This window comes from Actinoplanes sp. NPDC051405 (genome assembly GCF_055586185.1).
The window spans coordinates 319,287-426,139 of the sequence record NZ_JBVJIR010000005.1; the positions used below are offsets into that span (position 1 = coordinate 319,287).

A 106,853-nucleotide genomic window follows, 5' to 3' on the forward strand; every position below is an offset into this window, starting at 1 on the left:
TGGGGCCACTACCCCGAGACCACCCCGTTGTACGGCGAGCTCAAGCGCCAGGGCCTTCTCGACTCGAGCATCCCCGCGCTGATCCCGTGACGCGGACGGGGCCGGCCGCGCTGCGACCGGCCCCCGCTGTGCCCCGGCTCCGCTAGGCGGAGATGGCGGCCAGGTGCTCCTTGACCTGCACGATCGACGGGTTCGTCAACGCGGACCCGTCATCGAAGCGCAGGGTCGGCACGGTCTGGTTGCCGCCGTTGACGCCCATCACGAACTCGGCCGAGGCCGGGTCCTGCTCGATGTCGATGACGTCGTACTGGATGCCCTCCCGGTCGAGCTGCGACTTGAGCCGGTGACAGTAGCCACACCAGGACGTCGAGTACATGGTCAACATCGCGCGGGATCCTTTCGGAGACATCACATGGCGGTACGCCATCCCGTGAAACGTCGGACCGGGGTGCCATGATTCCCGGTTGTGACAGCCGAACGCGTGCTTGCCGGGCTCGACCCCGATCAGCGGCGGGCCGTGACCGCCCCCGCCGGGCCGGTCTGCATCCTCGCCGGGGCCGGCACGGGTAAGACCCGGGCCATCACCCACCGGATCGCCTACCGCACCCTCAAGGGCGAGATCAGCCCGCGGCACATCCTCGCTGTCACGTTCACCGCCCGGGCCGCCGCCGAGATGCGCGCCCGGCTCACCGCTCTGGGCGCCGGCCGGGTGCAGGCCCGCACGTTCCACGCGGCGGCGCTGCGCCAGGTGCGCTACTTCGCCCCCCGGCTGCTCGAGGGCCGGGCGATGCCCGAGCTGGTCGAGAGCAAGGCCCGTCTCGTCGCGCTCGCGGCCAACCGGGTGGGCATCCGCGCCGACCGCACGGCGGCCCGGGACCTGGCCGGCGAGATCGAGTGGGCCAAGTCGTCCCTGGTCGAGCCGGGGGAATACGTGGTCGCCGCGGCCAAGGCGCTGCGCGAGCCGCCGTACGAGGCCGCCAAGGTCGCCGAGGTGTTCGGCGCGTACGAATCGCTCAAGCGCCGTCAGGGCGTCATCGACTTCGAGGACATGCTGCGCGCTGCCGTCTGGGGCATCGAGGAGCACTCCGACGTCGCCGAGCAGGTCCGCTCGCAGTACCGGCACTTCGTCGTCGACGAGTACCAGGACGTCAATCCGCTCCAGCAGCGGCTGCTCGACGCGTGGCTGGGTGGCCGCGACGACATCACCGTGGTCGGCGACGCCAGCCAGACCATCTACTCGTTCACCGGCGCCACCTCGGCGTACCTGGTGGACTTCCCCCGCCAGCGCCGCGACGCGGTGGTCGTCCGCCTGGTCCGCGACTACCGCTCGACCCCCCAGGTCGTCGGCCTGGCCAACGCGGTGATCAAGCAGGCCCGCGGCACCGAGGCCAAGCTGCGCCTCGAGCTGGTCGGCCAGCGCCCGCCCGGTGCCGAGCCGGACCTCAAGATCTTCCCGGACGAGCCGGCCGAGGCCGTCGCGGTCGCCCGCCGCTGCCGCGACCTCATCGGCGCGGGCACCCCGGCCAGCGAGATCGCGGTGCTGTTCCGCACCAACGCGCAGTCCGAGGCGTACGAGAAGGCGCTCGCCGAGCTGGAGGTGCCCTACGTCGTGCGCGGCGCCGAGCGCTTCTTCGAGCGCACCGAGGTGCGCCAGGCGATGATCGCGCTGCGCTCGGCCGTGCGGTCCACACCGGGGGAGACCCCGCTGGTCCAGGCCGTCGTCGAGGCGCTCTCGGCGACCGGCTGGGCCCCCGACCAGCCCCCGCCGGGCGGGGCGCAGCGTGAGCAGTGGGAGGCCCTGGCGGCGCTGGTCGCCCTGGCCGAGGAGTACGCCCGCACGCCCGACCTGCTGCCGCTGGGCCAGGCCGGCGCGGTGCAGCACGACGTGTCCCTGTCGGCGTTCTGCGCGGAGCTGGCCCACCGCGCCGAGCAGCAGCACGCCCCCACGGTCGAGGGCGTCACGCTGGCCTCGCTGCATTCCGCCAAGGGCCTGGAGTGGGACGCCGTGTTCCTCGTCGGGCTGGCGGAGGGGACGTTGCCGACGACGTACGCGAAAACCCCCGAGCAGCTCGAGGAAGAACGCCGCCTGCTCTATGTCGGGGTGACCCGGGCCCGGCAGTGGCTCTGGCTGTCCTACGGGCAGAGCCGGTCGCCGGGCGGCCGCGCGCGGCGACCGTGCCGGTTTCTGCCGCAGCTGGGCAGCACCCGCACCGGGCTGGAAAAGGCAAGCGTCGCGGGCGGCAGTCGGAAACCCGTCAATCGCCGCAGCACGGTGGTCTCCTGCCGGATCTGCGGGGCGACGCTGATGGCCGGCGCCGACCGCAAGCTGGGCCGCTGCCCGACCTGCCCGTCGGACCTCGACGAGGAGCTGTACGAGCGTCTCCTGGCCTGGCGCGCGAGCACCGCCGCGGAGCAGAAAGTTCCTGCTTACGTGGTGTTCACGGATGCCACGATCGTGGCGATCGCCGAGCGCAAGCCGGCCACCCCGCCGGAGCTGCTGGCCATCGCCGGAATCGGCCCCCGCAAGCTGGGCCAGTACGGCGCCGCGGTGTTCGCTCTGGTGGGCGGCGAGAGCCTCGCGGAGCCGGCGGCAGAAAACTTTGAAAACTAGTCCGTTAATTCGTTTGCCCTCGCCCCGTGGCCGGGCTTAGCCTCAGTTCACACCTTGACGAGCACGGGTTACAACCATGCTCATCAAGGGTCTGAAGAGCACGACTCGAGCGCAAGGCGATGGAGGAGGTGGCACCGGTGAAGCTCAACTACACGATCGAGCGACCGTCGACGCTGCTTGCTGCTGTCTGCGCTCCGTCCGTCTCGTGGCTGCCGGCATCCGCCCCCGTGGCGCTGCTGACCGCTGAGCGGGCTCCCGTTTCGCAGGCGCACCAGGTCCAGATCCAGGCCGAGCTGGTCCGGATCCTGGTTGATGTCGACGGAAGCAACGGGACCACTGGGTTCGTGGGCAGCAACGGCGTCGCCAAGCGCATGACGGCTGGTGCCAGCGGTGTCCCGCCTCGAGGAAGGCCGGTCTGAAAAGACCATCCGGCTCACCTCGAGGCCGCGGAACCCGTAACCGGGATCCGCGGCCTACTTTTTTGCCGGCTCACCGGCCGGTGCACGACCTGTATCGCGATCCAGAAGATCGAGAAGAAGAGAGAGGTGACCGGGCTTTATGAGTCTGGCGCTGGCCCCACTCGACGTGAGCGTCGAGCTCGAGGCAAACCTGCCCTGTCGGAAGTTCGACCCGGACCTTTGGTTCTCGGACTCCCCGGCCCAGCTGGAACTGGCCAAGTCGCTCTGCGGGGACTGCCCGCTGCGCGTCGAGTGCCTCGCCGGCGCGGTCGAGCGGAACGAGCCCTGGGGTGTCTGGGGCGGCGAGATCTTTGAGCGTGGCGCCGTCGTGCCGCGCAAGCGGCCCCGTGGCCGTCCCCGCAAGGTCGACGTCGCCCGCGACGCCGAGCTCCAGGTCGAGGTCGACGAGCGGCTCGCCGCGAACGGCCTCGAGTCCCGCAACTCGGTCCGCCTCGCGGCCTGAGACTTCCACCCACCAATTCCTGACCAGAGACGGAAAACACAGTCGTGAACACGAATGGACACTCGAAGGTGAAACTCATCCACGAAGCGCTCTCACGCGCACGAATGCGTCGGCCTCAGGCCGACCTTCACCCTGAGGCACACCGACCCGCCCGTCAGATCGCGATGGAGGCCCGGCACCGGGCTGCCCGTGAACTGGGTGGACGCCTCTGAGCAATGAACCCGATGGGCCCGTCCGCGCAACCCGCGGGCGGGCCCCCTTTCTTTTGCTCGCTCTCAGATCAAGATCTTCATTGCCACGGTCCCTCGGGGTTCGGGCCGTCGCTCCCGCGGGGACCGGTCGCTTCGCTCCCTGCCAGGTGCTTGCATGGTCGCGCTCGCCGGGCTGCGCCCGGCACCCCTTACCGAAGCCTGCGGCGTAGTCGTCCACGATGACGCCCGCGGCGACGAACAGCAGCCGGCCAGAACGACGCGGCGGCGGGCCCGCTTCGGGGCTGGTTCCGCTGGTGCCGGCGCGGTTTCGAGGAGGTCCTCATCGCCGCCGTCATCGACGCACCCACCGGCCGCCCGCCGCAGCACGTGCGGAGCCAGCCCCAGCTTGGTCGATGAGCTTGCCGTGCCCTGAGTCGGTGCCGGATCGTGGCTCGTTCGGCCGGATGGGTCGCGTAGTGGCGGACGGCCGCCGCGGCGAATACCGGTTGGATGCCCTCGAAGGCGATCCGGTTCGGGCGCCGGATCAGACCGGTGCGGGGTCACCAGGCCATCGCGGCGGCCAACCTCATGATCACGGGTGGGGCGTCAGGAGCTGGAACATGGCGTGGTCCTGCCATTCACCGGCGATCTTCAGGTATTTCGGGGCTGTGCCGAAGCGGATGAAGCCGTTGCGGGCGAGAACCTTCTGCGAGGCCGCGTTGTGCAACAGGGTGCCCGCTTCGATGCGGTGCAGCTTCAGGTCCGCGAAGGCAAGGCGGGCGATTTCGCGTACGGCGGCGGTCGCCAAGCCGCGGCCGTTCGCGGCCGCGACCACCCAGTAGCCCAGGTCGGCCGACTGGAACGGGCCGCGGACGATGCCGGTGAGCGTGATCCGGCCGACCACCTGACGCCCGTCGAGAATGACGTGCGGCAGGGTCGTGCCCTCGGCGAAGCCGCGCAGCATGTTGGTGATCACCTCTCGCTGACCCGTCTCGGTGAAGTAGCTCTCATCGCGCACCGGCTCCCACGGAGCGAGGAAGTCCCGGTTGTCCCGCAGGGCAGCGCTCAGCGCGGGCGCGTCCTCGAGGTGGATCAGCCGCGTGGTCACCGCAACGCGTCACGCGACCGGCGCGAAGCCCGGCAGCCACTTCTGCAGGATCGACCTGTACGGCGCCTGCGCCTCCAGCTGGCACAGCACGCCGATCGAGCCCAGCGTCACCCGGTGGATCAGCAGGTACGACGGCGGGAGGTTCAGTTTGCGGCTGAGCTGGAAGGCCGGTGACTTGGGGCTGGACAGCCGGGTCGCCTCGCCGCGGATCCAGGCGCGGGTGAAGCGGAACTCGTCGACCGCGACCGGCTCGATCATCGGGCGCAGGAAGGCGAGCACCGCCTCGGCGTCCAGCTCGTCGTCCGGCTTGATGAAGCCCTCGTCCCGCAGCCCTTCGGCCACCCCGTGGGCGTCGCCGTCGAGGGCGAGCCGGACCAGGCGGCCGATCGGTTCCGGGTGACCGCCGGGGAGCCGGGCCACCGCGCCGAAGTCGATGACGCCGAGCCGGCCGTCGGGCAGGATCCGGAAGTTGCCGGGGTGCGGGTCGGCGTGCAGCAGACCGGTCCGGGCCGGCGCCGAGAAGTGCAGCGTCGCCATCAGCCGGCCGGCTTCGTCGCGTTCCTCCTGGGTGCCCTCGCTGATCACCTTCGACAGCGGGATGCCCTCGACCCACTGGGTCACCAGCACCCGGGGCGCCGAGGCGACCACCCGCGGCACGAAGATCTCCGGATCGTCGGCGTAGCCGGCGGCGAAAGCGGTCTGGGCCTCCGCCTCCAGGGCGTAGTCGAGCTCCTCGGTGATCCGGTCGCGCAGCTCGGCGAGCAGCGGCTTCATGTCCATGCCGGGCTGAATGATCTTGAACATGCCGGCCAGCCGGCTGAGCTGCTTGAGATCGGCCAGCAGCGCCTCGCCGGCGCCCGGATATTGCACCTTGACCGCGACGTCGAGCGTCTTGGGCTTGGCGCCCTTGCGGCTGGGCGGCAGCTTCCACACCGCCCGGTGCACCTGGCCGATGCTGGCCGCGGCGGCCGGGCTGTCGTCGAACTCGGCGAACTTGTCCCGCCAGTCGGCACCGAGCTGCTCGGCGAGCGCCTTGTGCACGTTGGCCACCGGCATCGGCGGGGCGGCTTCCTGCAGCTTGGTGAGCGCCTGCCGATAGGGCCCGGCCATCTCCTCGGGCATCGCGGCCTCGAAGACCGACAGCGCCTGCCCGAACTTCATCGCCCCGCCCTTGAGCTGACCGAGGACGCTGAACAGCTGCTCGGCGGTGCGCTGCTGGATGTCGGCGGAGATCACGTCCGTCGCGATGCCCGTCACCCGCTTGCCGAGGCCGAGCACGGTGCGCCCGGCGAAGCCGAGGGGCAGCGCGGCGAGCTTGGCGGTGCGGGACGCTGCACGACGCGGGATGTCGGTCACCAGATCATTGTGACCGACGCGGCGCGGATCAACCGCTCCCGCGGCTGTTGTTCGAGCCGGGACGTGCCAAAAGTCCGATCACTGCCCATCAATGACGTCCCGCTGTGACCCACGCCTCCTCTCCGGCGATGGCCGGGCGGCGGAAGGGGTCCGGGTCAGCGGGGGCGGCTGCATCGGCAGGACGGGTGGGGTGGCCAGGTGCGGCGGCGGAGGTGGCCCGGGGCGGTGATGGCCACCTCCGCGCCGAGGGTCTGCGGGGTGCCTTCGTCGAGGTGGGTCAGGGCTTCCGCGGTGAGGTAGCCGACCGCCGCGAGCAGGGTGGCGACGCTGCACGGCTCAACGGTGACCGGTATCGGATCGGGGGCGGTCCGTGGCCAGGTGGAGTCGCGGTCGGCGCGGTGCAGGGCGATGCAGGCCGGGCACGGTGTGGCCGCGGGCAGAAGCAGCGGGCCGACGATCACCATGCCTTCGCGGATCGTCGCCGTGAGGTGGGGGCGGTTGCGGTGGGCGCTGGTGACGAGCGGCCGGGTGGCGGGGTGGTCGTGGGCCAGCTGGATCACCAGTGACGCTGCTCCCCGGCGTACCGGACGGGTCCGGGTTTGGGGCGCCGCGCGCTCGACGGCGGCCGCCACGGCCTCGGCCCGGGGTCGGCCGACGTCGGCCTCGGTGAGCGGGCCACCCGGGAGATCGTGGCTGGTCACCGTGCCGGACAGATCGGGGTGGACGTGGTTGACGCCGGCGGCGGCCAGGGCGACCGCGACGCCGGCGGCGAGACGGCCGGGGCCGGTGACGACGACCCGGGCCGCGGCGCGGCGGCGCAGCGTGCGGGCCGGTGAGGTGGTCGCTCCGGAGAAAGCCAGTGCGGCGGCCTCAGCGGTCAGCCGGGCCGGCATCGCCGGCGGGAACAGGCTCTGGGCGGGCACCACGAGCCCGGCCGCGTGCAGGGTGTCGAGCAGGGCGGCGGCCTCGTCGGGAGGCAGGCCGAGAGCGCCGGCCCGGGCCACGGCGAGCCGCTCGGAGCGGGAGCCGTCGAGCAGGTCGAGCAGGCGGGCCGCTCTCGGCTCCGGCAGATCGAGGAGTACGGCGTGAGCCGGATCGAGGCCCAGCTGGAGGGTGTGCGGGGTGCGCCAGATGCGGGGGAGCCCCGGCAGCAGGGTGGGCCGGGGTAGCGGCGTACGGCTCATGACATGACACGGTGTCACGACCTCGGCGCACAGCGGATTGGTTGTCCACAGGGTCCTACCGCCTGAGGGCAGGGTTATCCACAGGATTCTGCGAGTTATCCACAGGCGGGTGGGGGAGCGGCTCAATCACTTAACGTGTTGAGGCGGTAACTGGTTACGGACCCGTACGGGTGACAAGGGGTGTGAAAGCCGACGGGGGCGACCGAAATGGTCGCCCCCGTCCTTGCTTGTCAGGCGCGGTCAGGCCTTGGCCTTGCCCAGGATCCGGTTGACCGTCGTGCCACAGACCGGGCACTTGCCCTTGGCCATGTTCATGCCGGTCTTCGAGACCTCGACGGTGCCCTGGAAGTCGCGCTTCTCCTTGCACTTCACGCAGTAGCCGTTGTACGTGTTGTCGGCCACGATTCCTCCTCGTCATGTTGTCAGCCGGGTCGGCCCGGTGCCTGGCTCGCGGCGTCAGGCCGCGATCTGTGTTCGGCGCTGGACCGCTCCGCGACCACGTGAATGTGGCCACCCGCTCGGGGCGGTCACTACCCAGGTCGGGGCCTTTCCATGTCAGCGCAGCGTCGACTGTGTCGTCGACGGCCTGAGTGTGCCGGGCGAGATGATCCTTTTTAGGCACATACGGGTAGACACGCCGACGATTTACTCCAGGTCGCCTGAAACGGGACGTTTAACGCGGTCGGAGTATGGTCGTTTCTTCGGATACCGTGGGCCTTTCCGGCGGCCCCGGCGCGCGCGGAGAAATATTTTTCGGATTTACTGGGGCGTAGGTCACATTTTGGGAGCGTGTCGTTTCCCGTACCCTTGCGCTGACCTGGCCCTGACACATTAACGTCGCAATGTGAACCCCAAGCTGGGCCGCGCGAGCCGGTAATGGCCAGGACGCGCAAGCCTGTCGTCGAAGTGCGGCGCAGCCAGCGCCGGCGTCGCACGGTGTCCGCGTACCGGGAGGGCGAGCGCGTTGTCGTCCTGATTCCCGACCGGTTCTCCCGTGCCGAGGAGACCGAGTGGGTGGCGCGCATGCTCGAGCGCCTGGCCGCCCGCGAGGAACGCATCCGGCGTACGGACAGCGAACTGCTGATGCGGGCCCGCCGCCTGATCTCGCGCTACCTGCCGGACCACGCCGAGGACATCGTGCCCGCGAGCGTCCGCTGGGTGACCAACCAGAACGGCCGCTGGGGCTCCTGCACCCCGGACGACGCCACGATCCGCATCTCGCACCGGATCCAGGAGATGCCGGACTGGGTGATCGACTACGTGCTCCTGCACGAGCTGGCCCACCTGGTCGTCCCCAGCCACAACGCGCAGTTCTGGGAGCTGGTCAACCGCTACCCGAAGGCAGAACGCGCCCGCGGCTACCTGGAGGGCATCTCCGCCGCAACTGGTCTCGTCCTGGCCGACGACTGACCGGCAGGCGACCGCTGCGCCGCGGGGCTTGGGTCGCCGCCGGGCTTGCGCCGGGCCTCGGGGCTTGGGTCGGGCCGCCGGGCTTGGGTCGGGCCGCCGGGTTTGCGTCGGGCCACTGGGGTTGGGTCGGGCTGCTGGGCATGGGCCGGGCCACGGGCCGCCGGTCCACGGGCGTGCCGGGGCCGAGGTGTGCCGGGCTAGCCTTCGAGTCGTGACCAAACGTGTCGTGGTGGCGCTGCTGAATCCGGTGACCTGGAGCCCGCCCGGAACCGGGCTCGAGCAATGGCGCGCCGCCCTGGCCGAAGACGTCGTCGACCTCCTGGCCCGGCTGGCCCAGGCCGAGCCGGCGATCGCCGCCACCGCCGAGGACCTGGAGCTGGCCCGCGAGATCGCCTGGCCGGGCATGCCGATCTACGAGGTGCCCACGGCCACCGTGCTGCCCGTGCTCAAAGCGGCCGAGAAGGACGGCTACGACCAGGCCGCAGTCCTCGCCGCAGACGCCGCTGACGTCCCCGGCATGATTCTGGGCAAGCTCCTACGCCCCCTGAGCAGCAAACCCGTGGCAGTCGCCCCCACCGGCCAGGAGAGCGGCCTGCTGGCCCTCGCCACCAACCTCCCGGTCCCGGAATGGCTCACGGACACCGACCTGGACACGGCAACACCGATGACAGTGCGCAGAACCGCACCCCAACCGAGCCTCGTCGAGTCGACCGCGGAGTGGCGCCGGCTGCGGGGACCCTACGACCTGGCCACCCTGGACCCAGCCCTCGAAGGCTGGGAAAACACCAGAGCCATCCTGGGCGGCTGAGCAGGCGACCGAGAAAGACAGCACCGACCAAGCCGGACCACAACAGGGCTTGGGGGCAGACAGCAGAAAGCCGGATGGAAGCCATGCAACCACCCGGCAATCGGCGGGAGCGACGGTCAGTGCCATGCAACCAGGCACGACCTCCTGCTTTTGCTTGTTATTCGTTCTTGTCGGCACCCGAGCCGGTCTCGTCCGTCCCGCCCAGGTTGTCCAGCTCGGAGATGTCCCAATCAAGCTGAGCCCGAGCGAACTTCTGCGGATCGGCGAAGTCCTCGTCCGTCGGCAGCAGATCGGGGTGATCCCACAGCGCATCCCGCCCCGCGACCCCGCGGTGCTCGGTGACGGCAGCCCAGAGCGCCCCGGCCTCGCGCAGCCGCCGCGGCCGCAGCTCCAGGCCGACCAGCGCCGCGAAGGTCTGCTCCGCCGGTCCGCCGGCCGCGCGCCGGCGCCGGAACGCCTCGCCCAGCGCGGCCACCGACGGCAGCCGGTCGCCCGCCGCGCTGTCCACGACGTGGCCCACCCAGCCCTCGATCAGCGCGAGCGCCGTCTCCAGCCGGGCCAGGGAGGCCTTCTGCTGGGGCGTGTCCTCGGGCGTGAAGATGCCCTCGAGCGCCATCTGCTGCATCGACTCGGGGTCGGACGGGTCGACGCGGCTCATCGCCTCTTCGATCGCCTCCCGGTTGACCGTGATGCCGTTCGCATAGGTCTCGACCGCGTTCAGCACGTGCGCGCGCAACCACGGGACGTGCTGGAACAGCCGCTGGTGGGCTGCCTCGCGCAGCGCCACGTACAGCCGGACCTGGTCCTCCGGCAGCTCCAGGCCGTCGCCGTAGGTCTTGATGTTGGCCGGGACCAGCGCCGCGGTGCCGGCCGGGCCGAGCGGCAGGCCGATGTCGCCGGCCGAGAGGACCTCGGCCGCGAGCTGGCCGAGCGCCTGGCCGAGCTGGCCGCCGAAGAGGGCGCCACCGAGGGTGGCCACCATCGACTGCATCGGGCCCAGCTGGGCGCGGGCCTCCTCGGGCACCAGGTCACCCATGGCGCCCACCATGCGGCCCGCGATCGGGTCGCACAGCTTCTTCCACACTTCGAGGGTGTTGTAGACCCACTCGTTTCTGTTCCACGCGGTGGCGTCGCGGATGCCGGAGGGCAGCGCGGATGCGGGGTCGAGCCACAGGTCGGCGAGGCGCAGGGCCTCGGAGACCGCGTTGTGCTCGTACATGTTCACCGCGGGATCGCCGGTGGCGCTCAGCTGGCTGGCCGCCACTTGGCGGGCCAGATCCCAGTTGACCGGGCCACTGCCGGGCGCGGCGAACATCTGCTGCAGCTGATTCATGAACTGCTGCATCTGCTGCGGGTCGGAGGGGTCGGGCGGCTGGGCGCCCGGCAGGCTGAAGCCGAACGGGATATCAGGCACACCCCAACCGTACGCGCGTCAGGGCCCCTGGTGAGCAATGCCGGTGTCAGCTCAGAGAGAACTCAGGGTCGGTTGGTACGGTCACGCGCATGAGACGTCGCGGTGTCACGGTCATCCTCGGCGCCCTGATCACCGCACTGCTGGCAGTTGGTGTCATGGCCTTTCCCCTGCCCTACGTCGTGCTGAAGCCGGGGCCGACCGTCAACACGCTCGGTTCGGACAACGGCAAAGAGGTCATCCAGGTGACGAAGGCGGACACCTCGACCTCTGCGGGTCAGCTCCGGCTGACCACCGTAGGGGTCCAGCCGAGCGTGGAGCTGGTCTGGGCGATCCGCGGCTGGTTCAGCGACGAGCAGGCGGTCGTGCCGCGGGACCTGATCTACCCGCCGGACCGGAGTGAGCAGCAGGTCGAGGAGCAGAACGCCGAGGAGTTCAAGTCGTCGCAGTACAGCGCGGTGACCGTGGCGCTGCGTGAGCTCGGCTACCCGGTGCAGACCTTCGTCACCGAGGTGACCAAGGACGGCCCGTCGGTCGGCGTGTTGCAGAAGGACGACGTCATCACGACTGTCGACGGCACCCCCGTGACCAGCCCCGACAAGCTGACCCAGCTGGTGCAGGCCAAGCCCGCCGGCACGGCGCTGACGGTCGGCTACACCCGCGCCGGCAAGGCCGCCACCGCGGCCATCAAGACCAGGGCCGCCGAGGGCAGCAACACCCCGCGCATCGGCGTGGCCATCGACAAGAAGCAGCCGCACCCGTTCACCGTCGAGATCGACCTGGACGAGATCGGCGGGCCCAGCGCCGGGCTCATGTTCACTCTGGGCATCATCGACAAGCTACGGCCGGCCGATCTGACCGGCGGCAAGATCATCGCGGGTACGGGCACCATCGACGACGAGGGCAACGTGGGCCCGATCGGCGGCATCCCGCAGAAGCTGGTCGGCGCGAAGGACGCGGGCGCCAAGCTCTTCCTGGTGCCCGCCGACAACTGCGCCGAGGCGATGCGCAACGCTGTGCCCGGTCTGACCATGGCGGAGGTGGCCACGGTGGACGACGCGTTGACCGCCTTGCAGACCTTCACCTCTGGCGGCGCGCCGAAACCCTGCCCCGTGAAGTAACAATCGGCGCACCTGCCCCGGACGGAACAACGCAACACCGTAATGTGAAATACCGGTCCGACTTTGTGGGGTTCACGTTGGTCATGCGTAACAGTCCTCTACCGAGGATGAGCCGGCGCGGTCGCGTGACCGTCGGCGTCCTCGTCGGGGTCTTCCTTCTTTTCACGCTGCTCGGCTGGGGCATCGACGCGTACACCGATTACCTGTGGTACGACGAGGTCGACTTCACAGGTGTGTTCACCGGCGTACTGGTGACCCGGCTGCTGCTCTTCCTGGCCATCGGACTGCTGATGGCCCTGGTGATCGCAGCGAACCTGTATCTCGCCTACCGGCTCCGGCCGCTGCTGCGGCCGCACTCGGCCGAGCAGGCCACCCTCGAGCGCTACCGGATGGTGATCCAGCCGCGGCTCGGCACCTGGATCACGATCATCGCGGTGGTGATCGGCTTCTTCGCCGGCCTGTCCGCGCAGAGCCGCTGGAAGGACTGGATGCTCTTCCAGAACTCCCAGCCGTTCGGCGTCCGGGACCCCGAGCACAACGTGGACGTCGGCTTCTACATCTTCGAGTACCCGCTCTGGCGGTACGTGCTCGGCGTCGGCTTCACCACGATCGTGCTGTCGGTGCTGGGCGCGCTGGCCGTGCACTACATCTTCGGCGGTGTGCGCCTGCAGGGCGTCGGCGACCGGATGACCGCGGCCGCGCGGGCCCACCTGACTACCCTGGTGGCGTTCTTCGTGCTGCTCAAGGCGGTCGCGTACATCCTGGACCAGCGGGCGCTGCTGCTGGAGCAGCACGTCTCGCCCGGCCTGTACGGCGCCGGCTACACCGACGTCAACGCGTTGCTGCCGGCCAAGGAGATCCTGGCCTACATCTCGATCGTGGTGGCCATCGCGATCGTCGTGTTCTCCAACGCGGTGATGCGAAATCTGGTGTGGCCGGGCGTCTCGCTGGCCCTGCTGGCCATCTCCGCGGTCGCGATCGGCGGCATCTACCCGCTGGCGGTCCAGAACTTCCAGGTCAAGCCGAGCCTGGCGGACAAGGAGGCGCCGTACATCGCCCGGTCGATCGAGGCCACCAGGGCGGCGTTCGGGATCGCCGACACGGAGATCCGGCCGTACGCGGCGTCCACTACGGTGCCACCGGCGACGATGGCGTCCGACACCAGCGCCCAGAACGTACGGCTGATCGACCCGCAGCTGGTCTCCGAGGCCTACACCCAGCAGCAGCAGGTCCGGGGTTTCTACGACTTCGGTCCCAAGCTGGACGTGGACCGCTACACGCTGACCAACAACAAGCCGCAGGACTACGTGGTCGGCGTCCGCGAGATCAACGACAACGCGCTGACCACCCAGCAGCAGAACTGGCTGAACCGGCACACGGTCTTCACCCACGGGTACGGCATGGTGGCGGCTCCCGCCAACCAGGTCGTCTGCGGTGGCCTGCCGTACTTCGTCTCCGGCTTCCTCGGCGACGACCAGCAGCCGGGCTGCGCCTCGGGCTCCGAGGAGATCAAGGTCGACCAGCCCCGGGTGTACTTCGGCGAGCAGTCGACCGAGTACGCCATCGTCGGGCAGGCGGACGCGAACAAGAAGACCGAGTTCGACCGTCCGCAGCCCGACAACAACAACGCCGAGGAGCGCTACACCTACGAGGGCACCGGCGGCGTGCCGATCGGGTCGTTCCTCCGCCGGCTGGTCTTCGCGATCAAGAACACCGAGAGCAACTTCCTGCTCTCCGACGCGGTCAACAAGGACTCGCGGCTGATGTACGTGCGTGACCCGCGCTCCCGGGTGGAGAAGGTCGCGCCGTTCCTGACCATCGACGGCGATCCGTACCCGGCTGTGGTCGACGGGCGGATCAAGTGGATCCTCGACGGGTACACGACCGCGGCGACGTACCCGTACGCGCAGCGGATCAACCTGCAGGAGGAGACGACCGACGAGCTCACCAACCGGGGCACGGTCGCGCTCGCCCGGGACAACATCAACTACATGCGCAACTCGGTGAAGGCGACCGTCGACGCGTACGACGGCACGGTCACCCTGTACGAGTTCGACGAGCAGGACCCCGTCCTCAAGGCCTGGAACAAGGCGTTCGGCGGCAAGCTGATCACCCCCAAGGCCCAGACGCCGGCCTCGCTCGCCGCGCACTTCCGCTACCCGGCGGACATGTTCAAGGTGCAGCGCAACCTGCTGGCCCGGTTCCACGTCACGCAGCCGGCCGAGTACTTCAGTGGCCAGGACTTCTGGCAGGTACCGAACGTGCCCGACGACCCGGACAGCGGCGTCAAGCAGCCGCCGTTCTACCTGAACGTGCAACTGCCCGGGCAGGACAGCACCCGCTTCCAGCTCACCTCGGCGGTCACCCCGAACAACCGCGACAACCTGGCGGCGCTGATCTCCGGGTCGTACGTCGACAACAAGCCCCGGCTGGAAGTCCTGGAGCTGCCGGACCAGACAGCGATCCAGGGCCCGGTCCAGGTGCACCAGCGCATGACCAACAACGCGACGGTGCGTTCGGAACTGACCCTGCTGTCCAACAGCAACCAGTCCCAGGTGCTGTTCGGCAACCTGATCTCGCTACCGGTCGGCGACGGCATGCTGTACGTCGAGCCGGTGTACGTCAAGAGCGGGCAACAGGACGCCGTACCGCTGCTCCAGAAGGTCCTGATGTCCTACGGCGACGGCGGCACGTACGTGGTGCTGGCCAACAACCTCAAGGACGGCCTGGACAAGCTGGTTGCCCAGGGCAAGAGCAACCAGCCCCCGACGAACACGCCACCGGCGAACACGCCGCCGGCCAACACGCCCCCGAACACGGGCAACGGGCAGCCCCCGCTGAGCGGCCAGCTGGCCCAGGCGGCGGCGGCCCTGGACAAGGCCATCGCGGACGTCAAGACGGCCCAGGCATCCGGCGACTTCGTCCGGTACGGCCAGGCCCTGCAAGCCCTGGACACGGCGATGACCAACTTCCAGAACGCGCAGAAGGCGGCGGGCACGACGCCGACAACGGGACCCTCGGTCCCGCCGTCGACACCACCGTCCGGCGCACCATCGGCGCCGGCCCCGACACCAAGCGGCTGACCAGGTGACATGGTGCGCGGCCCGCCGGGTTACCGGCGGGCCGCGCGCATGTGTGGGGCAGGTTACGGGGGGTCGTTTTGCATGCGGAGCGGCCCGCAGGCTAGGGTTGAGCTACCGACGCGGGGTGGAGCAGCTCGGTAGCTCGCTGGGCTCATAACCCAGAGGTCGCAGGTTCAAATCCTGTCCCCGCTACGAGTCTGGGAGTCCCTCATCCGCATACAGCGCGGATGGGGGACTCTTTCGCATGTCTGCCTGGGGGGCCGAGCCCCCCAGACCCCACGGTGCGGTTGTTGCGCCTGCTGCGCCGGTTGCTTGTTGCTGCGGCGGTTGCTGGCGGGGCTCCGGTCATGTTGACCAGAGTTCTATTTCGCGCTGGAGCGTCTGCAGGTCTTGGGCGGTGTACGTGGGGCCGCTGGTCAGCTGTGTTACGTCTTCGAGCAGCTCGCGCATGAGACGGGCGGCGTCGGCTGGGCGGTCCAGGCGGGCGTGCAGATCCGCGAAGTCGAAACGGGATTCGAGCGTTTCCCGGTGGTCCGGTCCGAGGACGCGCGTCTGCACAGTGATGAGCTGCTGGTACCGCGAGAGTGCTTCATCGGCTGCGCCGGTTTCTGCGAGATTGTTGATCAGGGACGTCTCCACTTCCCAGGTGCGGTCATGGTCTGTGCCGAACACTCTGAGGTAGTCGCTGAGCAGGGCGCGGAGATCATCTGTGGCATCGGGCGGCGCCGCGTTGCTCGCCAGATTCGCCAGTGCCAGCCGGGTGTTCAGGGTGTCCTGGTGGTCCGCACCGAAGAGATCCAGATAACTGTTCTTCAGATCGTCCAGCATCGAGACCGCCGCCTCGGTCTCTCCCAACGCGCTTCGCCAGATGGCGATGCCGTGTCTGGTTGCGAGGGTGTTCAGGTCTTCCGGGCCCAGCACCCGGTGCCGAATTTCCAGCAGGCTGACAAGGTCGGCCAACGCACCCTCGGCGTTCCCGGCGCGACCGCGCGACCACGCGAGGTTGTTGCGAACCGTCAGGGTGTCGGGGTGTTCCGCGCCGAGTCGTTGCTCCGCCTCGCCAAGCAGCTCACTCCAGTAGTCGACGGCCTCGGCGAAGAGGCCGTCGCGCGTGAGGCTGTTACCCGCGCGGAACACCACCTGATGCAGATTGTCGCCCCAAACCGCGCTCTCTGTCCCTTGCCGCACTGCGGCGACGTTCTCCCGCAAAAGTTGGATCAGCGGACGGTCGTGCTCGTCCTCCGGCCAGTTCTGCTCGAGCGCGTCGACGGCTGCCGTGGCCGCGTCCAGACACCGCGAGGGATGAGCCTCGCGCACCGCCCGCTGGAGCAACTGGTGCACGCGCACGACGCGCCGCGGTTCCTCGTCGATTCTGGCCAGGCTGAACCGTTCCAGGCCGGAGAGCCCGTCCAGGACGTCGTCGGCGGGGGTTTCCCGGCCGCGGCGCTGAGCGACCAGCGCCCGGACGGGGTCACTGGTGAAGATGTCCACCGGAATGCCGTTGGGGTACAGCACGGCAGCCACTTCGAGCAGCGGCCCGGCGACCCCGGAGGGCTCGTGATGATTCGCATCTCGCGCCGACATCGCCCACAGCGAGGTCACGCCGGTGCGTGACGGATCATCGGGATCGAGCACCTCGAGCCGGCGGGCGTGCAGCCGGCCGAGGAACTGTTCGCCGTCCAGATGTAAATCGATCATGTACGCGGCGGCCAGATCCAGGGCTAGGGGCAGATAGCCGAGCGCGGCCGCGACCCGGTCCGGGTCGTCGGCCGCCTCGGTACCGAGCCTCTCGACGAGGAAGCGTCGTGCCTCGGCCGGAGCGAATTCCTCGACCCGCACCGTGATGCGGCCGTTGTTCCTCAGGATGGAGTCCACGCGTCGGGTAGTCACCAGAACGTTGCCGTTGCCGGCGGGAGGCCAGAGGCCGCTGATGTCCGCCGGGTCCTGCAGGTCGTCAAAGATGATCAGCCATCGCGGGCAACTGGGCTCGGCCAGCTTGGCCAGGATCCGGACGGGACTTGCACTCGGCTCCAGGCCGAGGGCGTCCGCCAGGTCGGCATACGCACTGACTATCGCGGTTCGCGAGGTTGCCGTCAGCCACAGCACAACGTCCGCTGCCTTCGCGCGCCATGCGTCATCGACGAGCTTGGCGGCGATCTGGGTCTTACCGACACCGCCGGTTCCCTGGATCACGAACGTGCGGCCGGTGTCGTTGATGACGTCCACCCTGGTGGTGGCCGCCCGGCGCTGGTAGGCGTCGGCAGGCGGCACGATCGGCCCCAGCCACGTCGGCGACAGCTCGATCAGCTCGATGTTTCGTAGCATCCGGTCGTAGTGGCGGCGCCAGTCGTCCAGATCCAGTTCGAGGTGCTCCGCGGACTGATGGATGGCCCTGACCACACTTTCTCGATGAAATCCCAATTGAGAGCATGGCCGTTGGCAAGCCGGTCGTGAATGGTCGAGTGGGGTATGTGGGTCGTCCGGGCGAGGTCTCTAAAGGATGGATTGCCGCACTGACTCCGCCACAGGCGAAGTCGCGCGGCGTAGCCTTTTCGGGGATCGGCGGGCCGGGGAGACATCTCTCTATGTAACCGCCTGGCTCCTCTGTGTGTCGACCCGTGGTCCCGTCCGGGTTTGTCCAGTGCGATCGCGGACACGAGTACGTCCATCAACCTGAATGAGTCTCAGGTCATTTCATGTCATTCAGGTTGATCTCCAGGAGTTCCTCATGTGGATGCCCGACCCGGTCACCGCACTCGATCTAGCCGCGGCTCTGCTCAGCGCCATCGCAGCCGCCCTCTCCATCGCCCGACTGGTCCGGCCGAAGGGCCGTCAGGACGACCGTTCCGACGACGATGACCCGGCGTAGGTGCCCGACCCGGTCAGGTGAGGCTTTTGCGGATGTGCCCGGCGATCGCTTCGCGGCCCTGCTTGGCTTCCGGTACGGGCAGCAGCGGGTAGACGTGGATGGCCCCTGGCTCCTCGTGGTACGTGAGCGGGGTTCCGGGGGCTGTACGGTCCCTCAGTGCTCGGCAGTCGGGCAGGGTTATGTCCCGGGTGCCCACGAGGACCTGGATCGGTGGTAGGTCGTCCAGGCGGCCGTACAGGGGGCTCAGACGGGGGTCGGTCAGGGGGACGTCGCCGGCCCAGGAGGCGGCGATCGGGTGCAGGCCGGCTCGGGTCAGCCAGGGGTCGGTGCGTTCCACCGCCGGGATGTCCGGGTTGGACATGGTCAGGTCCAGCCAGGGGGCGATCGTGGTCAGGCCTGCCACCGGGCGGTGCGGGTCGTCGGCGAATGCCTGGGCTGCCAGCAGGGCCAGGCCGCCGCCGGCTGAGTCGCCGGCCAGGTAGCAGCGGCGGTCGTGCGGGGACAGGTCCTTGATCAGCGTGGTGACCAGGTCCAGGGCTTCCAGGGCGTGGTGCTGCGGGGCCAGGCCGTAGATCGGGACGTGGACGTCGTAGCCGGTCTGTTCGGCCAGGTGGGCCACCAGCGCCCAGTGCTCGCGGACGATCTCGCTGGTGTACGCGCCGCCGTGCAGGTAGATGACGGCGTGCTCCGATGGGCCGGTGGCGGCTCGGCGGGAGCGCACCACGTACACGTCGTGGTTGTTGACCGTGCGGTGGGCCACGACGCAGCGCTTGCGGATCGTCGGCGGTGGGGCCGACGGGCCCTTCTTCTTGGCCAGCACCGCGCGGCCGGCGGCCTCGGTGGCGAATCTGCGCTTGTAGGCGACACGGACGAATGCCGCTACGCCCTTCATCTGCCAACTCGACAAACCGACTCCCAAAGGCTCTCATGCGAAACGGCCCGCCAGATGATCTCTGACGGGCCGTTCTGCTTTGTAGCGGGGACAGGATTTGAACCTGCGACCTCTGGGTTATGAGCCCAGCGAGCTACCGAGCTGCTCCACCCCGCGTCGGCTTCATAAAGCTAGCACGAGGCCGGCCGTCAGCCTTTCTCGGGGCGGACCGAGCGCCACACGTGCTGGGCCCAGGGCAGGTCGGCCGGGTCGTCGTAGACGCAGACCAGGTGCAGGACGTCGCCTGGGATCGCGACGTAGCCGTGCAGGTTGTGCAGGATGCGGCCGTCGCCCAGGGCGGGGCGCCAGAAGGCGTACCGGAGGGTCTCGTCCGTGGTCTCGGTGAGCTCGCCGTCGCGGTCCCGTGGCGCGTCCGCGGTGAGGTCGCGGATCACGTCGGCCGGCGGCGAGCCGGCGGGCGGGCCCAGCGGGTCGAGGTGCACCGTGCGGCCGGGGCCGGTGAAGTAGATCCGGTCCTCGTGCCGGCGCAGCTCCAAGCCCGCTGAGCGGTCCAGCGACCAGCGTGTGGTGATCCGCTGCCGGACCGGGGTCGGCAGGGCGTACGTGAGCCGGCTCAGCACGTCGTCGCGGTCCCACTCGTCGTGCAGAATCCGGTGCATCAGGGTGCCCTCGTCGGCGACCAGGTACGGGATCGAATCCGCCTCGCGGACCTCGGCCCGGGCCGGCGCGCCCAGCATCTCCGCCCACGGCTGTACGGCGTTCGCCACCGTTCCCTCGAGGCGCAGGTCCGCGTATTCCTGGGCCTCCCAGATCTCGCTCGCGTGCCGCAGCATCGGCGCGGGGACCCGCAGCCACACCGAGTATTCGAGGGTGCCGCCGCCGGTCAGGCGGACCGGCATCAGGCAGCGGACGAACGCGCCGATGCCCTCGGCCGCCCGCAGGTGTTCGTTGCCCCAGGTCGCCTCGCGTTCCGGCGGGGTGAGCGCGAGCATCGGGTCCGGCCAGGTGGAGCGGACCGCGAAGTCGACCGGGGACAGGGCTCCCCCGCAGCAGGAGCAGTCGGGCAGATGATCAGGCACTCGGGCACCCTACCCAGCACGACGGCCCTCCGGCGGGGAAGCCGGAGGGCCGTCAGCGCGTACGGGGGCTCAGCAGTAGGTCTGGTTCTTGTTGCTGGTCCACCGGCAGGAGTCGATCGACTTGCCGCTGGGGCTGCGCAGGTACGCCGTGTCGCCGGAGTTGTTCCAGACGTAGCTGGTCCGGTTCCAGTAGCGGTGGCCGCTGTCCGGCCGGCCCTTGGTGCCCTTGCCGCTGTGCACGTAGACGGTCTTGCCGGCGCCGAGCTTGTGGTCGGTCGAGACGGTGTAGACGTGCCCGGCGGCGTCGCGGATCGTCCAGCCCTTGAGGTTGACCGTCTTGCCGGTGCGGTTGGTCAGCCGGACGTACTCCGCGTTGAGGCTGGTGTTGCTGCCGTTGTCGGTGCCCGGCGAGTTGTAGACGATCTTGGTGAACTGCACGTCGCCGGCCTTGGGTGCGGGCGTCGTGGGCGTGCCCGGGGTGGTGGGCGTCGGGGTCGGCGTGGTGGGAGTCGGGGTCGGCGTGGTCGGGGTGGACCCGCCGCCGCTGCCGCTTCCGCTGCCGACGTTCAGCGTCACCGTCTCGGTGCGCCCGGCCAGCAGGTTGTTGTCGGGCTCGGCGTCGATCACCGCGCGGTACGACTTCGTCCCGGTGCCCTGACCGGTCAGCGTCGTCGTGTAGACCGAGGCGTCGCCGACGGTCTGGCCGCCCGCGATGTCCGTCCAGGTGCCGTCGTTGTTGCGCTGGATGTGCACCGCCAGACCCGGCTGGGTCGGGTTGGCCGACACGGTGACGTCGACGGTGCCGTTCGAGGCGCTCATCGTCATGGTCGGCACGATGCCCATCGCCACCGAGATGCGGCTGGACGCGACGCCGTTGGCCACGACGTAGAAGCGGAAGCCGGAGTCCAGGATGCGGCTCAGCTGGTACGTGCCCGAGCCGGAGGCGATCGTCGACACGTAACCGCCGTGGTCGTAGTCCGGCGACTTGTAGAAGTCGTTGAAGACGTACGCCGATTCGTAGAGCTCCACCGTCGAGCCCGCGGGGGCCGTACCGGTGATGGTGATCGGGCCGTAGCCGTTGCGGCTGGCCGGTGCCGAGATCGTCGGCGCCGCGTCGGCGGCGCTCGCGGGGGCGGCCAGGCCGAGGGCGGCGACGCAGCCGATCGCGGTCAGGACCGCCGTCTTCCGTGCACGCATCAGCAAGTTCTCCTCGTAGCTGTGGGGATTTACGCAGCGTAGTGAAGATGACAAAGCGTAGTCACCCGTACGGACGGACCCGGTTATCACCTGGACGGATGAGTGGGGTGGCAACTCTGAGTTACTTTCGGTCAAGTGGCGCAGTGACGGCAGGTAACCGCCATGTCGGACTCGGCGGCCGAAAGACGGCTCGGTATACGGTCGGAGCCGTGTTGACCTCCGAGCAGCTGCGGGCGGACTGCGGGCGGTGCGCCGGCCTGTGCTGCGTCGCGCCGGCCTTCGCCAAGTCGTCCGACTTCGCCATCGACAAGCCGGCCGGCAAGCCGTGCCCGAATCTGGCCGACGACTTCCGCTGCGGCATCCACGACCGGCTCCACGAGCGCGGCTTCCCCGGCTGCGTCGTCTTCGACTGCTTCGGCGCCGGGCAGCAGGTCACCCAGGTGACCTTCGGCGGCCGCGAGTGGCGCGGCACGCCCGGCATCGCCGGGCAGATGTTCGCGGTGCTGCCGGTGATGCGCCAGCTGCACGAGCTGCTCTGGTACGTGACCAAGGCGCTGGAGCTGACAGCGGCGCGCCGGCTGCACCCGAAACTGCGCACGGCTCTCGACGAGACCACGGCACTCACCACCGGCACGCCACAGGAGCTGCTCGCCCTGGACGTCGACGCCCACCGGCGGCGGGTCAACCCGCTGTTGCAGCAGGCCAGTGAGCTGGCCCGGGCCGGGGTCGGCGGGCGCCGCCCGGACCACCGCGGCGCCAACCTCATCGGTCGCCGGCTCAGGGGCGCCGATCTGCGCGGCGCGAGCCTTCGCGGAGCTCTGCTGATCGGTGCGGACCTGCGCGGATCCGATCTGCGCTCGGCCGACGTCACCGGCGCCGACCTGCGCGGGGCGGACCTGCGCGGCGCCGACCTGACCGGGACGCTGTTCCTCACCGAGGCCCAGCTGAAAGCCGCCGTGACGGACGCCACGACCAAGGTCCGGTGACGCCGGTCGTCCCCCTAGGATGATGGATCTCGCCGATCGACCGAGACTCCGTGGAGCGTGGTGGCATGCAGGTGTCCGGCCTGGTCTGGACCTTGACCGTGGTGGGGATCCTCGGGCTCGTCGTCTTCGACTTCTACTTCCACGTCCGCCGCGCGCACATCCCGTCGCTGCGCGAGGCCGGGGCCTGGTCCGCGGTCTACGTCGGCCTGGCGATCGTCTTCGGCTTCGGGGTGCTCATCTTCGGCGGCCGCGACATGGGCGCGGAGTACTTCGCGGGCTGGGTGACCGAGAAGGCTCTGTCGGTCGACAACCTCTTCGTCTTCCTGGTGCTGCTCAACAGCTTCAAAGTGCCGCGCGCCGACCAGCAGAAGGTGCTGCTCTTCGGCATCGTCTTCTCGCTGATCGCCCGGACCGGCTTCATCTTCCTGGGCGCGGCGCTGATCAACTCGTTCGCCTGGGTCTTCTACCTGTTCGGCCTGATCCTGCTGATCACCGCCGGCAACCTGCTCAAGGGTGACGAGAGCGAGGGCCGGTCGGCCGACAACGTCATCATCCGGCTCGCCCGGCGCTTCCTGCGCACCTCGGACGACTACGACGGCGACAAGCTGTTCACCGTCCAGGACGGCAAGCGGGTGCTGACCCCGATGCTGCTGGTCATGGTGGCGATCGGCGGCACCGACATCCTGTTCGCGCTGGACTCGATCCCGGCCATCTTCGGCCTCACCCAGAGCGTCTACCTGGTCTTCACGGCCACGGCGTTCTCGCTGCTGGGGCTGCGCCAGCTCTACTTCCTGCTGGACGGGCTGCTGGACCGGCTCATCTACCTCTCGTACGGGCTGGCCGCGATCCTGGCCTTCATCGGCGTGAAACTGATCCTGCACGCCCTGCACGAGAACAATGTGCCGTTCATCAACGGCGGCGAGCACATCGACGTGGTCGAGATCAGTACGGGCGCCTCGCTGGCCTTCATCATCGGCGTGCTGATCATCACGGTGATCGCGTCGCTGCTCAGCCCCAAGGGCCGGGCGCAGACGTACGTCGCCGCGGCGCGGCGGCACGCGACCGAGTTCCTCGACATCGAGACCGACCCGCACTACTGCGACGAGATCTACCACAAGCTGCTCGACGAGGAGGCCCACCTCAAGCGGCTGCCGGAGAAGTACCGGGCCCGGATCCGCCAGGAGGACGAGCTGATGAACCTGCTGCGCCGGGCGCACCGGGTGCACGACGAGCGGGTCACCGCCGGCACCTGCTTCGTCAGAGTCTGACCAGCTCGGGGGCGTCGGCCGGCTCCGGCCGGGGCAGGCTGTCGCCCTCGATGTCCACCCGCGGCGTGATCCGGTCCAGCCAGCGCGGGAAGGCCCAGGCCCGGCGGCCCAGCAGGGTCAGCACGGCGGGCACCAGCGTCATCCGTACGACGAACGCGTCGATGAGCACGCCGAGGGCCAGCCCGAAGCCGATCGCCTTGATGGTCGGGTCGTCGATCAGCACGAACCCGCCGAAGACGGCCGCCATGATCAGCGCCGCGGCCGTCACCACCCGGGCGCCGTGCCCGACCCCCGCCACGGTCGCCGCGGTCGCGGTCGCGTCACTCGGGGACCCGGCGTGCACGAAGTCCTCGCGTACGCGGGAGACGATGAACACCTCGTAGTCCATGGCCAGCCCGAACAGCACCCCGGTCATGATGATCGGCAGGAAGCTGACCAGCGGCCCCGGACGGTCCACGCCGAACAGGTCCGCCGCCCGGCCGAGCTGGAAGACCGCGACCGTGATGCCGAAGGTGGCCCCCGTGGTCAGCAGGAAACCGGCCGCCGCCTTCAACGGCACCAGCACCGAGCGGAACGCCAGCAGCAGCAACAGGAACGACAGCCCTATCACCACGCCCAGGTAGCGGGGCAGGGCCGCGGTGAGCTTCTGCGACACGTCGACGCCGACGGCGGTCGTGCCGGTGACGGCCACGCTGGTGCTGCCGCCGGCCAGCAGGGCGACCGAGTCGCGCAGGGCGTGGACCAGCTGCGCGGTCTCCGCACTGCTCGGACCGCCGGCCGGGGTGACCACCACGACCTGGGTGGTGCCCGCGGCGTTGGCCGGCCCGGGGCTGACCGCGGCGACGTCGGGGAGCTTGCGGGCCGCGGCGGTCACCCGGCCGGCCAGCGACGACACGGTGTCGCGCGGGCCCCGGATCACCATCAGCAGCGGACCGTTGGCGCCGGCCCCGAAGGCGGCGGTGGTCAGGTCGTACGCGATCCGCTGGTGGGAGCCGGCCGGCGCGGTCCCGTTGTCCGGCAGCGCCAGCCGCATGTCCCGGACCGGCACGCTGAGCACGCCCAGCCCGCCGACGACCACGATCACCACCGGCACCCGGAACCGGGTCACCCAGCGCGCCCAGGTGAAGCCGAAGCCGTCCTCGCCCGCCCGCCGCGCGTGCACGCCACGGTTGCGCAGACCGCGCGGCAACACCCGGCCCCCGGCGAAGCCCAGCACGGCGGGCAGCAGCGAGAGCGCCACCAGTACGGCGGTGAGCACGGTCCCAGCGGCGGCGAGACCCATCGCGGTCAGGAACGGGACCCCGACCAGGCTGAGCCCGGCCAGCGCGATCACCACCGTGGCCCCGGCGAACGTCACCGCCGAACCCGCGGTCGCGGTGGCCCGGGCGACCGACTCCTCGGCGGCCATCCCGGCGGCGAGCTGGGTCCGGTGCCGGGAGCCGATGAACAGCGCGTAGTCGATGCCCACGGCCAGGCCCAGCATCAGCGCGAGCACCGGGGCGGTCGACGACACCTCGACCACGGCCGTCACCAGCAGCAGGCCGCACATGCCCGCGACCACCCCGATCAGGGCGGTCAGCAGCGTCATCCCGGCGGCCACCAGCGAGCCGAAGGTGACCACCAGGACCAGGGCGGCCACCGCCACCCCGATCACCTCGGTCGCGCCGATCTCCGGTCCGCCGCCGCTCACCCCGCCCGGGACCACCCGCGGGCGCTGGTCCGTGCCGCCGGACGCCAGCGTGTCGAAGGCCTCCCGGTCAGCGGCCGAGAGGTCGTCCGCGCCCTTGGTGTACTGCACGCTGATCAGGCCGATCGTGCCGGACCGGTCGATCCGCGCGGAGGCGTAGGGATCCACCACGGCGACGACACCGGGCAGCTTCGCGGCCTGCGCCACCACGTCGGCCACGGCGGCCCGGGTGATCGCATCCTGCAGCTGCGTGCCGGCAGGCGCCTGGACGACCACGGTGAGCGCGGCGCCGCCGGCATCGGGCAGGTCCCGCTTGAGGGCGTCCAGGGCCTCCTGCGACTCCGTGCCCGGGATGGTGAAGGTGTCCACCGTCTTGCCGCCGAGCGTCAGCGCACCGGCGGCCAGCAGGAGCAGGATCAGCGCCCAGAGGCCGGCCACCAACCGCCGGCGCCGGAACGAGAAACGGCCGAGGCGGTACAGCAGCTGGGCCATGGTGACGCTGTCCGATCTGCGCTGACAGGCAGGTTTGTCCTGGTCAGCGTAGCTATCGGAGCGCGCCGGGGCGGCGGATCAGGCTCAGCGGGGGCGCTGGCCCCGGGAGGAGGAGCCGATCTCGGGCTCGGGGCGGCGTACCCCGGCCTTGCCCGCGGCGGAGTTGGTCGCGAAGCGGGCGGCGGCCCGCCGGACGTGGGCGGCCCGGGCAGTGAGGTCGGTGGTCGGCACCTCGGACAGGTCGGCTTCCTCCTCGGCCCGCGCTCGTTCCGCCGCTGCCTGTTCCGCGGCGGCCCGCTCAGTGGCGGCACGCTCGGCGGCGGCCTGATCTGCGACGGCCTGTTCGGCGGCTTGATCCTCGGCGGTGGAGACCAGGCTGGCGATCCGGGCGGCCAGGTCGGCGGCGCGGGACGCGAGATCCGGCTGGTTGACGTGGGTGGCCTGCTCGGCCGCGGCCGCCTGCAGGGCCCGCGCCTCGTCGGCGGCCAGCCCCGGCCGGTAGCCCGGCAGCCGCATCCGGGTGCCGCTCACCGAGGGGGGATAGGGCACGTCGTGCGACCGGGCCTCGTCCGGCTGGAACTCGTAGGGCTCGGGCTGGGCCTCGTGGGGCTGGGGCTCGTAGCGCGGCGGGAAGTCCTGGTGCAGCGAGGCGAGGAGCAGGCTGTCGTGGTCCGCGTCGTCCATCACCAGCCGGTGCGGCTCAGGCACGGCCACCTCGAGCTCGTAGCCGGCCGGCGGGCCGGGGTCGGCCGGGCGGTGCACCGACAGGGCCCCGAGCAGCGTCACCGTCTGGCCCTCACCGCCCTGGAAATTGCTGAACTCCGGGCCGATCAGCAGCCGCGACAGCATCCGGGCCTGCGGCGTCGACAGGCCCAGCTGCTCCGCGTGGTCGACCCGGAAGCGGGCGATCGATTGCCGGATCAGGTTGGCCAGCTTGTCCGCGTCGCCGACCGTGGCCAGGTCGCCGCCCGCGAAGACCAGCGCCGGGAAGGAGCCGTCGGAGGCGGCGCACACGAGCTGGATCTGCGCCGCCGCGGCGGCGCGGCCCGTCGTCCGGGCGCCGGGCTGCACCCGCAGGTGCTGCGGGTAGAGCCAGCGCAGCTCACCCGAGGTGACCTCGAGGTCGTCGGGGGAGTCCGAGCGGGTGTACGCGTACAGCACACGGTTGTCGGTCACGAGGACCTCGGTGCTCTCCGGCAGCGCCCAGCGCGGCAGGGACGCCGCTTGGTCGAAGGCGTACTCGGCGACAGCGCACCGGCCCTGCCACAGGGGGCGCTCACCGCCCTGCATCGGGCCGAAGACGTCGGAGTGGCCGGTGGGAAGCGCAGTGGGGAGAAAATGCGAATCCGGCATACCTCGATTAGATCGATCCAGCAGAGGCCGGACAAGTCGCGGGGACGTGAAATTGCCTCATCGTGGAACGACGGCACCCCCGGCCCGGAGCGCGTGAACCTTTGGGCGGCGGGGTCCGTACTGCTGTCTAGGGTCGCGCGCTGAACAGCCCCTCCGGAGGGGCCGGAGAGGGAAGAGCGTCGATGTCCGTCGCCGGCTGCTGACCGGAAGTGAATCGATCGAGGTCAGTCTCGACCCGGCCCGGGAACCAGTCCCCGGCCGCGCGCCGGCTCAGCTCGGGCACCGGCGGCGAGCTCCGCCCGGCGAGCACGACCAGATTGCCGAAGCGCCGGCCACGCAGAACCGCGGCGTCGGCGACCAGGCAGGCCTGCGGGAGCGCGGCCCGGATGGTGGCGACCTGGGTACGGGCATAGCGCAACGGCGGCCCGTCGGCCACATTGGCGATCAGCCAGCCCAGCGGCGCGAGCACCCGCGCCACCTCCCGCATGAACTCCACCGATGCCAGGTGTGCCGGGGTGCGCGAACCCGCGAAGACGTCCACCACGACCAGGTCGTACCCGTCGTCGCGCATGCCGGTGACCGCCTCGCGGGCGTCGCCGACGCGTACCCGGATCTTGGCCTTGGGATCCCAGGGCAGTTCCCGGCGCACCAGCTCGACCAGCGGCCCGTCGATCTCCACCACCCGCTGCGGCGACCCGGGCCGGGTCGCGGCCACGTAGCGCGGCAGCGTCAGCGCGCCGCCGCCCAGGTGCAGGACCCGCAGCGGGGCTCCGGCCGGCGCGATCAGGTCGATGGCCGCGGCCATCCGGCGGATGTACTCGAACTCCAGGTGCGCCGGATCGGCCAGGTCGACGTGTGACTGCGGGGCCCCGTCGAGCAGCAGCGTCCAGCCCGACGCCCGGTCCGGGTCCCCGACCAGCTCGGCGACGCCCGAGCCGACGGTCTCGACCCGCCGCTCACCCCGCCTGCGCTGCGCCATGGCAGCAGTATGTCGGTTGCGATCCGGTAGCGCGGCGGCGGGAACCCTGGGATTCGGCGTCCGCGGGCCGACGTCGACGGTTGTGACGGCGACTGCGGATTTCCTCCCCGGTGACCCGTTGCTGCACCTGCTGCGCCGCGCGACGTACGGTCCGACCCCCGAGTCGACGGCCGAGATCCGCCGGCTGGGCGCGCCGGCCTGGCTGGAGCGGCAGCTCAAGCCGGCCGCCATCGCCGACCCGGTCGCCGACGACCTGGTCGCCCGGCTGCCGCTGACCCGGCTCACCATCGACGGCGTCCGGGCCAAGGTGCGCAGCGGCGGGCTCAAGATGTACGGCTGGGACACCATGTACCAGCTGGGCTGCGCCACCCTGGCCCGCGCGGTCTGGAGCGAGCGGCAGCTGTTCGAGGTGATGGTCGACTTCTGGTCCAACCACCTCAACGTCACCAACCCCGCCGGCGACGTCTGGGACAGCCGGCAGGACTACGACCGGACCGTGATCCGGCCGTACGCGCTGGGCCGTTTCGCCGACATGCTGAAGGCGTCCGCCCGGCATCCGGCGATGCTCACGTACCTCGACAACCGCTTCTCCACCAAGACCGCGCCGAACGAGAACTACGGCCGCGAGCTGCTCGAACTGCACACGGTCGGGCTGGGCTACTCCGAGTCCGACGTCAAGAACGCCGCCCGGCTGCTCACCGGCATGACGGTCAGCTGGGACGACGGGCGCTACCGCTACGACGCCGGCCGGCACGCCACCGGTGCGGTCAAGGTGCTCGGCTTCCGCCACGCCAACACGAGCGCCGGCCGCGGCCAGACCGCGGCCCTGGCCCTGCTCGACCACCTGGCCCTGCACCCGGCGACCGCCCGGCGCATCGCCACCAAGCTCTGCGTCCGCTTCGTCGCCGACGACCCGCCGCCCGCGCTGGTGACCAGGCTGGCCAAGGTCTACCTGGACAACCGGACGGCGATCGCCCCGGTGCTGCGCGCTCTGTTCGGCTCGGCCGAGTTCGCCGCGTCGGTCGGCGCCAAGACCCGCACGCCGCTCGAGGACATCGTCGCGACGGTACGCACCCTCGGCTACGCGCCCGAGAAGTCCGGCACCCAGGCGCTCAAGGCGCTCTACTGGATCACCGAGTCGGCCGGGCAGGCGCCGATGGCCTGGGCGCCGCCGAACGGCTATCCCGACGTAGCCGCCGCCTGGGCGTCGCCGTCCGGGCAGGTCGTGCGCTGGAACGCGCACCTGAACATCGCCGCCGGCTGGTGGCCGAGCACGCTGCAGCGGCCGGCATCGCTGGTCACGGCCTTCGCGGGTACGGTGCCGGCCACCTACGGCGCGCTGATCGACGCGGTGGCCACGAGGCTGGTCGGCCGGACTCTCGCCCCGGCGCACACCACGGCCATCGCCGCCTACTACGGCAAGACGCCGGCCTCGGCCCTGAAGGCGAGCGACGCCGCTGTCGGGTGGGCGTTCCCGTACCTGGTGGCTCTGCTGCTCAACTCTCCCTACTTCGCGCTGAGGTGACCATGTCCGTTGTCGAGGCCTGTGGCTGTGCCCCGGTCACCCGTCGCAAACTGCTCGCGGCGGGGGCCGCCGGGGTCTTCGCCGGACTGGTCGGTGACCAGCTCGCCACCCAACTCGCCTTCGCCGCCGACAGCTCGTACGCCGGCGACGTGCTGGTGCTGCTGTCCTTGCGCGGCGGCTTCGACGGGCTGTCCGCGGTGGTACCGGCCGGTGACGCCGGCTACTACGCCGCGCGGCCGGGCATCGCCGTGCCGAAGTCCCAGCTCATCGGGCGTGGCTCGTACTTCGGGCTGAACCCGGCGCTGGCGCCGCTGCTGCCGTTCTGGAAGGCGGGGACGCTCGGCGCGGTCCACGCCGTCGGCCAGCCGGCCCCGAACCGCTCGCACTTCTCGGCGATGGAGGAGCTGGAACGCGCGGCGCCCGGCACCACGCTGCGCACCGGGTGGCTGGACCGGATGACGGGCCGGCTGGGCGCGGACCATCCGTTCGACGCGGTCTCGGTGGGTAGTGCCCGGCCCGCTCGGGTGCTGGCCGGTCCGGCGCCCAGCCTCGGGCTGACCTCGATCGACGACTTCAAGCTCTCCGGGGAGGACCCGAAACGCCCGATGGCCGCGACCATGGCCGCCCTGTACGCGGGCGCACCCGACGCCCTGGCTCAGACCACGGCGATGACGACCGGAGCACTGGGCACCGCGGGACAACTCAAGGCCGCCGGGTACCAGCCGGCCAACGGGGCCGCGTACCCGGACACCGAGCTGGGGGCCGCGCTGCGGGACGTGGCCCGGCTGATCAAGGGGGACGTCGGCCTGCTCAGCGCGACCGTCGACTCCGGCGACTGGGACATGCACGAGAACCTGGGCGCGGCGGCGCCGGGCAAGAAGATGTACGACCACCTGGCCGACCTGGCGAAGGCGCTGGCCGCGTTCGCCACGGACCTGGGGCCGGCCGGGCTGGGCCGGGTCACCCTGGTCACCATCAGCGAATTCGGCCGGCGGGTCGGCCAGAACGGGTCCGGCGGCCTCGACCACGGCTACGGCAACGCCATGCTCATGCTCGGCGGGGGCGTCCGCGGCGGCAAGGTGCACGGCCGCTGGCCCGGCCTGGCCGCCGCCCAGCTGGTGGACGGCGACCTGGCCGTGACGACCGACTACCGCGCGGTCATCGGGGAGATCCTGCGGGCCCGCTGCGGCATCAGCGACGTGGCGAGCGTCTTCCCCGGCGTCAAGCCCAGCAGTCTGGGGCTGGTCAGCGCACGCTGAGCGGACCGGCCGGGGCGATGAACTCGATCCCCAGCAGCTCGGCCCAGAGCTCGCCGTCCGGGCCGACCAGGGCCGCGTCGCAGCGGGCCCCGCGCTCGTCGCGGTGACCGTCGGCCACGATGCACAGCGCCGGGCCCGGCAACCGGCCCCAGCGGTGGATGCGGCACTCGGCGACCCCCATGGGCAGCACCGGGCGGTGCTCGTCCATCGCCCAGACGCCGCTGAGCTGCAGCGCGCCGTCCAGGGCGGCGAGGTCCACCGGCAGGTCGTCGTCCGGCCAGCCCATCGCCCGGGCGCCGAGGACAGTGCCGACGACACCCTGGGGACCGATCTCGCCGAGCGAGCGGACCACGTGCAACCGCGGGCCGTGGAACAGTGGCCGGCCGGCGTACACCGAGCTGCCCGGGAATCGCGCCGGGTCGCCGGCGGGCCGCCACTCGCGGTCCGGCCCGGGCGCGCCGAAGCCGGCCCGGAAGCACGGCTCACCGGCGTCGTTGCTCAGCCACACCTCCCGGCCGAACACCGTGACGCCGATGGTCTGCGGATGTTCCGTCGCCACCGAGCGCAGCACCCGGACGCCGGTCAGCACGGCGTCCTGCTCCCGGACCCGAGCGGCCGCGGCCATCCAGCCCAGCCCGGCCGCCAGGGGCAGGATCGCGACGTCCTGCGGCCGGTGATCGGCGAGCCAGGGGTGCGTACCGGCGTCGACGGCGACGCTGGCCGGCTGAGCCCGGTCCGGGACCGTCGAGCGGGGAGTCAGCACGATGTGGGCGGGCCCGTCGACGGCCAGCTCGGCGACAAACGCGGCCGCGCGGGCGTGGACCGGAACCGTCTCGGTATCGCCCCGGTCGGCGTCGCCCGTCGGACCGGTCTCGCCGGCCGGATCCCAGGCCAGCGAACGGACCAGGCAGCCGGGGCGGCGGCGCTGCTCCGCCTCGGCGATCCGGTCCAGGGTGGCGCCGATCAGCGCCTGGGTGCCCTGCCCGAGGTCACCGGACCAGCCGGCCACCGAGGAGAACAGCATCAGCGTGTCGAGCGGATCCTGCGCGGTCGCCGCGAGCAGGGCGGGCAGCCCGGCCAGGTGAGTGCTCAGCGCCCGGTCGGCGTCGGCAGCGGACTTCTCTCCGGGCCGCCGGTCCACCACGACCTCGGCGCAGTGCAGCACACCCGTGATCGGGCCCCACTCCGAGCGGACCACGTCGAGCTCGGCGGTGAGGCGGTCGGCGTCGCGGTCGTCGGCGTGCACGTACCGGGTCTCGGCCCCGGCGGCCACGCAGGCCGCGATCGTCTGCCGGATCTCGCGGGCGGCCAGCACCGCCCGGGCCCGCAGCCGCATCCCGGCCAGCCCGTCCGGCCCGCCGGTGCCGGCGGCGAACTTGCGCATCAGCGACACCTCGTCGGCCGCGCCGGCCAGGTGCTCCGGCTCGGCCGCCAACGGGGTACGGCCGAGCAGCACCAGCCGGCACTGCGCCGAACGGGCCAGTTCCACCAGCGCCGCACCACAGAAGCCCCGGGCCTCGCCGGACGCGACGATGACCGAATCCGGCCCGATGACCCGCTCCCGCGGTGCCCCGGCTCCAGCCGAGACCAGCCGGCCCACCGAACGGGTACCGTCGGCGGCGACCCGTACCCGCTGCGCACCCGCACCCCGGGTGAGCTCGTCGGCGATCAGCACGGCCACGTCAGCGGGGTCGCGGTCCCCGCGCTCGCACTCGATGGCGATGGCGGACGCCGCCGGCCGGTCCCGGCCGACCGCGCCGACCAGCCCGACCAGGCCGCCCAGCCAGGCACCGGCCCGGCCGCTCACGGTGTCCGCGACGGTCACGAAGATTCCGCGGTCCTTGCCGTTGCGGGCCAGCCACAGGGCGGTGAGCTGGGCCTCGAGCGCCGCGTCGGGGGAGGCCGGGCGGGCCATGCCGCCGAGGAAGATGACGCCGCCCAGACCGGGGTGGGTGGCCACCTCGGCGGCCAGGCCGCGGGCCGTGAGCTCGGCGGCCACGGCGGTGGCGAGGCCGCTGCCGCCGTCGACGACGTGGACCGGGCCGGCGTGCAGGCCGGGCGGGGCGAGGCCGCCGAGCGGGGTCTGGGCCCAGGACATGGTCAGCCGGACGACGTCGATCTCCTGCGGGCCGGTCTGGGCGAGGCCGGCCGGCCCGGTCGGGGCGAAGCCGGTCGGCTCGGTCTGGGTGAGGGCGGCCGGTTCGGTCGGGGCGGCACCGAAGTCGAAGCCGGCCAGGCCCGGGAAGGTGGGCTCGATGAAGCCGGCATCGGTCGGGTCGGGATCCACCGCGTCGGGTTGGGTGGCCATCGCGTCGGGTTCGGTGGCTTCGCCGGGGACGGTGGCGTCCGTGGCGGTTGTCCGGTCGGTCGGAGAGGTCCCGGTGGCCTCGGCGGGGTCGGTTGCCGGGGCGGCCTCACCGGGATCCGGCGCGACGGTGTCGGTGGCTGTTCCCTGGCGATCCGGCTGAGCCGGGACGGAAGTGGGCGACGTTGCGGGGCCCTGCGGCTCGGCCGGCACCCCGGCCCGGCGTTCCGTACCCGGGGACGGCGGAACCGGCCCGGCGCGGTGGTCCGCATCGGCAGCTGGACGCAGCGCCCCGGTCCGGTGCTCTGCGCCGGCAGCCGGCGGCAGCGTCCCGGCCCGGCGCCCCGCGTCGGCAGCCGGCGGCCGCGGTCCGGCCCGGTGCTCGGCGCCCGTGACCGGGTCGGCTCGGCGGTCGTTGCCGGCCGCCGGCCAGGCCCGCCGGTTGGGGCTCGTCGCCGGCGCCGACCACCGACCGGCCGCCGCGTTGGACGGTGCGGCCGGCGGGCGGGCACGGTCCGGTTCCGTCGGGCGGCCGGTGAGGGCTTCGATGACCCGCAGGTACTCCAGGTGCGCCTCGGTCATCAGCCGCTGGAAGGTCGCGTGCGCTTCCGCGCTGTGCCGGGCCAGCTCCAGCGTCTCCCAGCCGGGAGGGTCGGCGGACTGCGCCGGCGCCGCCGAGACGGGCGCGGCGGACTGGGGGACGTGCGGGGTAGGGGGCACGGGAAGTCTCCTTGGATAGGACGGCTTTATCCGTACTATTCGGACACAGGGCGGCCCGTCGCGCCCGGGAAACGGCGGGGGTTACCCCGGTCAGGCGGGGCTGCGGCGCAGCGCGAAGCGGGCGCGGGTCAGCCCGTCCACCGAGCGGATCGCCATCGCGTCGCAGAGCTGCTGGACCAGCCACAGGCCCATGCCGCCGATCCGGCCGGGCCGCGGCGGGAGATAGCCGGCGAGCGGGCCGGGCGGCACCCGGCCGTTGTCGGTGACCTCGCACACCACTGCGTCGTCGGTCAGCCAGACGCGCAGCTCCCGGTGCTCGCCGCCGTGCCGGATGCCGTTGGTGGCGACCTCGCTCAGCGCCAGCAGGAGATTCTCGACGCGGTCGGGCGGCAGCCAGCCCTCCGCGGCGGCCCGCGCCCGGACCTGCGCGCGCAGGCCGGCCACGGAGTCGTGCACCGGTACGGTGATGACCGGCTCCCCGGTGACCGGGTACGGCGGCTCGGGCAGCTCGGTCAGCAACCGTTCCGGCGGCTGGTAGCCCACACTCTCCAGCCAGCCGTCGTCGTACAGCCGGGGGTGGGTGCGCTCGGCCGTGCTCACGGTCTCCGGCGGGAGGGTGCTGCGGTCGTACGGGCACAGCAGATGCCCGCGCAGCCCGGCCAGGGATTCGTTGAGCGCGGACTCGAAGCGGACCCAGCTGCGCGCCCCGTGCGCCGGCGTGGTGTGCCCGATCAGCCGCATGAACGGCCGGCCGCTCGACGCCGCGGCCCGCAGCAGCTGGGACCAGCCGGCGATCGTGCGCACCGGGCGGACGTACCACTCGTCGGCCGGCAGGAACCGCACCTCGGCGGCGTCGGCGGCCAGGGCGTCGCGCAGCAGGCCGGTGCAGTGGGCGTTCGCGGCGACCGCGACAGCCTCGTCCCGGGCCAGCCCGTCACGGACGAAGGCGGCCAGCGTGTTGCCGTACGCGGTGTCGGAGTCGTAGAAGAAAGCCGAGTGGGTGAACGCCGGACGCGCGTCGGCGGCTGCGCCGCTTCCCTGCACCTGGCCCCACCTCCGAGCACCGCCGATCGACCACGGTAACACCGGGAGGGCGGGCCGGAAGATGCCGAGCGTTTCCGGTGCACCACTGCGAGTGAACGAAGACGCCCTTATACGTGAAACCTGTCATGCGGACGATGGGCCGCGGTCCACACTGGGCCCGACCAACCAACGTGGAGGTGAGTGGTGTCGGGTACGGGGACCAGCGCGCTGGCCGAGATCATCGGCAACGGGCCGGTGCGAGCGGCCGGGCCGCCACCGGCCGACGACATGGCGGCCATTCTCGCCGCCGCCCAGCACCGGGCGGGACCGCCGCTCAAGATCCGGCGGCACGAGTCGGAGGACGGGCCGGCCTACTGGCGCTGGGACTGCGACAGCTGCGGTGAGTACGGCGGGGGCCGGCACCACAGCGACGCGATCACCCGTGCGATGCGGCACTGCGGGGAGCACCCGGAGCACCGCTCGTCCTTGCTGCCGCCGTCGCGCTGCCGCGAACGGGACCACCGCCTGGCGGTGCATCCCATGCTCTTCGCGCTCGACGACGACCCGCCGCCGGAGCCACTCGCGAGCTGAGCTGCGAGCGGCCCCGGAAGGCGAAGGTCACTGCTGGGTGTCGCCCTGACCGGTACGGGCCTGAGCCTGGTCCACGCCCTTGTCGATCTGGCTCGAGTGCTTGTTGCCGGTGCGGTCGTCGATCTGGTCACCGGCCTTCTCGATGCCCTTGTCGACCTGCTCGTCGTGCTTGTCGGCCATGTCCTTGGCCTTGTCCATGAAACCCATGTCGGTGCCCCTTCCGTTGGTACGGACGGGGTGCCCGGGCCAGATGGCGGCAAACCTCAGACGCGGGTGTCTCCGTCGCCGGTGCGCTTCTGGGCCTCGTCCACACCCTTGTCGATCTGGCCCGAGTACTTGTGGCCGGTGCGCTTGTCGACCTCGTCGCCGACCTTCTCCAGGAGCTGGTCGACCTGCTTGTCGTGCTTGTCGGCGAACTCCTTCGCCTTGTCCAGGAAGCTCATGCGGCCGTTCCTTTCTTCGCGCTCAGCACCTCGGCGATCCGGGCCACCCGCGGGTCGGCGAGGATCTCCTCCAGGCTAGCCGTGAGCGGGATCCGCCAGTTCGGATACTCGTCCGTGGTGCCCGGCAGGTTGGGCTGGCGCAGTTCGCCCAGCACGTCGTAGAGCGACGCGGTGATGAACCGGCAGGGCGTACGGGCCAGGAACTCGTGCATCGCCACGATGATGTCCTGAGCCGGGGTGTCCGACGTGATCAGGCCCTCCTCGGTGAGCCGGACGAGCAGCTGGGCCCGGTCCTTGTCGGCGAACTCCTGCTCGTCCTCGACCGGCCCGGCCAGCTGACCGAGCTCGGCGCGGACCCGGACCTGCTCGCCGACCAGGAATCCGGCCGCGGTCGGCAGGTCATGGGTCGAGATGGTGGCGAGCGCGTTGCGGGGGTAGTCCGCCGCGCTCAGGTAGCCCTCGGCCGGATCGTCGTAGTCGCGGGTGAACCACAGCACCGCCGAGCCGAGCATGTTCATGCGTTCCAGCGTCTCGGTGACCACGGGCAGCACCGTGCCGAGGTCCTCGCCGATCACCACCGCGCCGGCCCGGTGCGCCTCCAGCGCCAGGATGCCGAGCATGGCCTCCGGGTCGTAGTGCACGTACGTGCCCTCGGCCGCGCCCATGCCCGGCGGCACCCACCAGAGCCGCCACAGCCCGGCCACGTGGTCGACCCGCAGGCCGCCCGCGCGCCGGAAGATCCGCTGGAGCATGTCCCGGTACGCGGCGTAGCCGGTCTCGATGAGCTGGTCGGGACGCCACGCGGCGAGCCCCCAGTCCTGGCCGAGCTGGTTGAACGCGTCCGGCGGGGCGCCGGTGTGCACGCCGGCGGCCAGCACGTCCTGCAGCAGCCAGCCGTCCGCGCCGCTGGGGTCGATGCCGACGGCGAGGTCGTGCACGATGCCGACCGGCATCCCGGCGTCCCGGGCGGCCCGGTTGGCCGCGCCGAGCTGGTCCTCGAGCAGCTGCTGGAGCCAGACGTGGAAGGCGACCCGGTCGCCGGTGCGGGCGGCCAGCACCGCGGGGGAGTCCGGCCGGCGGAACTCGGCCGGCCACTGCTGCCAGTTCGGCCCGTGCACCTCGGCGAGCGCGCAGAAGGTGGCGAAGTCGGTCAGCCCTGGGTCGGCGGTGAGGTCGACCTCGCCGGCCAGCGGCCAGAGCAGTTCCAGCGCGGCCCGCTTGGCCTGCCAGACCGCGGTGTAGTCGATCAGGCCATCGGCGGCCGGCGCCGGCCGCAGGGCGTCGACCTGCTCCCGCAGGGCCGGATCGGCCCGCCGGTACGCGTCGGTGTCGGCGACCCGCAGATACAGCGGGTTGGCGAACCGGCGGCTCGACGGCGAGTACGGCGAGGCCGGCACCGGCACCGTCGGTGTGATCGCGTGCAGCGGATTCAGCAGCACCAGCCCGGCACCGTGGCTGCCCTCGACGAAGCTGCGCAGGTCACCGAGGTCACCCATGCCCCATGAGGCGGCCGAGTGCAGGGCGTAGAGCTGGAGCATCCAGCCCCAGGTCTCCGGCGGCTCGGGCAGCTCGGTGGGGACCACGACCAGGGTCACGTCCTGCTCGTCGGTGACCAGCCGGTGCCAGCCCAGCGGCAGGTCGCGGGGGAGCTCACCGTCGGCCTGCACCCGGGTGCCGTCCTCCAGCTGGATCGTGCCGGTCAACGGCTGGGTGCCGCCCTGCCGGACGACCACGGTGCCGGGCAGCCGGTGCTGCTCACGGGCGGTCCGGATCTCGGCCAGCTCGGCGGCCACCGACGCCGGGGAGGAGGCGTCGACACCGAGCAGGCCGAGGACGCCGATCACCGACTCCGGCGACACGTCCTTGCGCTCGCGATGCCAGTCCTCGTACCAGGTCGCCACCCCGTGCGCCTCGGCCAGAGCAGTCAGATCCGCGTCCATCCCCGTCCCCTCATTCGATTCCGCTGGGTCATACCCTGCCCTGTCGGCGGTAGTCCGGTCATGCGGGTCTTGCGGTTGTCGGCCAAGATGGAACGCATGTCTTCTGCAGTGAAGTGGTGGTCACGGCTCAGCGCCGCCGTGACGGGCGCCGTCCTGACGCTGGTCATCCCGGTGCACGCCTGGGCCGCGAGCAACGGCACGGCCGAGCTCGCAGTGGAGGCGGCGCGTTCGCGCCGGCGCCGCGGCGGCATCGGTTTCCTTCCCATTTTCGGCGGCCTGTGCTGCCTGCTCGTGGTCGCCGGCATCGTGCTGGCCTTCGTGCTGATTTCCCGGAACCGCAAACGTCGCTGAGCCCGCCCACCTAGCTTGGAGGGGTGGGTATCCGGGCGAAAGCGATCGCGCTGGGCACGGGGATAGCCGCGGTGTGCACCGTGCCCCTGGTCATCACCGTCACCGCCGACGCGGCGCCGGACGTGCTGCTCTCCAAGGGCCGTCCGGTCGCCGCGTCGACGGTGTCCGGCGCCGGTCAGGACGCCACCAAGGCGGTGGACGGCTTCGCGAGCACCCGCTGGGCGGCCGGTGCGGCCGGCTCCCAGTGGCTGCGCGTCGACCTCGGCAAGGCCCAGGACGTCAGCCGGGTGCGGCTGCGCTGGGACGGCGGGTACGCGAAGTCGTACCGCGTCCAGGTCTCGAGTGACGGTGCCGCCTGGCGTGACCTCTACCGCACGAGCAGCGGCGACGGCGGCACCGACGACCTCAAGAAGCTCAACGGCACCGGCCGCTACCTGCGGGTGCTCGCCACCCAGCCGGGCTCCGCGAGCGGCTACTCGCTCCACGAGGTGCAGGCCTTCGGGCCCGGCCCGGCCGCGCCGGTCAAGGAGGGCTCGCCCACGGTGGCATCGTCCTCACTCGCCGCCGGTCTCGCCGACCCGCGGAAGAAGGCCATCGCGCTGCAACTGGTGTCCAGCGCGGAGAACTCGACGCTGAACTGGCGCGGCGAGTTCGGCTACCTGGAGGACATCGGCGACGGGCGCGGCTACACCGGTGGCATCGTCGGTTTCTGCAGCGGCACCTCGGACATGCTGGCGCTGGTGACCGAGTACACCCGCCGGGTGCCCGGCAACAAGCTGGCGAAGTATCTGCCGGCGCTGCGTACCGTCGACGGGTCGGACTCGCACGCCGGGCTCGACCCCGGCTTCCCGGCCGCCTGGAAGGCGGCCGCCGCCGACCCGGCGTTCCAGAAGACCCAGGAGGACGAGCGGGACCGGATGTACTTCGCTCCCGCGGTCGCCCTGGCCTCGGCGGACCGGGTACGCGCCCTGGGCCAGTTCGCCTACTACGACGCGGCGGTGATGCACGGCCAGTCCGGGCTGCGCAGCATCCGCGCCGACGCCATGCGCAAGGCCAAGACGCCGAAGCAGGGCGGCGACGAGCTGGTGTGGCTCAACGCGTTCCTGGACGCCCGGGTCAAGGAGATGCGCACCGAGGAGGCGCACAGCGACGTGACCCGGGTCGAGACGGCGCAGCGGCTGTTCCTGAAGGCCAGCAACCTCGACCTGAACGGGCCGCTCAGCTGGCGCGTCTACGGCGACAGCTTCACGACCCGCTGACCGTCAGTCGTTGCCGGGCTTCTTGTCGTCTTTCTTGGGATCCTTGTCGTCCTTACCCTTGCTGATCTGGATGCTCACGAAGCCGCCCTCGATGGTCCGGCCCTCCGGTGCGGTGCCTGCCGCCTGACCTGCTGGGCAGTCCGACGCGATCTCCGTGCCCGGGCCCACGATGAAGCCCGCGCCCTTGAGCTTGCTGGTCGCCGCCGAGACGCTGAGGCACTTCACGTCCGGGATCGAGCGTTGCTCGCCCTCGGGCAGCTTGTCGCCGGAGGGCTTCTTGAACTGCTCCTTCGGCTTGCCCTTCATGATGTCGTGCATGGTCTCCCAGACCGCCGGGTTCACGATGGAGTGGCTCAGCCGGTACGGGTGGTCCTGGTAGTCCGGGTTGACCAGGTAGCCGGCCACGACCATGGACGTCGTCCCGATGATCAGTGACGCGGTCTTGTCGTTGTCGGTGGTGCCGGTCTTGCCGAAGATCGGGTGACCCACCGCGCCCCGGGCGGCGCCGGCCGTACGGCCCTTGCAGCTGCCCAGCTGGGCGAAGTCGCCGACCGGGCAGCGGGCCGCGTCGATCGCCATCCGGGCCACGTCCGGTTTGGTGGCCTGCCGGCAGTTGGGCTTGCCGACGTCGAGCTTCTCGCCCTTGGCCGTGGAGATCTGCTGGACCGGGGTGGGCGAGCAGTACTTGCCGTCGGCGGCCAGCGTCGCGTAGGCGTTCGCCATCTCCAGCGGCGTCGAGGCCGACACACCGAGGGTGAAGGCGCCCCAGTCCTTGGCGTTCTTGGTGGCCATCTCCTTCTCCTTCGGGGAGCGGAACTGCACACCGAAGCGCTGCGCGACGTCGACCACCTTGTCCGCGCCGACGCTCTCCTCCAGCGGCACGAAGAACGTGTTGACCGAGGCCCCGAACCCGGTCCACATGTTGTACGGGCCCTTCTCGCTCTTCGACGCGTTCGTGGGGCACCAGTACCCGCCGCCGCACGAGGCCGGCCCGGTGTCCCGGTAACCGGACTTGTACTGGTACGTGGTGTTGATCGGGTACGACGGCGGGTAGCCGTTCTCCAGCGCCGCCACCATCGTGAACATCTTGAACACCGACCCGGCCTGGTAACCGGTGATGTCACCACCGCCGGTGAGCAGCGGGTTGGTGGTGTTGGGATAGGTACCCCGGATGTTCTTGGCGGCCTTCTTCGGGTCCGAGGACATCTTGTTGTGCTCGACGTCCAGCTTGAAGCGGCGGTTGGCGGCCAGGGCGCGGACCCGCCCGGTGCCCGGCTGGACGGCGGCGAGCAGCAGGGCGTCGCGGTTGTTGATGCCGATCTTGTCGGTGATGTTCTTGCGGGTGGCCGCCTGCGCCTTGATGTCCAGCGAGCTCTGGATCCGGTAGCCGCCGCTCTTGAGCCGCCGCTCGCGGTCGTACACCGTCCGGCCGAACTCGGGCCGGCTGAGCCACCACCGGTAGAAGTAGTCGCAGAAGAAGCCCCAGTGGTTGGTCTGCACGGACGCGCACCCGTTGCCGGTGCGCTGCGTGGTCCGGCCGAGCTTGACCTTGATCGCGGCGGCGGCCGCCTCGGGGGTGATGTAGCCGAGGTCGCGCATGTTGCCGATCACCCAGTTGCGCCGGTCCAGCGCCCGGGGGTAGCCGCGCGGGGTGGTCGGGTCGAAGCCGCTCGGCGCCTTGACCATGCTGGCCAGCAGGGCCGACTCGGCCACGGTGAGGTCCTTGGGCTGCTTCTTGAAGTACACCTGGCTGGCCGCGAAGATGCCGTACGAGCCGTTGCCGAAGGGCGCCGCGTTCAGGTAGCGCTCCAGGATCTGCTGCTTGCTCAGCTCCTTCTCCAGCTGCATGGCGTACTTCATCTCGGTGACCTTGCGGGTGGTGGTGTCCTCGGTGGCGTCCACGACCTCCTGCGGGGTGCTCGCCGAGTACGCCAGGGACATCTTCACCAGCTGCATGGTCAGGGTCGAGGCGCCCTGTTTGTCGCCGCCCTGCTTGTTGTTGACCAGGGCGCGTACGGAGCCCTTGAGGTCGACGCCGTTGTGCTTGAAGAACTGGTGGTCCTCGGCGGCGACGATGGCGTTCTGCATGTTGATCGAGATGTTCTTGAGCCCGACCTCGCTGCGGAACTCGTCGTAGAACACCGTGATCAGCGTCTTGTTGTCGGCCGCGAAGACCCGGGTCAGCTGCGGGGCGGTGGCCTGCTTGAGCTGGCTGGGCAGATTCTCGAAGGCTTCGCCGCCGGCCTTGGCCGCCAGCCCGGACATGGCCACGGCCGGGAAAGCGGCCGCGGCCACGGCGACCCCGGCCAGTAAGCCGCACACCAGCAGCGAGGACACGTTCGTGACGAAGTGGTGGTCGCGTCCGCGCATCAAGGAGATCCGTTCCACGGTGAGAAGACAATCAATGCCGCCCGGGTCGCCGAAGCGGCCCGGGCGGCAGAGTAACGGTCGTACGCAAACAGCGTCAGACCTTGGTCCACTTCTGGTTCGTGGTGCCGCCGCAGTCCCACAACTGCAACTGGGCTCCGTTGGCGCTGTTCCAGTCCTTCACGTCGACGCACTTGTTGGCCGAGACGTTGACCAGGTCACCCGCGGCCGACAGGGTGAAGCGCTGCACCGGGTTGCCGTTGCAGGTGACCAGCTGGATCGGGGTGCCGTTGGTCAGCGCGCCGCCGGCCGGGTCCATGCACTTGCCCAGGCCCCGCAGCGTGCCGTCGCCGTTCGGCGCCCACTTCTGCGCGTCGCTGCCGTTGCACTCCCACAGCTGCAGCCGGGCGCCGTCGACGGCGTTGCCGCTGGGGATGTCGATGCAGCGGTTGCTGAAGTTGGACCGCAGCGCGGTGCCGCCGGTGGCCGGCGGCGGGGTGGTGCCGCCGTCGGTCCACGCCGAGACGCGGACGTAGTCGACCAGCATGGTCTGCGGGAACTGCGTGCTGCCGTCCGGGTAGCCGGGCCAGTAGCCGCCGACGGCCACGTTCAGGATCATGAAGAAGTTGTGGTCGAAGACCCACTGGTCGCCGCCGAGGTTGGCCGGCGTGATCCGGAAGTACTCCGCGCCGTCGAGGAACCAGACGATGAGGTTGGGCGACCACTCCACGGCGTACGTGTGGAAAGCGTCACCCAGCGCGGCGCCGATCGTGCGGCCACCGCCGATGCCCTCGGCGCCGGAGTAGCCGGGGCCGTGCACGGTGCCGTGCACCGTGTTCGGCTCCTTGCCGACGTTCTCCATGATGTCGATCTCGCCGGTGGTCGGCCAGTTGTTGCCGCCCAGCATCCAGAAGGCCGGCCAGATGCCCTGGCCCTTGGGAATCTTGATGCTGGCCTCGAAGCGGCCGTACCGCTGGGAGAACTTGTCGGCGGTCAGGATCCGGCCCGACGTGTACTGACAGGTGCCGTAGTGGCACTGGTAGTTGGCCGGGTTCTCCTTGCGGGCGGTGATCGCCAGGTGACCCTGCCCGTCCTGCCGGACGTTGCTGGTCGAGTTCGTGTAGTACTGCTGCTCGTTGTTGCCCCAGCCGCTGCCGCCGATGTCGAACTTCCACTTGCTGGCGTCGATCGGGCTGTTGGCCGCGCCGTTGAACTCGTCCTGCCAGGTGATGCCGCCGATGGCGGCGTCAGCCGTGTCGTTGCGGGAAGCGGCCACGAGGCCGCTCGTGAGGGTCGCGGCGACGACGGCCGCCGCGAGCAGAATGCGGGTTTTTCGCATGGGGGATGAGCCTCCGGGGGAAGAGGTTGTTAACACTTTTAGCAGTGTTTACAGATTCACCGGTGTCAGTCAAGGGAGACTGGTTCCGGAACCCCCGATAACGCTTTACCCGGGTCAGATCTTCTTGAAGAGGGCCGGCAGCGCGGTCGGCTCCCAGCCGGGCAACGACGTGTGCGTCTCCAGCACCTGGTATTCGACGTTCTTGAAGGTGACCAGCTGCCCGGCGACGTAGTCCGTGAACGGCGCCCACTGCGCGGCCGCCGGAGCCGCCGTCGGCGGGGTCGTGGGCGGCGTGGTGACGGCCGGCGGGGTCGTCGTGGGCGGGATCGTCGGCTCGCCGGCGGGCGGCTCGGCCGGCTCGGTGGTCGGCGGGGTCGTGGGCGCCTCGCTGGTCGGCGGCGTGGTGGCGGGCGGCTCGGCCGAGGCGCCGGCCCCGGAGAAGCTGACCGAGTCGACGACCATCCGCGCCGGGAGATCGGCGTCGCGCCGGTCGTCGCCGACGGTGAGGCTCAGTGCCAGCCGGAACGGCTGCCCGGTGTCCACCCCGCGCAGCGCCTCCCGCCGGACCGGCGAGCCGTCGACGGAGAAGGTCACCTCGCCCGGCTTCCAGTCCACCGCGTACGTGTGGAAGTCGTCGTCGGTGACCGGGTCGGCCAGCAGGTTCAGCGCACCGGTGCTGGTGCGCACCGCGCTGACGAGCTCGAACGTGGGCCGCAGACCCTCGTCGGCGGGCACCCTGATCCGCGCCTCGACGTGGCCGGCGGTGCCGCGCAGCGTTCCCCGGGTGTAGAGGCGGGCCGTGGAGAAGGCGTCCCGGTCCTCGTCGCGCAGGATGATCACGAGGTTGCCGTCGCCGTCCAGCCGGGCGTTGCGCACGCTCTGGCTGAACTGCACGCCGCCGTTCACCCGGTCGGTGCGCAGCGCCCACTTGCCCGGGTCGACCGTGCTGCCGCGCCGGCCGGAGAACTCGTCGGCGAAGGCGGGCAGCGACCGGCTCAGCCGGTCGGTGCTGCGGTTGCGCTCCGCGGCGTCCGCGCTGTCGTTGCGGGTCGGCAGCCAGACGGCGGTCACCAGTCCGGCGGTCGCGACCACGAATGCGACGACTAGTCGGGGGCGCAGCCACGTGGGCTGCTGCGGCGCGCTGTGTCGCGGCACGGGGAAACCTCCGGGGGGCAATGATGCTGAAGCGTCAGCAGAGACATAAGAAGATCTGCGGGCAAACGTCAAGTCGGGGCGGCCGAAATTAAAAAAAGATTCAGGATTTCGCGTCGGTGCGGCTGGAAATGCGTACGGCCGTACCGTCGGGTCCGGTTTTGATCGCACATGTGTCCGTCAGTTCCCGGACGAGCCAGAGGCCCCAGCCGCCCGGTTGGCCCGGCGGTGGCCGTTGCGGGGTCAGCGACTCCAGACCGGTGCCGTGGTCGGTCACGTCGCAGAAGACCGAACCGTCCTCGGCCCAGAGACCGAGATGCCCGGTGCCGCCGCCGTGCCGCACCGCATTGGTGAGCAGCTCGTTGACGGCCACCACAAAATCGTCCAGCCGGGCCCCGGTCATGCCCGCCTCCTCGGCGCGGGCCGCGACGGCATGCCGCAGCTCGGTGATCCGGCTACGGTCGAACGCCTCTGAGATCAATGCTTCCGTACCGATGACTCGACCGTAGGCGACGTCTGATCATTCCGCTGGGCGAGCGCGGGTACGGGTGGGCGGCGTATGGGATCGTCGGCCCATGGCGCAATCGAGCGGGCTGCAGAACCCGCTGTGGCGGGCGATCGCGGTGTACCGGATCGCCGCCCTGGTCTACGTGGCCGTCCTGGTGGTCCGCAACGTCGGGGCCTACGAACGGCCCATGCTGGCCTGGCCGGCGCTCGCGGTGGTGGCCGCCTGGACGGTGTTCACCACGTACGCGTACGCCGTACCGGCCCGGCGCCGGCCACCCCTGCTGGTGGTCGACCTGCTGGTCACCATGGGCGTGATGGCCGCCAGCCTCGGGGTGGTCGGCCGGGCCGGGCTCGAGGCCGGCCTGCCGACCCTGGCCGTGGCCTGGCACGTCGCCCCGGTCATCGCCTGGGCCGTGGCCGGCGGCCGGCGCTGGGGCATCGCGGCGGCGCTGGTCATGGGCGCCACCGACCTGACCGTCCGCGCCCACTACGACCAGGCCGCGTTCACCGGCACGGTGCTCATGGTGCTGGCCGCGACGGCGGTCGGCTACCTCGTCGGCGTCGCCCAGCGGTCGCAGCAGCGCCTGGAACGAGCCATCCAGCTCGAGGCGACCATCCGCGAACGCGAACGGCTGGCCCGCGACATCCACGACTCGGTGCTCCAGGTGCTCGCGCTGGTCAAACGCCGCGGGGCCGGCCTGGACGGGGAGGCCGGCGAGCTGGCCCGGCTGGCCGGTGAGCAGGAGGCGGCGCTGCGCACCCTGGTCACCGGGCGGACGGCGGAACCGGTCGACGAGCACGCCGAGGTGGATCTGATGACGTTGCTCGACCCGTACGCGTCGGCCACGGTGTCGGTCGCCGCCCCGGCCGGCGCGGTCCGCCTGCCCTCGCGGGTGGCGACCGAGCTGGCGGCCGCCGTCGGCGCCGCCCTGGACAACGTGGTGCGGCACTGCGACCCGGGCACCAAGGCGTGGGTGCTGGTCGAGGACGAGCCCGCCGAGGTGACCGTGAGCGTGCGCGACGAGGGCTGCGGGGTCCCGCCCGAGCGGTTCGCCCAGGCGGAGGAGCAGGGCCGGCTCGGGGTGGCCCAGTCGATCCGCGGCCGGATCGCCGACCTGCACGGCACCGTGCGGATCACCTCCGCGCCCGGGCAGGGCACCGAGGTGGAGCTCAGCGTGCCCCGGGCATCGATAGGCTGAGCCGGTGACAGAGGCACCGAGGACCCGGGTCATGGTCGTGGACGATCACCCGATGTGGCGCGAGGGGGTCAGCCGCGACCTGACCGCGGCCGGCTACGACGTGGTCGCCACCACGGGCGAGGGGCGCCAGGCGGTCCGGATCGCCGCGGCCGCCCGCCCCGACGTGGTCGTGCTCGACCTGCAACTGCCGGACGTGTCCGGCGTCGAAGTGATCAACGGCCTGCTGGAGGCGGTGCCCGGCGTCCGGGTGCTGATGCTCTCGGCCAGCGGTGAGCAGCAGAGCGTGCTCGACGCGGTCAAGGCCGGGGCGAGCGGTTACCTGCTCAAGTCCGCCGCCCAGGCCGAATTCCTGGAGGCGGTGAGCCGTACGGCCGCCGGGGACACCGTCTTCACGGCCGGGCTGGCCGGGCTGGTGCTCGGCGAGTTCCGCCGGCTGGCCGTCGAGCCGCCCGCCGCGGACGGCATGACACCGAAGCTCACCGAGCGTGAGACCGAGGTGCTACGGCTGGTGGCCAAGGGCCTGTCCTACCGGCAGATCGCCGACCGGCTCGTCCTCAGCCACCGCACCGTGCAGAACCACGTGCAGAACACGCTCGGCAAGCTCCAGCTGCACAACCGGGTCGAGCTCACCCGCTACGCCATCGAGCAGGGGCTGGACTAGGCCCTACCGGTAGTCGGGCGCGTTCGTCTCGTGCATGGCCAGCTCTTCCGCGCTGGCGCCGCCACCGGACGCGCCGGCGTCGTACGCGATGCTGTCGGCCTCGTCGTCGCTGCCGTAGCCCTCGTCGGTCTCCACCAGCCGGCCCACCGGGCGCGGGTCGTCCGCGTCGAGCTGGCCGTCGTCGTAGAGCGACACCGCGGAATTCGGGTCGGAGGTCGGGCTCGCGCCCCACACGTCCGCGTCGAACCGCCGCTGCTCGGAGGAGTCGACGGTCTCGTCGATCGGGTCCCGCTCGGCCGGCAGCGGGTCCTCGGCGCCGACGTCGGGCTCCTCCTGGCGCAGCCGGTAGTCCAGCGGCTCGCCCTGACGGGCCTCCTCGGCGGTGTCGCCGTAGCGGTTGGAACCGCCGGGGCCGACACCCGCGAGCGCCGCCGGATCGGCACCGTCGGCCCACCGGGTGCTCTCCACCGAGTCGTACGCGTTCGAGTCGTCGTCCGCGGTCTCGGGCAGCCCGGAGGCCTCCGGGTCGGACACCTCGGTCGGGTAGTCGTTGTCTCGCATGTCCCGCAATCTACCCGCGCGCGTGGCCGGCCAAGCCTGTGCTGGGCAGTTGGCCGGCGGACTCGCCGGCGTCCAGCACGGCCCACACGACCTTGCCGTCGTCCAGCGGCAGGCTGCCCCAGCGCTGCGCCACCGAGTCGATCAGCAGCAGGCCGCGGCCGCCGTACGAGGTCACCGGGACCGGGCTGCCGGTGAAGCGGGGCACGTGCGTGGAATGGTCGCGGACGGCCACCGACATGCTCTCGCCGCGCAGGGCGAACAGCACCGTCATCGGGGTGTGCGCGTGCGCGACCACGTTGTTGACCATCTCGGTGATCACGATGCAGGCCGGCCCGGCCAGGTCGGGCAGGTCCCAGCGGGCGCATGCCTCGGTGACCAGCTCCCGCGAACGCCGGGCCGCGCCCACGACGGGCTCGAGCGGGGCCCGCAGGAAGCGCCGCGGCTCCGGCGCGCCGAGGGCGGCGATGGCCTCCTCGGGTGTCGGCCAGACCGGCAGGCCGGTGTCGCGCCAGGCCGAGGCGCCCGGGCCGGCACTCAGCAGCAGATGGCAGCCCGGCCAGTCGGCGGCGTCCCGGGCGAGGTCGGTCAGCACGGTGACTGCGTCCGGCGCACCGGCGGTGAGCTGCCGGACGTCGACCACCAGGGCCTCGGGCTGATCGGCGAGCAGCCCGAGCAGGCAGGACCGCACGCGTGGGGCGGTGGCGGCGTCGAGCACCCCGGTCACCCGGACGACCGGATAGGCCTGCCCTGCGTCGACCTGGTGTCGGACCTCGCTCGCCATGATCGCTCCATTGTGCCTAACGCGTGTGGGCTTCGCATTCCGGCACGGGGCCGCCCACGGGTGCGTTGCTTCCGGGTATCTGCACTATTCGGGGCAGAAGGGCATGGGTTTGGGACGTACCCCATGCGCGCCGGCTCATGCACGTTCATCGGCCGGCAGGATGCAGCCGCGCGCCGTCCGAGCGCCGGCCCGAGGCCGCGCGGGCCGTGGCGTGGTGGTGCTGAGGCTCGGCGTAACGGGTCATCGCGATCACCGCACCCAGCGTGACGACGAAGCCGACCGCGGCCAGCCACTCGCGGCCCGGATGGATCCGGTCGCCGAGCAACAGCAGCCCCACGATCGCCGCCGGCACCGCCCCGGCGGCGTCCATCGCGGCCACCGCCGCCGTCGTCGACCCCCGCTGCATGGCCAGGCCGAGCAGCAACTGACCGACGATCGAGTGGGCGATGAGCAGATACAGCAGCGGGTTGCTGCAGTAGCCCCCGAACGACTGCTCCACGGCCAGCGGGCGGGCGGCGATCGCGGCGGCGGAGAAGGCGATGCCGGCCAGCGAACCGAGCGCCACCGAGCCCAGGGCGCCGTGCAGGCGTACGGCGAAGAAGCCCAGGACGCCGATGACCGCCACCGCGACGGCCAGGCCCACCACCCCGGCCGTCCCCAGCTGGCGGGAATGGGCCGGCTGGGCGGACAGCACCAGAGCGGTGATGCCACCCAGCAGCAGCACGAGCAGTGCGACCTCGGCCACGGGCAAGGTCCACTTCAGCACCAGGACACCCAGCAGCGCCGTCACCCCGAGCCCGGCGGCCACGCTCGCCTGCACCAGGAACAGCGGAAGATCACGCCGGGCGATGAAGGCCAGCACAAAACCCAGGACCTGACAGACCAACCCGAGCAGATACGTACGGTGACAGGCGAGGCGGACCAGCAGTTGCGGGTCGAAGGTGTGATGCACCGTGGTGCGGGCCGCGGCCATGGACTGCAGGAGGTTGGCGACCCCGTACGCGGCAATCATCGCGGCGAGGTAGAACCAGCCCGGCGACATCACCCGGCGAGAATAGACCAGCTTCGGCGGCGCCCGGAGACTAACGGTGCGTCGAGGGCACCCCGGCAGCCAGCCGCCCGAGGATTTCCTCGTGCAAGTGACCGTTGGTAGCGATGGCACTCCCGTCCCCGGGCGCCCGCTCACCCGCCAGGTCGGTGAACGCCCCACCGGCCTCGGTGACGATGGGGATCAGGGCGGCCACGTCCCACAGCGACAGCTCAGGCTCGACCATGACATCCACGGCGCCCTCGGCGAGCAGCATGTAGCCGTAGAAGTCGCCGTAGGCCCGGCTGCGCCACGAGTCCCGCATGATCTGCAGCATCGGCTCCAGCCGGCCGGCCTCCTCCCAGCTCGGCAGGCTGGCGTAGCAGAAACTGGCGTCGGCCATCCGGCGCACGGCGGACACGGAGATCCGGGCGGCGGCCCGCTGGTGCTTGCCGGCCCACGACCCGTGGCCCAGCGCACCCCACCAGCGGCGGCCCAGCGCGGGAGCGGAGACCAGCCCGGCGACCGGCCGCTCACCCTCCAGCAGGGCGATCAGGGTGCCCCAGACGGGCACCCCCCGGATGAAATTCTTGGTGCCGTCGATCGGGTCGATCACCCAGTGCCGGTTGCCCTGCCCGGCCGGCGGGGTCGACATGCCGAACTCCTCACCGAGCACACCGTCGCGCGGCCGGGCCCGGGCCAGGGTCGCGCGGATCGCCTGCTCGACCGCCTTGTCGGCGTCGGAGACCGGGGTGAGGTCCGGCTTCGACTCGACATGCAGGTCCAGGGCCCGGAACCGGGCCACGGAGATCGAGTCCGCGGTGTCGGCGAGCAGGTGGGCAAGGGCAAGGTCATCGGCATACGAGGCCATGCGGGCACGCTAGCCGATCACCCCGCACGCCCTCACCGGGCCGCGCCGCCTCTGCCGGCCGCGCCGCCTCTGCCGGCCGCGCCGCCTCTGCGGGCCGCGCCGCCTCTGCGGGCCGTGCCGGCTCTGCGGGCCGTGCCGGCTCTGCCGGGCCGCGCCGGGCTGTGGGTCGCCCGGCCCAGGGCCGCCAAGGCCCGGTGCTACTCGCTTTGGTCGCGCGAGTTGTCCTCGCCGGCCCGCGAGCTCAACAGCCGGCGGTACGACGCCAGCCGCCGCGGGTCGGCCTTGCCCGCCGCCACCCACGCGTCCAGCTTGCAGTCCACGTCCGCGGCCGTGTGCCCGCAGTTCGGCGGGCAGTCCACCGTGCCTTCGACCAGGTCCGGGAAGCCGTGCAGCAGGCTCTCCGCGCTCACGTGGGCCAGCCCGAAGCTGCGGATGCCCGGTGTGTCGATGATCCAGCCGGGGTCGCCCTTCTTCTGCACCCGGGGGAGCCGCAGCGCCACCGCGCTGGTCGAGGTGTGCCGGCCCTTGCCGATCGCGCTGACCACGCCGACCGCCCGCAGCGCGTCCGGCACCAGCCGGTTGACCAGCGTGGACTTGCCCACGCCGGAGTGGCCGACCATGACGGAGATGCGCCCGGCCAGCCGGTCGCGCACCTCGGTGAGGTCGCTCTCCGGCTTGACCAGGACGTACGGCAGGTCCAGCTCGGCGTAGTAGTCGAGCACCGCGGCCGGGCCGGCCAGGTCGGCCTTGGTCAGGCAGAGCAGCGGCTCGATGTCCGCGTCGTACGCCGCCACCAGGCAACGGTCGATGAAGCCCGTGCGTGGCGGCGGGTCGGCCAGCGCGCTGACGATCACGAGCTGGTCGGCGTTGGCCACCACGACGCGTTCGAGCCGGCCCTCGGGGGTGGTGTCGTCGTCGTCCGCCGTGCGGCGCAGCACCGAGGTGCGTTCGGCGATGCGGACGATCCGGGCCAGTGCGCCGGGCGCCCCGGACGTGTCGCCGACCAACGCCACCCGGTCGCCGACGACGACGGACTTGCGGCCCAGCTCGCGGGCGCGCATCGCGGTGATCAGCTCGTCGAGGTGCTCGGCGTCCTCCCGGATGCAGCCGTACCGGCCGCGGTCCACGGTGATCACGAGCGCGTCGACGGCGTCCTCGTGCTTGGGCCTGGTGCGGGTACGCGGACGCGAGGACCGCCCCGGTCTGATCCGGACGTCGTCCTCGTCGTACTCGCGCTTCTTGCCCGGCAGCTTCAGCTCCCTGTCACGAGGTCGGCCCAGAGCTCGGGGAACTCCGGCAGGGTCTTGGAGGTACACGCTACGTCGGTGAGCCGGACGCCCTCGACGGCGAGTCCCAGCACCGCCGCCGCGTGGGCCATCCGGTGGTCGGCGTACGTCTCGAGGACGGCCGCCCGCAGTGGTCCGGGGGTGATCTCCAGGCCGTCGGGGTGCTCGACGACCGCCGCGCCGATCTTGCGCAGCTCGGTGGCCAGCGCGGCGATCCGGTCGGTCTCGTGGCCGCGGATGTGTGCGACGCCGCGCAGCTCGCTCGGCCCGTCGGCGAGCGCGGCCAGCGCGGCGACGACCGGGGTGAGCTCGCTGACCTCGGACAGGTCGGCGCGGAGGCCGTGCAGCGCGCCGGTGCCCCGGACGGTGAGGCCGGTGTCGTCCTGGGTGACCGCGGCGCCGAGTGCGGTCAGGAGCTCGCTCAGCCGGCCGACCGGCTGCCAGCTGTCGCGCGGCCAGCCGGCCAGCGTGACGGCGCCGCCGGTGACCATGGCCGCGGCGAAGAAGGGCGCGGCACCGGACAGGTCGGGCTCGATGTCCCAGGTGCGGCCGTGCAGCCCGCCGGGCTCGACGGCCCACACGTCCGGCACGGTCTCGTCCACCGTCGCGCCCGCGGCGCGCAGCATGTGGGTGGTCATCCGCAGGTGCGGCGCGGAGGGCACCGGCGGGCCCTCGTGGCGCAGCACGAGCCCTTTGGCGAAGCGGGGCGCGGAGAGCAGCAGACCGGAGACGAACTGGCTGGACCCGGAGGCGTCGATGACCGCCTCCCCGCCGGTGACCAGGCCGGTGCCGCGGATCACCAGGGGGAGCCCGCCGGTTTCCGAGGCGTCGAGGTCGACGCCCAGCGTGCGCAGCGCCTCGACGATGGGTCGCAGCGGCCGGTTGCGGGCGTGCGGGTCGCCGTCGAAGGTGACCGTGCCGTCGGCCAGGGCGGCCACCGGCGGCGCGAAGCGCATGATCGTGCCGGCCAGCCCCACGTCGACCCGGGCCGGTCCGCGCAGCGGTCCGGGCTCGACCCGCCACACCTCGTCGGCCGTGGTGTCGACCGCGACGCCGAGGGCCCGCAGCCCGGCGGCCATCAGCGTGGTGTCGCGGGCCCGCAGCGGGCGGCGGATCTCCGACGGGCCGTCGGCGAGCGCGCTCAGCACCAGGGCCCGGGCCGTCATCGACTTGGAACCGGGCAGGGCGACCGTGGCGGTGACCGGCCGGCTGCTGACGGGGGCCGTCCAGGGGCGTGCTTGAGCTGTCACGGCCACCATTCTGCCGTTCGGGTACGACAGCTTGCGCGGGGCAACACGATCGACGCGCCGGGCGTAGGGTCGGCGCTATGTGTGGGCGGTACGCGACGACGCGGAGCGAGGCCGACCTCAGCCTGCTCTTCGACGCCACGAGCGTCACGGAGGCGCTGGGGCCGAGCTGGAACGTCGCTCCCACCGATCCCGTTCCCCTGGTGCGCCTGTCGCAGCGGCACGGCGGCCGGGTCGTGGACTCCGCCCGCTGGGGCCTGGTCCCGCCGTGGGCGGACGACCCGCGCACCGGGGCCCGGATGATCAACGCCCGGGCCGAGACCGTGGCCACCTCGCGCGCCTTCGCCTCGTCGTTCGAGCGTCGCCGGTGCCTGGTCCCGGCCGACGGCTGGTTCGAGTGGGTCCGCGACGGCAAGAGCAAGCGGGCGTTCTACATGACCCCGCGGGATTCCTCGGTGCTCGCCTTCGCCGGCATCTGGACGATGTGGCGCGAGCAGCTGCTGACCTGCAGCGTGCTGACCACCGCCGCGCTGGGCGGGCTGGCCGAGGTGCACGACCGGATGCCGCTGATCCTGCCGCGGGAGCGCTGGTCGCAGTGGCTGGCCGGCGGCGGTGAGGCGCCCGCGCTGCTGCAGCCGATGTCGCCCGCCGAGCTCGAGGCGATCGAGGTCCGCCCGGTCCGTCCGGACGTCGGAAACGTGCGCAACAACGGCCCGCATCTGCTGACCGCTCCGGAGCCCGTGACGCCCGCGGAGGTGACGCTGTTCTGAGCCACGAAATGCGATCATTCCGGGTGTCCGAATTGCCGCTTCGCTGATAAGCGCGAAGCGTTATATCCCCATATGCAGGGGTTCTTCTCTGGAAACTTTGTTGCGAGATAGATAAGACCCTTGTTCTGATCTTCCTCCGTGCGATAGAAACCAGCGCCGGTGTGATGTCGATCCGTACGGTGCGGACCGCCCATCACGGCTTTACCGGTACCCACGGGGGAGGTGGGCTGATGACACGTGCTCGAATGCCGCGTCCACATGAGGTCGCCATTGCCAGGCGCGACCCAAGGTTGCTCAGCGCGATCGAAGACCGTCGCAGTGATGAAGCGTGGCGCACCCGCGGCGCCTGCCGCACGGTCGATCCGGAAACGTTCTTCCCGGCTCCGAACGAGCCGTCCGAGAGTGCGGTCGCACTCTGCGGCAGCTGCGATGTCCAAGGGCCGTGCCTGGCCTGGGCCTTGCAGGTGGGCGACTGCCACGGCGTCTGGGGCGGGACGACACCACGCGAACGGCGGGCCATGCTGGTCGCCTGGCGCGAGCGGGTCCGGCCGGACGGCGAGGAAGTCGACGACGGACCGGACGAAGAAGATCGCCGCCTGCTCACACTGGTGCCGGTGAGCCGCTAGACATAGGAGTTGTGCACAGCTTCTCGATCGACACACCGCGCGGGCCGGCGGGGATCCGGATCACGGACCCCGCCGGCCCGTCGCTCTGTCAGCTCGTCCTCGGCCATGGCGCGGGTGGTGACGTGGACGCGCCGGACCTGACCGCGGTGCATGACGCCGCCGTGGCCGCGAGCGTCAGGGTCGCGCTGGTGACCCAGCCGTACCGCGTCGCCGGGCGTCGTGCGCCCGCGCCGGCCGGCCACCTGGACGAGGCCTGGACGGCGGTGGTGGCCGAGATCGCCGACGGCGGCCTGCCGTTGATCCTGGGCGGGCGTTCCAGCGGGGCCCGGGTGGCCTGCCGGACGGCGGAGCAGCTGGGCGCGGCCGGGGTGCTCGCCCTGGCCTTCCCCCTGCATCCGCCGGGCAAGCCGGAACGCAGCCGCGCCGATGAGCTGCCGGCCCGCATCCCCACCCTGGTCGTCAACGGCGACCGCGATCCGTTCGGCGTGCCCGAGCCCGGCGGTGTCGTGGAGGTCGCCGTACGCCCCGGCGCCGTCCACGATCTGCGCCGTGACCTGCCCGGCACCGCCGAGATCGTAGTCGCGTGGCTGCGGGCGCACAGGTGGGCCCGCTGATCCGGAATGCGGGCACCCCCGCCACCGTTACACCACCCGGAAGGCTGTACGTCGGAAGGGGTACCCCAAAGTGCAAGCCGGAACCGGATTCGTCCAGCGCGGCGGCCCGCAGGTGCGCGTGCAGCAACTCCTGCACGCACCCGAGTGGCCGGCGGCTGTCACGGGGCCCGTCACATCATCGGTGAACGTCACATCACCGGCGGTTTTTGAATCTGTTGACGGGGCACTACCCGTATCCTCGGCGGGGCGGTCGAGGGGAGACGTGCGGGTGACGCCAGCAGAGCGGACGGAAAGAACCGAACGCAGCGAGAAGACCGAGGAGCGCCGGGCGCGCTTCGAGCGGGACGCGCTGCCCTTCGTGGACCAGCTTTACGCGGCCGGCCTGCGCATGACGCGCAACCCGGCCGATGCCGAGGACCTCGTGCAGGAGACCTTCCTCAAGGCGTTCTCCGCGTTCCACCAGTTCGAAGAGGGCACCAACCTCAAGGCCTGGCTGTACCGCATCCTCACGAACACCTATATCAACTCGTACCGGCGCAAGCAGCGGCAGCCCGTGCAGGCTCCCACCGAGGAGATCTCGGACTGGCAGCTCGCCTCGTCCGAGTCGCACACGTCCGCGGGTCTGCGCTCGGCCGAGACCGAGGCGCTGGACCGGCTGCCCGACAGCGACATCAAGGACGCGCTGCAGCAGCTGCCCGAGGAGTTCCGGCTGGCCGTCTACCTCGCCGATGTCGAGGGTTTCTCGTACAAGGAGATCGCCGACATCATGGGTACGCCGATCGGCACGGTCATGTCCCGCCTGCACCGCGGCCGGCGCAACCTGCGCAAGCTGCTCGAGCAGTACGCCGTCGACCGGGGGATCACCCGCACCTCCGGCACGCCCGCCGCACAGGAGGCGTGAGCGACGTGAACGACGAAGCCCAGAAGACCGACTGCAGTGTCGTGATCAGCGAGGTCTACCTGTACCTCGACCTGGAGTGCAGCGACGACCGCCGGGAGCTGATCCAGCGGCACCTCGACGACTGCTCCGACTGCCTGCGCGAGTACGGCATCGAGCACGAGGTGAAGGCGCTCGTCGCCCGCTGCTGCGGCGACGAGACGGCACCCAAGGAGCTGCGCGAGCGGCTCCGGGTGAAGCTCAGCGAGTACGTGGTCGAGGCGGAGAGCCACGAGTTCCTGCCCTGACCCGCGGGGACGTCAGACGAGAAGGGCCGGTAGCGCGCGCTACCGGCCCTCGCTGTCCACGGCTCAGGAGTTGGGACGCTTGCCGTGGTTGGCGGCGCTCTTCTTCCGGGCCTTCTTCTTACGAGACTTCTTGGCCATCTCGATCTCCGTTCGTCCTCGCGGTCAACCCGCCGATGGTAGACGGCCCGGCTCGCGCGCCCGGTATGCCCCCGTGGCCGGACCATGATTGGATACCGTCACCGGAGCAGCGCCGCGACGAGGAGGACTACCCCATGGCCGACGAGATCCGAGCCGAGATGGTGGCCAACGTGTGGAAGGTCGTTTCCGCCGCCGGTGCCGAGGTCGAGGAGGGCGACACCCTGGTGATCCTCGAGTCGATGAAGATGGAGATCCCGGTGCTCGCCGAGTCGGACGGGGTCGTGGCCCGGCTCGCGGTCAACGAGGGTGACGTGGTGCAGGAAGGCGACCTGATCGCCGTCATCGAATAGGGCGGCCCGACAGTCAGCGCCGCAGGCGGCCACCGCGGCGGCGCTGACGGGGCAGCACCGGCGCCGCGTGATCCTCCTCGGCGCGCACCACTTCCGTGGCCCGCAGCCGCACCTCCGGGGCCAGATCCGGGGTGGCCAGCGCGAGCTGAGCCACCGACCAGGCCAGCGGCTGCCGCGTCGCGGTGATCTCCGTCAGCCGGCGGGTGACCAGCTCGGCGACGTCGGCCCGGGCCGACGGCTCCACCCAGGCGGCCGTGACCAGGGCGAAGAGCGCCGCCTCGGTGATCTGGTCGGTGCCCGTGGTGGCCAGCTCGACCAGCAGGCGGCGGCGCACCGATCCGGCCCACGGCTCGTCCGTGCGCTGGTGCAGCAGCCCCAGGCAGGCCCACACCTGCGCGCAGCGGGTCCACAGCGCCGGGTCGTGGGCGGCCAGCGCCTGTCCCACCTCGTTGTCCGGGGCCGCCGGCGGGTGGGCGATCAGGGCCAGCAGATCCTCCGGCTCGACCAGGACCAGCCCGAGGGCCGCGTCGTAGGCGGCCGGTGGGTGCGGCCACAGCGGGTGCGCCACCCGGTGCAGGCGTTCCACCGCGGCCTCCGTCGGGCGGCCCGCCACGAACGGCTCCCGGGCCGGGTCCGGCGCTGTGCCGGGCGCGGACGGCACCCGGCTCAGCCAGGGCTGGTCGGCGCAGCAGTCGGCCAGGTCGGCGTGCTCGTGGGTGTCGTCGGGGTGGTCGCGCTGGAAGTCGGCCAGGCGGATCAGGTGGGTCAGATCGCCGTCGGAGCGGTAGCGCAGCCGGTGCGCGGTGTGCACGGCGCAGTCGAACTCGGGGTCCTTGGCCAGCGCCCGGTCGGCCCAGGCCAGCGCGTCGTCCAGGCGGCCGTGGTCGGCCAGGGTGCCGGCGATGTCCGCGTACACCGAGAGGTCGTCGGGGTCGTACATGACCGCGCGGCGCAGGGCGGCCAGCGACTCGGGGATGCGGTCCGCGCTGCGGTAGGCGTAGCCCAGCCAGATCTCGGCCAGCTTGGACGGCCGCAGCCGGGCGCCGCGGACGGCCCACTCCACCGCCAGGGTGGGCTCGCCGAGCCGGCGGGCCAGGGCCGAGCCGGCGCCGAGCAGCATGGCCTGCTCCGGGTGCGCCTCGACGGCGTGCCGGACCAGCGTCAGATACGGCAGCAGGGACTCGCGGCCGGCCTCGGGGGCCGGGTCGCCGATGGTGGTGCACAGCTGCATGACGATCTGCGCCAGCAGCCCCGGGTCCATCCGGGCGCCCAGCGCGGGGTCGCTGACCCAGGGCACGCCCGCCCAGTCGACGCCCGGCGTGTGCCCGCTGGCCGCGACCAGCAGCGGCAGCCCGTCCTCGGGGCGGCCGGCGGCGGCGAGCAGGTGGGCCCGGGCGACCACCGTGCCGACGAAGGCGTGCTGCTCCAGCGGGAAGAGCTCCAGGCCGCCGTCGGCGCGGGCGGCCAGCCGGCTGAGCAGCTCGTGGGTCTCGGGCAGGGTCGGCGCGTGCGCGATGGCGCCGGCCAGGTGATCGGCGGCGTGGTGCATCTCGCCACGCTCGAGGGCCGCGCGGGCCTGCTCGAGGTCACGATCGGCGGAGCGCCGGGGGTCTTCCATGGCCACGCCTTCCTCGGCTGGCACGCCGTGTGCCACCGACGCGAGCCTAGGCGACGAATCTCGATATGTCAGGCCGCAATCCGTGCGCATCTGTGCTCGAAACGTTGCGTTTCCCCGCTCAAAAGTGCAAGACTGCGCACCGATCGAGCTGTACCGCGCATGAGGGGGAGGACCAGTGACGCAGCGAGGCCAGGGAATGGCGGCCGACATCGCAGAGCAGCCGGGAGGTTACGCACGGCTGCTGGAGGGAGAGCCCGCGAAAGCCATCGCGGATGCCGCTGCCCGGGTGGCCGAGCGGCGCCCGCGCCACGTCGTCTTCGTCGGCCGCGGGACTTCCGACCACGCCGCGCTCTACGCCGCGTACCTGACCGAGATTCGGCTCGGCCTCCCGGTCGGTCTGGCCTCGCCCAGCGCCATCACCCTCTACGGCGCCCGCCCCGACCTCAAGGACGCGCTGGTCGTGGGGGTCAGCCAGAGCGGCGGCTCGCCCGACCTCACCGAGGTGCTCAAGGTCGCCCGGGAGAGCGGCGCGCTGACCCTCGCGGTGACCAACAACCCCGCCTCCACGCTGGCTCAGACCGCCGAGCTCTCGGTGGACGTGGCGGCCGGTCACGAGCGCGCCGTCGCCGCCACCAAGACCTACACGGCGGAGCTGTTCGCGCTGTTGCTGCTGGTCGAGGGCATCCGCAACGGCGACGGCACGCTGCCCGCCGAGGAACGCGCCGCGCTGGAGAAGCTGCCCCAGCTCGCCGAGGACGCGCTGGGCGATCACGGCGCGGACGAGCTCGCGCAGCGCTACCGCTTCGCGTCGCGCCTGGTCACAACCGGCCGGGGGTACGCGTACCCGACCGCCCGGGAGACCGCCCTCAAGCTGATGGAGACGTCGTACCTGCCGGCCCTGGCCTTCTCCGGCGCCGACCTGTTGCACGGGCCGCTGGCGATGACGGATCCCGACGTACCGGTGCTCGCTGTTGTCGGCACCGGGCCCGGCGGCACCTCCATGGCCGACGTGGTGACCCGCCTGGGTGAGCGACGCGCCGACGTCGTCACCGTCGGGGCCACCGACATCCCCGGCGCCGCCGGCCGGCTCGCCGTCCCGGCGGTCGACGAGCGCTATGCGCCGCTGCTCGACATCCTGCCCCTGCAGCGCCTGGCCCTGGCCCTGGCGCTGGCCCGCGGCGAGGACCCGGACGCGCCGCGCGGCTTGAACAAGGTCACGTCCACGCTCTGATCGTGACGGCCCGCAACATGGGCATGGCAGGCTTGTGCGGTGTCCACGCTGCGCGATCTCGCCGAAGAACACACCGGCCTCGGTCCTGACGACATCGACCACCTGACCCGGCTCGCCGGCGACTGGCAGTTGCTGTCCGACCTCTCCTTCGCTGACCTGCTGCTCTGGGTACCGCTGCGGGGCGCGGAGGGCCCGCGGGAGTTCCTCTGCGTCGCCCAGGTCCGGCCCAACACGTCGTCGACGGCGTACCAGGACGACCAGGTCGGCAAGAAGGTGGGCGGCCCGGAGGTCGCCCACCTCGACATCGCGTTCACCCAGGGCCGGATCTGGCGCGAGGGCGACCCGGTCTGGTACGGCGACACCCCGGCCCGGCACGAGGCGATCCCGGTACGGCTGCGCGGCGCCGACGAGAACATCGAGGTCATCGCGGTGATCGGCCGCGACACCAACCTGTCCACCGCGCGCACCCCGAGCCAGCTGGAGCTCAACTACCTGACCACGGCCGACGACCTGGCCCAGATGGTCGCCGACGGCACGTTCCCACCGCCCGCGCACCCGGGCGAGACCACGTCCGCGCCGCGCGTCGGCGACGGGCTGATCCGCCTCGACGCCGGCGGCAAGGTCACCTACGCCAGCCCGAACGCGCAGTCCGCGTACCGGCGGCTCGGTTTCAACGCCCACCTGGTCGGCGAGGAGCTGTCGGTGCTGTCCAGCCGGCTGGCCGCCGACCCGCTCGAGGGCACCGACGCGGCGGAACGCATCCTCACCTCCTTGCGCGGCGAGGCCCCTCCTCGCAAGGAGGTGGAGGCCCGCGGCGCGACCGTGCTGATCCGGGCCCTGCCGCTGATGCCGGCGGGCGTGCCGATCGGCGCGCTGGTGCTCGCCCGGGACGTCACCGAGGTCCGCCGCCGGGACCGGGCCCTGATGACCAAGGACGCGACGATCCGCGAGATCCACCACCGGGTCAAGAACAACCTGCAGACGGTCGCGGCGCTGCTGCGCCTGCAGGCCCGGCGGGTCAACGCCCCGGAGGCCCGGGTGGCCCTGCAGGAATCCGTACGGCGGGTGGCCTCGATCGCGCTGGTGCACGAGACGCTGTCCATGTCGAGCGACGAGGCGGTCGACTTCGACGGCATCGTGGACCGGGTCGCGACGGCGGCCACCGAGGTCGCGGCCACCGAGATCACCGTCAAGATGCGCCGCGAGGGCACCTTCGGCGTACTGCCGGCGGAGATCGCCACCTCGCTGGTGATGGTCCTCAACGAGCTGCTGATCAACGCGGTGGAGCACGGCTTCCCGGCGCCCGACGAGGACGCCCCGGCGCCCGAGCCGTCCCTGACCCCGCCGGCGCCGACCGGCGAGGTGGTGGTCTCGGCGCACCGGTTCCGCAAGCAGTTGCACGTGACCGTGGCGGACAACGGCCAGGGTCTGCCGGAGGAGTTCCACGCGGACGCGAGCGGCCGGCTCGGCCTGCAGATCGTCCGCGCGCTGGCGACCGGTGAACTGCGCGGCAGCATCGAGCTGCGTAACCGGGCCGGTGGCGGCACCGAGGCCGTCCTGGTGGTGCCGCTCGGCAAGCGCTGATTCCTGCGGGTTTCGCCCGGCTGTGTGAAGATCGTCCAATGGGTGTCCGTAGTGAGGTTCTTCGATTTGTCGAGTTGGGCCCCCTGCCGTCCGAAGCGGACAACTCCGAGGCCGGTGACGCGGCCTTCGGCGAGCTGGAACGTCGCCTGCGGGCCGTGCGGTGGCCGGTGAGCGACGAGGAGGCCCGGTTGCTCGTGCGCGGTTTCGGCGACGACGAGTGTTTCGGCCTGGCCTGGCGGCTGTTGCAGCTGGTGGAGACCGCGCCGACGCCGGTGCCGTCCGTGGAGCCGGCGGCGGGCGCCAACGAGTGGTTGCGGCTGCTGTGGCACCGCCGGCAGGACGCTGCTCAGGACCTCTGACTCACGGTGTCCGCCGCCACACTCCCGGAATCTGGACCGCACTGGCCGTAAAGGGTCTCGCGTGAGAGGCTTACCGGCATGACCGCTGCAGTTGACCGCCGCTTCGTGGCCCGTCGCCACGTTGATTACGGCCGTGTCCGCAGCGCGATGTGTCCGGCTTCCTGACGCCGCCCGATCTCTCTTTTTCGGGCGCGCACGACGCGCCGGCCCTCGCCAGACATTGAAGTCGCGAGCCCTCACAGGAGCCGACCGCGTGCAGCGCGCCCACCGGCAGAATTACCTGGAGGAACGCCGACATGGCGCTGGACAGCACCCCGGCCACCAAGCCCGCCGCTCGCCCCCGTAAGGCGCGTGGCGAGGGCCAGTGGGCGCTCGGACACCGCGAGCCGCTGAACCCGAACGAGCGGATCAAGAAGGACGACAACCCGCTCAACGTCCGGGCCCGGATCGAGAACATCTACGCCCACACCGGCTTCGCGGGCATCGACCCGCAGGACCTGCGGGGGCGTTTCCGCTGGTGGGGGCTCTACACCCAGCGCAAGGCGGGGATCGACGGCGGCCGCACCGCGGTGCTCGAGCCGCACGAGCTCGAAGACGAGTACTTCATGCTCCGCGTCCGCATCGACGGCGGCACGCTCAATCTCGCCCAGCTGCGGACCATCGCGGAGATCTCCACCGAGTTCGGCCGCGATTCCGCCGACATCACCGACCGGCAGAACATCCAGCTGCACTGGATCCGGGTCGAGGACATGCCGGAGATCTGGCGCCGGCTCGAGGCCGTCGGCCTGCAGACCACCGAGGCGTGCGGCGACTGCCCGCGCATCGTGCTCGGCAGCCCGGTCGCCGGGGTCTCGCCGGACGAGGTCGTCGACCCCACGTGGGCCATCGACGAGATCCTCCGCCGCTACATCGGCGACCCGCGCTACTCGAACCTGCCCCGCAAGTTCAAGACCTCGATCTCCTGGCTGGCGGACACGCCGCACGAGGTCAACGACATCTCGCTGCTGGGTGTGGTGCACCCGGTGCACGGTCCCGGCTTCGACCTCTGGGTCGGCGGCGGCCTCTCCACCAACCCGCGGCTGGCCGAGCGGCTCGGTGTCTGGGTCCCGCTCGAGGACATCCCGGACGTCTGGGAGGGCGTCGTCGGCATCTTCCGCGACTACGGCTACCGGCGGCTGCGTAACCGGGCCCGGCTGAAGTTCCTCCTGGCCGACTGGGGCGTGGCGAAGTTCCGCGAGGTCCTGGAGAAGGAGTACCTGGGCCGGGCGCTGGTGGACGGGCCGCCGCCCGAGCTGCCCGCCAAGCCGATCGACCACATCGGCGTGCACAAGCAGCGGGACGGCCGGAACTACGTGGGTGCGGCGCCGGTCGTCGGCCGTTCCTCCGGCGTGCAGCTCAGCAAGCTGGCCGACCTGGTGGCGGCACACGGATCCGACCGGGTGCGGCTCACCCCGTACCAGAAGCTCCTGGTCCTGGACATCGCCGACGACCAGGTCGAACCGCTGGTCGCGGGCCTGCGCGGGATCGGGCTGGAGGCCCGGCCGTCGGCCTGGCGCCGCGGCACCATGGCCTGCACCGGCATCGAGTACTGCAAGCTCGCGATCGTCGAGACCAAGGCCCGCGGCGAGGAGCTCGTCGCCCGGCTGGAGGAGCGGCTGCGCGACTTCGACGCCGACATCTCGATCCACATCAACGGCTGCCCCAACGCCTGCGCCCGCACCCAGGTGGCCGACATCGGCCTCAAGGGCATGCTCGTCATGAACGAGCACGGCGAGCAGGTCGAGGGCTTCCAGATCCACCTCGGCGGCGGCCTCGGCATGGCGCAGGGCCAGACCGCCGGTTTCGGCCGCAAGGTGCGGGGCCTGAAGGCCACCGCGGAGGAGCTCCCCGGGTACGTGGAGCGCCTCGCCCGCAACTACCTGGCCGGCCGCGGCGACGGTGAGTCCTTCGCCGACTGGGTCATCCGGGCCGAAGAGGAGCTCGTGAAATGAGCGATGCGAGATCAGCCCCGCTCTACTGCCCCTACTGCGGTGAAGAGGACCTTCGTCCCAACGAGGCTTCGCACGGTGCCTGGGAGTGCCACTCCTGCGCCCGTGTTTTCACGGTCAAGTTCAACGGACTGCTCGCCAAGGGAGTGAACCGATGACTGTGGTGACCGCCGCCGGTCTGGGACTGGTGTCCCTCGGGGCCCCCGCCGCCCCGGCCGATCCGACCCGCCGCAACGCTGTCGAGCTGAAGGCGCTGGCCGATGCGGCCGGCGTCGCGCTCGAGGGCGCCCCCGCCGAGGAGATCGCCCGCTGGGCGACCAGCACCTTCGGCGACCGCTTCTGCGTGACCAGCTCGATGGCCGACGCGGTCGTCGCGCACCTGTTCTCCCGGGTCTCGCCCGGGGTGGACGTGGTGTTCCTCGACACCGGCCTGCACTTCCCCGAGACCCTCAAGGTCCGCGACACGGTGGCCCGCACGATGGACGTCAACGTGCGCTCGATCCGCCCGCGGATGACGGTCGGTCAGCAGGACGGCGAGTTCGGGCCCCGGCTCTTCGCCCGCAGCCCCGACGAATGCTGCTTCCTGCGCAAGGTCGAGCCGCTCGAGCGCGCCCTGAGCGACTACGACTCGTGGGCCACCGGCCTGCGCCGCGACGAGTCCCCGACCCGGGCGAACACCCCGGTCGTGGCGTTCGACGCCAAGAAGGGCAAGGTCAAGGTCAACCCGATCGCGGCCTGGACCCAGGCCGACGTGGACCGCTACATCGCCCGCTGGAACGTGCCGGTCAACGAGCTCTTCAAGAAGGGGTACGGCTCGATCGGCTGCTGGCCGTGCACCCGGCGCACCAAGGCCGGCGAGGACCCCCGCGCGGGTCGCTGGGCGATGTTCGAGAAGACCGAATGCGGCCTGCACGTCTAGCCGTCACGCTGACCGCCCACGGCAGCCGTGACCCACGCGCGGCCCGCGCGACCGAGGCGCTGACCCGGGCTGTCTCGGCTCGGCACCCGGAGTGGGAGGTGCGAGCCTCTTACCTCGACCATGCCGGCCCGCGCCCGCGGGAGGTGCTGGCCTCGTACGCCGAGGCCGGCCACCGGCGGGCGGTGCTGGTCCCGTTGTTGCTGACCTCGGCGTACCACGGCCGGGTGGACGTGCCGGGCGAGATCACCGCGGCCCGGGCTGAGCACCCGGGGCTGGACGTTTCGCAGGCGGAGGTGCTGGGGCCGGTCGGCGGACGCGTGCCCGGGCTGCTGCTGGACGGTCTGGTGACGCGGCTGGGTCCGGTTGCGGCGGATGCGCTGGTGCTGGCGGCGGCCGGCACCCGCAACGCCGCGGCACGCACGACGGTGGAGCAGGCTGCGGCGGCCCTGAGCGCGCGTCTGGGGGTGCCGTGCCGGGTGGCGTATGCCTCGGCCGCCCCGCCGCTGTCCGGTGACGTCGTTCGTGATCTCCGAGGTGCCGGGTACGAGCGGGTTGCTCTGGTTTCGTACTTCCTCGCGCCTGGGTTGCTGTGGGATTCGGCGGTGGCTTCGGCTCGGGAGGCCGGGGTCGGTGCGGTGGGTGAGCCGTTGACGGATGTTCCCGCTGTGGCTGAGCTGGTTGGCGGGCGGGTGCTGGAGGTTGGGGCTGGTCCGGTTGATGCCCTCGCTGGTCCCGGTGCTCTCGCTGCTTGAGAGAAAGTGGCCGCCCCACCCGGGTCGGGGCGCCGATGAGGCGGTCGATCTTCGCTGGCCGTGCGGCTGTTGGCATTGCTCCTGACGGTCGACACCAGACCCGCCTGCCGCCCGCCCCGGCACGCTCGGTCACCTGGGTGACACGGTCACGGGCCGTCACGCTTGGGAGTGACCACATGGAGTGATCGTTCGGCTGCGGGGATGTCCACTGCGGAGGGTGGGCGGGCATCGACGAATAGTGGCTGCGATAACGGTAATTTCGAGATCATTTCGCGGGCGGCCGTGATCGCATTCATGCCGTGCGTCACCATTGCGTGGCGTAATCGTATCGAAACAGCCGATGATCGGAGTCGGTCAGCGGGAGGGCCCGGACAGCACGACGCCCCGGAGCCGATGTGGCCCGGGGCGTGAATGCTGTGAGGGGATTGTTCAGGCGGTAGGGGCACTGACCCGGAGGCCGCCGCGACGCTTGACTGCGCGCCGCTCGTCCTCGCTCATACCGCCCCATACGCCGGCGTCCTGTCCGGACTCGAGCGCCCAGGCGAGGCACGACTCGGTCACGGTACACCGCCGGCAGACGGCCTTGGCCTGCTCGACCTGCAGGAGTGCGGGGCCAGACGTCCCGATCGGGAAGAACAGCTCCGGGTCCTCGTCGCGGCAGATCGCATGGTGACGCCAGTCCATGGCGGCAACACTCCTTGTTTCTGGATTGGGTAGAGAATGGTGCTACTTACTTTTATCTGCATCCGCGCCGGGACCGACGGACAGCGTTCGTCAGATCACCGGTGCGTGAGCAAGCTTTGTGCGCGATGCCGTTCCGTGCCTTCTGGATTAAGGAACGTGCAGGAGCGGCATCGGGTTACTTCTTATCGCTTGTGAATGCTTTCACGAACTCCCGCGATGTCAAGGGTAGCGCTCGGAAATTCTCCGAGCGGGTGAGCTAGCTCACGACCCCTTTGTCCGGTTCTGGGCGTTCTTCCAGGACCGGCGGACGACCGCTCCCATCAATGTAGTACGGTACGCGCCGCGTTGCCGACCTTTTGCCCGTCTTTCTGTAACAGATCGTGATGAGGTTCCGATCGGCGTACCCGATCCTCAGCAGATCACACGTAGCGCCTCGGGAACGGACAGGAAGTGCACCTTCTGGCGTTCGCCCAGGTAGTCCCCGTCGAGCTGGAAGGGCTGCGGGCGGCTGGCGATCACGGTGAACTCGGCCTGGTCGTGCAGGCGGAGCACGTGCTTGCCGTGCGGATCCGCGTTGCGGGAGACCATCTGCGTCACTGTCCGTGTTGTGCTGGCGATGTATAGGTTACGAACGGCCAGCAGGTCAAGTCCCCGGTCGAACGAGGCCTCGGGGTTCGGGTTGATGGCGCGGTCGCCGACATAGGTCCACGGGGCCGTGTTCTGGATGATGACGGTGCCCAGACCGGTCTCCGGCTCCTCGCCGGGTCGCTCGATCGAGAGCGGCGGCGACTTACGGTCCTCGCCCGAGAAGATCTGCCCGATCATCGAGCGGACATACAGCGAAGGTGTCGACGTGCGGCCGCGCAGCCGCGCCTGCTCGACCCGGCGCACCACGGCCGCGTCCAGCCCGAGCCCGGCCGTGAAGGTGAAGTAGCGGTCGTCGGCCCGGCCGAGCCCGATCACCCGGTGCCGGCCCGAGCGCAGCCCGCCGAGAATCACACTGGTGCCGTCGACCCAGTCGCGCGGCAACCCCAGCGCGCGGGCGAAGACGTTGGTGGAGCCACCCGGGACGACGGCGAGCGCCGGCAGACGGAAGGCCGGTGCGGTGCCCCGGGCCGCGAGCCCGGGGTCGGCGGTCATCAGCCCGTTCACGGCCTCGTTCACCGTGCCGTCCCCGCCGAGCGTCACCACCAGATCGACGCCGCTCTCGGCCGCCGCCCGCGCCAGACCCGCGGCGTGACCGCGCTTCAGGGTGTATTCGACGGTCAGGTCGACCTCGCTGCGCAGGGCCCGGACCAGGACGTCGCGGCTGCGCTCATTCGTCGTGGTGGCTTTGGGATTAACCACCAGTAACGCTCGCATGGGCGGCACTGTACCTCTCAGGAAGGCTCTGAGCTGGCCGGTATCGTACAGCGGTGACCCCCCGAGAACTCGATCCCCCGGCGACGCTGGTCTGGGCGGTACGCCTGCTCTTCGCGGAGGCAGTCGCGCTCGTGGTGCTGACCGCGTACCTGCTGGTGCTGGACTTCACCGCCGAAGCCGGCAGCATCGCGGTCGCCATAGCGCTCACCGGTTTCGCGGCCGTCGCGGCCGTCGCTGTGGTCTTCGTCGCTCGCGCGCTGGCGCGGCGCTCGTCACACGCCCGCGGCCCGGCCATCGTCGTGCAGCTCTTCGTGATCGCCTCCGGCGGCTTCCTGCTCCAGACCGGTACGGCGTGGATCGGCGCGCTGCTGATGGTGCTCGGCGCCGGTGTCGGACTGCTCTGTGTGCTGCCGCCGACCACGCGCGCTCTCGGACTCGACTGAAGCCCCCTTCCCACCTGCGCCCGACGGCCTACTCTGAGTGGGCGGATCACAAGGGGGTGAGGGCAGTGGCCGGACCGACGGTGCGCCCGCCGGCGTACCAGCTTTTGGCGGACGAACTGCGCGACGAGATCACGTCGGGTCGGTTGCAGCCCGGCGAGCGGCTGCCACCGGAGCCTGAGCTGTGCGTGCGCTCGGGGGTGAGCCGCAGCACCGTCCGCGAGGCGTTACGACTGCTGGCCAGTCAGCACCTGATCGTCACCACCCGGGGTGTCACGGGCGGCAGCTTCGTCGCGCACCCCGACGCCGAGCAGCTCTCCGAGGCGCTCTCCACCGGGCTCACCCTGCTCAGCAACTCCGCCGAAGTGGGTATGGCCGATCTGCTGGAGCTGCGCCGCGCCCTGGAGGTGCCGGCCGCCGGGCTCGCCGCGCAACGCCGTACGGATGCGAATCTGATCGAGATGCGCGGCGCGATGTTCGATCCCGACCTGGACGAGCTCGAGACCATGCTGGCCGCGCATGCGGCCTTCCACGCGGCGATCGCCTCGGCTACCGGCAATCCGCTGTTCGAGCTGGTCACCCGCCCGCTCTACCACGTCACCTACGGCGAGGAGATCGTCGAGAACCTGCCCGACGACTACTGGGGGCGCATCGACGCCGACCACCGTGAGCTGCTGACGTGTGTGAAAGCCGGCGACTCGGCGGCCGCCATGGAGGTCGGCCGGCGCCACCTGGACTACATCATGGTGGCGACCGCGCGCTGACCCTGAGGAGAGCGGGTCAGATCTCGGTGCGGCGGGTCAGCAGCCGGATGGTGGCGTGCCGGCCGGTCGCCTCGGCGGACGCCGACGTGGTCAGCGCGGTCAGCACCTTCCACGCGAAAGAGGACTCCGACGGCAGCCGGGCGCCGCGCACTGTCGACACCGTCACCTCGACTGTGAGCGCATCGTCGGTGACCGCGAAGCGGCACTCGAGCTCGGCGCCGCGGGTGGCGATGGCCAGCAGCATGGCGCAGGCCTCGTCGACCGCGATGCGCAGGTCCTCGATCTCGTCGAGCGCGAAGTGCAGGCGGGCAGCGAGGCCGGCCGTGGCTGTACGGAGCACGCCGAGGTACCCGCCGTCGGCGGGCACGGTCAGCAGCACGACGTCGTCACCGAACGCCGGCTCCGGATGCGTTGTCTGCAGCTGAGTCACCGACCCCATCCTCCCAATGGACGGAACTCTAGCCCCTGACGGGGGAGGCGCGCTCAGCGAGTTGGGTCAGTGCGGCACCGGAGAGCCGGTACGGCAGCCAGTCGGCCACGACCTCGGCCCCGATCGCGGCGTAGAACTCCGCGGCCGGATTCCAGTCCAGCATCACCCACTCGAGGCGCTTGTAGCCCCGTTCCACGCAGACCTGGGCCAGTGCGGCGAGCAGCGCGGCACCCGCGCCGGTGCCGCGGGCATGCGGGCGGACGTACAGGTCCTCCAGGTGGACGCCGTGCGTTCCCTCCCACGTGGAGAAATTCAGGAACCAGAGCGTGAAACCGTACGGGGCGTCGTCGGCGTCGACCGCGACGTGGCCGAACACCGCCGGGTGGGCACCGAACAGCGCCGTGCGCAGCTGCTCCTCGGTGAGGTGGCAGGAGTCCGCGGCGCGCTCGAACTCGGCGAGCTCGTGCACCATCGCGACAACGGCCGGCACGTCGTCGTGACGTACCGGCCGGATCGTTGCGGGGCTCACGCCTGCTTGGTCTCCCAGAAGATCTTGGAGATCTCCTCGATCTTGGCCAGCAGCTGCTCGCCGACCGCGGGGTCCATCGAACCCTTGGCGCCGGACGCGCCGGCGAGCTTGGTGGCCTCGTTGAACAGCTGGTTCAGGTTCGGGTACTTCTCGAAGTGCGGCGCCTTGAAGTAGTCGGTCCAGAGCACCCACAGGTGGTGCTTGACCAGCTCGGCGCGCTGCTCCTTGATGAGGATGGCGCGGGTGCGGAACTCGGGGTCGGTGTTCGCCTGGTACTTCTCAGCGATGGCCTTCACCGACTCCGCCTCGATGCGTGCCTGCGCCGGGTCGTACACCCCACAGGGCAGGTCGCAGTGCGCGCTGACCACGGTGCGCGGCGTGAAAATACGCGGAAGTCGCATCAGGACCCCTCCATACGTTTGCGATGATCCGAGTCGACACTACCCCTTACCGGAACACCGAACCTCGACCCCGGGATTGATGCCATGTCTTGGCAATTGCCGCTCTTCGCCGTACTGGTGCGAGGGCCGTCCATGGCACCCACCCTGCACGGCGGAGATGCCCTGCTGGTGCGGCGTGTCCGGCGGGTCAGGCCGCAGTCGGTCGTGGTGGCCCGCTTCCGGGGCCGGCCGGAACTGCTGGTCGTCAAACGGGCGATCCGCCCGCACGAGGGGGGCTGGTGGGTCGAGGGTGACAACGAGTTCGTCACCGATGACTCCCGCACCCACGGGGTGGCGGATGTCATCGGACAAGTGGTGTTTCGCTACTGGCCGCGTCCGGGTCGGCTAAGTTAACCTGCGTTAACCGCAGCACACCTGAATCTTGCGGTTGCTTGTCCCGGGTGACCCCCGCATCGCACGTCGGACCGCGCAGACTCGCGCGAGTCCGGCTGGCACACCGACGTTCCGATGCGTGTCCTGGAGTCCCTGTGTCCTTTTTCAGTTTTGAGCTCGACCCTGCCCTGGCTGCCGACCCCGTCTTCGACCTGCACAAGCAGGGAAAGATGGCGATCACCTGCACCGTCCCGCTGTCCAGCCGCGACGATCTGTCCCGCGCCTACACCCCGGGCGTGGCCCGGGTCTGCGAGGCGATCGCCGCCGATCCCGAGCTCGCCGCCGACTACACCTGGACGGCCAACACGGTGGCCGTCGTCACCGACGGCTCGGCCGTGCTGGGGCTGGGCAACATCGGCCCGAAGGCCGCGATGCCGGTCATGGAAGGCAAGGCCGTGCTGTTCAAGCAGTTCGGCGGCGTCGACGCCATCCCGATCTGCCTCGACACCCAGGACATCGAGGGGATCATCGCCGTGGTCAAGGCGCTCGGTCCCTCGTTCGGCGGGATCAACCTGGAGGACATCAGCGCGCCGCGCTGCTTCGAGATCGAGCGCCGCCTCGACGAGGCGCTGGACATCCCGGTCTTCCACGACGACCAGCACGGCACCGCGATCGTCGTGCTCGCCGCGCTGCGCAACGCGGTCGCTCTGCTCGGCCGGCGCTTCGCCGACCTGCGAGTGGTGATCAGCGGCGCGGGTGCGGCCGGGGTGGCCATCACGAACACCCTGATCGCGGCGGGCATCCAGGGCGCGAACGTCATCGTCTGCGACTCCCAGGGCATCATCCACGCGGACCGCCCGGGTCTGACCGAGACGAAGGCGGCGCTGGCGGAGGGTACGAACTACTCCGGGCGTACCGGTGGCATCAAGGAGGCGCTGATCGGCGCCGACGTGCTGATCGGCGTCTCCGGCGGCCAGATCGAGGAGAACGCGCTGGCCGGCATGGCGCCGGGCGGCATCATCTTCGCCCTGGCCAACCCGACGCCGGAGGTCCCGCCGGCGCTGGCCCACAAGTACGCGGCCATCGTCGCGACCGGCCGCAGCGACTTCCCCAACCAGATCAACAACGTGCTGGCCTTCCCCGGCATCTTCCGGGGGGCGCTGGATGCCCGGGCCACCCGGATCACCGAGCGGATGAAGATGGCGGCGGCCGAGGCGATCGCGGAGGTCGTGGCGGACGAGCTGCGGGCGGACGCGATCGTGCCGTCGGCGTTGGATCCGCGGGTTGCTCCGGCGGTGGCCGAGGCAGTGGCCCGGGCGGCTGAGCAAGACGGGGTGGCGCGGTTCGTCGCGCGGCCGGCCGCGCCGGTGGCGCTGGTCTGAGCTTCGCGGTCCACGGGGCAGGGCGTCCATCCGCCCTGCCCCGCGGGTCCTTGACCGCGGGCCTGGTCAGCAGGTTGATCGCGCCGATCCCCCACAGGCCCGGCTTTGCGTGCCAGGCGTCCGCTTGGCCGTGCCCGGCATTGGGTGAGCCGCGCCGGGCCGGCGACAGGATCGGCGGGTCCGGCCTAAGCTGCGGAGTATGCGAGCCGCCTATGCCAGTGCGACGAAGCCCGACGAGCCGCTAGCCGGACTGTCCGTCGGTGACCAGCCCGAGCCGTCCCCGCCGGACGGCTGGGTGACCGTCGATGTGCGGGCCAGCTCGCTCAACCATCATGAGATCTGGTCGCTGCGGGGCGTCGGCCTGCCCGCCGACCGGCTGCCGATGATCCTCGGGTGTGACGCGTCCGGTGTGGACAGCGACGGCAACGAGGTCGTCGTCTACCCGGTGATCAAGGATCCGGGGGACCCGCGGGGCTTCTCGCTGTTGTCCGAGCGCTGGCCGGGCACGCTGGCCGAGCGGGTCGCCGTACCGGCGGAGAACCTGGTGCCCAAGCCCGCCGGCATCTCGTTCCTGGACGCGGCCTGCCTGCCCACTGCTTGGCTGACCGCGTACCACATGCTCACCGCGCGCGGCCGCGTCGCCGACGCCGGGTCGGTCCTGGTGCAGGGCGCGGGCGGCGGGGTGGCCACTGCCGCCGTCGCGCTCGCGACCGCGCTCGGCAAACGGGTGTACGCGACCAGCCGCGACGCCACCAAGCGGGAGCGCATCACCGAACTGGGCGCCACCGCGGTCGAGCCGGGCGCCCGCCTGCCCGAACGCGTGGACGTGGTGATCGAGTCGGTGGGCGCGCCGACCTTCGAGCACTCGCTGAAGTGTTCGGCCCCCGGCGCCCGCATCGTGGTGTGCGGCGCGACCGGCGGCCCGTTCCCCAAGGTCGACCTGCGCCGTGTCTTCATGATGCAGCTGGAGATCCTGGGCAGCACGATGGGCACGGCCGAGGAACTGGCCGCCCTGCTGGACCTGTGCGTCGAACGCGACATCCGTCCGGTGATCGACTCGACCTACGGCTTCTCCGCGGTGAGCGACGCCTTCGCCCGGCTCAACTCGGGAGAGATCTTCGGCAAGGTGGCCGTCGACCACCTGCACTAGAGGTCGCTGTCGAGGTTGTCACGCCGTTCGAGGCGCCGCCCGGCGCCGGCATCGCCGTAGAGGCTCCACCGCCAGAAGTCGGTGGTGGCGTCGGACACCAGGTCGAACTGCGCGCCGCTGGTGACGACGTGGCCGGCGTCGGGCAGGGTGAGCAGGGCTTTGGGCCACGGCACGGCTTCGAAGGCGGCGAGCCCGTCGGCGTACCGCACGGTCCGGTCCTGCCGGCCGTGCACGAAGAGCACGGGAATCGGCGCGCCGGTGAAGGCCGCGGGCAGCACCTGCCGCCCGGCCAGGACCACCGCGGCGGTGAGCCGGTCGTCCCGGGCGCCGGTGAGCATCCCCAGCGTGGTGATGCCGCCGCCGGAGTGCCCGGCGGCGGCGACGTGGCCCGGGTCGAGGCGCCCGCGCAGCGGATCGCCCGCCTTGCCGCCGAGCGCGAGGACCCGGGTGAGCACGTACGAGGCGTCGGCCGGCTGGTTGAGCAGGTCGATGACGTCGAAGTCGGCCACGCCGGCGGAGGTGTGCGGGTAGGCGGGCGCGGCGACGACAAAACCGGCCCGGGCCCATCGGGCGAGGATGTCGGCGTAGTCACCCGGGCGCGCGGTGAGGCCGTGGCTGAAGACGATGACCGGGAACGGGCCGTCGCCGGTGGCCGGATACCAGACGGTGGTGGGCAGCGGGCGGTCCTGGCCGCGGCTGAGCTTCAGCTTGCGGGTCTGGACCGGGAACGTGCGGCCCGGTGCCCGGCCGCGGGTCGGCGCGGGGCTGCTCTCCAGGCTGGGTCTGACGCTCGCGGCGGGGGACGGCGGCGCTTGGCGGGCCGGCTCGGCGGAGCATGAGGTGAGTGCGCCGGTCGCGCAGACGGCAGCGAGCAGAAGCGCGACGGTACGGCGTCCCATCCGCCAAGTGTGCCCGGCTCTCCCGGCGGCGGGCGTCGGCGCGGGCAGTCCCGGACACACCCACGAACGGGTGATATCTCGACGGACGGGACGAACGCCCTGCTAGGAGGCCGGGACGCACTGTCGCGGGGGTGCCCGGCTTCGCTATGGTCGTGCGCATGCCTGACAACACCGTCGACCCGAGCGGCAACACCGAGGCGTTCCGCGCCTTCACGCAGAGCACGCCGCAGGAGCCGCCAGCCGCCTCCAAGACCCCGCTGATCATCGGCGCCGTCGCGGTCGCGATCGTTCTGATCGCCGTGATCGCCTGGCTGGCCCTGGGCTGACCAGGACCGCGCCGACCTACCCGGGCTGAGCGCGGGCCGGGACGCGAGCGGGTCACCGCCCGCCGCACCCGGCCCGCCCGGCCTCAACCCAGCCTCAACCCGGCCACACTTGGCCTGCCCGGCCTCTACGCAGCCCGCCCGGCCTCACTTGGCCTGCCCGGCCTCTACGCAGCCCGCCCGGCCTCACTTGGCCTGCCCGGCCTCACTTGGCCTGCCCGGCCTCACTTGGCCTGCCCGGCCTCTACGCAGCCCGCCCGGCCACACCTGGCCTGCCCGGCGGCTCGCGGCCTCAACCTGACCCACCCGGCCACACCGGCCGCCCGGCGGCCCGCGGCCTCGCCTCCGGCTCACTTCTCGAGTGCGGCCGTCACCTGCTGGGCGATCTCCAGCTCCTCGTCCGTCGGGACCACGCAGACCCGCACCCGCGCCCCCTCGGGCGAGATGATCCGGTCGCCGCGTTCGTTGCGGGCCTCGTCGATTGTGATGCCCAGCTCCGCCAGGCCGGCCAGCGCCGCGGCGCGGACCTCCGGTGAGTTCTCGCCGACGCCCGCGGTGAACGTGATCGCGTCCGCGCCGCCCAGCACCGCCAGGTAGGCGCCCACGTACTCCTTGATCCGCCGGCAGTAGACGTCGAAGGCCAGCGTCGCCGCCGGGTCGCCCGCCGCCCGGAGCTCCTGCACCGCCCGCATGTCGTTCTCGCCCGCGAGGCCCTGGAGGCCGGCGAAGCGGGTCAGAGAGCGTTCGATCTCCTCGATCGGGAGCCCGGCGACCCGGTGCAGGTGGAAGATCACCGTCGGGTCGACGTCGCCGCTGCGGGTGCCCATCACGAGCCCGGACTGCGGGGACATGCCCATCGACGTCGCCACGCTCCGGCCGCCGGAGACCGCGCAGGCGCTCGCGCCGTTGCCCAGGTGCAGGGTGATCACCCGGGCCCGGTCGGCGGGCAGATCGAGCAGCTCAACGGTCTTGCGGGCCACGTACGCGTGCGAGGTGCCGTGGAAGCCGTAGCGGCGGATCTGCCAGCGCTCCGCCAGGGACGCGTCGATCGCGTAGGCCACGCCGTCCGGGGGAATCGTCTGGTGGAACGCCGTGTCGAAGACCGCGACCTGGGGGACGTCGGGCAGCAGCTTGCGGGCGACCGCGATGCCGCTGAGTGCCGCCGGGTTGTGCAGGGGCGCGAGCGGGATCAGCCCCTCGATGACGGCGAAGAGCTCGTCGTCGATGACCGTGGCCCGGCCGAACTCGCTGCCGCCGTGCACGACCCGGTGCCCGACCGCGCCGAGGCCTTCGACGTCGACCGCGGCCATCACCTGCTGCAGGGCGGCCTCGTGGTCGCCGGCTTCGCCGCCGGACTCGCCGATGCGTTCGATCAGGCCCTTGGCCAGGGTCTCGGTGCTGTCGAAGAGGCGGTACTTGACCGAGGACGAGCCCGAGTTGAGCACGAGGATCTTCATGAGCGGGCCTGGATCGCGGTGATCGCCACAGTGTTGACGATGTCCTTGACCGTCGCGCCGCGGGACAGGTCGTTGACCGGGCGGCGCAGGCCCTGCATCACCGGGCCGACCGCCACTGCGTTGGCCGAACGCTGCACGGCCTTGTAGGTGTTGTTGCCCGAGCTGAGGTCGGGGAAGACGAAGACGGTCGCCTTGCCGGCCACCACGCTCTCGGGCAGCTTGGTCGCCGCCACGCCCGGGTCGATCGCCGCGTCGTACTGGATGGGTCCCTCCACGGGCAGGTCGGGGCGGCGCTCGCGGACCAGCTTGGTCGCGGCGGCCACCTTCTCCACGTCGGCGCCCGCGCCCGAGCTGCCGGTCGAGTAGGACAGCATGGCGACCCGCGGCTCGATGCCGAACGCCGCGGCCGTCTGCGCCGACGACAGGGCGATGTCGGCGAGCTGGGCCGCGTCGGGGTCCGGGTTGACCGCGCAGTCGCCGTAGACCAGCACGCGGTCGGCGAGCAGCATGAAGAAGACGCTGGAGGCGACGGACACCTCGGGCACCGTCTTGATGATCTCGAAGGCGGGCCGGATGGTGGCGGCGGTGGTGTGGTTGGCCCCGGAGACCATGCCGTCGGCCCGCCCGGTGGCGACCATCATCGTGCCGAAGTAGTTGACGTCGCGGACCACGTCGTAGGCCAGGTCGAGGGTCACGGCCCGGTGTTTGCGCAGCTCCGCATACTGCTTGGCGAAGTCGTCGCGCCACTCGCTGGTGGCCGGGTCGATCAGCCGGGCCGCGCCGATCTCGACGCCCAGCTCGCGGGCCCGGCGGGTGATCTCGGCCGGGTCGCCGAGCAGGGTCAGGTCGGCGACGCCGCGGCGCAGCAGCGTCTCGGTGGCCCGCAGGATCCGCTCGTCGGTGCCCTCGGGCAGCACCAGGTGCCGCCGGTCGGCGCGGGCCCGCTCGATCAGGTCGTTCTCGAACATCAACGGTGTCACCCGGCTGGACCGGGTCACGTCGAGCAGCCGGGTCAGCTCGGCCGTGTCCACGTGCTTCTCGAAGGCGCCCAGAGCCGCCTCGACCTTGCGCGGGGTGGCCGGGCTGAGCTTGGCCTCGATCCGGCCGGCCGCGCTGATCGTGTGGTAGCTGTCGGACTGCACCACCAGCATGGCCAGCCCGGTGTTGAGCCGCTCGATGACCCGCACGGCGCGCGGATCGGGGAACTCGCCGATGGTCAGCACCAGACCGGCCAGCGTCACGTTGCCGGCGGCGTGCGCCGCGCTCGCGGCGACCAGCAGGTCGGCCCGGTCGCCCGGGGTGATGATCAGCGCCCCGTCGGTGAGGTGGTCGAGCACGGCCGGCACGTGGGCCGCGCCGACCACGTAGTCGAGCACGTCCCGGTCGAGGGCGGCCTCGCCACCGGTCACCACGGTGGCGTCGAGGGCGGCTGCGACCTCCGCGACGGTGGGCGCGGCGATCATCGGGATCTCCGGGATGGCCCAGACCGGCACCGGCAGCCCGGTGGGTGGCGCAACCCCCTCGGGCACCCGGTTGGCGATCACGGCCAGCACGGTCGCGTTCAGATCCACAAGCGAGTGGTACGCCGAGCCGACCGCGGCCTGCAGATCGGAACGCCGGCCCTGCCCACCCACGACGGGCAGGACCACGCTGCCGAACTCGTTGGCCAGCCGCGCGTTGAAGGCCAGCTCGCGGGGCAGCTCGTCGTGCCCCTCCTCCTGGCCGTCGGAGAAGTCGCTGCCGATCACCACCACGGAGGCGCACTGCCGCTCGACCGCGCGGTAGCGCTCGACGATGCGGGAAATGAGCTCCTCGCGCTTGCCGTCGGCGACCAGGGCAGCGGCCTCGGCCACCGTGACCCCGAACGAATCCGCGTACGGAGCGACGGCCGGGTAGCGGGTGGTGAGCAGGGTCAGCAGCGGATCCTCACCGTGGCCCGGGACGACCGGCCGGAAGACGCCGATCCGGGCGACCCGCCGGGACAGCAACTCGACCAGCCCCAGGGCGACTGTGCCCTTACCGACGCCGGGGCCCACCCCGGCCACGTACACGCTGCTCGCCACGCCTTCAACCTACCGGCCGGGCCACGATCGCGCCCGGGGTCGACAGACCCTGTGGACAAGGGCCGTCCGGCCCGCGGCCCGCGGTCCGCCGAGAGCGAACGGCGGGAAAACGGGGCGACGCCCGCGGCGACACCTCGGTAGGTTCACCGTGATCAATCGCTGCGGGGGGGTGGAGTTGATGGCCGGCCAGGACGTGGGCGCCGAGGTCGACCGGTCGGTGTGGAGCGAGTTCACCGCGGGGATGAGCGGCCGCTGGGCCCAGCGCCGGGCCATGCTGCGGATCCTGCCCGGCGGCGGCCCGGCCGTCGTCACGAGCGCGATCCTGCTGCAGGTCGTCGCCGGCCTGCTGCCCGTCGGCTTCGTGCTGGCCACCGCCTGGGTCATCGCCGGGGTGCCCGCCGCGGTCGACGGTGGCGTGGACTCGCCGGCCTGGCTCGACCTGCGCGATCACCTGATCACGGCCGCCGCGCTCTTCTTCGCCATCCAGCTGTCGCTGCCGGTGCAGGCGTTCCTCGGCGAGCTGATGCGCCGGCGCATCGACGACCGGGTCCGTGACCAGCTGATGGCCGACTCCTTCACCGGGTCCGGCATCGCCGTGCTGGAGGACCCCGAGGTGCTGGACCAGGCCGCCGACGGGATCTCCCTGCTACGGTTCGCCGACTGGACACCGGGTGCGGCCTGCGCCGGCTTCATCGCCCTGCTGTCGCGCTATCTGCAGACCGTCGCCGCCGTGATCGTCGTCGGCGTGGTGTGGCAGTGGTGGGCGGCGGTCGCGGTGCTGGCCGCCGGCCTGATCATCCGGTTCGGCTACCGCGTGGGCCTGTCCGTCTTCGGGCGCATCTACATGTCGCACCAGCGCACCCGGCGGCGGCGCTTCTACTTCCGGGACCTGTTGTTCACCGCGGTCGCGGCCAAGGAGATCCGGGTCTTCGGCCTGCTCGACTGGGTCGGCGACCGCTACGCGGACGCCTTCATGGCCAGCTCGGTCCCGGTCTGGCAGCAACGCCGCCGGATCTTCTACGGACCGTACGTGCTCTACACGCTCGTGGCGTTCGTCCTGCTCGGCGGGACGCTGGCGCTGGCGGCGCGGGACGCGGCGGCCGGCGTGCTGGGCATCGGCGCGTTCCTGATCGTGATGCAGGCGGCGCTCTCCTCGGTCCGGATCGGCGCCTTCATCGCGGAGTCCGACGTGCAGACCGAGTACGGCCTGAACGCCCAGCAGGCGTTGCGCCGTCTCGGCGAGCTGACCGCCGCGGCGGCCGGCCCGGGCGGCGGCGACCTTCCCCCGCCCGACCTGCCGGTCCGCGAGATCCGCTTCGAGCAGGTCACCTTCCGCTACTCGCCCGAGGCGCCGGCAGTGCTCGACCGGCTCGACCTGGTCATCCCGGCAGGCGCTTCGCTGGCCGTCGTGGGGCTCAACGGCGCCGGTAAGACCACGCTGGTCAAGCTGCTCGCCCGCCTCTACGAGCCGGAGTCCGGCCGGATCACCGCCGACGGTGTCGACATCCGCGCCTTCGAGGGCGCCGCGTGGCAGCGGCGGGTCGCGGCGATCTTCCAGGACTTCGTGCACTTCGAGCTGCCGGTCCGCGACAATGTCGGCTTCGGCGCCGGCGAGCTGAACGACGACGCCGCGATCGAGGACGCGTTACGCCGCGCGGGCGCCCTGGAATTCGTTCAGCGCCTGCCGATCGGCCTCGACACCCCGCTGTCCCGGCAGTACACGGACGGCGCCGACCTCTCCGGTGGGCAGTGGCAGCGCATCGCGATCGCGCGCGCCTTGATCGCGGTGCAGGGCGGCGCCCGCGTGCTGGTGCTGGACGAGCCGACGGCGAGCCTGGACGCCCGCGCCGAGGTGGCGTTCTTCTCCCACTTCCTGGACCTGACCCGGGGCGCGACCAGCCTGGTGATCTCGCACCGCTTCTCCACGGTGCGCCGGGCCGACCGGATCGCGGTGCTGGAGCACGGCCGGGTGCTGGAGTCGGGCACCCACGACGAGCTGCTCGCGAGCGGCGGCCGCTATGCGGAGTTGTTCACGCTGCAGGCGGCCCGCTTCGCCGAGGACGAAGAGCCGGACGTGGCGGCCGACGGTGACGAGCTGATCGAGGAGCCCGCTGATGCGTGACCTGTGGCTGGGCATCACCGGTGTGCTCGGCTCCTCCTGGCGGGCGAGCCGCGGCCGGCTGCTCATCTCCGCCTTCCTGATGCTGCTGGGCAACGTGAGCGCGCCCCTGATCGCCGTCTTCCTCGCGCTCACCACGGACGCGGCGCTGGGCCGGGACACCTCCGCGGCGGTCTGGGCGGCGGCTGCCGTGGCGGTGGTCGCGCTGCTCAGCCTCACCATGGAGCACTTCGCGCACATCTTCTTCTTCGAGCTCGCCGACCTGCATCACCTGCGCATCGAGCGGGAGATCGGTGACCTCGCGCACGGCACGGCCGGGCTGGACCAGCACGAACGGCAGGACTACGCCGACCGGATGGAGCTGCTGCGCAAGGAGAGCTGGGAGGTGGCCGCGGGCGTGCAGACCGTGCTCACCGCGATCACCCTGTCCGTGCAGATCTTGCTGACCGGTGTGCTGCTCGCGCGGCTGGAGCCGTGGTTGCTTTTGTTGCCGCTTTTCGCCGTACCGCCGCTTGTCGCCGGCCGGATCGGTGAGGCCCGCCTGGAGCGGGCCGAGCTCGCCACCGCGGAATCCCGCCGGCTCGGGTGGCACCTGCTGGAGCTGGCCGTCAGCCCGGCCGCCGCCAAGGAGATCCGGTTGTTCGGGCTGCAGCGCACGCTGCGGCAGCGCCAGGCCGCGGCCCGCCGCCGGGAGGAGATCCCGCTGCGCCGGGCCGAGCTGGCCGGTCTCGGCCTGCGGCTGGCCGGCCAGCTGATCTTCGCATTCGGGTACGTGGCCGCGGTCGTGCTCGTGGTCCGGTCCGCGATCGCGGGGGAGCGGTCGGTCGGCGACGTCGTCCTCGTCATCACCCTGGCCGTGCAGACCAACGCCCAGGCGGCCGGTGCGGTCGCAGTCGCGGGTTCACTGCAGCGCAACGCCCGCGCGCTGGCCCGGGTGCGCTGGCTGCGCCGGGAGTCAGCCGGCTCCGCGGATCCGATCGTGCCGGACCGTCCGGTGCCGGCCACCCTGCGCGACGGCATCGCGCTCGACGGGGTGGCGTTCCGCTATCCCGGCACCGACTCGGACGTGCTGCGGGACGTGACGGTCCGCATCCCGGCCGGCGCCACCGTGGCCGTCGTCGGTGACAACGGCGCGGGCAAGTCCACGCTGGTCAAGCTGCTGTGCCGGTTCTACCGCCCGACCGCGGGCACGATCACCGTCGACGGCGTGGACCTGCGCCGGATCGACCCGGCCGGCTGGCGGGAGCGCATCGCGGCCGGCTTCCAGGACTTCGTGAAGCTCGACGCGCCGGCCCGGGAGAGCATCGGGGTGGGCGATCTGCCCCGCATCGCCGACCCCGAGGCGGTGTCCGCGGCCGTGCACCGGGCGGACGCGCAGGTGGTCGTCGACCGCCTCCCGAACGGGCTGGACTCCCACCTCGGCAAGTCCTACGAGGACGGTGCGGAGCTGTCCGGCGGCCAGTGGCAGCGGGTGGCGCTGAGCCGGGCGATGATGCGCGACGAGCCGCTCCTGCTGCTGCTGGACGAGCCGACCGCGGCGCTGGACCCGCTGACCGAGCACGCCCTCTTCGAGCGCTACGCGCGCTCGGCCCGCGAGGTCGGCGGCCGCACCGGAGGCATCACGGTCCTGGTCTCGCACCGCTTCTCCACGGTACGGATGGCCGACCTGATCCTGGTCGTGGCGGACGGCCGGATCGCCGAGGCCGGCAGCCACCAGGAGCTGATGGCCCGCAACGGTCTCTACGCCGAGCTGTTCACCCTCCAGGCGGCGGCGTACCGGTGAACAGGGCGCGCAGATAACCCTCGGGCCGGTCCAGGAAACGCTTCCAGTGCGCGACGATCTCCAGCTCGTCCCAGGTCACCTTGCGGATGCCCTGCCCGCTCAGCTCCAGAATCGTGGCCCCGGGCAGGGCGGTCAGCAGCGGCGAGTGGGTCGCCACGACAACCTGGGCACCGTCCGCACGCAGCATGTCCAGCCGGGACAGCAGGCCCAGCGTGGACGTGAAGGACAACGGTGCCTCCGGCTCGTCCATCAGATAGAAGCCGTAGCCGTGGAACTTGCGGTCGAGCAGCTCCAGAAAGCCCTCACCGTGGCTGCGCTCGTGCAGGTCGGCGTCCGGCCCGCCGGACAGCCCCTCCAGGTACGTGTACAGCCCGTGCATCGTCTCGGCCCGCAGAAAATACGAGTTCACCATCCGGCCCGGCGTACGGATGACCCGAAGCGCCGACCCCAGCGCCGACTCGGTGGCCCGGGTGCTGTGCCGCGCGGACCGCGAACCGCCCTCCGGGTTCAGCCCGTGCACGGCGGCCAGCGCCTCGATGAGGGTCGACTTGCCCGAGCCGTTCTCCCCGACCACGAAGGTCACGCCCGCCGGGAGGTTGAGGCCGTGGTCGAGAATCGCCTTGATCGCCGGAACCCGCGCCCACCAGGCGTCACGGTCGATCTCGGCGCCGGGGTCCGCCTCGACCCGCCGGATCGGCCGGCCCGCCTCCCTGCCTACCGCGACCACACCTCAACCTAGCCTGCGCCGGAAGCTCTCAGCTCTGACAACGGCAAGCCGCCGGCGTCAGCGTCTGAGCTGTCTCCCCGGCTTCCGACGGACCGGTGTCCGGCAGGGTGATGCGGACGATCCCCAGCTGGCCCAGCACCACGCCGAGGCTGAAACGCGACGAGATCCCGAACGAGCGCATCATGGCGCTCATCCGCCGCCGTACCGTCCGGTCGCTGGTGTCCAGGCGGGCCGCCACCCGCTTGTCGCTGCGTCCGGTCGACAGCTCGTACAGCAGGCGATGATCGGACTCCGTCAGCCCGTATGCGTCGCCGTGATCGCTCGCCGGCCGGGCAGGATCAGCTCTTGTCGTCTCCATGGTGAACCCCCGTTTACCCCGTGTAGCACGGCATTCTCGCCCGCTCGCCCGGCTACGCGCAATGCGTCGGGCCATCGACGGATCGCCGGTCCGGCCCGGTGGCCGCATGCGGACATGATATTGAGGTTTATCCCTCCGCGTGCCTAGGGTGCGCCTGCCAGGATCGGCTGGCACCAGACGTCATTCGGGGGATACGTCGTGCGGTTTGGTCGTTGGTTGTCGGCTGCCCTGCTCGTGGGGGCCGGCGCATGGTTCGTTCCCGCCGCCGAGGTGCATGCGGCTCCGCCCGGCAAGGCTGCCAAGTGCCCGGCTGAGCGGCCGGAACGCGCAGCAGCGGCCGTGGCCGCCGCGGCCTGCGGTGGCCGGGTCGAGATCGCCTCGCAACGCACCGAGTTCGCCCAGGTCTTCGCGAAGCCGGACGGCTCCACCACGTTGGAGGAGTTCGCGTATCCGCAGCGGGTCCGCCAGGACGGCCGTTGGGTTCCGGTCGACACCACCCTGCGTCGTACGGCCGACGGCAAGGTCCGCGCCGGCGCGACCCTGTTCCCGCTGACGTTCTCGGGCGGCGGTGACACCCCGCTGGCCTCGATCGCCAAGGGTTCGCACAGCCTGACCATGGACTGGCCGGGGAAGCTTCCGAAGCCGGTCCTCTCCGGCGAGACAGCCACCTATCGTGACGTACTGCCCGACGTCGACCTGCGGGTCACCGCCTCCGCGGTGGGATTCTCCGAGGTGCTGATCGTCAAGACACCGGAGGCCGCGGCCGATCCCGAGCTCGCCACCATCGATTTCGGCCTGAAGACCGAGGGCGTGACCGCGTCGGAGGCGCGGGGCGGTGGCGTCGAGACGCGGGACAAGAGCGGCGCGCTCGTCTTCGTCTCGCCGACCCCCGTCATGTGGGACGCGACCGCGGACCAGAGCGAGACGAAGGTCGATCAGCCGCGGACAAAGGCCGCCCAGCAGTCGGAGATGCCGGCGACCGTGACGAAGAACCGGATCTCCATCAAGCCGGACCGCAAGATGCTCACCGCCGAGACGACGCGCTACCCGGTCTACATCGACCCGGCCTTCACCGGCCTGCTGTCCGGCAACGCCTTCACCAACGTCATGAGCAAGTTGCCGACCAGCAAGTTCTATCAGAAGGAGCCGCTGACCAACGGTTCCACGACCGGCACTCTCGGCGCCGGCCGGACCCGGGACTGCGACGGCTGCTCGCAGTACACCGTGCGGTCCTTCTTCCGGATGGACATCGCGAAGGCGAAGAAGAAGGAAATCCTCTCCGCCACGATGAGCATCGAGCAACGCTGGTCCTGGACCTGCAACCCGAAGTCGAACGCCAAGCTGTGGGTGACCGGCGCGATCGGCCCGAACACCACCTGGAAGAACCAGCCGTCCTGGGACAAGAACAAGACCGCCACCACAGCCGCGAACCGCAAGCTCGGCGGCGTGCACGGCTGTGCCGGTCCCGCACCGATCGAATTCAACGTGAGCTCGATCATCCGGAAGGCCGCGAACGACGGCGCCGGCGCCAACACGATCACGTTCGGACTCAAGGCGATCAACGAGGGCACACTCAGCCAGTGGAAGCGCTTCAACCACAAGTCGCTGAAGCTGGCGGTGGACTTCAACTCCATCCCCAACGCGCCCAACTCCGAACGCAAGACCGACGGCAGAGCGTGCGCCACGGGTAGCTCCCGGCCCTATGTGAGAACCGCGACCCCGGTCCTGTCGGTCAAGCAGTCGGATGCCGACGGCGGCGACCAGGACCTCACCACGGAGTTCTACTGGTGGGCGCAGGGCAGCAGCCGCACCGAGTCGCAGAAGATCTCGGATTCGGGCGGCAATCCCGCGACCGCGTCCAAGGCCATCCCGGCCGGCCGGCTCAAGGACAACACCACCTATCTGTGGCAGGCCCTCACCCGCGACAAGCGCAAGCCCAGCGGGTTCAGCGGCGTCTGCGAGTTCACCACGGACCTGGTCGCGCCGAATCCGCCGTCGGATCTGGTCTCCACCGACTATCCGAGGGACTCACCCACCCAGCCGGCCAAGGGCGGCGTCGGATTGAGCGGGCAGGTCACGGTGAGCCCGCCGGTCGTCCTGCCCGAGCACGTCGTCGGTTACACGTGGACGCTCGACTCCGGCGTGCAGGCGGCCGCAGCGACGCCCGTCAAGGCGGACGCGACGCACGGTGCCACCTTCCCGATCGTGCCCAAGCGGGACGGCGTGAACGTGTTGCGGATCTGGGCCAAGGACCGGGCCGGCTGGTATTCGGCGACACCGTACGAGTACACGTTCAAAGTGCGTTCCGGGGTGGGCCCGGCTGCGGAGTGGCTCTTCGAGGAGGCAAGCGGTGCCGCGCTCGACGAGACCACCCACGGCAACGCGCTGACACCGCAAGGCGGAGTGACCCGGTCGGCGGGCCGCAGCAATGTCGGCACGGCGCTGACTCTCAACGGCAGCAACGCCTTCGCGACCACGGCGCTCGGCGTGACGACTCCGCACCCGGACACCGGCGCCGCCACTCCCGTGCGGACGGACACCAGCTTCACGGTCGCGTCCTGGGTGAAGCTGAACAACGTCACCGGGGCGGTGCAGGTCGCTGCCTCGTCCGACGGAACCCGTACGTCGGCGTACACGCTCGGCTTCGCCGCGTCGGACAAGAAGTGGCGTTTCACCATGGCCGGTTCCGACAAGGACAGCCCGACGACGTATCAGGCGCTCTCCAACGCCGTCGCCACCGCCGGCAAGTGGACTCACCTCGCCGGTGTCTACGACCTGAGCACCAAGAAGCTCACGCTGTACGTCAACGGCACCGCGCAGACCACCACGGCCACGCTCACCGGCGGTTTCTCGTCGCCGGGACGGGTCACGGTCGGCCGCCGGATCTTCAACGGGGTGCTGGACGGCTATCTCAACGGTCAGGTCGACCATGTGCGCGTTTACAACTACCCGGTCACGGCAGCCAACATCGCGCTGTTGGCGCTACCCGTGCCGCCGGCGATCCGGCTGCCGCAGGGTGACACCGTCGCGGCCGGCTCGCCGCTGAGCGCGGAGTTCGACTCAGGCGGCGACACCAACGTCGCCAAGTACAGCTACAGCGTCGGCGTCGCCTCGCTCGACCGCACGGTCAACGCGACGACCCCGGGCGGGACCACCGGCGTACCGGTGGCCACTTCGAGCTCCGCCCCGGGCCGGCAGGATCTGTTCGCCGCGGCCGTGGACGGCTCCGGCCGGCGCAGCCTGGTGTCGGCCGTCTCCTTCGTGGCCCTCGGCGGTGTCTCGCTGAGCGGCACGGTCTACGACGCCGAGACCGCGGATCCTGCGGTCGGTGCCACAGTGACGCTGGAGCCGGGCGCCCGGACCGCCACGACGGATGCCAGCGGAGGGTTCTCCTTCAGCAACCTGTCGCTGGGGACCTACACCGTGAAGGCGAACCTCGGCGGGCGCTGCGGTCTGTGGGCTGAAGCGACTCTGGCCGTCGAGTCGGCGGCGTGGATCGATCTGCCGCTGACCCGCCTGATCGACGACGTCGGTTACGTCTGCGATGTAGGGGCCGGCGCGTTCGTGGCCGCCGACCAGACAGTGGTGCCGTTGACCGGCGACAACGCTGTACATCAGGTCACCCTGCCGTTCGATTTCCCGTTCTACGGCTCCACCTACGACTCGGCCTGGATCGACACCAACGGCCTGCTCAGCTTCGGCGAGTCCGCGACATCGCGGCCGCTGGGCAGCGCGACCCTGCCGGCGCCGATCGAGCCGAACGCGCTGATCGCCCCATTCTGGGATGACCTCGTGGTGGACAGCGCGGCGTCGGTGCGCACCCGCAGCGACGGAGCCGGTGACGCTGAGCAGTTCGTCGTCGAATGGCGCAACGTCCACCGCAAGGGCAACACCGCGCAGCGGCTCTCGGCCGAGGCAATCCTCAAGCCGGACGGCAGGGTGACACTCAACTACACCGGGCTGGACAACGACGCCGAGAGGGGCGCGGGAGCCGCGGTCGGCATCGGTGGCCCCGACGGTGCGTCCGGGCTCGCCTACTCCGACCGTCAGCCCAACCTGGTGGTGGACCAGACTGTCACGTTCGAACGCACGGAACCGCCCGCGCCCGACGAGTACTTCGACATCTCCGGGGTGCTGACCGACTCGTTGACGGGCCTGCCGGTCGCCGGCCGGGACGTATACCTCAAGGAATTGCCCGTCCACGGTGAACGCTGGGCGGTCACGGACCAGGATGGTCGCTTCGTCCTCCGCGGTCTCCTGCCCGGTGCCTACCAGATGTACAGCGAGGACAGCAGCGGGGTGTGCCTGCGCAAGGCCCATGCGGAGGCTGACCTCTCCCAAGGGTCGCAAGAGGTCAACCTGGTGTTGCGACCGAACGAGGACTTCTACGGCTGCCAGGAGCGCCCGGCGGCGTACGTGCCGGCGGACGATGTCGTGCCGGTGCCCGCAGGCGCTGACACGGTCACGATCGATCTGCCGTTCACCTTCCGCTACTGGGGTGCCGAGTACACCTCAGTGATCGCCGACACCGACCGTGGCGAAGCCTGGTTCCCCGGCATGACGGAGCAACGAACCGTCTTCTTCTGCCACATGCTGTGCCCGTACGGCGCTGACATCGTCATGGGCTCCGACTCCTCCATCAGGACCAGGACCACCGGTGTCGCACCGAACCGGTCCGTGCTGGTGGAGTGGCGGAACTTCCGGCTCAAGGCCGACCCGGAGTCGCGGTTGAGCTTCGAGATGACCTTGCACGAGGACGGCCTGATCGTCTTCAACTGGGACGGGGTGGACAGCGAGGCCGAGAAGGACGCTGCATACGTCTTCGTCACCGATCCGGTCCAGCAGGTGGCCGGAGTGCCCTATCAGTGGCAGGGCGAGTGGGTCGTGAAGCCCGGCATCTCCGCCGAGTTCGTCGCGCCGCCGGTTCGGAAGATCAGCGGCACGGTCAGCGTGCAGGGTTCCGAGGATCCGGTCGCGGGCGCTGTGGTGGAGCTACGCCCGTCCGGCCGGACGACCACCACGGCAGCGGACGGCTCCTACGAGTTCGACAACCTGCACTACGGCTTCTACGCCGTGACCCTGGCCGACGCCCAGCACCGCTGTGCCGGCGCGGAGGCGATGGTGGGCATCTGGCTCAAGGGTGACTACGACGAGCAGGCTTATCTGACCGGCCGGGCCGTGAGTGGCACCGACGGGGCGGGCACCACCTGCACCGAGGAAAAGCTGCCCTTCCTCGAGGCGAACGACACCGTGCTGCCGTTGGTCACCGACACCGGCGTGACCTCGGTGAATCTACCGTTCCCGGTGACGGTTTACGGCTCCACGTACGACCAGGCCTGGGTCGACAGCTCCGGGCTGGTCCGCTTCCGGGCCCCCGGTGAGCCCGCACCGAATCCGTCGGTGGCGCGCTGGGATCCGTGGGACAGCGATGAGGAGCCGAAGGGTGTCGATCCGCAGGGTCCCGACGACGCGGTCTTCCCCTTCTGGATGAGGTGGACCTACGACCATCGGTCGAGCGTGCGGACGGCGGTCATCGGCGAGGCACCGAATCGCCGGTACGTCGTCGAATGGCGCAACGTCATGGGCCAATGGATCGTCGACGGTCGGGACCTGCCGGGTTCCGGAGTCCGGACCTCCTTCGAGGTGGTGTTCGACGAATCGGGCGGGTTCTCCTTCCGTTACCGGGGGCTGAACCCGAACAGCAACTGGGTCACCGGCGACGAGGGCACGGTCGGTGTGACCGCCGGCGACGGCGTACGCGCCTTCCCCTATCTGGTCGATGCGACCGGGCTCAGCAGCGAGCGCGCGGTGGTCTTCCGCCAGGAGCCGGTCGTGGCGCCGCCGGACTAGGCGGTACGGCGCCGCCCCGTTCCAGTCGTCTCTCCCACACCGACCTCGGAGGTCCTGGTGTCCGTCCGCCCTGCCCCGGTGCTGCGTCGCCGGCACCGTCGTTCATCGCTGCTCGTCGGAGGCTTCTCCGCCGTGCTGGCCATGGCAGTCCTCTCGCCGGTGGCCGCCGTCCCGGCACTGGCGGCGCCGGGAGCGATCGTGCCCACGGCTGACCCGGTCGACTCCGTCCCGGTCAGCGATGTGCCGCCCGTGCCGGACCCGGCGGTGACCCCGCCGCCGGACGCCACCGACAAGGTGGACCCGCAGTGGCCGGCGGCGGCCACCGGGGAGGCCACGGTCCCGCCCACCACACCGGCACCGGTTCAGGTCGGCAGCCTGCCGGTTTACGTCAGTACCCCGCCGGCGGCGGCCAAGGCCGCGGCCGGCCGGGTCGCGGCGGCGGACGTCGCGGCGCCGAAGGTGCGGGTGGGTCTCTACGACCAGGCCACGACCGAGAACGCCGAGGTACACGGCCTACTGCTCAAGGTCGACCGCACCGACACCGGCGCCGCGGGCGCCGACGTCGACCTCACCGTCGACTACCAGAGCTTCGTGACGGCCTACGGCGCCGACTGGGCGAGTCGCCTGCGGGTGGTCTCGATGCCGGAGTGCGCCCTGACGACCCCGGAGCTGGACGAGTGCGCGGCGACGACATTGGCGTCGAAGAACGACGTCTCCACCAAGCGAGTCAAGGCGACAGTGAGCCTGCCGCCCCAGGGCGGGTTGCAGCGGTCCGCCGCCGCGGCCGGGGGCAGTGGCAGCCTGGTGGCTGTTTCCGCCGGTTCGGCGAGCGCCTCCGGGGACTATTCGGCCACCAGCCTGTCGGCCTCGGCGACCTGGTCCGCGGGCGGCAGCACCGGTGACTTCACCTGGTCGTACCCGATGCGGACCCCGCCCGGGCTGAACGGCCCGACCCCGTCGATGAAGCTGGCCTACTCCGCGCAGAGCGTCGACGGCCGGCATGCCGCCTCCAACAACCAGCCGTCGATCGTGGGGGAGGGCTTCGAGTTCACCCCCGGCGACTTCATCGAGCGCCGCTACACCCAGTGCGGGCTGGACATGGACACCGACTCGCACAACAACAAGAAGAAGACCGGCGATCTGTGCTGGGAGACGGACAACGCCACGATGTCGCTGGCCGGTGGCGGCGGCGAGCTCATCTACAACGCCGACGAGAAGTACTGGCACCTGCGCCGCGACGACGGCACCCGGATCCAGCGGCTCGTGGGCGGGGCCGACTACGGCAACGGTGACAACAACGGTGAGTACTGGAGAGTCACGACCGTCGACGGCACCCAGTACTTCTTCGGGAAGAACCGGCTCGACGGCTGGACCAAGGACAAGCCGGAGACCCGCTCGGTCTACACCGCGCCAGTGTTCGGCAACGATCCCGAGGAGCCGTGCCACGCGGCGGAGTTCAAGGATTCCGACTGTACGCAGGCCTGGCGGTGGAACCTCGACTACGTGGTCGACCCGAGCGGCAACACCATGTCGATGTGGTACGACATCGAGAAGAACCGGTACGCCCGCAACATGAAGATCACCAGCTCGGTGGAGTACATCCGGGGTGGCACGCTCAACCACATCGACTACGGCACCGACAATCGCACGAAGGTCGCCGGCGAGCGCACGGATTCGCTGTACCGCGGTCTCAAGGCGCCGATGCGGGTCGACTTCAAGGTCGCCGACCGCTGCCTGGCCAACTGCGCCAAGCACAACGAGAAGAACTGGCCGGACACCCCTTGGGACCAGCAGTGCCTCAAGGCGAAGTGTCTGATCGCCGGTCCGACGTTCTGGACCACCAAGCGGCTCGCCGAGGTCACCACCCGTCTGCTCAGCGGCGGAGACTACCGTGACGTCGAGCGGTGGAAACTCACCCACCGGTTCCCGGACCCGGGTGACGCCACCCGCGCCGGCCTGTGGCTGAGCCGGATCTCGCACGAGGGCCTGGTCGGTGCGGCCGCCTCGACGCCCGACATCGAGTTCACCGGTGTCCAGCTCGACAACCGTGTCGACACGATCGACCATTCGCCCGCGATGAAGTGGTGGCGGATCGCCAAGATCCGCTCCGAGTCCGGCGGCACGGTGAGCGTGAACTACTCCCCCGAGGAATGCGTCGCGAAAACCAAGGTGCCGACCGACCCGGAGAAGAACAAGCTGCGCTGCTATCCGGTGCGCTGGACGCCCGAGGGCTACGCCAAGCCGGTGATCGACTATTTCCACAAGTACGTGGTGGAGAAGATCTACGAGACCGACCACACCGGCGGCGCACCGCCCAACGGCAGTCCGCGGGTGGCCTACAAGTACGACTACCTCGGCGACCCGGCCTGGCACTACGCCGACGACGACGGACTGATCAACAAGAAGGACAAGACCTGGTCGCAGTGGCGGGGCTACGGCAGGGTCGGGGTGACGGTCGGGGACGAGGGCGAGGAGTCCTACACCGAGACGACGTACTTCCGCGGCATGGACGGCGACAAGCTGCCCTCCGGCCGGCGGGAGGTGACGATCCCCGGCGCGGGCGTGCCGACGGTCGCCGACAAGGACGCGTACGCCGGCATGGAGCGGGAGAAGATCTCCTACAACGGCAAGGGCGGCCCGGAGGTGGCCCGCGTGGTCAACGAGCCGTGGCAGTCCGACCCGACCGCGAGCCGCACCATCAACGGCGACACTGTCGAGTCGCGCTTCGTCGACGTGGGCGCCACTCACAACAGGGTCACTCTCGACGCGGGCCGCGGCGTGCGGGTCAACACCACCCGGACCACCTTCGACGACCTCGGCATGCCGGTCAAAGTGGACGAGAGCGGTGACACGGCCAAGACCGGCGACGAGAAGTGCGTGGTGACCGAGTATGCCCGTGACAGGACCGTCTGGATCCTGAACCGGCCGCACACCGCCAGCCAGTACGCGAAGGCGTGCAAGGACGCGACCAAGCCGGCCGAGCTGACCGCGGACGACGTCATCAAGATCGAGCGCACCCTCTACGACGGCGAGGAGCATGGTGTCGCTCCGACCGTGGGACTGCCGACCGAGAACCAGGAGCTGTCGGACTGGAAGGCGGGAACCCCGTCGTTCGTCACCACGGCGAAGGCCGGCTTCGATGACTACGGCCGTCCCGACGAGAGCTGGGACGCGATGAACAAGCGTTCCACCACCCGCTACGACCCGCCGGAGAACGCTCCGGTCACCTCGACGGTGGTCACGAACCCGCTGCTGCACACCTTCGAGACGGAGCTCGAGCCGGCCTGGAGCCTGGCCACGGCGACGATCGACGCGAACGGCAAGCGCACCTCGATGACCTACGACGGCCTCGGACGCAGCCGGACCGTCCGCAAGGCCGGCAGCGCCAAGGACACCGTCGTCTTCACCTACGACGTCAACAACGACAAACCCTCGATCGTCACGACCAGCATGTTGACGCCGACGGGCAGCTATGTCACCAAGCGCGAGCTCTACGACGGTCTGCTCCGCCTGCGGCAGACTCAGGCACCGTCACCGTCCGGCGGCCGGCTGATCTCCGACAACTTCTACGACACCGCGGGCCGCGAGGTGAAGAAGTACAACAACTACTACAACTCCGGCAAGGTGGGCACCTCGGTGGTCACCGCCACCGACCGCACCGACGTGCCGAGCCAGACCCTGACCCGATACGACGGCACCGGCCGGGTGATCGCATCGATCTTCCAGCCGTACGACACCGAACGCACTCGAACGACGACGTACTACGCCGGCGACCGGGTGGACAACACCCCGCCCGCCGGAGGCACGGTCACGTCGGCGGTCGGTGACGCCAACGGGCGCACGGTGGAATTGCGGGAGTACCACGGCTCGACGCCGACGGGAAAGTACGACGCCACCAAGTACACGTACGACCCGAAGGGCCAGCTGATCCGGGTTGAGGACCCGGCCGGCAACGTCATGTCCTCGGTGTTCGACATTCGTGGCCGGGAAGTGGAGACCAAGGACCCGGACAAGGGCCGGACGCAGTTCACGTACAACAACGCCGGCAAGATCACGACAACTGTCGACTCCCGTAATCGCAAGCTGCTCTACACCTACGACGCGCTGGGCCGCAAGAAGGGACTGTTCGAGAACGCGATCTCGGGCACCGGCCGCGCGCAGTGGACCTACGACACGATCGCCAAGGGCCAGCTCTCGCAGTCCACCCGATACGTCGGCAGCGCCGCGTACACGATGAAGATCACCGGCTACACCGATGACAACAAGCCCAAGGGCAGCACCATCGAGGTGCCCACCACCGAGACCGGGCTCAATGGCAGCTACGGCTACTCGTCCACGTACAACGACGACGGCAGTGTCGCCACCACCTCGTACCCGCAGACGGCGGATCTGCCGACCGAGACTCTGCACAACCACTACGACGCCGTCACCGGCGCGCCGAAGCAGCTCACCACCATCTACGGAACGAGCGAGTTCAGCTACGTCGCGGACACGGACTACAACGCGCTCGGTCAGGTCGACCAGGTCGAGCTCTACACGGGCCTGTACTCCGAGAAGGGCGCCCGGGTCTTCCAGTCGTTCCAACGCGAGTTGGAGACGGGGCTGCTCAAGGGTTCCCGGGTGGACCGGGAGCTGATCTCCCCGTACACGGTTTCGAACCAACGGTACGACTACGACGCGGTGGGCAACATCGCCAAGATCGCCGACGTTGCCGCCGAAGGCGGACCGGACAACCAGTGTTTCCGCAACGACTTCGCGGGACGCCTGGTCGAGGCCTGGACCCCGGCCTCGGGGGACTGTGCGCAGGCGCCGGCCACCGGGGCGCTCGGTGGTCCGGCGAAGTACTGGCTGCGCTGGGAGATCGACGCCGCCGGCCGTCGGCTCAAGCAGGTCGACAACGCCGCGGCGACCGGGCCCCGGACCACCGATTACCACTACGAAGGCGACAACGGGCAGCCGTTCGCTCACCAGCTCAAGGGCACCACCACCACGACCGAGGGCGCGGCACCGGTAGAGGCGGCGTACACCTACGACGAGGCCGGCAACACTCGGACCCGTCCGACGGCGACAGCGGGCACTCAGACGCTGAGCTGGGACGTGGAGGGCCGGCTGGAGAGCGTGCAGGATGCCACCGGCACGACGTCGTACGTCTACGACGCCGAGGGCAACCGCATCATCTCCCGCGACGCGAAGGGCAAGACGCTCTATCTCCCCGGGCAGGAGATCCGGTTCGACACCAAAACCGCGGTGCGCAGTTGCATCCGTTACTACTCGTGGTCCGGGCAGAGCATCGCGTCCCGGACGGCCACGGCACTGAGCTGGACCCTCAGCGACGAGCAGGGTACGGCGAACGTGACTATCGACGAGAAGACCCAGCAGTCCAAGGTGCGCCGTCAGACGCCGTACGGCGAGACCCGCGGCACGGCGCAGGCGTGGCCGAACAGCAAGGGCTTCGTCGGCGGCACGATGGACGGTACGGGGCTGGTGCACCTCGGCGCCCGCGAGTACGACCCGGCGATCGGCCGCTTCGTCAGCGTGGACCCGGTGCTGGCCGCCGACGACCCCCAGCAGATGAACCCGTACGCGTACGCGGGTAACAGCCCGGTCGACCGCAGCGATGCCAACGGCTTGTCCGCCACGGGCAGGTGGATGAAGATCGGCAGCGAGAGTGGCTCCTGGATCCAGGGCGGGTACGAGTACCACTATCTGCGGACCTACTACCTGTTCTGCCGGTACGGCGGCTCCCAATGTCTCGGCGGCTACGGCTCGGCGGTGGGCTGGATCAACATGCGCTACGCCGGCGTTCCGGGGGTGTGGCTGGTGGGCCGGGTGACCACCGCCACCTGGCGCTTCCGGTTGTTCGTCGGACCGGTGGTCAGCAGCAAACCGAAACCGGCGAAGCCTCTGCTGTACGGCCCGGTGCCACAGTGCCCGAAACCAGAGGCGCAGAAGCCGTCGACACCGGAGATCGATGAGATGGAGGGCGGCCGCAAATGCAACTTCTTCGACTTCAAGTGCCTGTTCGACGGCAAGGGCGGCGCCAAGGCATGGTGGCGTACCAACCGTGACTGGGTAACCGGCGGTGCCGCGGTGATCGGGTTCGGAGCCTGCGTGTTCTTCACCGCCGGGGTCTGCGCAGTGGCCGGTGTGGCGGGTCTGGGGGTGGCCCTCACGGGGCGCGTTCTGGACGTCGCGGCGTCCAACAGCGGCTGGACCGAGGCCAACGTGACGAGGATGGGAACCGGCATGGCGATCGACGTGGCCTCGTTCAAGCTCATCCCCGGTGTTCGCGCGCTGCGGGCCACCCAGGGTGGCACGGCCGCAGGCCCGGTCAGATCCTCATTGGGCCTGACCGGGGAGAAGAGTCTCACCCTCAGTGAGCAATTCCTGACTTCGGGCGGCATCGACAAGACGGCTGCCAAGGCGGCGGCGGGACCGTTCTTTGCGCAAACCGGCTGGCTGGCGCTTTCCACGCCGGGTGACTATTCACCGTGGCAGGTCGGCGTTCCTTGGACGGACCCGATGGCATGGGGTTGATGATCCACCGACCCGGCCGCTAGGGTCTGTCGGCCGCGGCCGGGCCGGCGCCTTACTGATGACTTCGCAACGACAGGAGACCACGGTGGCCGAGCGGAAGCCGTCCGAGGGAAGCGAGTGGACGGCGCGGGACAAGGCATTCGTCGTGCTGATCGCGGCGGTGCTGCTCGGCGGCGGCCTGCTCCTGACCGTCGGGGGCATCGTCGTCAAGACCAGCGCGGCCGGTAAGGCAGAGCGCTTGCGCTCGAACGGTGTCGCGTTGACGGCGACGCTCGCGGAGTTCAAGGGCTCCAACAAGGCAGGCCAGGCGAACGTCGAGCTCTGGTACATCCACGAGGGACGGCAGTACCACCCGAGGATCAACTGCCCCCGGGAGGAGGACTGTGACCCGGGCACGCAGCCGACGATGGGTATCCGGATAGACCCCGCTCAGCCCGCCGAGTTCGTGGCGGACAACGGGGTCACGGACGACTCCCGAATCTTCTTCAACTCGTGGAAAGGCATGATCATCGGCGTGTTCCTCATGCTCAGCGGCGGCCTCGCCGCCTGGGTGCGCCGGCACACCGACCGCCCGGTCGGTCGCAAGCCGCGACCGGCCTGACAGGAAAGGCGAGACGCCGCCATGAGCTCGACCCGCAGACGACCCTGGCAGGACCCGCCCAGCTTCGCGCTGTCGCTGATCGGAGGCGTGCTCGTGGTGCTGGGTCTCGCGGTCATCGACTCGGTGCTGGTGACAGCGATCGGCGCCGCGCTCGCGGTCGCGGGTTTCCTGGTGTCCCGCCGGACCCGCTGAGCCCCTACTCGTCGTCGTCCTCGTCGGCGCGGGCGAGCCAGGTCGCGAAGCGTTCGATGGCCGTCTCGAACTCCGGGTGCGCGTCGACGAAGTTCTTCAGCTGGTCGCCGACCCATTCCAGGGTCACGGACTCCTCGCCGCGCCGCTCGACGAGTTCTTCGATGCCACGATCGGTGAAGTACATGTCCGGATAGTAAGCGGGGGCGTTCCGCCGTAGCGAAACGCCCCCGACTGCTCAGTGCGTCACGGCCGGGGCAGGGCCGCCTCGACCAGGGCCGACTGCTCGGCGTCGTGCAGCTTCGCCGAGCCGACCGCCGGGGCGGCCGCGGCGGGCCGCGAGATGCGGCGCAGGCGTACGCCTTCCAGGTGCTCCAGCAGGTTGAGCGCCACGAACGACCAGGCGCCCTGGTTGGCCGGCTCCTCCTGCACCCACGCGAAGTCCTCCGCGTTCGGGTACTGGTTGAGGACCGCCTTGAGCTCCTCGACGGGCAGCGGGTAGATCTGCTCCATCCGGATGATCGCCGTGTCGGTGCGGCCGCGCTCGGCCCGGGCCTGGAACAGGTCGTAGTAGACCTTGCCCGAGCAGAGCAGGACCCGCTTGACCGCCCCGGCGTCCAGCGGCGTGCCGTTGATCCCGGCGTCGGCGATGATCGGCTGGAACCGGCCGTTGGTGAAGTCGGCGACCGACGACACCGCCAGCTTGTGCCGCAGCAGCGACTTCGGCGAGAAGACGATCAGCGGCTTGCGCTTGGGCGACAGGGCCTGGCGGCGCAGCAGATGGAAGTAGTTCGCCGGGGTCGTCGGGTTGGCCACGCGCATGTTGTCCTGCGCGCACAGCTGCAGGAAACGCTCCGGGCGGCCGGACGAGTGGTCCGGGCCCTGACCCTCCTGGCCGTGCGGGAGCAGCAGCACCAGCGACGACTGCTGGCCCCACTTCACCTCGCCGGACGAGATGAACTCGTCGACGATCGACTGGGCGCCGTTGACGAAGTCGCCGAACTGCGCCTCCCAGAGCACCAGCGCCTCGGGGTTCTCGACCGAGTAGCCGTACTCGAAGCCCATCGCCGCGTACTCGCTGAGCAGCGAGTCGTGGGCGAAGAAGCGGGCGTTGCCGGTCGCCAGCGTGGAGAGCGGCAGGAAGTCGTTGCCGGTCTTCGAGTCGACGATCGCGGCGTGCCGGGAGGTGAACGTACCGCGGCGCGAGTCCTGACCGGCCAGGCGCACGGTGACGCCCTGGCTGAGCAGCGAGCCGAAGGCGATCAGCTCACCCATGCCCCAGTCGATGCCGCCGTCGGTGGCCATCTTGGCCCGCCGGTCCAGCAGCTGCTGGACCCGCTTGTGCGGGGTGAAGCCCTCCGGCAGGTCGAGGTGGGCCTGGCCCACCGCCTGCACGCCGGCCGCGTCGATCGCGGTGTCGACCTGCGGCTCCGGCTCGTCGGTGGCCGAGCGCTGTGCGCGCGGCGGGGAGCCGGCGGTGTCCCGGGTGTCCTTGAAGACCTTCTCCAGCTGCGCCTGGTAGTCGCGCAGCTGCTCCTGGGCGTCGTCCACGGTCAGGTCACCGCGGCCGATGAGCTCCTCGGTGTAGAGCTTGCGGACCGAACGCTTGGTGTCGATGATCTGGTACATCCGCGGGTTGGTCATCGACGGGTCGTCGCCCTCGTTGTGCCCGCGGCGGCGGTAGCAGACCAGGTCGATGACGACGTCCTTGTTGAACGCCTGGCGGTACTCGAACGCCAGCCGGGCCACCCGGACGACGGCCTCGGGGTCGTCGCCGTTCACGTGGAAGATCGGCGCCTGGATCATGCGGGCCACGTCGGTCGAGTAGAGCGACGAGCGGCTGTACTCCGGGGCGGTGGTGAAGCCGACCTGGTTGTTGACGACCACGTGCACCGTGCCGCCGGTGCGGTACCCGCGCAGCTGGGAGAGGTTGAGCGTCTCAGCGACCACGCCCTGGCCGGCGAACGCGGCGTCGCCGTGGATCAGGACCGGCAGCACCGTGTAGCCGTGCAGGCCCAGGTCGAGGCGGTCCTGCTTGGCCCGGACGATGCCCTCCAGCACCGGGTCCACGGCCTCCAGGTGCGACGGGTTGGCCACCACGCTGACGGTTGTCGCGCTCTCGCCGTCCGGCGTCGTGTACTTGCCGGTCTGGCCCAGGTGGTACTTGACGTCGCCGGAGCCGTGGGCCGACTTCGGGTCCATCTGACCCTCGAACTCGTTGAAGATCTTCCCGTACGGCTTGCCGACGATGTTCGCGAGCACGTTGAGCCGGCCGCGGTGCGCCATGCCGATGACCATCTCGTCCAGGCCACCCTCGGCGGACGCCTGCAGCACCTCGTCCAGCAGCGGGATCAGCGACTCGCCGCCCTCGAGCGAGAAGCGCTTCTGCCCGACGTACTTGGTCTGCAGGAACGTCTCGAACGCCTCGGCCGCGTTCAGCCGGTTGAGGACGTGCTTCTGCTCCTCCGGCGACGGCTTGGTGTACTTGATCTCGATCCGGTCCTGGATCCAGCGCCGCTCCTCCGGGCCCTGGATGTGCATGTACTCGATGCCGACCCGGCGGCAGTAGGTGTCGCGCAGCACGCCGAGGACGTCGCGCAGCTTCATCTTCTGCTTGCCGGCGAAGCCGCCGACCGGGAAGGTCCGGTCCAGGTCCCACAGGGTCAGCCCGTGCTGGAGCACGTCCAGGTCGGGGTGCCGGCGGATCTCGAACTCGAGCGGGTCGGTGTCGGCCATCAGGTGACCGCGCACCCGGTACGCGTGGATCAGCTCGACCACCCGCGCGGCCTTGTCGATCTGCCCCTCGGAGGTCCGGGCCACGTCGCGCACCCAGCGCACCGGCTCGTAAGGAATCCGCAGTGAGGTGAAGATGTCGTCGTAGAAGGCGTGCTCGCCGAGCAGGAACTCGTGGATCGCCTTGAGGAACTCACCGGACTGCGCACCCTGGATGACCCGGTGGTCGTAGGTGCTGGTCAGCGTGGTGACCTTGCTGACGCCGTGCTCGGTGAGGGTCTCGTCGGACATGCCGGAGTACGGCGCCGGATACTCCATCGCGCCGACGCCGATGATGGCGCTCTGCCCGGCCATCAGGCGGGGGATGGAGTGCACGGTGCCGATGCCGCCGGGGTTGGTCAGCGAGATCGTGGTGCCGGCGTAGTCGTCCATGGTCAGCTCGTTGCGGCGGGCCCGGCGGACCACGTCCTCGTACGCCTGCCAGAACTTGCGGAAGTCCATCGTCTCGCAGTTCTTGATGGACGGCACGACCAGCGTCCGGGTGCCGTCCTTCTTGGCGAGGTCGATGGCGATGCCCAGGTTGATGTGCTCGGGCTGGACCATGGCCGGCTTGCCGTCCACCTCGGCGAAGGAGTTGTTCATCTCCGGGTGGGCCATGACCGAGCGGACCAGCGCCCAGCCGATGAGGTGGGTGAAGCTGACCTTGCCACCGCGGCCCCGGGCCAGGTGGTTGTTGATCACGATGCGGTTGTCGACCAGGAGCTTGGCCGGGACGGCGCGCACCGAGGTAGCGGTGGGCACCTCCAGCGAGGCGTCCATGTTCTGCACGATCCGGGCGGCGACCCCGCGCAGCGTGGTGACCTTGGCGCCGGCCGCGGGGGCCGGCGCCGGTGCCTGCTTGGCCGGTGCCTGCTTGGCTGGTGCCGGCTTGGCGGGGGCGGGCGTGGCCGCCGCGGGCTTCGCCGGGGCCGGCTCGGCCGCCGGGGTGGGCTTGGCCGGGGCCGGCTTGGCGGGCACGGTGGGCTTCTCGGGCGCGATCGTCGACGCGGCGGGAGCGTCGGTGCCGGCCTTGGCGGCGGTGGCCTTCGCGTTGGCGGCGGTGGCCTCGTCGGGCGTCGCGATCGAGCCCGAGGCCATCGCCGGCTTGTAGTCGGCGAAGAAGTCGTGCCAGGCGGGGTCGACGCTGGACGGGTCGGCCAGATAGCGCTGGTACATCTCGTCGACGATCCACTCGTTCGGACCGAAGTCCGCGAGTGGATTTTCATGCGAAGTCTGCTGGGTCGACACTTCCGTGTTCGCCTCTTTCACCAAGTTGTCAGCACGCGACGTTCGTCACACGGGACGGAAAGGAAATCGCCGTCAAGGCTACGCCGTGAGATTTCCGTGACCATCCGGACGTCCGGTCTGTGACCAACTTCCTGAGGGGGAGAAGGACACTCAGGCGATGTCCCGCCGCTTCATGAGCCAGGTGCCGAGTCCGCCGGCGAGCACCGCGTAGCCGATGAGCACCACGGCGCCGACCCAGCGGGGCGGGTTGCCGGGCAGCTCGGTGCCGGAGACCATCAGCTGCGAGGCCAGCGGCGGGACCAGCACCTGGAGCTTGCCGAACCAGTCACCGATGCGCGGGGTGAGCAGGAAGAAGATCGTCGTTGCACCGAAGTAGCCGATCACGTAGGTCGTGCTCAGCGCGATGGTGGCCCCGATCTGGCTGCGGATCAGCACCCCCGCACCCACGCCGAGGATCGCCCAGAGGGCGTACGCCAGCGCGTTGAGCCCGACGGCGCGCCAGATCGCCGGCTCGCCGAGCTGGGAGCCGACGTTCAGCGCGTCCAGGATGAACGGCACGAAGATCAGGTTGAGCAGGGTGGTGATCAGCCAGAAGGTCAGCCCGAGCAGGGTCGAGGCGATCAGCTTGGCGAGCACCACGGACTGCCGGCGCGGGGTCACCAGGAAGGTGGTGGTGGCCGTCTGGTGGAAGAACTCGTTGGTCACCACGATCGCGGCCAGCAGCATCACCATCAGCACGCCGAAGAACTGGCCGCTGGTGTAGAGGTTCGACGCCACGTTGACGGCCTCGTTGGCCACCCGGACCTGTTCCGCCTGCTCCGGGGTCAGGCCCTCGGTTGATTCCGGGCCCGAGTTGATGGAGCTGCCGGCCCAGTTGATCAGCAGGGTCAGCGCCCACAGCACGAAGGTGACCAGGCCGAGGATCCACCAGGTCGAGGTGGACCGGATCTTGAAGAGTTCGGCTTTCACCAGGTTCATCGGATGCCCGCCTTTCCGGCCGTCAGCTGCAGGAAGACCTGTTCCAGATCGGCGCGCTCGCCGGCCAGCTCGTGCAACTCCACCGAGCTGGTGAAGGCGGTGTGCCCCACGGTGGCCGCGTCCAGGCCGGAGACCAGCAGGGCGCCGTCGGGCAGCGGGGTCACGGTGGCGTTGCGCTCGGAGAGCGCGGCGGTCAGCGCCTCGACCTGCGGGGTGCGCACCCGCACCTGGGTCATCCCGGCCATCGAACCGAGGACCTCGCCGACCGGGCCCTGGCGGATCAGCTTGCCGGCGGCGATGATCACCACGTCGTCGGCGAGCTGCTGCATCTCGCCGAGCAGGTGGCTGGAGACCAGCACCGTACGGCCCTCGGCGGCGAGCGCCTTGAGCAGGTCGCGCATCCAGCGGATGCCCTCGGGGTCGAGCCCGTTGGCCGGCTCGTCGAGGATCAGCACCCGCGGGTTGCCCAGCAGCGCCGCGGCGATGCCGAGGCGCTGCTTCATGCCCAGCGAGTAACCCTTGAACTTGCGCTTGGCGGCCGGGGTCAGCCCGACCTTGGCCAGCGCCTCGTCGGCGGCCTGCCAGGGCAGCCCGGCCGCGGTGCAGATCATCCGGAGGTGGTTGAGCCCGGTGCGGCCCTTGTGCGCGCTGGAGGCCTCGAGGACGGCGCCGACGTGCCGGATCGGCTGATCGAGGTCGTTGTAGCGCACGCCGCCGAAAGTCGCCGTGCCGGCGCTCGGCGTGACCAGGCCCAGCAGCATGCGCAGGGTGGTGGTCTTGCCCGCGCCGTTGGGACCCAGGAACCCGGTGACCCGCCCGGAGTGCACGGCGAACGACAGGTCGTCCACGGCTCGCAGCGTCTTGTAGTGCTTGGTGAGGTGGGAGACGACGATCTCCTCGGACCCGGCCGTCACGTTTGCTCCTCACTGATCGACTGAGCGCTCAACCTACCGGTTCGCGGCAATCGCGGTGGCCCCAACGGCGACCGCGGACAGAGTCGTTCATGTGAGTGTCATCCGGGGCCACCTGGAGCGACACGCCGTCGGCAGACGCGAGCCCTACACAGATCTCATGACGGTACTCATGACCGCTGCCGCACCCACCGGGACCAGCGGCTACTCGCTCCTCATCGCCGACGACGCCAGTCAGGTCGCGGCCGCGCAGCGCCTGCGCCACGACGTCTTCGCCGCCGAGCTCGGTGCCACACTGCGCGGCGCCACCCCCGACGGCCGCGACGTCGACGAGTTCGACGACTTCTGCGACCACCTGATCGTCCGGGACGACGCGACCGGCCTGGTCGTCGGCACGTACCGGATGATGACCCCGAAGGCCGCCCAGCGCGCCGGGCGCCGCTACGGCGACGGTGAGTTCGACCTCAGCGGGCTGAGCCCGCTGCGTGACCAGCTCGTCGAGACCGGCCGCTCCTGCGTGCACCCGGACCACCGCTCCGGCGCCGTGGTCAACCTGATGTGGGCGGGCATCGCCCGCTACCTGCACCTGAACAACCTGCGCTGGCTCGGCGGCTGCGCCTCGGTCGGCCTCGAGGACGGCGGCGCGACAGCCGCCGGCGTGTGGGCCCGGGTCTCCGCCAAGCACCTCTCGCCGCCGGCTCTGCGAGTGCGGCCGCGCAGCCCCTGGCTGGCCCGCACCGATCAGGTCGGTGACCCCAGGACGCAGGCTCCGCCGCTGCTCAAGGGTTATCTGCGGCTGGGCAGCTGGGTGTGCGGCGAGCCGGCCTACGACCCGGATTTCCACTGCGCCGACTTCTATGTGCTGTTCTCGATGGACCGGATGGACCCGCGCTACCGCCGCCACTTCCTGGGCGCTACCCGATGAGCTCGGCCATCTGGCAGCCGGCGTCGGCGTGCGGGGCGCAATGTCGTCCGGCCGGTGCGGAGGCTGTGCGAGCCGGGACCGTGGTGGTGCGGTTGATGGCGCTTCTCGGCGTACTGCTCAGTGCTCTGGTCCTGGTGCCGCTGCTGCGGCACGCCGCCGCGCGGATGATCTCCCGCGGCATCCTCGCGGCCCTCGGGGTCAAGCTGGTGTGGCGCGGCCCGGCGCCGCGGCCCGGCAGCCTGCTGGTGGCCAACCACGTCTCCTGGCTGGACGTCGTCGCGCTGCTGGCGGTGACGCCGGTCCGGCTGGTCGCCAAGCACGACGTGCGGGCCTGGCCCGCGGTGGGCGCGCTGGCCGCCCGGACCGGGTCGATCTTCGTCGACCGGACCCGCCCGAAGCGGCTGCCGGCCACGGTGGCCGAGGTCACCGCGGCGCTGCGGGCCGGCCGGTCGGTCGCGGTCTTCCCGGAGGGTACGACGTTCTGCGGCGCCGAACGCGGGCGCTTCCGGCCGGCGGTCTTCCAGGCGGCGGTGGACGCGGGCGCCCCGGTCGTGCCGATCGCGATCCGGTACGGCTCCCCGCAGGCGTCCTTCGTCGGCGACGACACCCTCTGGTCCTCGGTCCGCCGGGTGGCCGGTCTCCGCGGCCTGACCGTGACGCTGGTCGGTTCGCCCGCGCTGCGCCCCGAGCCCGGTGCGGACCGGCGGGCGCTGGCCCGGGCGGCTCAGGCATCGGCCGGACTGCGGTCCACCACCTTCGATCTTGCCGCTTAGCAGGCTCACAGAAAACTTTCAGGCACCGTGCAGCGCAGGCGCAGCGACCTGGACGAAGATGGTGGGCATGGCCGCTACCCAGACCCAGGGAAAGCAGAGCGAGGCGAAGCTCCTCGTCGTCGAGGACGACGCGAACATCCTCGAGCTGCTCTCCGCCAGCCTGCGTTTCGCAGGGTTCGACGTCAGCACCGCCACCAGCGGCAGCGCGGCCGTCAGTGCGGCCAAGAACGCCACCCCCGACCTCGTCGTCCTCGACGTGATGCTGCCCGACCTCGACGGTTTCGAGGTCATCCGGCTCATGCGCGAGGGCGGCGCCCGTACGCCCGTGGTCTTCCTGACCGCCCGCGACGGCACCGACGACAAGATCCGCGGCCTCACCCTCGGCGGCGACGACTACGTGACCAAGCCGTTCAGCCTCGAGGAGCTCACCGCCCGGATCCGGGCCGTGCTGCGCCGCACCACCGCCGGTGACGAGGAGCCGTCGCGCCTGGTCTTCGCCGACCTGGAGCTCGACGAGGAGACGCACGAGGTCTACCGGGCCGGTCAGCGCGTGCAGCTCTCGCCCACCGAGTTCAAGCTGCTGCGTTACCTGATGCTCAACGCCAACCGGGTGCTCTCCAAGGCGCAGATCCTCGACCACGTGTGGAAGTACGACTTCCGGGGTGACGACAACATCGTGGAGTCGTACATCTCGTACCTGCGCCGCAAGGTGGACAACGTCCAGCCGCGACTGATCCACACGCTCCGCGGCGTCGGCTACGTGCTGCGCAAACCCGCGGCATGAGCCGACCGTGTCCCTGACCATCTCCGACCGGGTCCGCAGCCACGTCCCCGAGACCAATCTGCGGCGGGTGCCGCTGCGCACCAAGCTCGTCGCGGCCGTGCTGGCTCTCGTGTTCGCGGCGCTGTCCCTGATCAGCGCCGCGAGCACGTACGCGCTGCACAGCTACATGATCAACCGGCTGGACGTGGGCCTGGTCCGCTTCACCGACACCCTGGAAAACCTCAAGGGCAACGAGACGCTGATCCTGCCGGCCGACTACTACGTCAACGTCACCACGGTGGACGGCATCGGCGACTCGGACTACCCGAAGTACGACCCCGCGCTGAAGCCGACCCAGCTGCCCCCGGTGCTCAAGGGTGTTGACGAGGTCAACAAGCACATCGGCAAGCAGTACACGGTCAAGTCCGCCGACGGCACGGTGATCTGGCGGATGCTGGTCACCTACGTCAACGGTGGCACAGTGCTGCACGCCGGGCAGCGGCTGCGCGGCATCGACGAGGCCATCGCCCGGCTCATCTGGGTCGACGTCCTGGTCGGCGCCGGGGTGCTGTTCGCCCTGGCCGCGGTGGGTGCGGCCATAGTGCGGCAGAGCCTGATCCCGCTGGGGCAGATCGAGCGGACCGCCGCCGCCATCGCGGCCGGCGACCTCACCCAGCGCGTGCCCGATCCGGAGCCCGACGAGGGCGAACCCAAGACCGAGCTGGGCCGGCTGTCCCGAGCCCTGAACGCGATGCTGGCCCAGATCGAGGCGGCCTTCACCGCCCGGGCGCTGTCCGAGACCGCCGCCCGCGCCGCGGAGTCGCAGGCCCGCGACGCCGCCGAGGCCGCGCAGATCTCCGAGGCCCGCGCGGTGCGCTCGGAGCAGAAGATGCGCCAGTTCGTCGCGGACGCCTCGCACGAGCTGCGCACCCCGCTGACCTCCATCCGCGGTTTCGCCGAGCTGTACCGCCAGGGCGCGGTCGCCAACCCGGAGGACACCGCCAAGCTGGTACGCCGCATCGAGGACGAGGCCGCCCGGATGGGGCTGCTGGTCGAGGACCTGCTGCTGCTGGCCCGGCTGGACCGCGAGCGCCCGGTCGAGCTGGCCCCGGTGGAGCTGCCGGTGCTGGCCATGGACGCGGTGCAGGCCGCCCGGGCCACCGCCCCGGACCGCAAGATCGAGCTGGACGTGCGGGAGGCGCCGGAGAAGCTGGTCGCGTACGGCGACGACGCCCGGCTGCGGCAGGTCATCGGCAACCTGATGACCAACGCCCTGGTGCACACGCCGGCCGATGCCGCGGTGACGCTCTCCCTCTATCCGGAGTCGGGCAACCGCGCGGTCATCGAGATCGCCGACACCGGGCCCGGTCTGTCCCCCGAGCAGCGCGAACACGTCTTCGAACGCTTCTACCGCGCCGACGAGGCCCGCACCCGGCACACGGACCGCGCGGCCACCGGCACGGGGCTCGGCCTGGCCATCGTGGCCGCGATCGTACGGGCCCACCACGGCACTGTGGAGGTGCTGAGCGAGCCGGGCAAGGGTGCGACTTTCCGGGTCACTTTGCCCGCTCTGGAACCGGACGACTCCTGATTTTCCCGGCACTTCCATTCACAGAAAACGTCCAGGGCCAACACAGGTGAGTCGGAGCGGACAGGGGCAATGTAGTCCGCATGAACGAGTACGAGACCAACCCGCAGCGGCACGAAAGCTCACCGTCCGAGGAGCTGTCGCACCGGCCCGCGGACGCCTCTCCCGCGACCGGCCCGGAGCGGGGACAGTCCGACACCACGGCGCAGCAGCCCACGCTGAGCCAGCCGGCCGCCCCCCAGTCCGGCGTTCCGCACTCCGGCGTTCCGCAGTCCGGCGCTCCGCAGGCGGGTGCGCCCCAGTCCGGCATCCCGCAGTCCGGCGCCCCGCAGGCGGGTGCGCCTCAGCAGCAGGGCGCGTGGCTCGCGTCCCCGTGGCAGCGCGGTGGCCAGCACCCGGCCCAGCAGCAGGCAGCCCAGCAGCACGGGGCCCAGCAGGGGGCGCCGCAGCACCACACGCAGCCGCTGCCCTACGGCCAGCAGCCTTACGGCGCCGGCCAGCAGCAGTATCCGGGCCAGCCGCAGCCGCCCTACGCGGGTGCCTACGCCGGCCAGCCCCACCCGCAGTACGCGGCCCAGGGAGCGCCCGGCCAGCCCGGCCACTGGACGCCCGGCGGCGGCGTACCCCCGCAGTCGGACGCCCCGGTGTGGGCCCAGGCCGTCGGGACCGAGCAGCGCGACCCCGCGCGGGCCGGCCGGGGCCGCAAGATCTTCGTGGCCGGCGCGGCCGCGGTGCTGATCGCCCTGGGGGCCGGCGGGGTCGGCGCGGCCACCGCGCTCGCCTTCGACGACGACAACAACACCAGGACCGTGCAGACCGCCGACGCCTCGGTGAACCGGGTGGTCGACCGTTCGTCGCTCGCCCAGATCGTCGCGGCGGTCAAGGACAGCGTCGTCTCGATCACCACCCAGACCGGTGAGGGCTCGGGCGTCGTGATCAGCGCCGACGGCTACATCGTGACCAACAACCACGTGGTCGCCACCGCCACCGGCGACTCGGTCACCGTCATCTTCGCCAACGGCAAGAAGGCCCAGGCCAAGATCGTCGGCACCGACCCGCGGACCGACCTCGCGGTGATCAAGGCTGACGGCGTCTCCGACCTGGCCGCGGCGAAGTTCGGCGACAGCTCGAAGATGCAGGTCGGCGACACCGTGCTCGCGCTCGGCAGCCCGCTGGGCCTGGAGGGCTCGGTGACCGAGGGCATCATCAGCGCCAAGGACCGCACCATCCGGTCCGGCGGTGAGGACCAGCAGACCCCGCAGAACCCGTTCGGCGGCCAGCAGCAGCAACAGCAGAGCGCCGGGGCGACCTCGATGTCCGGCCTGCTGCAGACCGACGCCCCGATCAACCCCGGCAACTCCGGTGGCGCGCTGGTCAACACCAACGGTGAGGTGATCGGCATCAACTCCGCCATCGCCACCTCCGGGCAGGGCTCGGGCAACATCGGCCTCGGCTTCGCGATCCCGAGCAACAAGGCCAAGGACGTCGCCGACGCGCTGATGGCCGGCAAGAAGGTCAGCCACCCGGCGCTGGGCGTCAGCGTCACCGAGGCCGAGGGCGGCGGCGCGCTGGTCAGCACGGTCACCGAGGGCAGTGCGGCGGCCAAGGCCGGCCTGGAGCGCGGCGACGTCATCAACTCGGTGAACGGCAAGGCCGTCAACGACTCCGACGACCTGATCGGGATCGTCCAGTCCGCCAAGGTCGGCGACAAGGTGACCGTCGTCTTCACCCGCAACGGCCAGCAGCAGACGGTCAGCGCGACGCTGGCCGAGGCCTCCTAAACCAACCTGGCGCCGCTCGGGCCATCGGGCGGCGTCACCTCCCCACGGCGGTGGGGGGGGGGGGGGGGGGGGGGGGGGGGGGGGGGGGGGGGGGGGGGGGGGGGGGGGGGGGGGGGGGGGGGGGGGGGGGGGGGGGGGGG

Annotated in this window: 89 protein-coding genes, 2 tRNA genes and 2 pseudogenes (1 of these 93 only partly in view); 48 read left to right on the forward strand and 45 right to left on the reverse strand. The window is 71.0% G+C overall.

What is annotated here, in order from left to right; translation table 11 throughout:
- On the forward strand, nucleotides 1–90 hold the 3' end of the coding sequence (locus tag ACZ6S4_RS14205) for a phytanoyl-CoA dioxygenase family protein (protein ID WP_465475322.1). The gene continues 792 nt to the left of window position 1, outside the view; only the last 90 of its 882 coding nucleotides appear in the window; the start codon falls outside the window, past its left edge; it ends in the stop codon at nucleotides 88–90.
- A 52-nt stretch (nucleotides 91–142) separates the two neighbouring features.
- Here ACZ6S4_RS14205 and ACZ6S4_RS14210 read toward each other — a convergent pair whose 3' ends face one another.
- Nucleotides 143–385, reverse strand: a complete 243-nt coding sequence (locus ACZ6S4_RS14210) for a mycoredoxin (protein WP_360545033.1) — start codon at nucleotides 383–385, stop codon at nucleotides 143–145.
- A gap of 81 nt (nucleotides 386–466) precedes the next feature.
- On the opposite strand from ACZ6S4_RS14210, the gene ACZ6S4_RS14215 reads away from it, so the two are divergent.
- The 3 genes from ACZ6S4_RS14215 to ACZ6S4_RS14225 all read left to right on the forward strand — a co-directional run bounded on the left by ACZ6S4_RS14215 (nucleotide 467) and on the right by ACZ6S4_RS14225 (nucleotide 3,532).
- Nucleotides 467–2,611 carry an ATP-dependent DNA helicase UvrD2 gene (locus tag ACZ6S4_RS14215; protein WP_465475323.1) on the forward strand — a complete coding sequence of 715 codons (2,145 nt, stop codon included), beginning with the start codon at nucleotides 467–469 and terminating at the stop codon, nucleotides 2,609–2,611.
- A gap of 137 nt (nucleotides 2,612–2,748) precedes the next feature.
- Nucleotides 2,749–3,030 carry a hypothetical protein gene (locus ACZ6S4_RS14220; RefSeq protein ID WP_246595442.1) on the forward strand — a complete coding sequence of 94 codons (282 nt, stop codon included), beginning with the start codon at nucleotides 2,749–2,751 and terminating at the stop codon, nucleotides 3,028–3,030.
- Between the two features lie 139 nt (nucleotides 3,031–3,169).
- Complete coding sequence (locus tag ACZ6S4_RS14225; protein ID WP_360545029.1) at nucleotides 3,170–3,532, forward strand: WhiB family transcriptional regulator; 363 nt, start codon at nucleotides 3,170–3,172, stop codon at nucleotides 3,530–3,532.
- 783 nt (nucleotides 3,533–4,315) lie between these two features.
- Here ACZ6S4_RS14225 and ACZ6S4_RS14230 read toward each other — a convergent pair.
- The 4 genes from ACZ6S4_RS14230 to ACZ6S4_RS14245 all read right to left on the reverse strand — a co-directional run bounded on the left by ACZ6S4_RS14230 (nucleotide 4,316) and on the right by ACZ6S4_RS14245 (nucleotide 7,773).
- Complete coding sequence (locus tag ACZ6S4_RS14230) at nucleotides 4,316–4,831, reverse strand: GNAT family N-acetyltransferase (protein WP_465475324.1); 516 nt, start codon at nucleotides 4,829–4,831, stop codon at nucleotides 4,316–4,318.
- Nucleotides 4,832–4,840: 9 nt separating this feature from the next.
- Nucleotides 4,841–6,187: an ABC1 kinase family protein gene (locus ACZ6S4_RS14235; RefSeq protein WP_465475325.1), complete on the reverse strand. Its 1,347-nt coding sequence runs from the start codon at nucleotides 6,185–6,187 to the stop codon at nucleotides 4,841–4,843.
- A gap of 155 nt (nucleotides 6,188–6,342) precedes the next feature.
- Nucleotides 6,343–7,371: a ThiF family adenylyltransferase gene (locus ACZ6S4_RS14240; protein ID WP_465475326.1), complete on the reverse strand. Its 1,029-nt coding sequence runs from the start codon at nucleotides 7,369–7,371 to the stop codon at nucleotides 6,343–6,345.
- Between the two features lie 240 nt (nucleotides 7,372–7,611).
- Nucleotides 7,612–7,773: a DUF5679 domain-containing protein gene (locus ACZ6S4_RS14245; RefSeq protein ID WP_015625326.1), complete on the reverse strand. Its 162-nt coding sequence runs from the start codon at nucleotides 7,771–7,773 to the stop codon at nucleotides 7,612–7,614.
- 474 nt (nucleotides 7,774–8,247) lie between these two features.
- Here ACZ6S4_RS14245 and ACZ6S4_RS14250 point away from each other — a divergent pair, with 474 nt between their 5' ends.
- A complete protein-coding gene (locus tag ACZ6S4_RS14250) occupies nucleotides 8,248–8,781 on the forward strand; it encodes a M48 metallopeptidase family protein (RefSeq protein WP_465475327.1) in 534 nt (177 codons plus the stop codon).
- A 211-nt stretch (nucleotides 8,782–8,992) separates the two neighbouring features.
- Nucleotides 8,993–9,589, forward strand: coding sequence for a hypothetical protein (locus ACZ6S4_RS14255; RefSeq protein ID WP_465475328.1), 597 nt, complete (start codon nucleotides 8,993–8,995; stop codon nucleotides 9,587–9,589).
- A 157-nt stretch (nucleotides 9,590–9,746) separates the two neighbouring features.
- Here the strand turns inward: ACZ6S4_RS14255 and ACZ6S4_RS14260 are convergent, their stop codons facing one another.
- Nucleotides 9,747–11,003, reverse strand: coding sequence for a zinc-dependent metalloprotease (locus tag ACZ6S4_RS14260; RefSeq protein ID WP_465475329.1), 1,257 nt, complete (start codon nucleotides 11,001–11,003; stop codon nucleotides 9,747–9,749).
- Nucleotides 11,004–11,092: 89 nt separating this feature from the next.
- On the opposite strand from ACZ6S4_RS14260, the gene ACZ6S4_RS14265 reads away from it, so the two are divergent.
- The 3 genes from ACZ6S4_RS14265 (at nucleotide 11,093) to ACZ6S4_RS14275 (ending at nucleotide 15,396) form a co-directional block, all read left to right on the forward strand.
- On the forward strand, nucleotides 11,093–12,121 hold the full coding sequence (locus tag ACZ6S4_RS14265) for a YlbL family protein (RefSeq protein ID WP_465475330.1): 1,029 nt from the start codon (nucleotides 11,093–11,095) through the stop codon (nucleotides 12,119–12,121).
- A gap of 107 nt (nucleotides 12,122–12,228) precedes the next feature.
- The gene (locus ACZ6S4_RS14270; RefSeq protein WP_465475331.1) at nucleotides 12,229–15,204 is read left to right on the forward strand and encodes a UPF0182 family membrane protein; all 2,976 of its coding nucleotides are present in this window, start codon (nucleotides 12,229–12,231) and stop codon (nucleotides 15,202–15,204) included.
- 118 nt (nucleotides 15,205–15,322) lie between these two features.
- Nucleotides 15,323–15,396: transfer RNA gene (locus tag ACZ6S4_RS14275), tRNA-Met, on the forward strand.
- Nucleotides 15,397–15,549: 153 nt separating this feature from the next.
- Here the strand turns inward: ACZ6S4_RS14275 and ACZ6S4_RS14280 are convergent.
- A complete protein-coding gene (locus ACZ6S4_RS14280) occupies nucleotides 15,550–17,604 on the reverse strand; it encodes a tetratricopeptide repeat protein (RefSeq protein WP_465475332.1) in 2,055 nt (684 codons plus the stop codon).
- Nucleotides 17,605–17,932: 328 nt separating this feature from the next.
- Here ACZ6S4_RS14280 and ACZ6S4_RS14285 point away from each other — a divergent pair, with 328 nt between their 5' ends.
- Nucleotides 17,933–18,073 (forward strand): hypothetical protein, encoded by a 141-nt coding sequence (locus ACZ6S4_RS14285; protein WP_465475333.1) that lies wholly within the window; start codon nucleotides 17,933–17,935, stop codon nucleotides 18,071–18,073.
- 13 nt (nucleotides 18,074–18,086) lie between these two features.
- Here ACZ6S4_RS14285 and ACZ6S4_RS14290 read toward each other — a convergent pair whose 3' ends face one another.
- The 4 genes from ACZ6S4_RS14290 to ACZ6S4_RS14305 form a co-directional block, all read right to left on the reverse strand.
- Nucleotides 18,087–18,965 carry an alpha/beta hydrolase fold domain-containing protein gene (locus ACZ6S4_RS14290; protein WP_465475334.1) on the reverse strand — a complete coding sequence of 293 codons (879 nt, stop codon included), beginning with the start codon at nucleotides 18,963–18,965 and terminating at the stop codon, nucleotides 18,087–18,089.
- Between the two features lie 82 nt (nucleotides 18,966–19,047).
- A tRNA-Met gene (locus ACZ6S4_RS14295) sits at nucleotides 19,048–19,121 on the reverse strand.
- A gap of 32 nt (nucleotides 19,122–19,153) precedes the next feature.
- Nucleotides 19,154–20,044, reverse strand: a complete 891-nt coding sequence (locus ACZ6S4_RS14300; protein ID WP_465475335.1) for a DUF2199 domain-containing protein — start codon at nucleotides 20,042–20,044, stop codon at nucleotides 19,154–19,156.
- 69 nt (nucleotides 20,045–20,113) lie between these two features.
- Nucleotides 20,114–21,241, reverse strand: coding sequence for a lamin tail domain-containing protein (locus ACZ6S4_RS14305; protein ID WP_465475336.1), 1,128 nt, complete (start codon nucleotides 21,239–21,241; stop codon nucleotides 20,114–20,116).
- A 209-nt stretch (nucleotides 21,242–21,450) separates the two neighbouring features.
- Here ACZ6S4_RS14305 and ACZ6S4_RS14310 point away from each other — a divergent pair.
- Together ACZ6S4_RS14310 and ACZ6S4_RS14315 are read left to right on the forward strand one after the other, a co-directional pair.
- Nucleotides 21,451–22,315: pseudogene (locus ACZ6S4_RS14310) on the forward strand (pentapeptide repeat-containing protein); the annotation flags it as partial.
- Nucleotides 22,293–23,273 (forward strand): annotated as a pseudogene (locus tag ACZ6S4_RS14315) (TerC family protein); the annotation flags it as partial. The pseudogenes ACZ6S4_RS14310 and ACZ6S4_RS14315, both read left to right, overlap by 23 nt.
- Nucleotides 23,274–23,484: 211 nt before the next feature.
- Here ACZ6S4_RS14315 and ACZ6S4_RS14320 read toward each other — a convergent pair.
- The 3 genes from ACZ6S4_RS14320 to ACZ6S4_RS14330 all read right to left on the reverse strand — a co-directional run bounded on the left by ACZ6S4_RS14320 (nucleotide 23,485) and on the right by ACZ6S4_RS14330 (nucleotide 28,006).
- Nucleotides 23,485–25,674, reverse strand: a complete 2,190-nt coding sequence (locus ACZ6S4_RS14320; protein ID WP_465475337.1) for an MMPL family transporter — start codon at nucleotides 25,672–25,674, stop codon at nucleotides 23,485–23,487.
- 84 nt (nucleotides 25,675–25,758) lie between these two features.
- On the reverse strand, nucleotides 25,759–27,027 hold the full coding sequence (locus ACZ6S4_RS14325; protein WP_465475338.1) for a translation initiation factor 2: 1,269 nt from the start codon (nucleotides 27,025–27,027) through the stop codon (nucleotides 25,759–25,761).
- A 127-nt stretch (nucleotides 27,028–27,154) separates the two neighbouring features.
- Nucleotides 27,155–28,006, reverse strand: a complete 852-nt coding sequence (locus ACZ6S4_RS14330; RefSeq protein WP_465475339.1) for a spermidine synthase — start codon at nucleotides 28,004–28,006, stop codon at nucleotides 27,155–27,157.
- Nucleotides 28,007–28,088: 82 nt separating this feature from the next.
- On the opposite strand from ACZ6S4_RS14330, the gene ACZ6S4_RS14335 reads away from it, so the two are divergent.
- Together ACZ6S4_RS14335 and ACZ6S4_RS14340 are read left to right on the forward strand one after the other, a co-directional pair.
- Entirely contained in the window at nucleotides 28,089–29,531 is a 1,443-nt protein-coding gene (locus tag ACZ6S4_RS14335) for a DUF1800 domain-containing protein (protein ID WP_465475340.1), read from the forward strand.
- Between the two features lie 2 nt (nucleotides 29,532–29,533).
- Complete coding sequence (locus ACZ6S4_RS14340; protein WP_465475341.1) at nucleotides 29,534–30,790, forward strand: DUF1501 domain-containing protein; 1,257 nt, start codon at nucleotides 29,534–29,536, stop codon at nucleotides 30,788–30,790.
- Here ACZ6S4_RS14340 and ACZ6S4_RS14345 read toward each other — a convergent pair.
- The gene (locus ACZ6S4_RS14345) at nucleotides 30,777–33,815 is read right to left on the reverse strand and encodes a KR domain-containing protein (RefSeq protein WP_465475342.1); all 3,039 of its coding nucleotides are present in this window, start codon (nucleotides 33,813–33,815) and stop codon (nucleotides 30,777–30,779) included. The genes ACZ6S4_RS14340 and ACZ6S4_RS14345 overlap by 14 nt on opposite strands.
- A gap of 90 nt (nucleotides 33,816–33,905) precedes the next feature.
- Nucleotides 33,906–34,859: an anti-sigma factor RsbA family regulatory protein gene (locus ACZ6S4_RS14350; protein ID WP_465475343.1), complete on the reverse strand. Its 954-nt coding sequence runs from the start codon at nucleotides 34,857–34,859 to the stop codon at nucleotides 33,906–33,908.
- Nucleotides 34,860–35,042: 183 nt separating this feature from the next.
- On the opposite strand from ACZ6S4_RS14350, the gene ACZ6S4_RS14355 reads away from it, so the two are divergent.
- The gene (locus ACZ6S4_RS14355; protein ID WP_360819162.1) at nucleotides 35,043–35,429 is read left to right on the forward strand and encodes a hypothetical protein; all 387 of its coding nucleotides are present in this window, start codon (nucleotides 35,043–35,045) and stop codon (nucleotides 35,427–35,429) included.
- Between the two features lie 27 nt (nucleotides 35,430–35,456).
- Here the strand turns inward: ACZ6S4_RS14355 and ACZ6S4_RS14360 are convergent, their stop codons facing one another.
- The 3 genes from ACZ6S4_RS14360 to malQ are packed head-to-tail and all read right to left on the reverse strand — an operon-like array spanning nucleotide 35,457 to nucleotide 37,812.
- Entirely contained in the window at nucleotides 35,457–35,636 is a 180-nt protein-coding gene (locus ACZ6S4_RS14360) for an antitoxin (RefSeq protein WP_465475344.1), read from the reverse strand.
- A 56-nt stretch (nucleotides 35,637–35,692) separates the two neighbouring features.
- Complete coding sequence (locus ACZ6S4_RS14365; protein ID WP_465475345.1) at nucleotides 35,693–35,872, reverse strand: antitoxin; 180 nt, start codon at nucleotides 35,870–35,872, stop codon at nucleotides 35,693–35,695.
- Nucleotides 35,869–37,812: a 4-alpha-glucanotransferase gene (gene malQ, locus ACZ6S4_RS14370; protein ID WP_465475346.1), complete on the reverse strand. Its 1,944-nt coding sequence runs from the start codon at nucleotides 37,810–37,812 to the stop codon at nucleotides 35,869–35,871. The genes ACZ6S4_RS14365 and malQ overlap by 4 nt, the downstream gene beginning before the upstream one ends.
- 96 nt (nucleotides 37,813–37,908) lie before the next feature.
- On the opposite strand from malQ, the gene ACZ6S4_RS14375 reads away from it, so the two are divergent.
- Both ACZ6S4_RS14375 and ACZ6S4_RS14380 read left to right on the forward strand, forming a co-directional pair.
- Nucleotides 37,909–38,163 carry a hypothetical protein gene (locus ACZ6S4_RS14375; protein ID WP_212991153.1) on the forward strand — a complete coding sequence of 85 codons (255 nt, stop codon included), beginning with the start codon at nucleotides 37,909–37,911 and terminating at the stop codon, nucleotides 38,161–38,163.
- Nucleotides 38,164–38,186: 23 nt separating this feature from the next.
- On the forward strand, nucleotides 38,187–39,422 hold the full coding sequence (locus ACZ6S4_RS14380; protein ID WP_465475347.1) for a chitosanase: 1,236 nt from the start codon (nucleotides 38,187–38,189) through the stop codon (nucleotides 39,420–39,422).
- Nucleotides 39,423–39,425: 3 nt separating this feature from the next.
- Here ACZ6S4_RS14380 and ACZ6S4_RS14385 read toward each other — a convergent pair whose 3' ends face one another.
- The 4 genes from ACZ6S4_RS14385 to ACZ6S4_RS14400 form a co-directional block, all read right to left on the reverse strand.
- Nucleotides 39,426–41,792 (reverse strand): transglycosylase domain-containing protein, encoded by a 2,367-nt coding sequence (locus ACZ6S4_RS14385; protein ID WP_465475348.1) that lies wholly within the window; start codon nucleotides 41,790–41,792, stop codon nucleotides 39,426–39,428.
- Nucleotides 41,793–41,886: 94 nt separating this feature from the next.
- A complete protein-coding gene (locus ACZ6S4_RS14390) occupies nucleotides 41,887–43,128 on the reverse strand; it encodes a family 16 glycosylhydrolase (RefSeq protein WP_465475349.1) in 1,242 nt (413 codons plus the stop codon).
- A 114-nt stretch (nucleotides 43,129–43,242) separates the two neighbouring features.
- The gene (locus ACZ6S4_RS14395) at nucleotides 43,243–44,283 is read right to left on the reverse strand and encodes a carbohydrate-binding protein (protein ID WP_465475350.1); all 1,041 of its coding nucleotides are present in this window, start codon (nucleotides 44,281–44,283) and stop codon (nucleotides 43,243–43,245) included.
- A 100-nt stretch (nucleotides 44,284–44,383) separates the two neighbouring features.
- Complete coding sequence (locus tag ACZ6S4_RS14400) at nucleotides 44,384–44,761, reverse strand: ATP-binding protein (RefSeq protein ID WP_465475351.1); 378 nt, start codon at nucleotides 44,759–44,761, stop codon at nucleotides 44,384–44,386.
- 94 nt (nucleotides 44,762–44,855) lie between these two features.
- Between ACZ6S4_RS14400 and macS the strand changes: the two genes are divergently transcribed.
- Together macS and ACZ6S4_RS14410 are read left to right on the forward strand one after the other, a co-directional pair.
- Nucleotides 44,856–45,986: a MacS family sensor histidine kinase gene (gene macS / locus ACZ6S4_RS14405; protein ID WP_465475352.1), complete on the forward strand. Its 1,131-nt coding sequence runs from the start codon at nucleotides 44,856–44,858 to the stop codon at nucleotides 45,984–45,986.
- 31 nt (nucleotides 45,987–46,017) lie between these two features.
- Nucleotides 46,018–46,647 carry a response regulator gene (locus ACZ6S4_RS14410; protein WP_433732296.1) on the forward strand — a complete coding sequence of 210 codons (630 nt, stop codon included), beginning with the start codon at nucleotides 46,018–46,020 and terminating at the stop codon, nucleotides 46,645–46,647.
- A gap of 3 nt (nucleotides 46,648–46,650) precedes the next feature.
- Here the strand turns inward: ACZ6S4_RS14410 and ACZ6S4_RS14415 are convergent, their stop codons facing one another.
- The 6 genes from ACZ6S4_RS14415 to aroA form a co-directional block, all read right to left on the reverse strand.
- Entirely contained in the window at nucleotides 46,651–47,208 is a 558-nt protein-coding gene (locus ACZ6S4_RS14415) for a DUF5709 domain-containing protein (protein WP_465475353.1), read from the reverse strand.
- 10 nt (nucleotides 47,209–47,218) lie between these two features.
- Nucleotides 47,219–47,989, reverse strand: coding sequence for an ATP-binding protein (locus ACZ6S4_RS14420; protein ID WP_465475354.1), 771 nt, complete (start codon nucleotides 47,987–47,989; stop codon nucleotides 47,219–47,221).
- 145 nt (nucleotides 47,990–48,134) lie between these two features.
- Nucleotides 48,135–49,001: a hypothetical protein gene (locus tag ACZ6S4_RS14425; protein ID WP_465475408.1), complete on the reverse strand. Its 867-nt coding sequence runs from the start codon at nucleotides 48,999–49,001 to the stop codon at nucleotides 48,135–48,137.
- A gap of 70 nt (nucleotides 49,002–49,071) precedes the next feature.
- Nucleotides 49,072–49,887 carry a histidinol-phosphatase gene (gene hisN / locus ACZ6S4_RS14430; protein WP_465475355.1) on the reverse strand — a complete coding sequence of 272 codons (816 nt, stop codon included), beginning with the start codon at nucleotides 49,885–49,887 and terminating at the stop codon, nucleotides 49,072–49,074.
- A 197-nt stretch (nucleotides 49,888–50,084) separates the two neighbouring features.
- Complete coding sequence (gene rsgA / locus ACZ6S4_RS14435) at nucleotides 50,085–51,137, reverse strand: ribosome small subunit-dependent GTPase A (protein WP_465475409.1); 1,053 nt, start codon at nucleotides 51,135–51,137, stop codon at nucleotides 50,085–50,087.
- 2 nt (nucleotides 51,138–51,139) lie between these two features.
- Entirely contained in the window at nucleotides 51,140–52,432 is a 1,293-nt protein-coding gene (gene aroA / locus ACZ6S4_RS14440) for a 3-phosphoshikimate 1-carboxyvinyltransferase (protein ID WP_465475356.1), read from the reverse strand.
- A 68-nt stretch (nucleotides 52,433–52,500) separates the two neighbouring features.
- On the opposite strand from aroA, the gene ACZ6S4_RS14445 reads away from it, so the two are divergent.
- The 5 genes from ACZ6S4_RS14445 to rsrA all read left to right on the forward strand — a co-directional run bounded on the left by ACZ6S4_RS14445 (nucleotide 52,501) and on the right by rsrA (nucleotide 55,615).
- Nucleotides 52,501–53,190, forward strand: a complete 690-nt coding sequence (locus ACZ6S4_RS14445) for an SOS response-associated peptidase (RefSeq protein WP_465475357.1) — start codon at nucleotides 52,501–52,503, stop codon at nucleotides 53,188–53,190.
- A gap of 230 nt (nucleotides 53,191–53,420) precedes the next feature.
- Nucleotides 53,421–53,816, forward strand: coding sequence for a WhiB family transcriptional regulator (locus tag ACZ6S4_RS14450; RefSeq protein WP_360550511.1), 396 nt, complete (start codon nucleotides 53,421–53,423; stop codon nucleotides 53,814–53,816).
- 11 nt (nucleotides 53,817–53,827) lie between these two features.
- A complete protein-coding gene (locus tag ACZ6S4_RS14455; RefSeq protein WP_465475358.1) occupies nucleotides 53,828–54,430 on the forward strand; it encodes an alpha/beta hydrolase family protein in 603 nt (200 codons plus the stop codon).
- A 70-nt stretch (nucleotides 54,431–54,500) separates the two neighbouring features.
- Nucleotides 54,501–55,331: a sigma-70 family RNA polymerase sigma factor gene (locus ACZ6S4_RS14460; protein WP_465475359.1), complete on the forward strand. Its 831-nt coding sequence runs from the start codon at nucleotides 54,501–54,503 to the stop codon at nucleotides 55,329–55,331.
- Nucleotides 55,328–55,615: a mycothiol system anti-sigma-R factor gene (gene rsrA / locus ACZ6S4_RS14465; protein WP_433721836.1), complete on the forward strand. Its 288-nt coding sequence runs from the start codon at nucleotides 55,328–55,330 to the stop codon at nucleotides 55,613–55,615. Before ACZ6S4_RS14460 ends, rsrA begins: the two co-directional genes overlap by 4 nt.
- Before the next feature lie 63 nt (nucleotides 55,616–55,678).
- Here rsrA and ACZ6S4_RS14470 read toward each other — a convergent pair whose 3' ends face one another.
- The gene (locus ACZ6S4_RS14470) at nucleotides 55,679–55,753 is read right to left on the reverse strand and encodes a 50S ribosomal protein bL37 (protein ID WP_369814844.1); all 75 of its coding nucleotides are present in this window, start codon (nucleotides 55,751–55,753) and stop codon (nucleotides 55,679–55,681) included.
- 134 nt (nucleotides 55,754–55,887) lie between these two features.
- Between ACZ6S4_RS14470 and ACZ6S4_RS14475 the strand changes: the two genes are divergently transcribed.
- Nucleotides 55,888–56,103, forward strand: a complete 216-nt coding sequence (locus tag ACZ6S4_RS14475; RefSeq protein WP_360833583.1) for a biotin/lipoyl-binding carrier protein — start codon at nucleotides 55,888–55,890, stop codon at nucleotides 56,101–56,103.
- 13 nt (nucleotides 56,104–56,116) lie between these two features.
- On the opposite strand, the gene ACZ6S4_RS14480 is transcribed toward ACZ6S4_RS14475, so the two are convergent.
- Nucleotides 56,117–57,721, reverse strand: coding sequence for a tetratricopeptide repeat protein (locus ACZ6S4_RS14480; RefSeq protein WP_465475360.1), 1,605 nt, complete (start codon nucleotides 57,719–57,721; stop codon nucleotides 56,117–56,119).
- Between the two features lie 196 nt (nucleotides 57,722–57,917).
- Here ACZ6S4_RS14480 and ACZ6S4_RS14485 point away from each other — a divergent pair, with 196 nt between their 5' ends.
- The 6 genes from ACZ6S4_RS14485 (at nucleotide 57,918) to ACZ6S4_RS14510 (ending at nucleotide 64,554) form a co-directional block, all read left to right on the forward strand.
- Nucleotides 57,918–58,952: an SIS domain-containing protein gene (locus ACZ6S4_RS14485; protein WP_465475410.1), complete on the forward strand. Its 1,035-nt coding sequence runs from the start codon at nucleotides 57,918–57,920 to the stop codon at nucleotides 58,950–58,952.
- Nucleotides 58,953–58,991: 39 nt separating this feature from the next.
- A complete protein-coding gene (locus ACZ6S4_RS14490) occupies nucleotides 58,992–60,536 on the forward strand; it encodes a sensor histidine kinase (RefSeq protein ID WP_465475361.1) in 1,545 nt (514 codons plus the stop codon).
- Nucleotides 60,537–60,574: 38 nt separating this feature from the next.
- Nucleotides 60,575–60,895 (forward strand): hypothetical protein, encoded by a 321-nt coding sequence (locus tag ACZ6S4_RS14495; RefSeq protein ID WP_465475362.1) that lies wholly within the window; start codon nucleotides 60,575–60,577, stop codon nucleotides 60,893–60,895.
- A gap of 296 nt (nucleotides 60,896–61,191) precedes the next feature.
- Complete coding sequence (locus ACZ6S4_RS14500; protein ID WP_465475363.1) at nucleotides 61,192–62,886, forward strand: nitrite/sulfite reductase; 1,695 nt, start codon at nucleotides 61,192–61,194, stop codon at nucleotides 62,884–62,886.
- 151 nt (nucleotides 62,887–63,037) lie between these two features.
- Nucleotides 63,038–63,802: a phosphoadenylyl-sulfate reductase gene (locus ACZ6S4_RS14505; protein ID WP_465475364.1), complete on the forward strand. Its 765-nt coding sequence runs from the start codon at nucleotides 63,038–63,040 to the stop codon at nucleotides 63,800–63,802.
- Nucleotides 63,784–64,554: a sirohydrochlorin chelatase gene (locus ACZ6S4_RS14510; protein WP_465475365.1), complete on the forward strand. Its 771-nt coding sequence runs from the start codon at nucleotides 63,784–63,786 to the stop codon at nucleotides 64,552–64,554. Before ACZ6S4_RS14505 ends, ACZ6S4_RS14510 begins: the two co-directional genes overlap by 19 nt.
- A gap of 429 nt (nucleotides 64,555–64,983) precedes the next feature.
- On the opposite strand, the gene ACZ6S4_RS14515 is transcribed toward ACZ6S4_RS14510, so the two are convergent.
- On the reverse strand, nucleotides 64,984–65,238 hold the full coding sequence (locus tag ACZ6S4_RS14515) for a WhiB family transcriptional regulator (RefSeq protein WP_203769420.1): 255 nt from the start codon (nucleotides 65,236–65,238) through the stop codon (nucleotides 64,984–64,986).
- A 411-nt stretch (nucleotides 65,239–65,649) separates the two neighbouring features.
- Complete coding sequence (locus ACZ6S4_RS14520) at nucleotides 65,650–66,600, reverse strand: diacylglycerol/lipid kinase family protein (RefSeq protein WP_465475366.1); 951 nt, start codon at nucleotides 66,598–66,600, stop codon at nucleotides 65,650–65,652.
- Nucleotides 66,601–66,653: 53 nt separating this feature from the next.
- Here ACZ6S4_RS14520 and ACZ6S4_RS14525 point away from each other — a divergent pair, with 53 nt between their 5' ends.
- Together ACZ6S4_RS14525 and ACZ6S4_RS14530 are read left to right on the forward strand one after the other, a co-directional pair.
- Entirely contained in the window at nucleotides 66,654–67,043 is a 390-nt protein-coding gene (locus ACZ6S4_RS14525; protein ID WP_465475367.1) for a hypothetical protein, read from the forward strand.
- Between the two features lie 65 nt (nucleotides 67,044–67,108).
- A complete protein-coding gene (locus ACZ6S4_RS14530) occupies nucleotides 67,109–67,804 on the forward strand; it encodes a FadR/GntR family transcriptional regulator (RefSeq protein WP_465475368.1) in 696 nt (231 codons plus the stop codon).
- Between the two features lie 16 nt (nucleotides 67,805–67,820).
- Here ACZ6S4_RS14530 and ACZ6S4_RS14535 read toward each other — a convergent pair whose 3' ends face one another.
- Genes ACZ6S4_RS14535 through sodN form a run of 3 tightly spaced genes read right to left on the reverse strand, consistent with a single transcriptional unit; the run spans nucleotide 67,821 to nucleotide 69,164 of the window.
- Complete coding sequence (locus ACZ6S4_RS14535; protein WP_125804420.1) at nucleotides 67,821–68,243, reverse strand: ATP-binding protein; 423 nt, start codon at nucleotides 68,241–68,243, stop codon at nucleotides 67,821–67,823.
- 19 nt (nucleotides 68,244–68,262) lie between these two features.
- On the reverse strand, nucleotides 68,263–68,706 hold the full coding sequence (locus tag ACZ6S4_RS14540) for a GNAT family N-acetyltransferase (protein ID WP_465475411.1): 444 nt from the start codon (nucleotides 68,704–68,706) through the stop codon (nucleotides 68,263–68,265).
- 53 nt (nucleotides 68,707–68,759) lie between these two features.
- Nucleotides 68,760–69,164 (reverse strand): superoxide dismutase, Ni, encoded by a 405-nt coding sequence (sodN, locus tag ACZ6S4_RS14545; RefSeq protein WP_203769414.1) that lies wholly within the window; start codon nucleotides 69,162–69,164, stop codon nucleotides 68,760–68,762.
- A gap of 84 nt (nucleotides 69,165–69,248) precedes the next feature.
- Between sodN and ACZ6S4_RS14550 the strand changes: the two genes are divergently transcribed.
- From ACZ6S4_RS14550 to ACZ6S4_RS14560, 3 genes are all read left to right on the forward strand, one after another.
- Nucleotides 69,249–69,557 (forward strand): S26 family signal peptidase, encoded by a 309-nt coding sequence (locus ACZ6S4_RS14550; RefSeq protein WP_465475369.1) that lies wholly within the window; start codon nucleotides 69,249–69,251, stop codon nucleotides 69,555–69,557.
- A 134-nt stretch (nucleotides 69,558–69,691) separates the two neighbouring features.
- Nucleotides 69,692–70,918, forward strand: a complete 1,227-nt coding sequence (locus ACZ6S4_RS14555; protein ID WP_465475370.1) for an NAD(P)-dependent malic enzyme — start codon at nucleotides 69,692–69,694, stop codon at nucleotides 70,916–70,918.
- A 199-nt stretch (nucleotides 70,919–71,117) separates the two neighbouring features.
- A complete protein-coding gene (locus ACZ6S4_RS14560) occupies nucleotides 71,118–72,068 on the forward strand; it encodes a zinc-binding dehydrogenase (protein ID WP_465475371.1) in 951 nt (316 codons plus the stop codon).
- Here ACZ6S4_RS14560 and ACZ6S4_RS14565 read toward each other — a convergent pair.
- Nucleotides 72,065–72,967, reverse strand: coding sequence for an alpha/beta hydrolase family protein (locus ACZ6S4_RS14565; RefSeq protein WP_465475372.1), 903 nt, complete (start codon nucleotides 72,965–72,967; stop codon nucleotides 72,065–72,067). The two genes, ACZ6S4_RS14560 and ACZ6S4_RS14565, sit on opposite strands and share 4 nt — an antisense overlap.
- Nucleotides 72,968–73,125: 158 nt before the next feature.
- On the opposite strand from ACZ6S4_RS14565, the gene ACZ6S4_RS14570 reads away from it, so the two are divergent.
- Nucleotides 73,126–73,293 (forward strand): hypothetical protein, encoded by a 168-nt coding sequence (locus ACZ6S4_RS14570; RefSeq protein WP_360550479.1) that lies wholly within the window; start codon nucleotides 73,126–73,128, stop codon nucleotides 73,291–73,293.
- Between the two features lie 347 nt (nucleotides 73,294–73,640).
- Here the strand turns inward: ACZ6S4_RS14570 and ACZ6S4_RS14575 are convergent, their stop codons facing one another.
- Nucleotides 73,641–74,747: an acetate/propionate family kinase gene (locus ACZ6S4_RS14575; RefSeq protein ID WP_465475373.1), complete on the reverse strand. Its 1,107-nt coding sequence runs from the start codon at nucleotides 74,745–74,747 to the stop codon at nucleotides 73,641–73,643.
- Nucleotides 74,744–76,810, reverse strand: coding sequence for a phosphate acetyltransferase (gene pta, locus ACZ6S4_RS14580; RefSeq protein WP_465475374.1), 2,067 nt, complete (start codon nucleotides 76,808–76,810; stop codon nucleotides 74,744–74,746). Before pta ends, ACZ6S4_RS14575 begins: the two co-directional genes overlap by 4 nt.
- A 178-nt stretch (nucleotides 76,811–76,988) precedes the next feature.
- On the opposite strand from pta, the gene ACZ6S4_RS14585 reads away from it, so the two are divergent.
- Both ACZ6S4_RS14585 and ACZ6S4_RS14590 read left to right on the forward strand, forming a co-directional pair.
- Nucleotides 76,989–78,932 (forward strand): ABC transporter ATP-binding protein, encoded by a 1,944-nt coding sequence (locus ACZ6S4_RS14585; protein WP_465475375.1) that lies wholly within the window; start codon nucleotides 76,989–76,991, stop codon nucleotides 78,930–78,932.
- On the forward strand, nucleotides 78,925–80,712 hold the full coding sequence (locus tag ACZ6S4_RS14590; RefSeq protein ID WP_465475376.1) for an ABC transporter ATP-binding protein: 1,788 nt from the start codon (nucleotides 78,925–78,927) through the stop codon (nucleotides 80,710–80,712). Before ACZ6S4_RS14585 ends, ACZ6S4_RS14590 begins: the two co-directional genes overlap by 8 nt.
- Here the strand turns inward: ACZ6S4_RS14590 and ACZ6S4_RS14595 are convergent.
- On the reverse strand, nucleotides 80,684–81,439 hold the full coding sequence (locus ACZ6S4_RS14595; protein WP_465475377.1) for an AAA family ATPase: 756 nt from the start codon (nucleotides 81,437–81,439) through the stop codon (nucleotides 80,684–80,686). The two genes, ACZ6S4_RS14590 and ACZ6S4_RS14595, sit on opposite strands and share 29 nt — an antisense overlap.
- 28 nt (nucleotides 81,440–81,467) lie before the next feature.
- The gene (locus ACZ6S4_RS14600; protein WP_465475378.1) at nucleotides 81,468–81,797 is read right to left on the reverse strand and encodes a helix-turn-helix transcriptional regulator; all 330 of its coding nucleotides are present in this window, start codon (nucleotides 81,795–81,797) and stop codon (nucleotides 81,468–81,470) included.
- 198 nt (nucleotides 81,798–81,995) lie between these two features.
- On the opposite strand from ACZ6S4_RS14600, the gene ACZ6S4_RS14605 reads away from it, so the two are divergent.
- The 4 genes from ACZ6S4_RS14605 (at nucleotide 81,996) to ACZ6S4_RS14620 (ending at nucleotide 94,977) form a co-directional block, all read left to right on the forward strand.
- Nucleotides 81,996–87,647, forward strand: a complete 5,652-nt coding sequence (locus ACZ6S4_RS14605) for a carboxypeptidase regulatory-like domain-containing protein (protein ID WP_465475379.1) — start codon at nucleotides 81,996–81,998, stop codon at nucleotides 87,645–87,647.
- Nucleotides 87,648–87,704: 57 nt separating this feature from the next.
- On the forward strand, nucleotides 87,705–94,184 hold the full coding sequence (locus ACZ6S4_RS14610; protein WP_465475380.1) for an RHS repeat-associated core domain-containing protein: 6,480 nt from the start codon (nucleotides 87,705–87,707) through the stop codon (nucleotides 94,182–94,184).
- 85 nt (nucleotides 94,185–94,269) lie between these two features.
- Nucleotides 94,270–94,785, forward strand: coding sequence for a hypothetical protein (locus tag ACZ6S4_RS14615; RefSeq protein WP_465475381.1), 516 nt, complete (start codon nucleotides 94,270–94,272; stop codon nucleotides 94,783–94,785).
- 21 nt (nucleotides 94,786–94,806) lie between these two features.
- The gene (locus tag ACZ6S4_RS14620; protein ID WP_465475382.1) at nucleotides 94,807–94,977 is read left to right on the forward strand and encodes a hypothetical protein; all 171 of its coding nucleotides are present in this window, start codon (nucleotides 94,807–94,809) and stop codon (nucleotides 94,975–94,977) included.
- Nucleotides 94,978–94,981: 4 nt separating this feature from the next.
- On the opposite strand, the gene ACZ6S4_RS14625 is transcribed toward ACZ6S4_RS14620, so the two are convergent.
- The 4 genes from ACZ6S4_RS14625 to ACZ6S4_RS14640 form a co-directional block, all read right to left on the reverse strand.
- A complete protein-coding gene (locus ACZ6S4_RS14625; protein WP_433721815.1) occupies nucleotides 94,982–95,161 on the reverse strand; it encodes a DUF6104 family protein in 180 nt (59 codons plus the stop codon).
- Nucleotides 95,162–95,220: 59 nt separating this feature from the next.
- Nucleotides 95,221–99,015, reverse strand: coding sequence for a multifunctional oxoglutarate decarboxylase/oxoglutarate dehydrogenase thiamine pyrophosphate-binding subunit/dihydrolipoyllysine-residue succinyltransferase subunit (locus ACZ6S4_RS14630; protein ID WP_465475383.1), 3,795 nt, complete (start codon nucleotides 99,013–99,015; stop codon nucleotides 95,221–95,223).
- A gap of 129 nt (nucleotides 99,016–99,144) precedes the next feature.
- Entirely contained in the window at nucleotides 99,145–99,972 is an 828-nt protein-coding gene (locus tag ACZ6S4_RS14635; protein WP_465475384.1) for an ABC transporter permease family protein, read from the reverse strand.
- Nucleotides 99,969–100,886, reverse strand: coding sequence for an ABC transporter ATP-binding protein (locus ACZ6S4_RS14640; protein WP_465475385.1), 918 nt, complete (start codon nucleotides 100,884–100,886; stop codon nucleotides 99,969–99,971). The genes ACZ6S4_RS14635 and ACZ6S4_RS14640 overlap by 4 nt, the downstream gene beginning before the upstream one ends.
- Before the next feature lie 157 nt (nucleotides 100,887–101,043).
- On the opposite strand from ACZ6S4_RS14640, the gene ACZ6S4_RS14645 reads away from it, so the two are divergent.
- The 5 genes from ACZ6S4_RS14645 to ACZ6S4_RS14665 all read left to right on the forward strand — a co-directional run bounded on the left by ACZ6S4_RS14645 (nucleotide 101,044) and on the right by ACZ6S4_RS14665 (nucleotide 106,713).
- The gene (locus ACZ6S4_RS14645; protein ID WP_360831553.1) at nucleotides 101,044–101,808 is read left to right on the forward strand and encodes a GNAT family N-acetyltransferase; all 765 of its coding nucleotides are present in this window, start codon (nucleotides 101,044–101,046) and stop codon (nucleotides 101,806–101,808) included.
- A gap of 95 nt (nucleotides 101,809–101,903) precedes the next feature.
- A complete protein-coding gene (locus tag ACZ6S4_RS14650) occupies nucleotides 101,904–102,581 on the forward strand; it encodes a lysophospholipid acyltransferase family protein (protein WP_465475386.1) in 678 nt (225 codons plus the stop codon).
- A gap of 67 nt (nucleotides 102,582–102,648) precedes the next feature.
- On the forward strand, nucleotides 102,649–103,365 hold the full coding sequence (locus ACZ6S4_RS14655; protein WP_023562178.1) for a response regulator transcription factor: 717 nt from the start codon (nucleotides 102,649–102,651) through the stop codon (nucleotides 103,363–103,365).
- 13 nt (nucleotides 103,366–103,378) lie between these two features.
- Nucleotides 103,379–104,935, forward strand: coding sequence for a sensor histidine kinase (locus tag ACZ6S4_RS14660; RefSeq protein WP_465475412.1), 1,557 nt, complete (start codon nucleotides 103,379–103,381; stop codon nucleotides 104,933–104,935).
- An 80-nt stretch (nucleotides 104,936–105,015) separates the two neighbouring features.
- Nucleotides 105,016–106,713 carry a S1C family serine protease gene (locus tag ACZ6S4_RS14665; protein ID WP_465475387.1) on the forward strand — a complete coding sequence of 566 codons (1,698 nt, stop codon included), beginning with the start codon at nucleotides 105,016–105,018 and terminating at the stop codon, nucleotides 106,711–106,713.
- The last annotated feature ends 140 nt before the right edge of the window (nucleotides 106,714–106,853 follow it).

Excerpts from the sequence above, each read along its gene's own strand:
- ACZ6S4_RS14210 (WP_360545033.1), bottom strand. The coding sequence starts at position 385 with ATGTTGACCATGTACTCGACGTCCTGGTGTGGCTACTGTCACCGGCTC.
- ACZ6S4_RS14225 (WP_360545029.1), top strand. The coding sequence starts at position 3,170 with ATGAGTCTGGCGCTGGCCCCACTCGACGTGAGCGTCGAGCTCGAGGCA.
- ACZ6S4_RS14240 (WP_465475326.1), bottom strand. The coding sequence starts at position 7,371 with ATGAGCCGTACGCCGCTACCCCGGCCCACCCTGCTGCCGGGGCTCCCC.
- ACZ6S4_RS14250 (WP_465475327.1), top strand. The coding sequence starts at position 8,248 with ATGGCCAGGACGCGCAAGCCTGTCGTCGAAGTGCGGCGCAGCCAGCGC.
- ACZ6S4_RS14265 (WP_465475330.1), top strand. The coding sequence starts at position 11,093 with ATGAGACGTCGCGGTGTCACGGTCATCCTCGGCGCCCTGATCACCGCA.
- ACZ6S4_RS14270 (WP_465475331.1), top strand. The coding sequence starts at position 12,229 with ATGAGCCGGCGCGGTCGCGTGACCGTCGGCGTCCTCGTCGGGGTCTTC.
- ACZ6S4_RS14285 (WP_465475333.1), top strand. The coding sequence starts at position 17,933 with ATGTGGATGCCCGACCCGGTCACCGCACTCGATCTAGCCGCGGCTCTG.
- ACZ6S4_RS14290 (WP_465475334.1), bottom strand. The coding sequence starts at position 18,965 with ATGAAGGGCGTAGCGGCATTCGTCCGTGTCGCCTACAAGCGCAGATTC.
- ACZ6S4_RS14305 (WP_465475336.1), bottom strand. The coding sequence starts at position 21,241 with ATGCGTGCACGGAAGACGGCGGTCCTGACCGCGATCGGCTGCGTCGCC.
- ACZ6S4_RS14320 (WP_465475337.1), bottom strand. The coding sequence starts at position 25,674 with ATGGCCCAGCTGCTGTACCGCCTCGGCCGTTTCTCGTTCCGGCGCCGG.
- ACZ6S4_RS14325 (WP_465475338.1), bottom strand. The coding sequence starts at position 27,027 with ATGCCGGATTCGCATTTTCTCCCCACTGCGCTTCCCACCGGCCACTCC.
- ACZ6S4_RS14330 (WP_465475339.1), bottom strand. The coding sequence starts at position 28,006 with ATGGCGCAGCGCAGGCGGGGTGAGCGGCGGGTCGAGACCGTCGGCTCG.
- ACZ6S4_RS14340 (WP_465475341.1), top strand. The coding sequence starts at position 29,534 with ATGTCCGTTGTCGAGGCCTGTGGCTGTGCCCCGGTCACCCGTCGCAAA.
- ACZ6S4_RS14360 (WP_465475344.1), bottom strand. The coding sequence starts at position 35,636 with ATGGGTTTCATGGACAAGGCCAAGGACATGGCCGACAAGCACGACGAG.
- ACZ6S4_RS14365 (WP_465475345.1), bottom strand. The coding sequence starts at position 35,872 with ATGAGCTTCCTGGACAAGGCGAAGGAGTTCGCCGACAAGCACGACAAG.
- malQ (WP_465475346.1), bottom strand. The coding sequence starts at position 37,812 with ATGGACGCGGATCTGACTGCTCTGGCCGAGGCGCACGGGGTGGCGACC.
- ACZ6S4_RS14375 (WP_212991153.1), top strand. The coding sequence starts at position 37,909 with ATGTCTTCTGCAGTGAAGTGGTGGTCACGGCTCAGCGCCGCCGTGACG.
- ACZ6S4_RS14385 (WP_465475348.1), bottom strand. The coding sequence starts at position 41,792 with ATGCGCGGACGCGACCACCACTTCGTCACGAACGTGTCCTCGCTGCTG.
- ACZ6S4_RS14390 (WP_465475349.1), bottom strand. The coding sequence starts at position 43,128 with ATGCGAAAAACCCGCATTCTGCTCGCGGCGGCCGTCGTCGCCGCGACC.
- macS (WP_465475352.1), top strand. The coding sequence starts at position 44,856 with ATGGCGCAATCGAGCGGGCTGCAGAACCCGCTGTGGCGGGCGATCGCG.
- ACZ6S4_RS14410 (WP_433732296.1), top strand. The coding sequence starts at position 46,018 with ATGGTCGTGGACGATCACCCGATGTGGCGCGAGGGGGTCAGCCGCGAC.
- ACZ6S4_RS14415 (WP_465475353.1), bottom strand. The coding sequence starts at position 47,208 with ATGCGAGACAACGACTACCCGACCGAGGTGTCCGACCCGGAGGCCTCC.
- ACZ6S4_RS14420 (WP_465475354.1), bottom strand. The coding sequence starts at position 47,989 with ATGGCGAGCGAGGTCCGACACCAGGTCGACGCAGGGCAGGCCTATCCG.
- ACZ6S4_RS14425 (WP_465475408.1), bottom strand. The coding sequence starts at position 49,001 with ATGATTGCCGCGTACGGGGTCGCCAACCTCCTGCAGTCCATGGCCGCG.
- hisN (WP_465475355.1), bottom strand. The coding sequence starts at position 49,887 with ATGGCCTCGTATGCCGATGACCTTGCCCTTGCCCACCTGCTCGCCGAC.
- aroA (WP_465475356.1), bottom strand. The coding sequence starts at position 52,432 with ATGGTGGCCGTGACAGCTCAAGCACGCCCCTGGACGGCCCCCGTCAGC.
- ACZ6S4_RS14445 (WP_465475357.1), top strand. The coding sequence starts at position 52,501 with ATGTGTGGGCGGTACGCGACGACGCGGAGCGAGGCCGACCTCAGCCTG.
- ACZ6S4_RS14450 (WP_360550511.1), top strand. The coding sequence starts at position 53,421 with ATGACACGTGCTCGAATGCCGCGTCCACATGAGGTCGCCATTGCCAGG.
- ACZ6S4_RS14475 (WP_360833583.1), top strand. The coding sequence starts at position 55,888 with ATGGCCGACGAGATCCGAGCCGAGATGGTGGCCAACGTGTGGAAGGTC.
- ACZ6S4_RS14480 (WP_465475360.1), bottom strand. The coding sequence starts at position 57,721 with ATGGAAGACCCCCGGCGCTCCGCCGATCGTGACCTCGAGCAGGCCCGC.
- ACZ6S4_RS14485 (WP_465475410.1), top strand. The coding sequence starts at position 57,918 with ATGGCGGCCGACATCGCAGAGCAGCCGGGAGGTTACGCACGGCTGCTG.
- ACZ6S4_RS14495 (WP_465475362.1), top strand. The coding sequence starts at position 60,575 with ATGGGTGTCCGTAGTGAGGTTCTTCGATTTGTCGAGTTGGGCCCCCTG.
- ACZ6S4_RS14500 (WP_465475363.1), top strand. The coding sequence starts at position 61,192 with ATGGCGCTGGACAGCACCCCGGCCACCAAGCCCGCCGCTCGCCCCCGT.
- ACZ6S4_RS14505 (WP_465475364.1), top strand. The coding sequence starts at position 63,038 with ATGACTGTGGTGACCGCCGCCGGTCTGGGACTGGTGTCCCTCGGGGCC.
- ACZ6S4_RS14510 (WP_465475365.1), top strand. The coding sequence starts at position 63,784 with ATGCGGCCTGCACGTCTAGCCGTCACGCTGACCGCCCACGGCAGCCGT.
- ACZ6S4_RS14515 (WP_203769420.1), bottom strand. The coding sequence starts at position 65,238 with ATGGACTGGCGTCACCATGCGATCTGCCGCGACGAGGACCCGGAGCTG.
- ACZ6S4_RS14520 (WP_465475366.1), bottom strand. The coding sequence starts at position 66,600 with ATGCGAGCGTTACTGGTGGTTAATCCCAAAGCCACCACGACGAATGAG.
- ACZ6S4_RS14535 (WP_125804420.1), bottom strand. The coding sequence starts at position 68,243 with ATGGGGTCGGTGACTCAGCTGCAGACAACGCATCCGGAGCCGGCGTTC.
- ACZ6S4_RS14540 (WP_465475411.1), bottom strand. The coding sequence starts at position 68,706 with ATGGTGCACGAGCTCGCCGAGTTCGAGCGCGCCGCGGACTCCTGCCAC.
- sodN (WP_203769414.1), bottom strand. The coding sequence starts at position 69,164 with ATGCGACTTCCGCGTATTTTCACGCCGCGCACCGTGGTCAGCGCGCAC.
- ACZ6S4_RS14550 (WP_465475369.1), top strand. The coding sequence starts at position 69,249 with ATGTCTTGGCAATTGCCGCTCTTCGCCGTACTGGTGCGAGGGCCGTCC.
- ACZ6S4_RS14560 (WP_465475371.1), top strand. The coding sequence starts at position 71,118 with ATGCGAGCCGCCTATGCCAGTGCGACGAAGCCCGACGAGCCGCTAGCC.
- ACZ6S4_RS14565 (WP_465475372.1), bottom strand. The coding sequence starts at position 72,967 with ATGGGACGCCGTACCGTCGCGCTTCTGCTCGCTGCCGTCTGCGCGACC.
- ACZ6S4_RS14570 (WP_360550479.1), top strand. The coding sequence starts at position 73,126 with ATGCCTGACAACACCGTCGACCCGAGCGGCAACACCGAGGCGTTCCGC.
- ACZ6S4_RS14575 (WP_465475373.1), bottom strand. The coding sequence starts at position 74,747 with ATGAAGATCCTCGTGCTCAACTCGGGCTCGTCCTCGGTCAAGTACCGC.
- ACZ6S4_RS14585 (WP_465475375.1), top strand. The coding sequence starts at position 76,989 with ATGGCCGGCCAGGACGTGGGCGCCGAGGTCGACCGGTCGGTGTGGAGC.
- ACZ6S4_RS14590 (WP_465475376.1), top strand. The coding sequence starts at position 78,925 with ATGCGTGACCTGTGGCTGGGCATCACCGGTGTGCTCGGCTCCTCCTGG.
- ACZ6S4_RS14600 (WP_465475378.1), bottom strand. The coding sequence starts at position 81,797 with ATGGAGACGACAAGAGCTGATCCTGCCCGGCCGGCGAGCGATCACGGC.
- ACZ6S4_RS14620 (WP_465475382.1), top strand. The coding sequence starts at position 94,807 with ATGAGCTCGACCCGCAGACGACCCTGGCAGGACCCGCCCAGCTTCGCG.
- ACZ6S4_RS14625 (WP_433721815.1), bottom strand. The coding sequence starts at position 95,161 with ATGTACTTCACCGATCGTGGCATCGAAGAACTCGTCGAGCGGCGCGGC.
- ACZ6S4_RS14635 (WP_465475384.1), bottom strand. The coding sequence starts at position 99,972 with ATGAACCTGGTGAAAGCCGAACTCTTCAAGATCCGGTCCACCTCGACC.
- ACZ6S4_RS14645 (WP_360831553.1), top strand. The coding sequence starts at position 101,044 with ATGACGGTACTCATGACCGCTGCCGCACCCACCGGGACCAGCGGCTAC.
- ACZ6S4_RS14650 (WP_465475386.1), top strand. The coding sequence starts at position 101,904 with ATGGCGCTTCTCGGCGTACTGCTCAGTGCTCTGGTCCTGGTGCCGCTG.
- ACZ6S4_RS14655 (WP_023562178.1), top strand. The coding sequence starts at position 102,649 with ATGGCCGCTACCCAGACCCAGGGAAAGCAGAGCGAGGCGAAGCTCCTC.
- ACZ6S4_RS14665 (WP_465475387.1), top strand. The coding sequence starts at position 105,016 with ATGAACGAGTACGAGACCAACCCGCAGCGGCACGAAAGCTCACCGTCC.